This window comes from Janthinobacterium sp. SUN118 (assembly GCF_030397695.1).
In the GTDB taxonomy this organism is placed as follows: Bacteria; Pseudomonadota; Gammaproteobacteria; order Burkholderiales; family Burkholderiaceae_D; genus Janthinobacterium.
Genome location: NZ_JAPUBV010000001.1, coordinates 1,446,412 through 1,556,427 on the forward strand (window position 1 = coordinate 1,446,412; position 110,016 = coordinate 1,556,427).

Sequence of the window (110,016 nt, forward strand, 5' to 3'; positions counted from 1 at the left end):
CGAGTCCAGGTCGGGGAGCCAGAATTCGGAAGGCCACGTTGAAAAACGTGGCCTTTTTTGTTTTCCGCTACAGGAGCGGGCATGACGGCAAGATAAGAATTTCCCTATGGGAATCTAGACAGCTGCATGGTTGCCCTATATAATACGGCCTCTTTTCCCTGATAGCTCAGTTGGTAGAGCGACGGACTGTTAATCCGCAGGTCCCTGGTTCGAGTCCAGGTCGGGGAGCCAGAATTCGGAAGGCCATGTTGAAAAACATGGCCTTTTTTGTTTTGCGCCCCGGCGGCAGGGCCTTCCGGTGCGTTTGCGCGTTTTGCGCTATCCTGAGTGCATCACTTCAGGAGCGCCATCCCATGACTTGTACCTCTGCCTTGCGCCATATCGTCCTGTGCGACTTCCTCGATGCCATCACGCCTGCCAAGCATGCTGAGCTCATCTATGAGTTTTCGCAGCTGAAACACCGCATACCTGGCGTGCGGCAATTCGAATGGGGGGCGAATGTCAGCCCGGAAGGCCTCGACGATGGCTATACCGATTGTTTCACGCTGACTTTTGAAGGGCCGGCCGCGCGCGACGCCTACCTGACGCATCCCGCGCACCTGGCCTTCGTCGAGCTGCTCAAGCCATGGCTGGGGCGGGTGCTGGTGGTTGACTATATCGCGCAGGAAAATCCCGGCTGAACGGCGTCCATGGCCCTGGGCGAGAAAAAATGGACATTTTCGCAGGGGAAATCTAGACATGCGGGAGTTTGCCCTATAGAATGCGGCCTCTTTTCCCTGATAGCTCAGTTGGTAGAGCGACGGACTGTTAATCCGCAGGTCCCTGGTTCGAGTCCAGGTCGGGGAGCCAGAACATGCAGCAGCAGAAAGCCCAGCCTTGAACGGTTGGGCTTTTTGCATTTCAGGGCCCGTTTGCGGGCGCATGGCGGGCCGAGGTGGGGCCGTTGGGTGCACCCCTGCGGTTGCGTCTCGTGGACACAATGTGGCAACAGGCAAGAGTGTTGATGCTGGGTAAAGCACTGGGCAACTGGTGCGAATATTGGTGCTGGAGGGAGGGTGCTGAATGATCAATAATACTTAGTGTAAGTTGTATTTTGCATGGAGATTTCAGTTGCTTGCGATTATTTAATTATCATGCCACAATGACATTGTTGATGTTGATTAAATTCGGAGCGATTAAATGAAAACGATAGTTGGATATTCTTTTGCTGGTCCTGCAGGAAACACGTTTGGCATACCTATTGGGTTTGATTTCGGTAAGCGGGAATATGAGGCAAATCCATATATTCCTCAGGTGGGAAGTACTGTGACGCTTTCTTATGGTTCTGATCTGGCTCAGGCAGCTATATTTGCCGTAAGTAGCGTACATCCTATTCTGACATCTGATGATGCGGATCAGTTTGATGTCTTTGTTTTACTTGAGTAACGGAAATAAATATGATATCAGGTGTTTCTTTTCTTGCCTTGATATCTGACTGGAAGCGAACGACTTGAATCTCACATCTCATTATGGCAATAGACTGTTATCATGGAACTTTTTTCACGACAGCCGAGGAGCTAGTTGCAGGAAAGGTTGATGTCACCATCGGAGGAGGCGAGCTTGGAATGGGGTTCTATACAGGAGAACACTTATGGGTGGCAAAATCTTGGGCAGCGAATCGACACGGACTCCAGGGGGCGGTCGTACATATTGAGGTTGAGGAGGATGACTTCTTTGGGTTGGAGCCATTATTACTTTCGCGTATAGATGCCCTCAAGCACAGAGATGAAATTCGTAAAGCAAATACCACGCGAACCCATACATTTAAAGGTAATTTGGTATGGTCACCGATTGTTGGTACTACACGTGTTGATGCGGATCAATATAAATTTGAAAATTCAAAAGCCCAAGCGTTGCTTAATGGAGCGAAAGTTCATCGCAAAAGAATTTAATGAATTCAGTATTTTATTTGTGTCGTAGTCCCGACGACCCTGAGCAATTCGTCTTTGCGGATGAGTTGCCAAATGATTACTATTCGCCTGGACTTTTTGTTGTGGAGGCGTCTACTCAAGCAGGTGTAGTGGATCAGATTTTCAAATTTCGGGCCAGACAAGGTGAGCAAGTTCTTGAGCTTGAATTGAAACGATCGGAAAATGGACGAGCTTACATCGTGAATGCGGCTAAAAACGGGACGTTCTATTTTAAACTAGTGGCTTTTAAAAAATCTTCACGCTACGTCGGCCTACGTAGTAGAGTATTTCAAGATATGCCATTGTACAGAATAGAGCCGGCTAATATGGGGCAACTTGAACGAGCTTGCATTAACCGAGACTTTTATTTTATTGGTAGCTCAGGTATCCAAACGGGCAATGATATATAACAGATGATTGGAGGGACTGCGGTTCGCGCTTGTTAGCAAGGGGATGGTTGTCGTCGACGAGTTTATTCGTTAACTTTTTATGCCTGTCATGTAGTTTTCGGTTCACTGTTGTTGGTAGCGCTGGTCCGCGTCCTTCGGAAGTTGACCTTGGCTTGTTGCCCTAGGATGATCATGCGGAGTTCCGACTTGTTAATCCGCAGGTCCCTGGTTCGAGTCCAGGTCGGGGAGCCAGAACATGCAGCAGCAGAAAGCCCAGCCTTCACCGGTTGGGCTTTTTGCATTTCAGGGCCCGTTTGCGGGCGCATGGCGGGCCTTGCGCGCCGACTCTTGATCCATCGCACAGTGCGCCAGGCATCCGCGACTAAGCTTGAGGAATCGGGGCGCCGGCACGTCTGTCATCGCCTGCATTGCAACTTCCTGGGGAGGCTGACATGGATGACATGGCAAGTGCCGGATCGGCAACGATCGTGCTCGTGCATGGTGGCTTTGTCGATGGATCGGGCTGGGAAGGCGTCTACGGGGCACTGCGTGCAGCGGGTTGTCGCGTGTCCATCGTGCAGAATCCAACGATCTCGCTGGCAGACGATGTTGCCGCCACCAGGCGGGTCATTGCCGCGGCGCCCGGCGCCGTGATCCTCGTTGGCCATTCCTATGGCGGCGCCGTCGTCACGGAAGCGGGCAACGATGCCAAGGTCAAGGCATTGGTCTACATCGCGGCGTTCGTGCCGGATCAGGGCGAGTCCGTCGACGCGCTGCTTCAACATGCCCCGCCCGGCGCGCCGTCGCCGCCCATCCTGCCGCCACGCGACGGTTTCCTCCTGCTCGACCAGAAAAAGTTTGCGGCAGCGTTCGCGGCCGATGTGCCCAGGGACAAGGCCAGCTTCATGGCGGCATCGCAAGTGCCCTGGGGGATGGCCGCATTGACCGGGGTGGTGGCGGTGCCAGCGTGGAGGAGCAAACCCAGCTGGTACCTGGTCGCCACCGAGGACAGGATGATTGCACCGGCGATGCAGCGCGATATGGCCCGGCGCGCGGGTTCGGCCGTGGTCGACGTCCCAGCCAGCCACGCCGTCTACATTTCCCAAGCGGATGCGGTGGCGTCACTGATCAGGAAGGCCGTTGCGGGCATTGCCGAGGAGTAAGTCGGAAGCGCCAGCGCCAGGCACCGGCTCCGGAAAATGGCCTCAGGGCCAGCACCGGGGCCGGTTGCTGACCCCGGGTGTTTATCCGGAATTGGCCGCCGTATCCAAGGTCTTGAGGATGGCTTCCTGAAACTTTACAGGCTCATCCTGGTGAATTTGATGGCCGGAATGGTCAAAGAAAAATAGCCCCTTCTTGGGCGCCTTCAATGTCTCGAAATACGCTTGCGTGATCCTGGTCGAGGTCTGGATATCGTTTTTGCCGACGAAGAAATACACGGGGCAGTCAACGCTCTTCAAGGTCTTGGGCAGGTCAATGTTCATGACCTCGTTCCACACGGGCGACCAGGTTTTCGACCATTGCAGAAAGCCCGTCTTGAAACCCGCGCTGGTCGCGAATGCCTTGCCATCCTTGTAAAAAAGCCATTTCCTTAAATAAAACATGCCTTCGTCATTTTCAAAGGGAATGTTGACGCTGTTCAATTCCTGGCTGGCGAGGGCATTGTCCTTGAAATGCTCTTTCAAGGCTTTCAGCAATTCTTTCTCGCTTTCCAGCTGGCTGACGACAGGATTCGAGGCGAAATAGGCATGCAGCAGTTCCGGGTGATGCTTGACGATATAAAAACCCAGGACGTTGCCCCAGGAGCTGCCCAGCAAGTATATTTTTTCCTGCTTTAATTGCTTCCTCAGGAACTGTATGACTTGATACGTGTCCTGTTCCATCTGTCCGACGGACGGTTGTGTTGGCGAGGGATTCAGTTGCAATGTTTTGCCGGCGTCGCGCTGGTCCCATTGGACGATGGTAAATCTGCTTTTCAGGAGCTTGCTAAAGGTATCCGCGCCCTTGATCATGGAGCTTCCCGGGCCGCCCGATAAAAACAGGAGCACGGGTTTGCTGGCGTCATCCGTCTTGATTTCCACAAGCTGTTTTATTCCGCCAATGTCGGGTGTCAGGGTGGTGGTGACTTCAGCGGAGGCGGGTTTCGCGTCTGCTGTCGTTTGCGCCTTGCATCCATAAAATGGGATGAGGGCTGCAAGGAAAACTACCAATGTCATTTTTTTTATCATGGTTGAAAGATCAGTTTCAGGTTGGTCACGTCGGCGCATACCACGCCGCATTTGAGTAATTTCCTATCGCACGCCAGACCCATCAGCCTGGCATGGTCTCCATCGGGTGCTTCGAAAAATCTCCTTCTCAGAAAATGACATGCATAAAAATCAGGGGCTTGCGTCGTGACGTTGCGCAAGTCAGAGGCGCAGCGCTTCCAGTGCCCGATAACCGGGCTGCAGCCGGGCCGCGATGTCCGCCAGGCTGTCGTCGGCCGGCGCGTGCGGATCACCATGGTAGGCCGTGCCATATTTGGCATGCACGCCGCCACGCTCGCGCATGGCCTGCAGCTGCGCCGCCGTGGGGGCGATGCCGAAACGCGACAGCAAGTCGCTGAACACGATGCCAGGCAATTGACTGTAGTTAATTAAATGCAGCTGGCCGGCGGCCGCGTGCGGCTGGGCGGCGGTAAACAGGCCGGACAGCACCAGGCCCGCATAGCCATCGAGGTCGCCCGGCGCCAGCTGGTGGGCGGGCAGCGGCAGCTGTGCCGGATGCAGCATGCCGGGCACCATCTGCGGTCCCCGCTGGCGCTGGTGCGAGGCCAGCACCGCTTGCGGCTCACGGTACAGGAACAGGCAGGGCGTGGCGGGAAACGCTTGCCGCAACAGGGCCAGGCTGTGGATATGCCAGCAATCGAATTTGATGAAGCAGTGCGTTTCGTCGCCATTGCGGCGCTGGCCCAGCGCCAGCATGGCCTGGCGCAGCAGGGTGATGGTGTCCGTGGCGTCCGCGCCATCGTGATGCCGGCGCAGCAGCGAGTCGACGATGGGCGGCTCCGACATCACTATGCACTGTGGCAACGCTGCCAGCAGCTGGGTCAGCAGGGTCGAGCCGCAGCGCGAGACGTGGAAGATGAAGGCGTCGGGCGCCAGGCAATCGTCGAGGCTGGCCAGCGCCGCCAGGGGCGTGCGGCACACGCGGCGCTCTGCGGTCGGCTGGCGCGCCAGGGTGTTGACAAAGAAAGCATCGCTGAAGCGCTGCCGGCCCAGGTCGCGCCAGCAGACGGATGCGTCGCCGCTCTGCGCGTCGCGCTCCACGGACAGGGGATACCAGCCGCGCAAGTCCATGCCTGCATGCCATGCCACCGCCGCACCCCTGGCCAGCAGGCGCTCCTGGCCGGCTAGGCCGTACTGGACGCTCATGCGGCCATGCCGGCCAGTACCGCCAGTTTGCCGGCCAGCGCCAGGGTGACGGGCGTAGCGGCCTCGCGCAGGCGGGCGATGACATCGCGCACATTGCCATCGTTGATGTTGGGATCGCCATATTTGGCGGCCGCCTTCGGCACGAAGCCCGCTTCGGCGAACAGGGCCGTCAGCCAGGCGTTGGTGATGCAGTCGATGACCAGATGGATGCGTGGCGTCGCACCGCCGTTGTGTACGGCGTGCAGGCAGCTGGCATCCATGTACCAGGCGTGGCCTGCCGTGAAGTGCACGCTTTCGCCATCAATGCTGAACAGCACTTGCGGCGAGGTGTGGATGGGGATGTGGATGCGCGTGAGGCCGTCCTGCAGCGCCGTTTTGGCGTCGCGGTGGGCGTGGATGGCGGCCCCAGGCGCCAGCGCCATCAGGCGCGCGGCGCTGATGTCGCAGGCAAAGCTGCCCAGCACGTCCTGCAGATAGGGGCAGCGCGCCAGCTGCGGCGTGGCGGCGTACGCGACGCCATCGATGGGCATGATGTGGCGCGCCTCGCCGCCTGCCGAGCGCAGCGGCACGCAGCTCCAGCCCTTGTCATAGGCGTCCGTATTGAAATGGCTGATCCATTCAGCCGCGGCGAACTGGTCGCTGTCGCCTTGCAGGCGCGCCACGTCGAAGGACAGGGGCAGGCGCAGCCAGGTGCTGGGCGCGCCCGGCGTGTTCGCGGCCGCCATTATTGCGCGCTCCATGCCAGCTGTTCCTGCACCTCGTTTTCACCGCGCAGGTGAAAGCCCAGCTGCTGGTACAGCTTGCGCGCGGCGGCGTTGCTTTTGTTGACGGCAAGGTGGATGTGCAGCCGGTGCTGCGCGGCTTGCGCCTGCAGGCCGCGCAGCACGGCGCTGCCGGCACCGTGGCCGCGCGCCGCGGGCACGATGGCGATATCGATCAGGTGCAGCACGTCGCCCTGTTGCTCGATGATCAGGCGGCCGATGGGCCTGTCGCCATGTTCCAGCACCAGGTAGACGGCTTGCGGATACGTCTGGCGATAACCGTGGCTTTGCATGGTGCGCTGCATGGCGATCAGTTGCTCGATCAGGGCGGGGGCGGCCGGCATCTGGCGCAGGTCGTCGCGCGTGGAACCGTATAGCGCGGCGGCAAAGTCATCGTCATCGTCGCGCTGGGCGCGCAATCGATACGGGGCGGGCAAGCTGGCGAGGGCGGAAAACGGCAGGGTGTGCATCGATGCTCCGGTATGTTCTTGCGAGTGCTACACATTAACAGGCGTATATCTTTGCTATGCTGCCAAGTTTTAAGCGGACTTGCAATCATTTCAAGGACGCAGCCTGCATTCCGTCCGTATCCCTGCCATGCTGCGGCGCCGTGCATGAGGTCGATGCGGCGTCTGCGCCAAGCGCCGTGATTGTTGCGCGAAGCGTCGAGGCTAGCTCCCGGTAGTAATACTACATTGGCAAACAATTTACTTATGTAGGATAATGACGAGACGAATTGCATTTGCTCAAATGTGATTTAACGCAACCATCCAAGTCAACAAAACAACAAGTCTTGCGGGAGTCTCGTCTCATGAACCATCCAGGCAGCGAACCATCTGCAGCATCCCCCTCCATTTCCAGAATCAGCCGTCGCCACGCCCTGATCGGCCTGGCCGCCTTATTGGCGCAGGCCGGGTTCTGGAGCAATCCATTGTCCGCCATGCCGGCGCCGGCCAGCGCGCCTGCCGCCGGCCTGGCGCCGGGCAGCATGCTGTTCTACACGCTGTCGCAGACGATCACCGGGCATCGCGATTTATCCGCCGGCACGGCGGCGCGCATCGAGCAAGCCATGCGCACGAATGTGCCCGGCTTTGCCGACCGTTTGCCGCGCCTGGGCGCGCTGCTCGTCACGGACCAGGAAGCGAAAACCCTGCTGGCCGCCGCCACTGCCGCCGATTCTGGGCTGCGCGAGCTGGCGCTGGCCATCGTCGCCGCCTGGTACACGGGCACCGTCGCCGGCAACGCGGCGCAGGGCACGCAATCGATCGTCGTCGCGTATGCGGAAGCACTGATGTACCGCACGGTGGCCGATGGGCAAGTGGTGCCCACGTATTGCAATTACGGCCCCCTGTGGTGGCTGAAGGCGCCGCCGGCCGTGCGCGTTGCCGCCCCCGTGGCGCCGAAACCCGTGCCCGCCCCGGCCACCACCGGCACTCCCGAACCGAAAGGCAAGCAAGCAAAATGAAATCTCCCCAATTCAAGAGTAATGGCGACGTCGTCGCCGATGTCGTCATCGTCGGTAGCGGCGTGGTCGGCGCCATGATGGCCGACCAGCTGGCCGCGCAAGGCCATTCCGTGATCATGCTGGAAGCAGGCCTGCGCATCGAGCGGGGGCAAGCCGTGGAAAACTGGCGCAACATGCCGTTCGAGAACCGCGTCGGTTCCGATTTCCAGGGCCTGTATCCGCAGGCGGACAACGCGCCCGCACCGCTGTATTTCCCGAAGAATAACTACGTGGAATTGTCCGGCCCCAGCGGCAGCAGTTTCCAGCAGGGCTATCTGCGCACGGTGGGCGGCACCACCTGGCACTGGGCCGCGTCGTGCTGGCGCCACCTGCCGTCGGACATGCGCATGAAAAGCGATTACGGGGTAGGGCGCGACTGGGCCATTTCCTATGACGAGCTGGAACCGTACTATTGCCGCGCCGAGCAGGAAATGGGCGTGGCCGGTCCCAACGATCCTGCCCTGCAGTCGCCCAGCGAACGCAGCGCGCCGTACCCGATGGACATGGTGCCCTGGGGTTATGGCGACAAGCGCTTCGCCGAAGTGGTCAACCCGCACGGCTACCGCTCCGTGCCGATTCCGCAAGGGCGCTCGACGCGTCCGTGGCAGGGCCGTCCCACTTGCTGCGGCAATAATAATTGCCAGCCGATCTGCCCCATCGGCGCCATGTACAACGGCATCCACCACGTGGAACGGGCCGAGCTGAAAGGTGCGGGCGTGCTGGCCGAGGCCGTCGTCTACCGCATCGACACGGACCAGAACAACCGCGTGACGGCCGTGCACTGGTATGACGCCAAGAAACAGTCGCACATGGCGACGGGCAAGGCCTTCGTCATCGCCTGCAACGGCATCGAGACGCCGCGTTTGCTGCTGCTGGCGGCCAACCAGAATAATCCGAACGGCATCGCCAACAGTTCCGACCAGGTGGGCCGCAACATGATGGACCATTCCGGTTTCCACTGTACCTTCCTTGCCAATGAGCCGATCTGGACGGGCCGCGGTCCGGCGCAGAGCAGCTGCCTGGTGGGGCCGCGCGACGGCGCCTTCCGCGCGCAGTATTCGGCCAACAAGATGATCCTGAACAATATCACCAGGGTCGGGCCTGCTACCCAGCAGTCGCTGAAACTGGGCCTGGTGGGCAAGGACCTCGACGACGAGATCCGTCGCCGCGCCGCGTTCGGCGTGGATTTGTCGATCAGCCTGGAACCCTTGCCCGAAGCGCATAATCGCTTGACCTTGAGCAAGACGCGCAAGGACCCGCTGGGCCTGGCCTGTCCCGACATTTATTACGACGTGGGCGACTACGTGCGCAATGGCGCCAAGGCCGCGCACGCGCAGCTCGAGCACATCGGCAAGCTGTTCGGCGCCGTCGAGTTCAACATCACCAGCAGCCTGAACGCGAATAACCACATCATGGGCGGCGTGATCATGGGTTCGAACCGCGCCGATTCCGTCGTCGACGGCAATTGCCGCGCGCACGACCATGCCAACCTGTGGCTGCCCGGCGGCGGCGCCATGCCGTCGGCCAGCGTTGTCAACACGACCCTCAGCATGGCCGCGCTCGGCTTGCGCGCGGCCGACGACATCGCCCGTACGCTGGCAAGGGAGGCCACATGATGCGCCGCCTGCCTCTGCACCTCTCTTTTGTCCTCGGCCTGGCGTTGCTGGCCGGCGGCGCCATCGCTGCCGTGCCCGCATCCGCGCCGGCCTCGGCGCCGCCCGTCACCCTGACGCCGGACCGTCCGGCCGCGCCTGCCGCAGTCGCTGCAGCCGGCCCCGATGCGCGCCTGGAGCGGGGGCGCTACCTGGCCATCGCCGCCGACTGCATGGCGTGCCATACGGCCGCCGGCGGCAAGCCGTATGCAGGCGGCTACGCCATCGACTCGCCGCTGGGCACGATTTACGCGACGAATATCACGCCGTCGAAAAAAGGCGGCATCGGCCACTACAGCGAGGCCGAGTTTGCGCGCGCGCTGCGCGAAGGCGTGCGGGCCGACGGCAGCCACCTGTATCCGGCCATGCCCTACACCAGCTATGCGCAGCTGACGGATGCGGACGTGGGCGACCTGTATTACTACTTCATGCAGGCCGTCCAGCCGGTCGACGAGCCGGCGCGCCAGACGGCCCTGCCATTCCCGTTCAATGTGCGCCTGTCCATGCTGGGCTGGAATACCTTGTTCCTCAACAATAAACGCTTCGTGCCCGATCCGGGCAAGAGCGCGCAGATCAACCGCGGCGCCTACCTGGCCGAAGGGCTGGCTCACTGCAGCGCCTGCCACACGCCGCGCAATATGCTGATGGCCGAAGTGGGCAGCCAGAGCCTGGCCGGCGCTGCGCTCGGTTCCTGGCATGCGCCCAACATCACGTCGGACAAGGTCAGCGGCATCGGCGCCTGGACGGATGCGGAACTCACGGCTTACCTGAAGACGGGTCACGTGGAAGGCAAGGGCCAGGCGGCGGGCGGCATGGCCGAAGCCATCCAGAACAGCCTGCAATTCCTGCGCGACGACGACGTGGCCGCCATCGTCGCGTGGCTGCGCACGGTGCCGCCCGTGCGCGCGCCGGGGCAGGCCAGGGCCGCCTTCAGCTACGGCAGCGCGGCCAGCGAGGAAGCCGTGCTGCGCGGCACGGCCAGTTCCACCGAACACCATTCGCTGAACAGCGGCGCCGTGCTGTTTTCCGGCTATTGCGCCAGCTGCCATTCGGCCAGCGGCGCCGGCAGCACGGGCCAGGCCTATCCGGCCCTGTTCCACAATACGGCCACGGGCGGCGCCACGCCGGCGAATCTGGTGTCGGCCATCCTGTTCGGCGTCGAGCGCAAGATCGAGGGCGAAGAGCACGAAGCGTTCATGCCCCGTTTCGACCGGCGCTCGTACGTGCAGCCGTTGACGGATGAGCAGATCGCGTCGATCGCCAACTACGTGCTGAAGCAGTACGGCAACCCGGACGTGACGGTGACGCCCGCCTACGTGGCGCAGGCGCGCAGCGGCGGCGACAAGCCCGTGCTGGCGCGCATGCAGCCGTTCATGCTGCCGGGCGGCGTGGTGGGCATCTTGCTGCTGATCGCGCTGTTCGTGTGGCTGCGCCGGCGCCGCCAGCGCAATGCTTGAGCGTCGGAGCGGGGGAGAAACGGCGCGGAATATGAGCGTTGGGCGCAACTTGCAGTAAAATGCAGGCTGAAAAATGGTTACGAGCAATCGTAGCCATTTTTTATTCTGGCCCGATCCTGGCGATTGTTTTCGCCTCATTTTAAAATTGACAATGTCCCATTCCCTGCATCACCAATTTTTACGTTTCGCCGCCGTCGGCGCTTCCGGCACGGCCGTGCAATACAGCGTGCTGTGGGGCGGCGTGGAATGGGCTGGCATCAGCGCCGCCGCCGCTTCCGGTATCGGCTACATCCTCGGTTCCGTCGTCAACTACATCCTCAATTACTTTTTCACTTTTAAAAGTGACAAGGGGCACGGCGAAGCGGCCAGCAAGTATTTCACCTTGCTGGGCATCGGCTGGTGCATCAATACGGGGCTGATGTGGCTGCTGGTGCACCAGCTGGGCTGGTATTACTGGCTGGCGCAGGTGCTGGCGACGGGTATCGGGCTGGTCTGGAATTTTGCGGGCAGCCGCTGGTGGGCGTTCAAGCCGGCCGGCGCGGCGGGAAAGTAGGCGTACATTCAGCAAGAGTGGCAATAAAAAGAGGCGCACCGGCCACCAGCCGGCGCCCGGTTTTACCAAAACAAGGGGTTAATCATGCAGTTCCTGGAACGCTATTTCAAATTGAAGGACAACGGGACCAATGTGCGCACGGAGCTGCTGGCCGGCCTGACCACATTCCTGACGATGGCCTACATCATCTTCGTCAACCCGTCCATCCTCGGCGATGCCGGCATGCCGAAAGACTCCGTCTTCGTCGCCACCTGCCTGGCGGCCGCCATCGGCACCCTGATCATGGGCCTGTACGCGAATTACCCGATTGCGCTGGCGCCGGGCATGGGCTTGAATGCGTATTTCTCGTACACGGTGGTCAAGGGCATGGGCATGAGCTGGGAAGTGGCGCTGGGCGCCGTCTTCATTTCCGGTTGCCTGTTCATCCTGGTCAGCCTGTTCAAGGTGCGCGAGATGATCATCAACAGCATCCCGCCCGCGCTGCGCACGGCGATTACCGTCGGTATCGGCCTGTTCCTGGCGATCATTTCGCTGAAAAGCGCGGGCGTGGTGGTGTCGAATCCGGCCACCATCATCGCCCTGGGCGACTTGCACCAGGCGGCGCCCATCCTGGCCATCCTCGGTTTCTTCATCATCGTCGCGCTGGACCGCCTGAAAGTGCCGGGCGCCATCCTGATCGGCATTCTTGCCATCACCGTCGCCAGCTTCTTCTTCGGCGGCAACCAGTTCAACGGCATCGTCTCGACGCCGCCCGCCATCGAGCCGACCCTGTTCAAGCTCGACATCATGGGCGCGCTGTCGATCGGCATCGTCAACGTGGTGCTGGTGTTTTTCCTGGTAGAACTGTTTGACGCGACAGGCACCCTGATGGGCGTGGCCAACCGTGCCGGTTTGTTGAAAGACGGCAAGATGGAGCGCATGAACAAGGCCTTGCTGGCCGACAGCACGGCGATCGCTGCCGGCGCCTGCCTGGGCACGTCGAGCACCACGGCCTTCGTGGAAAGCGCGGCCGGTGTGCAGGCGGGCGGCCGCACGGGCTTGACGGCCGTGGCCGTTGCGCTGCTGTTCCTGGGCAGCCTGTTCTTCGCCCCGCTGGCGCACACGGTGCCGCCGTACGCGACGGCGCCCGCGTTGCTGTACGTGGCTTGTTTGATGCTGCGCGAACTGACTTTCATCGACTGGGATGACAGCACGGAAAGCATTCCGGCCGCGATCACGGCGCTGATGATGCCATTTACCTATTCCGTGGCCAGCGGCGTGGCCTTCGGCTTCATCACCTACGCCGTATTGAAACTGTTGACGGGCAAGGGCAAACAAGTGTCGGTGGTGGCTTACATCATCGCCGCCATCTTCCTGTTCAAGTTCATTTATCTGGGCGAATAGCCGGTTCGCCGGCGCATGCATGGCCCCGGCATAAAAAAGGCCGCCAGTGCAGCAGCATCGGCGGCCTTTGCCGTTGGCGCGGGCATTCACATCAGCAGGGCCGCCACCAGGTCTTTCCTGTCGCCGCCTGCGCTGCCGTCGAAGCGCAATGCCGCCTCCACATGCGTCAGGTGCTCCAGCATCAGGCGCGTCGCCAGGTCCGCGTCGCCGCTGCGCGCCGCCTCGAGAAAGCGGCCATGTTCGTCGCACGAGCAGGCCGCGTCGTGGCTGGACTGGTACAGCATGGTGATGAGGGAGCTGCGCCCCACCAGTTCGCGCACGATATCGCGCAGGACGGCATTGCCGGCGATGTCGGCCAGCAGCACGTGGAAGTCGCCCAGCAGTTGCGAACGCAGCGGCGTGGCCTGGGCCAGCGCCAGGCGCTCCGCCTTCAGGTGCCGCTCCAGCATCCTGTAGTCGGCAGGCTTGGCCCGCGCGACGAAGGCGCGCGCCACGCCCGCCTCGACGATGCGCCGCGCGGCGAAAATGTCGCGCGCCTCCGCCTCGCTGGGCTGGCTGACGAAGGCGCCCTTGTCGGGCACCATGCGTATCAGTTTGTCTTTCGACAGGATCAGCAGGGCGGCGCGGATCTTCGTGCGGCTGACGCCATACAGCCGGCACAGCGCCTCTTCGCGCAGCCGGGTGCCGGGCGGCAACTGGCGCGCCACGATGGCCGCCGCGATATGCCCGGCGATCTCGGGCGAGCTGTCGCCGCTGCCGGGCTTGTCCATTGCGGGTGCGCTTGATTCGTCGGTCATGTCAGGTGAGAACAGTCGGCCAGGGACAAGGATGAACCTTGCAAGCGCATGCCAGCGCGGCAGCGTGGATCAGGCCCCAGCCGCCGGCATGCCGTTCAGCGCCTTCCGTGCTGCGAAGGCCAGGCTATTCTACTATCTTGCGTCGCGGCGCGCAGACGACCTCGGCAGTGCCCCGGCCGCGTTGCGCACGCTTGCTCCGATGCTTGCTCCGTATGGCGTAAGCGTGCCGTGCCAGCACACCGTGCAGGCGCAGCTTGAGGATGGGTGCGGATATGCCGGCCACCGTTTTTCCGCCGTTTTTCAACTCCTTTTCAGCTGCTTTTCAGCTGTTTTCCCGCAGCGGCCTCGCTGCCGTCACTTTTCAGCAACCCTTATCCAGTCGTTGATCCTGGCGCCCCTGACGCTTTACTTCACCGCCATTTTGCCGTTTCGCCGCCTTCCAGCCGTATTCTGGCCTTTGCCCGCTGCGGGGGCATTTGCTTGCCTGGGGCCGGGTCTTCGCCGCCAGAATCCGATGGTTGCTCGCTGCCGGACGCGCTGTTGCCATGCCCGGCGTGCGGTGGGCGTGGCGGAACCTGCCGTGCTCTGGGCGCCGCTGGCGCCATGTTTTTTGCCAGCATGCCGATTGCAACTAGACATGGGAAATTTTGACGTATATAATTCGGCCTCCTTTCCCTGATAGCTCAGTTGGTAGAGCGACGGACTGTTAATCCGCAGGTCCCTGGTTCGAGTCCAGGTCGGGGAGCCAGAACAAGCAGTAGCAAAGGGCCACGTGGCAACACGTGGCCCTTTTGTCATGTGCGCACGGTTTCCCGTTCACGCAGTCCATCCCTTCAATGCATGACGACTACGCGATGCCTGTCTGCCTGCCGGCGGCCGGGACTCGCTGCATGCTTCCCGGATCAGGGATCGACAAACACGTCGAAACGGATCTTGAGCGGGCTGCCCCACGAGATATCCACCCAGGCGCGGAAGCCGCCGTTATACGGGGCGATGTTGTACACGGCCATGCGGGCTGCGCCGATAAAACGGTCTTGCGCATTCGCTGCATACTCGCTGATATTGAGGAAGACGCGCGAATTGGCCTTCACGTTGGCATTGGCGAAGTTGACCGAAGGATGCACGCCATTGGCGGTCCACGTGTAGTAGGTGGTGAAGGCGGCGGGGCTCAGGTTGAGATCCTGTGCCGCCGCGCCTTTTGCACTCTTGCCTTCCTGCTCCGTCGGCGCATCGGTTTCTTCCAGTGCCAGGTTGCTGCCGGTGCGGTGTTCTACTTTCATTTCCATGATGTACTCCTGATCGATAGTTTGGACGCCGCGCCTGTCGTTGCGCGGCCGGACGCCGTATCTGCTGCCGTGACGGCCAGTGTCACGTCCTGGCTGATAAGGTAGCCGCCTGCTCCATGCTGTTGGAGTTATCCATTTTAGGCGTGCGCACAGAGACTAAGGGCTGCTGGCGACGAGAAAAACAGCGTGAACTTGTGCTGGCGCAAAGACCTTGCAGGCAGTTCCCGATGTCTTTTCTTGCAGGCTATTTTTATGCGGGCCGCAGGCGCGCCGGACAGGACGATGGCACAATAGTCCAGCTTGTCCTGTCATGCGTAAACCGTTGCGAGCCTAGCCTATGCCGATACTGAACCTGAATACCGAAGACGATGTGTACTATGAGCTGATCGATGGCGACCCCGCCAAGCCCTGCCTGGTCTTCCTGCACGAGGGACTCGGTTGCTGCGCGATGTGGAAGGATTTTCCGGCGCAGCTGTGCCAGGCCACGGGCTGCCGCGGCTTGCTGTATGACCGCCTCGGCTACGGACAGTCGTCGCCGCTGACCTTGCGCCGCCAGATCCATTATTTGCACGACTATGCGCTGCGCGAGTTGCCGCACGTGCTGGCCGCCCTGATTCCGGGGCAGGATCATTTCCTCATCGGCCACTCCGATGGCGGCAGCATCGCCCTGATCTATGCGGCGCAGCAGCCGCCACGCTTGCGCGGCATCATCACCGAGGCGGCGCACGTGTTCGTCGAAGGCATGACGCTCGACGGCATCCGCACGGCCGACGCGGCGTTCGGCGCCGGCAAGCTGCGCGCGCTGGCGAAATACCATGGGGACAAGACGGAGACCATCTTCAAGGCCTGGTCCGAGACTTGGCTCAGCTATGGTTTCCAGTTCTGGAACATCGAATACCTGCTGCCGTCCGTCGAGTGCCCGGCGCTGGTGGTACAGGGCAGTGAAGACCAGTATGGCAGCGCGGCCCAGGTCGACGCCATCGTGGCACAGGCGCTGAACGCCATGCCGGCCATGGTCGAGCAGTGCGGCCACACGCCGCACCAGGAGCAGCCGCAAGCGCTGCTGGCGCTGATGGAGGGCTTTTTGCGTGGCCGCCTGGAGGCGTCCCATCACCCGAGGACATGATGATTTCCCACCTGGACCACCTGGTACTGACGACCCGCGACAAGGCGGCGTGCATCGATTTCTATACGCGCGTGCTGGGCATGCGGCTGGAAACCTTTGGCGCCGGGCGCCACGCGTTCAAGTTCGGCGCGCAGAAAATCAACCTGCACGAAGCGGGCAGGGAATTCCTGCCCAAGGCGGAACTGCCGACGCCCGGCGCGCTGGACCTGTGCTTCATCGCCGCCGTGCCGCTCGATGCCTTCATCGCCCACCTGGCCAGCCTGGGCGTGGCCATCGAGGAAGGCCCCGTGGCCCGCACGGGCGCCAACTGGCCCATCCGTTCCGTCTACCTGCGCGACCCCGACGGTAACCTGATCGAAGTGTCCGAACGCGCCTGAGAGCGCCTGTGCGACGGCTGGCGTGGCGACAGCGCCATCGCCGTCAATGGCAGGCGGGATCGCTGTCCCAGCGCCCCGAGCAGATGCGCGAGCGGCACAGCATGCCCTCGATCATGCCCAGCTGCTTGCAGCGCTGCAGCAAGCCTGCCGTTTCCCCGTCCTCGCCACGCAGCACCACGTCGCGCGCCGCCCTTGGCGTGCCTGCCTGCCGGTGCGCATGGGCCACCATGGCCGTCAGCAAGGCGACGTCGCTGTCGCCCGGTGCGGTTGCCGTCGGCCGGGACGCTGGCTGGCGCGTGGCGGCCGGCGCTTTGCGCGGCGCGCTCGCGGCAGGGGACGCCGCCACGGCCAGCGGCGGTATCGCCGGCAGCGTCAGCATCGCTTCATTGACGATGGTGGCGGCCTGCGGCGCGGCCGCTTGCTGCACCGCAGGCGGGGGCAGGGAAGGCGCGCCGGCGGCCGCCGTCGCCATGGCCGGCGCGGACACCGGGCGTACGGGCGGGCTGACGGGCTCATGCGCGAGCGCGGCCAGGAGGAGGAGCGTCGCGCCGGCGCCGGCACCGGCCCAGTAGCGCCAGCCGGGATGCCGGCGCGCAGCGGGCACGGTCGTGGCGGCACCCCCATGTTCGAGCCGGGACAGGATGCGGTTGCCTCCGGCTTGCGTGGCGGGCGTACTGCCCTCGGCCAGCAGCCTGGGACCGCGCGCCGTGCCGTCCCCGGTTTTCAGTAAAGACAAAATATCACCTCCGAACTGGATCGAACTTGATGTAAACCGCGCTCATGCGGGCCGCGGGCGCATACGATCTAGCGATACCGCCGGGCAATGCTGTCCGGTCCCTCGCCGATGCCTGTCACGGAGCGCCCCATGTTCGTCGCCCTGGTCCTGATGTATTTCCTGCTGGCTTGCTTCGCCTGCTGGCTGCTGCTGTTTCCCGGCGGCCGCGCCATCGTGCTGCACGCCGTGGTCAACCTGGGCTGGCGCGTGCAGCGACGCGCGCAACGCCTGCACCGTGGTGGCGGGGCGCAATGGCAGCGCCTGCAGCGGCACACGGGGTCCGGGCTGGCCGGTGGCTGGCAGCTGCTGTCGCGCCACCGCTGGCTGTCGCTGGCGGGCGGCCTGCTGATCGTCGCGCCGCCGCTGCTGGCCTGGCTGTCCGGCGAGCGCATCGTCCTGCGCGGCTATGCGGACAGGCAACACGCCATCAACGACCAGGTCAGCGACTTGCTCAGGGGCGAGCAGCTGGTGCCGCCGCCCACCTTGCCGCCGCTGCTGTTTTCCACGGCGGAGGTGACGCAGCTGCGTCCGCTGCTCGGCGGCGCCAGCCGCAACTGGCAGCTGCTCGACCACGACTATGCGCAGCGCCTGCTGCTGGTCTTCAAGATCATGAAGGACGTGCATGGCTACGATATGGTCTTGCTGGAAGGCTACCGCAGCCCGGCGCGCCAGGACCAGCTGGCGGCGGCCGGCCCGCACGTGACGAATGCCCGTGCGTTTCAAAGCTATCACCAGTACGGCCTGGCTGCCGATTGCGCGTTCATGCATGAAGGAAAGCTCATCATTTCTGAAAAAAATGCCTGGGCCATGCGCGGCTATCGCCTGTATGGCGTGACGGCCGAATCGGTGGGCCTGCGCTGGGGCGGGCGCTGGACCATGATGGATTTCGGTCATACGGAATTACCGCAGCCCCGCGTGCTGGGCAAGTAGGCGGCGCAGCCATTCTAGCGCCGCGCGCAGGCCGAGATTTCACAGGCGTAAGCATGCTTGCGCAGCATCAAGGGCGCCGCGCCATGCACCGCTGGCGGCCTGCCGATACTTGTCCTTTATCAACAAAGTCCGGTCCCATTGCTGTCAGCATGGGCCGGGTCCGCCTGGTTTCGCGGCGGCGCCATTTCCGCTGTGCGACCTCACCCTGGGCTCACCATGCCGCGACGCATTTGGTATTTCCTCACCGACAGCCGCAATCTGACCATTCTCGGTTTCGTGGCGCTGGCCGCCTTCCTGTACCTGGGCGCCGAGGTACTGGAAGTGGCGCTGGTCTGGGCCCTGGCCTTGCTGTTGCTGACGGCGCTGGCCTGGCTGGGCGCCTGGCTGTGGCGCCGCCGGCGCGCGCGGCGCGATGCGCAGGCGCTGGGCCAGGCCATCCTCAACCAGGCCGAGATCGCCGCTGCCGAGGCGGCTACGGCGGCCAGTCCGCAAAATGGCGAACTCGACGCCGTGCGCACGGGCATGCTGGCCGCCATCGACACCATCAAGAGTTCCAGGCTGGGGCTCAAGTCGGGCGCCGCCGCCTTGTATGAATTGCCGTGGTACATGATCATTGGCAATCCGGCCGCCGGCAAGAGCAGCGCCATCCTGCATTCGGGCCTGCAATTTCCTTTCGCCGACGGCAAGATCGTGCAAGGCGTGGGCGGCACCCGCAACTGCGACTGGTTTTTCACCACCGATGGCATCGTGCTCGACACGGCCGGCCGCTACTCCGTCGTCGACGAGCACCGCGGCGAGTGGTTCGGCTTTCTCGACCTGCTGAAAAAATACCGGCGCAAGGCGCCCGTCAACGGCATCCTCATCGCCGTCAGCATCGCCGAGCTGGGCGGCGATCCCGATGTCGGCATGCAGCTGGCGCGCAGCCTGCGCAAGCGCGTGCAGGACGTCATCGAGCGCCTGGAAGTATTCGCGCCCCTGTACATCGTGTTTACCAAGGCGGACCTGATCGCCGGCTTCGGCGAATTTTTCGCCGAAGCCGAACGCAGCGAGCGCGAGCGCGTCTGGGGCGCCACCATGCCCTACCGGCGCAAGTTGCCGACCTTGGAGTTGCTGAGCTTTTTCGACCAGAGTTTCGATGAATTGCACGATGGCTTGACGGAACTGAGCCTGGCCAACATGGCGCACCGGCAGCGCAAGGCGATGGCGCCCGGGGTGTTTACTTTTCCGCTCGAGTTCGCCGCCATCAAGCCGGCCTTGCGCGCCTTCATCGCCACCCTGTTCGAGGAAAATCCGTTCCAGTTCCAGCCCGTGTTCCGCGGCTTTTATTTGACCAGCGCGCTGCAGGAGGGCGAACCCGTCAGCGCCTCGCGGCAGCGGGTGGCGCGCCGCTTCGACCTGACCTTCATGCCGGCCCCGGCCGCGGCGCCATCGGGCGCGCGCCAGCATGGCTATTTCCTGCTCGACCTGTTCCGCAAGGTGATCTTTGCCGACAAGCACCTGGTGGCCAACTATGCGAGCCGCGCCAGGCTGCGTTTCAAGTATGCCGTGTTCTTTACGGCCACCGTCACCCTGGGTGCCTGCCTGGGCGGCTGGAGCTGGTCTTACCTGGGCAACCGGCAACTGGTGGCCAATGTCGAGGCCGATTTAAACAAAGTGCTGAAGCTGCAGGAGCAGCGGCTGGACCTGCAATCGCGCCTCGAGGCGCTCGACATCTTGCAGGACCGCATCGAGCAACTGGAAGCATACCGCACGCAGCGGCCGTGGTCCCTGCGCATGGGCCTGTACCAGGGCGAGCTGCTCGAGCGCAAGCTGCGCGAAGAGTATTTCGCCGGCGCCCGCCACGTCATGCTGGCGCCGGTGACGGCCGGCCTGGAAGCCTTGCTGGCGGAGATGAACGCCAGCGCCGACCAGCTGCAGCCGGCCGCGCGCACGCCGCAAACGCCGCCCGCCATGCCGCCTGCCGCAACGGCTGCCGCGCCGCGCGGCGTCCAGTACCAGGCGGCCAGCGCGACGAACGTGGAAGACGCCTATAACGCGCTGAAAACCTATCTGATGCTGGCCGATAAGACGCATGCGGAAAGCAGTCACCTGAACGACCAGATGACGCGCTTCTGGCGCGGCTGGCTGGAAGGCAACCGGGGCGCCATGCCGCGCGAGCAGATGATACGCAGCGCCGAGCGGCTGCTGACGTTTTACCTGGCGCAGATCGGCGACCCGTCGTGGCCGCGCATCGAGCAAAAGCTGGCGCTGGTCGACCAGGCGCGCGAGAACCTGCGCCGCGTCGTGCGCGGCATGCCGGCGCGCGAGCGCGTGTATGCCGACATTCGCGCACGCGCCGCGACGCGCTTTCCCGGCATGACGGTGGCGCGCATCGTCGGCCAGCAGGACCAGGCGCTGCTGGCCGGCAGCCATGCGGTGTCGGGCGCCTACACGCGCCAGGCGTGGGAAAAGTTCGTCGAGGGCGCGTTCCGCGACGCCGCCAACCGTGAGCTGCAAAGCGCGGACTGGGTGCTGAAGAGCGCCTCCACCGACGACCTGACGCTGGAAGGCAGTCCGGAGCAGATCGAGAAAAACCTCGTGGCGCTGTACAAGGCCGACTACGCGCGCGAGTGGCAAAAGTTCGTGCAGGGCGTGGCCGTCGCCGACCTGAAAGGCTTCGACGGCGCCGTGCAGGCGATGAACCGCCTGGGCGACCCGCAGGCGTCGCCGATCGCCAGGCTGCTGACGACCATTTACGATGAAACCTCGTGGGACAATCCGGCCCTGCAGAATGCGCAGCTGCGCACGGCCGAGCGGGGCATCATCGCCTGGTTCAAGGAGACCGTGCTGCGCCGCGCGCCATCGCAGCTGACGTCGAACCCTGGCCTGAACGCGCAGGCCGACCCGGCCCGCCTGGACAAGCCGATGGGGCCCGTGGGACGCGAATTTGCCGGCGTCGCCAAGCTGGTGGCGGCCAGGGACAGCAATGCCTCGCTGATGCGCGCCTACCTGGAGGCGCTGTCGAAACTGCGCAGCCGCTTGAACCTGCTGAAGAACCAGGGCGATGCGGGGCCGGGCGCGCGCCAGTTCATGCAGCAGACGCTCGAGGGCGGCGGCTCCGAGCTGGCCGACGCGCTGAAACTGGTCGACGAGCAGATGCTCACGGGGATGAGCGATGCGCAAAAGCAGGCCATCCGCCCCATCCTCGTGCGCCCGCTGATGCAGACCTTCGCCGTCATCGTGGCGCCGGCCGAACTGGACCTCAACAAGACCTGGGCGGCGCAGGTGTATGAACCGTTCCAGAAGTCGCTGGCCCACAAGTATCCATTCGCGCCCGCCGCGCGCATCGAGGCGAGCAGCCTGGAGATCGGCCAGTTCTTCGGCCCGGAAGGGCTGGTGGCGAAATTCGTCACGACTTCCATGGGGCCGCTGGTGGTGCGGCGCGGCGACGTGCTGGCGCCGCGCACCTGGGCCGACATGGGCATCAGCCTGTCGCCGCAGGTGGTGGCGCGCTTTCCCGGCTGGATCGCGCCGCTGGGCGCGGGCGGCGTGGCGGCCACGTCGACGGCGGCGCAGACCGTGTTCCAGATCCAGCCGTCGCCGGCGCCGGGCACGCTGGAATACACGCTGGAGATCGACGGCCAGCAGCTGCGCTACCGCAATACGCCGGCGCAGTGGACCAACATGGTGCATCCCGGCCCGCAGGGCGCGGCGGGCACGCAGGGAGCGCGCATCACGGCCGTCACCTTCGACGGGCGCACGGTGGAACTGTTCAACGAGCCGGGCCAGTTCGGCCTGAAGCGCATGATCGACGCGGCGGCCAAGAAGCGCAAGGACGGCGGCGTGTTTGAACTGCGCTGGACGCGCGGCGACGTCGCCGTGGCGCTCGACCTGAAAATCACCAGCAGCGCCGAGACGACAGGGGCGGGCGCGACCAGCGGGCCGCAGGAGCAGGGCTTTCGCGGCATGCAGCTGCCCGAGACCATCGTCGGGGCTGCGGCCCCTCCGGTAGTCCTTCCTGTGGCCCCGCCTGTAGCGGCGCAGGCCATCGCCGCGGCCGACGTGCCCGCGGTGGCAAGCGGGGTGGCGCCATGAGGCGCGGGCCGCAGCAGGTGCGCCTCGGCTACTTCGGCAAGATTCCCGCGCGCGGCGACTTTATCAAGGCCTGCGACAACCACGCGCTGGTGCAGCTGCTCGACGACTGGCTGGCGCAGGTGATGAACGCGCTGACGGCCGCGCCGCGCTGGAAGCTCAATTACGACGCCTTGCCGCCGCTGCGCTTTGCCTTTGTCGGCACGCGCAGCCGGCGCGCCATCGCCGGGCGCCTGGAAGCGAGCAGCGACCAGTCGCAGCGGCGCTTTCCCTTCATGGCCATGGGCGCGCTGGAGGTCGACGACGCCGACGCCTTCGTCGCCTGCAGTCCGCTGGTGCTGGCGCCGTTGTGGCAGCGCGTCGAGCAGCTGTCGCAGGGCATCGTGGCCAGCGCCGAACCGGCATCGGCGCTGCTGGCGCTGGCCGGCGACGTGGTGGATGTCGAGACGGCCGCCGCCGGTCATGCGGCGCAATTGTCGGCCTTCCTGCAGGCGCAGACCCTGCACGGGCTGCAAGTCATGCTGGCCTCGCCCGCGTTTCCCGTGACGGTGCGCGAACTGCTGCTGGGCCTGGGCCTGCTGCTGCAGCCGGTACGACACAGCAGCGGGCCGCGCCTGGAAAAAAGCCTGGTGCTGCCGCTGCCGCAGGCGGTGCGCGAGCGCGAACTGGTGGCCAGCTTCTGGCTGCACCTGGTCGCCCCCTTCCTGCGCCACGGCGACTTCGAACTGGCGCTGTTCTTCGCCCATCTCGACGAGGCGCCCGTGCTGGTGATCGGTTTTGGCGGCGCCGACCCGCATGGCTTGCATGCGCTGATCGACCCGCAGGCGGCCAGCGAGCGGCTGGTGGTGTTCGACCAGCTGGACTGGGTCGAGGAGCAGCTGGAGCAGGACCCGGCGCTGCGCCAGCTGTCCGCCTGCCTGCAGCAGGAGCAGCTGTCGCTGCGCTCGGCCTGCGCCCTGTTTGCCGACACCTTTGCCTGAAGGATTGCGATGAAACCAACGCTGCTCTTCCTCGTGCTGCTGGCCGCCGCCGCTCCCTGCCGCGCCCAGGTACAGGCGCAGGCGCCCGCCACGCCCATGCCGGGGCAGGTCCTGGTGACGGGCACCCTCGCCGACGAAGCGGCCAAGGCGGCCGTGCTGGCCCGCCTGCGCGAGCTGTATGGCGCCGGGCGCGTGGTCGACCAGATCGCCATCGGCAACGTGGCCGTGCCGGCCAACTGGAACGCCCATGTGCACAAGCTGATCGCGCCGCATCTGAAGCTGATTTCGCGCGGGCAGCTCAGCATCGACGGCAACAACATCAGCGTGCGCGGCGAAGTGGCGAACGAGGCGCAGCGCCAGCAGATCGCCAGCGACATCGCCACCAGCCTCAATCCCACGTATGTCGTCAACAACGGCTTGCGCGTCAGCGCGGCCGAGCAGGGCATGCTCGACGCCACGCTCGACAAGCGCATCGTCGAATTCGACAGCGGCCAGGCCTCCATCACGCCGGCGGGCCTGGCCATCCTCGACGAAATGGCGGCCGTCATGCGCAAGCTCAGGGAGCGCAAGGTGGAAGTGATCGGGCACACGGACAACACGGGCCTGCGCGCCAGCAACGTGGCCCTGAGCCAGGCGCGCGCCGAAGCCGTGCGCAGCTACCTGGCGACCAAGGGCATCGCGCCGGATGCGGTGCTGGCCTCGGGCCAGGGACCGGACCGTCCCGTGGCCGTTAACACGACGGCCGACGGCCGCGCGCGCAACCGGCGCATCGAATTCAGGATTGCGCAATAGCTTGGATTGACACCTCGCAAAACCGTCGCGAGCGGATGAGAGGCCAGGCGTCCCCGTTTGCCCGAGAAGCGCAGATGTGCGAATGCACGGGGACGCCCGGTCATTGAGCATCGCAGGCCGCACATCGCGACGCGCAGCAGGTTTTGTGACGTCTTCAGGGCAGGGTGATGGTCAGGTGTGCAGGCCGTGGCGCCAGTTTCACCAGGTCCGCATACGCGGCCAGCGTCGCTTGCGTGCCATGCGTCAGATGCGTCTTCAGGCCCAGGTAGGCGCAGATGGCCAGCAGGGCGAAAACGCTCGTCAAGGCCCACAGCGGCACGTCGCTGCGGTGCTTGTGGACCACCTGGTCGGGACGCTCGGCGCGCGGCGCGAAGCCGCGGCTCTTGCCCTTGATGTGGGCGATCTCGTCGCCCAGGCGCCCCGTCAGGTAGCTGAGTTTTTCGCCGCCGTCGAGCGCGTACTTGCCCTGGAAGCCCAGCAACAGGCACATGTGGAACACCTGCAGCGCCTGCACGCGCATGGCGCCCTTGCCGCGCAGCGCGTCGAGGCGGTCGAAGAAGTGCTCGCCGGCCAGCTGGTCGCCAAAGATCAGCAGCTGCAGCGGGCGCCGCTCCCACTGCTTGCGCAGGACGAATGGCGAAGCGAGGATGATTTCATCGACGGCCGCGCAGAACGCATACTTGGCCGCCTCGATATCGTCGCCATCGGCGCGCAGCCTTTTCGCTTCGCGTTCGAAGTCGTCGAGGAAGGCCGTGATGCGGTCCATGAAGCTTTGCTCGTCGCCGGGCAGCGAGCCATGCTTGAGCAGGAACAGCATGTAGAAACCTTCGTGCATCAGGTCCAGCAGGGCGCTGCCCGCATGGTGGCCGGCACCGGCAGGGGCGGGGCCGCGTGCTCCCAGCAGCGATGGCGCCGCGCGTCGTTCGATGAGCTGGCTCATGCCGTCACCGCGATCAGCTCGAGCTGCAGCTCGCGCATGCCGGCCGGCACAGACACGGAAATCGACTTCGCCTTGAACATCTGTTCATGCAGCACGCCGCGGCTGTCCAGCGCACAATAACAGGTATCGGGCCGCGCGGGGATGGCCGACAGCGCCCGCAGGCGCAGGGTGCCCGTCTTCAGCGCCGCCAGCTCCCATTCCATCTGCGCCACGCCCCACAAGACTTTCGCTGCCATGCCCATGTCGTCCTCCTTCTCGGTATGCGGTAGTGGTGGAATGCCTTACTGGCAGCGCAGCGCCGACAGCGACGCCATGGCGCCGTCCGCGCCGCCGTCCACGCTCAGGGCGCAGGCATGCAGACCGACGGTGATGCCGCCGCGCTCCGCATCGGCGGCGGCAAAGGTGGCGCGCCAGCGCTGCGCGGCCGGCGCGCGGAACAGTGCCACGACGCCGATGAAATACGCTTCCTTGCTGACCTTTTCCTGTACTTCGTAGCGCTGGCCGGGCACCAGCAGCACTTCCTTCACTTCCATCAGGTCGGCGCCCAGCGCGGCCTTTTCACGCTGGGCGTCGAGGAAGCTGTCATACGGCGCCTGCTCGAACGTGGCGTTCTGGCGCAGCTTGTAGATGCGCGCCACCAGCGCCAGCGGGCGGCCTTGCGCATCCGTATTCAGGCGCTGCGCCGCGTGCAGGCGGATGCTGACATTGCGCGGCGGCTTTTGCGCGTCGGGCACTTCCGGTGCCGGCCTGGCCATGCCCGTCATCTGCAGCGCCGCATTGGTCAGGGTGCCGATGGCGTTGCCTGCGCAGCCGGCCAGCGGCAGCAGAACAATGACTGGCCACAGTGCCAGGCGCCACGATGGCAGGCGTAATGGATGAGGAGATCGCATGGGCCGGCCTTCGCAGAATATGACGTGTGGAAAGAAGGTGTTGCCGCCATTTAATCGCATGCGCCAGCGATCCGCTTGCGTTGGCGCAAAGTCCGTCCGCGATCGACGCAGATGCTGCGCCAGATCAGCATAGATGCAGCTGCCGGCAAGCGCTGCGCGGAACTTCTTCTTTGCTGATTAATCTCAATTTGGCAAAAATGCTGGCGATCAATAATGGCCTCCACCAAGGCGCCGCCCATCGTTCCCAGCGGTGGCGTCCTCCATGTGAAGGAGTGCCCAGATGAAGCCAGCCACCACGATGTGCCGAATTGCCTGCCTCGCCAGCGCCCTGCTGCTGGCCGCCTGCGCCACGCCGGAACAGCCGGCGCCCAAACAGACCGTGGCGCCGACCCTGGCGCAAGTCATGGGCGACGCCGATGCGGCCGCGCGTGCGGGCCAGTATGAGCGGGCCATGACCTTGCTCAGAAAAGGCGGCGTCAGCTTCCCGGCCGACAAGGCGCCGTGGCTGCAAATGGCGCAGATGACATTCGACCGCGGCCAGTACGGCAACGCCATCGGCCATGCGCTCGAGGCGCTCGAGCGCGACCCGGAGGACAAGGTCGCCAACAGCATCGTCGCCGTCAGCGGCTTGCGCCTGTCGGGCAAGGCCCTGGCCGACCTGTCGCGGCAAAACAACCTGAATGGCTCGCTGCGTTCGGAAGCGCAGGACCTGGCCAAGCTGCTGCGCGTGAGCATCGGCGAGGAAGTGCTGGTGCCGCCGGCCAGGCGTCCCGCGGCGGGCAAGCGCGGCGCGGGCGGCTCCGGCGCGCCGGCAGCGGCGAAAAACACGGCGCCGCAGGGCGGCAGCACGGCCGACCCGTTCAGCGGCCTGAAATAAGCGCTTCCCGCACTTCCCGCCTGCCCGGCGCGCACTTGGCGCCGTCCCTACACTTTGCAAAGGAAATGACATGGCCAAGTCCGACAGTGTGCAGAAGCGCCTGCAGAAAGTGCGCGCGCCGCGCGTGCAGATGACCTATGACGTCGAGATCGGCGACGCGATCGAGAACAAGGAGCTGCCTTTCGTGGTGGGCGTACTGGGCGACTTCGGCGGCAATGCCGAGAGTGAAAAGAAGCGCCTGAAGGACCGCAAGTTCGTCGCCATCGACATGGATAACTTCGACGAGGTGTTGGGCAGCGTGGCGCCGGCGGCGCGCTTCGACGTGGAAAACCGCCTCAGCGACGAAAGCGGCACCTTCCCCGTCGAATTGCACTTCCGCTCGATGGCCGACTTCCGTCCGGAATCGGTGGTGCGCCAGGTCGAACCCTTGCGCAAGCTGCTCGAGGCGCGCACCAAGCTGGCCGACCTGCGCAACAAGCTGGCCGGCAACGACAAGCTCGAAGACTTGCTGACGGAGGTGTTGAACAATACCGACAGCCTGGCGGCCCTGGCGCCGCAACGCCGCGGCCAGGAGGATTGAGATGAGCGCACAGGCAGAAATGCAGGCGGGCGCCCCGGCGGCGTGCGCGGAAGCGGACTTGCTGGACCAGATCGTCGAGCAGAGCCGGGTCGCTAAGTCCGGCGCCGAGCATGCGCGCGCGCGCGACCTGATCTCGGAACTGGTGGCGCAGGTGCTCGATGGCACGGTGCTGGTGTCGCACAGTTTGTCGGCCACGCTGGACGCGCGCGTGGCGGAAATCGACCGCCTGATTTCCGCGCAGCTCAGCGAAATCATGCACACGGCGCCGTTCCAGCAGCTCGAACAAGGCTGGACCGGCCTGCACTACCTGGTCGGCAATTCCGACACGGGCGCGCGCCTGCAGATCCGCATGTTCAACGCCACCCGGCGCGAGCTGGTGAAGGATTTCCAGTCGGCGCTGGAATTCGACCAGAGCAGCATGTTCAAGAAGATCTACGAGGAGGAATTCGGCACCTTCGGCGGCGCGCCGTTTGCGGCGCTGCTGGGCGACTACGCCATTTCGCGCCAGCCGGAAGACATGTATTTCATCGAGCAGATGTCGCACATCGCGGCGGCCGCGCATGCGCCATTCATCGCCTCGGCCGCACCGGAACTGTTTGGCCTGGAAACCTACGGCGACCTGGGCAAGCCGCGCGACCTGGCGAAAGTGTTCGACACCATCGAATACGCGAAATGGAAAGCCTTCCGCGAATCCGAGGATGCGCGCTATGTCGGCCTGACCTTGCCCCGTTTCCTCGGACGCCTGCCGTTCAACCCCGTCGACGGCACCACCGTCGAAGGCTTCAACTATGTCGAGGAAGTCGACGGCAGCGACCACCAGAAATACCTGTGGTGTAACGCGGCGTATGCGTTCGGCAGCAAGCTGACGCGCGCCTTCGCCGACTTCGGCTGGTGCGCCGCCATCCGCGGCGTCGAGGGCGGCGGCCTGGTGGACGACCTGCCGACGCACACCTTCAAGACGGACGAAGGCGACGTCGCCCTGAAGTGCCCGGCCGAAGTGGCGATTACCGACCGCCGCGAAAAGGAATTGAGCGACCTCGGTTTCATCTCGCTCGTGCACTGCAAGAACACGGCGTATGCCGCCTTCTTCGGCGCGCAGTCGGCGCAGAAAAGCCGCAAGTACGGCAGCGACGCGGCCAATGCGAACGCCGTGCTGTCCTCGCAGCTGCAGTACATCTTCGCCGTCTCGCGCATCGCCCACTACATGAAGGCCATGATGCGCGACAAGATCGGCAGCTTCACGGCCGCTGCCAATGTGGAAGACTTTTTGAACCGCTGGCTGATGACGTATGTGCTGCTCGACGATAACGCCAGCCAGGAGCAGAAGGCCCAGTTCCCGCTGCGCGAGGCGTCCGTGAAGGTGCACGAAGTGCCGGGCCGCCCGGGCGTGTACCGCGCCGTGTCCTTTTTGCGGCCGCACTTCCAGCTCGATGAATTATCCGTTTCGCTCCGACTGGTCGCGGAGTTGCCGAAGTCGACCAATTCCTGATTCCAGGATCACCTTTCAACCAGAGGAGCACACCATGGCAATCGATGTATATCTGCAGATAGACGGCATCAAGGGCGAGTCCACCGACGACAAGCACAAGGAATGGATCGAGTGCAAATCGGTCAGCTGGAGCGTGGAGCAGCCGAAATCGGCCACCGCCTCGACGGGCGGCGGGCATACGGCCGAACGCTGCGAGCACAAGGACATCGTCATCTCGAAGCTGGCCGACCTGTCTTCGCCGGTGCTGCTGCAGACCTGCTCGGCCGGCAAGACCATCCCCAAGGCGCGCTTCGAATTCATGCGCGCCGACGGCCAGGGCGAGCGCGTCAAGTACTTCGAGATCGAGATCGAGAATGTGCTGATCGGCGCCGTCACGCCCAACGTGGAAGAGGGCGACATCCTGGGCGAGCACGTGGGCTTCAAGTTCTCGAAAGTGAAGTGGAAATACACGCAGCAAAAAGTGACGGGCGGCGCCGGCGGCAATACCTCGGGCGGCTGGGACCTGGCCGCGAACCGCGTGGCCTGATGCATCCGGCGCGGCGCGCGGCGGACCTGTGTCGCCGCGCGCCGCGCCGACTTTTCGGGAGCATGGATGGACAGTTATGCAGCGGGCCTGTTCGACCGCCTGATGGGCGATGGCGGCGGCGTGGCGGGGCGCCTGTCGCTCGAGCAGCTCAAGGACGCGGTGGCGCGCGACCTGGAAGACTTGCTCAACACGCGCGTGGCCCTGCCGCCCGGCGCGCTCGACGCGTATCCGGAATGCGCGGCCTCCATCGTCAATTATGGCCTGATCGACTTTGCCGGCATGTGCCTGTCGAGCAGCGAAGACCGCGCGCGCATCTGCGCCGCCCTGAAGGCGGCCATCGAACGCCATGAGCCGCGTTTGCGCAACGTGCGCGCGCGCCTGGAACGCGAGGCGGGCGCCATCAATCGCGTCGGCTTCGTCATCAGCGCCACCCTGACCGTGGCGTCCGGCGGCGAGATGGTCAATTTCGACGCCGTGCTGCAGCCGTCGTCGCTGCGCTATTCGATCCACCGCAAGGGAGCCGCCGCATGAGCAATCACCTGAAAACCCTGATCGCCAAGCTGAATACCACGGCGCGCACGGCCGCCACGCGCGCCGCAAGTATCTGCGTGGATCTGGGCCAGTACGAGGTCGATATCGAGCACCTGTTCCTGGCCCTGCTCGAGCAGGAACGCAGCGATTTCGTCACCATCGCACGGCGCAGCGAAATCAGCCTGTCCGCGCTGGAGGCGGACCTGCGGCGCGAGATCGGCGGCTTCCGCACGGGCAGCGCGCGCACGCCCGTGTTCTCGCCCCATCTTCCGCTGCTGTTCGAACACGCCTGGCTGATCGCTTCGCTGGACACGGCGCAGCCGGGCCCCATCCGCAGCCGCCACCTGCTGCTGGCGCTGCTAACGGAACCGGAACTGGCGCAGCTTGCGTACCGCGGTTCGAAACTGTTCGCCCGCTTCAGCGTCGAACAGCTGAAACACCATGCGGACAGACTCACGGCCGGTTCCGGCGAGGAGGAAGGCCCGGCGACACATCCGCCGTCCGCGGCGCCCGCCGATCCCGTCGCCATCCTGGCGGCGAAAACCCCGGCGCTGGACCAGTACACCACCGACCTGACGCAGCTGGCGCGCGACGGCAAGCTCGATCCCGTGATCGGCCGCGAAGCGGAGATACGCCAGGCGGTCGATATCCTGCTGCGTCGCCGGCAGAACAACCCCATCCTCACCGGCGAGGCGGGCGTGGGCAAGACGGCCGTGGTGGAAGGTCTGGCCCTGCGTATCGCCACGGGCGACGTGCCGGCAGTGCTGCAGGGGGCGCATATCCACGCGCTCGACATGGGGATGCTGCAGGCCGGCGCCAGCGTGAAAGGCGAATTCGAGAGCCGTTTAAAAAATGTCATCGACGAGGTGGCGCAAAGCCCGCACCCGGTCATCCTTTTCATCGACGAAGCGCATACCATGATCGGCGCCGGCGGCCAGGCGGGGCAGAACGATGCGGCCAACTTGCTGAAGCCGGCGCTGGCGCGCGGCGCCCTGCGCACCATCGCCGCCACCACCTGGAGCGAGTACAAGAAATACTTCGAGAAGGATGCGGCCCTGGCGCGGCGCTTCCAGGTGGTGAAGGTGGAGGAGCCGGGCGAGGAGATCGCCTGCGCCATGCTGCGCGCCATGGCGCCGCTGATGGAGCGCCATTTCGGCATCCGCGTGCGCGATGCGGCCATCGTCGACGCCGTGCGCCTGTCGCACCGCTACATCAGCGGGCGCCAGCTTCCCGACAAGGCCATCAGCGTGCTCGATACGGCATGCGCCAAGGTGGCGCTGGGCCAGAGCGCCACGCCGGCGCAGCTGGAAAACGCCGGCCGGCGGCAGGAGCGCATCGGCGCCGAGATCGCCGCGCTGGAGCGCGAGGCCGGTGATGGCGAAGTTGCCGGCAAGGCGGGTACCGCGCGGCTGGCGCAGCTGCGCCGCGAGCACGAGGACGGGCAGGCGGCGGTCAAGGCGCTGGCGCAGCGCTGGGAGCGCGAAAAGGCGCTGGTGGCGCAGATCGGCGACTTGCGCCTGCAACTGCGCGGCGAACGTCCGGGCGAGGGCGGCGCCGCCACCCTGCTGGCATTGAAGGAGGAGCTGGCGGCGCTGCAGGGCGAAGCGCCGCTGGCGCCGCTGGAAGTCGACGCGCAGGTGGTGGCGGGCATCGTCGCCGGCTGGACCGGCATCCCGCTGGGCAAGATGGTCAAGGACGACATCCGCAGCGTGCTGGCGCTGGATGCGGCGCTGCGCGAACGGGTGCTGGGGCAGGAGCACGTCATCGACGCGGTGGCGCAGCGCGTGCGCACGGCGCGCGCCAACCTCGACGACCCGCACAAGCCCCAAGCCGTGTTTTTGTTCACCGGGCCGTCCGGCACGGGCAAGACGGAAACGGCGCTGGCGCTGGCCGACTTGCTGTACGGCGGCGAGCGCAAGCTCATTACCCTGAACATGAGCGAGTACCAGGAGGCGCACAGCGTGGCCGGCCTGAAAGGCTCGCCGCCCGGTTATGTCGGCTATGGCGAAGGCGGCGTGCTGACGGAAGCCGTGCGGCGCCAGCCCTACAGCGTGGTGCTGCTCGATGAAGCGGAAAAGGCCCACCCGGACGTGCTGGAACTGTTCTTCCAGGTGTTCGACAAGGGCGTGCTCGATGACGCGGAAGGGCGCGAAGTCGATTTCAGGAACACCATCATCATCGCCACTTCGAACCTGGGCTCGGGCGCCATGATGGCCGCTTGCCTGAACCGCGCGGACGACGCCTTGCCCACGCCGGCCGCGCTAGAAGCACTGGTGCGCCCGCAGCTGGTGGCGCATTTCAAACCGGCGTTCCTGGGCCGGCTGAAGGTGCTGCCGTTCTATCCCTTGAGCGACGCCGTGCTGGCCGAGATCATCCACCTGAAGCTGGCGAGGATAGGCGCGCGCATCGCGCGCAACCACCAGGCGCAGTTCAGCCACGACGCGGCGCTGGTCGAAGCCGTGCTGGCACGCTGCACCGAGGTCGATTCGGGCGCGCGCAATGTCGACCATATCCTCAACGGCAGCGTGCTGCCGGCGATTGCCGACGCGGTGCTGGCGCGCATGGCAGAAGGAGAACCGCTGGCCAGCATCCGCGTCAGTGCCAGCAAGCAGGGGCAGTTCAAATACACGATCAAGTAGTCCAGGCCTAGCTGACGGAGCGTGCCATGTTCAATCTCGACCAGTTGCTGCAACCTGTGAATGCCGTGCAGCCATGCGGCGGCGACCTCACGTTCAGCCAGGAGCTCGACGCCATCGCGCGGGCGCGCCAGCACGACGACCCTAGCCTGGACCAGGGCGAGTGGGTGGTGGCCCTGAAGGAGGCGGACTGGCCGTTCGTGGCGACGCGCTGCGAGCAGCTGATCGCCTCGCACAGCAAGGACTTGCGCGTGGCCGTGTGGCTGGCAGAGGCGCACGCCAAGACGCGCCATTTCCGCGGCCTGGGCGATGGCTATGCGCTGCTGGCCGGGCTGTGCGAACGCTATTGGGACGGCCTGTACCCGCTGGCAGAAGAAGGCGAACATGAACAGCGCATCGGCAACCTGTTCTGGCTGTTGTCGCGCACGCCGCAACTGGTGCGCGAAATGCCCCTCACGGCCGGCGCCGACGGCCTGTTTTCCCTGCAGGATTTCGACGCGGCGCGCCAGCGCGCGGCCGCTTCGGCGGTGCCCGAGCAGGGCTGGGGCGACCTGCGCCACGACGAGGGGCCGACCTTGGCACAGATGGAGGCGGCGCGGCAGAAAAACACGCGCGCCTTTGCCGATGCCTTGCTGGCCGATGCACAGTACTGCATGCAGTCGCTGCTGGCGCTCGAGCGCAGCGTCGATGCGCGCTTCGGCACGGACGGCCCGAGCTTTCGCGCCGCCCGCGAAGCGCTGGAAAACGCCATCCACTTCATCGCGCCGCTGGCGCCCGAGGCGCGCTTCTCCGGCGCGCCGTCGGCTACCGCGCCAGGCAGCGTAGCCGCCAGCGGCTCCGGCGGCGACATCATCGCGCAGCGCCAGCAGGCGCTGGCCCAGTTGCGTCAGGTGGCCGAGTTCTTTCGCCGCACGGAGCCGCACAGCCCCGTCGCCTACCTGGCCGACAAGGCGGCCAGCTGGGGCGAGCTGCCCCTGCACCTGTGGCTGCGCGCCGTCGTCAAGGACCAGGGCACGCTGGCGCAGCTCGACGACATGCTGGGCACGGGCAGCGCAAACGGATGATGGTCCCGGCGCCTTCCATGCTACCCTGCCGGCATGCCCAGACTGCCCTTCCGACGATACTTTTTAGCTGCCGCGTGCTGCCTGTGCGCCGCTGCCGGCCCCGTGGCGTGGGCCGCCGCGCCGCAGCCCGTGGTGCTGTATGGCGACGACGACTATCCGCCGTATTCGTATGTCGAAAACGGCCAGCTGAAAGGCATTTATACGGACATCGTGCGCGAAGCCGTGCAAGCCATGCCGCAGTACCGCGTGCAGCTGCGCCCCGTGCCCTGGAAGCGCGGCGTGCTGATGCTGCAGACGGGCGACGCGTTTGGCCTGTATCCGCCGTATTCGTGGCGCAGCGAGCGGCCGTATGTGCGCTATTCCGTACCCCTGCTGATGGAGCAGCTGGTGGTGTTCTGCAATCAGGACGTGGTGGCGAAACGTGCGCTGCGTCAGTGGCCCGCCGATTACGCCGGCCTGCATATCGGCGTCAACGCTGGTTTCCTGCTGGGCGACGCGGGGCTGACGGCGGCCTTGCGCTCGGGGGAAATCGTGCTCGACGCGGCCAAGGGCACGCGCACGAATTTGCTCAAGCTGATGCGCGGACGCATCGATTGCTATGTCAGCGACCGCCTCTCGGCGCAGTGGGAGTTGCAGCGCATCCGGCGCGCAGGCCAGACCGGCACGCCGATGCAGGCGATCCATGAAACGGCGCAGCTGGCCGGCCAGCAAGGCCACCTGGGTTTTACGCAGCGCCAGCCGGGCGCCTATCCCTACCGCGATGACTTTATCGAGCAGTTCAATGCCGCCATCGCGCGCATGCAGGACAGTGGGGCGATCCGCCGCATCGTCGAGCGCGCGCTGCAACCCTGATGCACCATGACGGAGAAAACCATGAAAAAATTGCTGTTCCTGAGTGTGCTCGTGCTGGCCGGCTGCGTGGGCCGGCCCGAGAATGTTGTGCCGGTTAGCCACTTCGACACGAGCAAGTATCTGGGGAAATGGTATGAGATCGCGCGCCTCGACCACTCGTTCGAGCGCGGACTCAGCCACGTGACGGCCGATTACAGCCTGCGCCAGGATGGCGGCCTGAAAGTGGTCAACCGTGGCTACAAGGATACGGACGCGGCCTGGAAGGAAGCGGAAGGCAAGGCCTATTTCGTCGACAGGAAGGACGTGGGCTACCTGAAAGTGTCGTTTTTTGGCCCCTTCTACGGTGCTTACGTGGTGTTCGACCTGGACCAGGACGGCTACACCTATTCCATGATCAGCGGTCCCGATAAATCGTACTTGTGGTTGCTCTCGCGCACGCCCACCATGGACCCCGCCTTGAAACGGCGCTTGATCGAGAAGGCCAGGGGCCTGGGTTTCGACACGTCAAAATTGATTTATGTAAAGCAAAACTGAGTATTCTTGCGTGCCGCTCATACGCGGCGGCATCCCGCCTTCTGGTTGTTGCTTTTCTGCATGTTATTTCTTGCAATGCCACCCTGATTCACTCACAATCAGCACCAAAGTAGTGCGTGTGCGGCGCCATGGCGCCGGGCAGAACTGCGTCCCCCAGTCCCATTCGCGATTGTCTGGCGGCAAATGCTTGCTATAGTGAGTTGTAGCGGTATCTGACCGGCGGCATCCGTGCATTGTTCTTTCAGATAGGAATCTCGCAATGAAAAACCTCAAGATTGGCGTGCGTCTCGGTGGTGGCTTTGCCGCCGTATTGCTGCTGCTGACTTCCTTGACCGTGGTGGGCATCGTGCAGATGCAAAGCGCCAGCAAGGAAACCGATCAGCTGGTCAACGTGAAGGTGCGCAACGAGCGCCTGATCGGCGAGTGGACCAAGGTCATCGAGGTCAATGCGGCGCGCACGGCCGCCGCCTGGAAGGTCAGCGACCCCGAGCACCAGAAACAGTTCGAGAAGGAAATGGCAGCTTCGTCCGCGCGCGCCACGGAAATCCAGAACGATATCGGCAAGAGCCAGCTGAGCGCCGAAGAGCAGGCGCTGTACCAGGAAGTGTTGAGTACGCGCAAGGCATACACGGAAGTGCGCAAGGACGTGTTCAAGGCCAAGAACGCAGGCGACCTGGAGCTGGGCAAGCGCCTGTACGAAGGCGACATGGCCGTCAAGCGCGACATTTACCTGGCGTCGCTGAAGAAACTGGAAGTGCTGGAAGCCAAATTGCTCGACGAAACGGCCGCGCAGATCCGCTCGCGCTATGAAAACGGCCGCATGCTGCTGATCTCGCTTGGCGTGGCCGCCATCCTGCTGGGCATCGCCTGCGCCTACTGGATTACGCGCTCGATCACGCGCCCCATCACGCGCGCCGTGGAAGTGGCTGAAGCCGTCTCGGCCGGCGACCTGACCAGCCATATCGTGGTGGAAAGCCGCGACGAGACAGGGCAATTGATGCATGCGCTGAAGAACATGAATGACAAGCTGGTCGGCATCGTCGGCCAGGTGCGCGCCGGCACGGATTCCATCAGCACGGCGTCGAGCGAAATCGCCGCCGGCAACCTCGACCTGTCTTCGCGCACGGAAGAGCAGGCCAGCTCGCTGGAAGAGACGGCCTCGTCCATGGAAGAGCTGACCTCGACCGTGAAACTCAATGCCGACAATGCGCGCAGCGCCAACCAGCTGGCCATCGACGCCTCGCAAATCGCCAGCAAGGGCGGCGTGGTGGTGTCGGAAGTGGTCAGCACCATGGGCTCGATCAATGATTCCTCGCGCAAGATCGTCGACATCATCAGCGTCATCGACGCCATCGCCTTCCAGACGAATATCCTGGCCCTGAACGCGGCCGTCGAAGCTGCCAGGGCCGGCGAGCAGGGCCGGGGCTTTGCCGTGGTGGCCAGCGAAGTGCGCAACTTGGCGCAGCGCTCGGCGGCGGCGGCCAAGGAAATCAAGGGCTTGATCGACGATTCCGTGCAAAAGGTCGAGGCTGGTTCGCAACTGGTGGACAAGGCGGGCCGCACGATGGATGAAATCGTGCAAAGCATCAGCCATGTGACGCAAATCATGAACCAGATCACGGACGCCAGCGACGAGCAGCGCGCCGGCATCGAACAAGTCAACCAGGCCATCGGCCAGATGGACCAGGTGACGCAGCAGAACGCGGCGCTGGTGGAGCAGGCGGCCGCGGCGGCCGAATCCATGCAGGAGCAGGCCGCCAAGCTGGCCGACGTGGTGGGCTTGTTCAAGCTCGATGCTACGCAGCAATATGTGTCGGCGAGCGTGTCCGCCCGTCCTGCCGCCAAGCCTGTTGCCAGGCCTGCCGTCAAGTCCGCCGCGCGGCGGGCCGTGACCGGTGGCGCCGCGGGCTCCGCCGCCAGTTTCGTCGCCCACTCCGCTGGCGGCCCGGCAAAGGCAGCAAGGCCGGACGCGGCGCGCACCAGCACCCCGCGCGCGCCGGTCGCTTCGGGCGCCGACGAGTGGGAAGAGTTTTAAGCGGTTTTGAGTGTTTAAGTGTTGTTTTAAGTGTTTAAGTGTTTTAGGCGGTGCTAAGCCGTTGGCTTGAATCGAGTTGGCGTGCATCGCCTGCTGGCAGTTTCCAGCGGTTGCTAGCAGTTGCTGGCAGTGCTTGTTGCCAGTGCTTGTTAGCAGTCGTTTGGTTAGCAGTTGTTTTACAGTTGTTTTAAACTGTACCTCGCGCCAAGATTTCCGCCGGCATGGCGTGGGCGCTACAATCGCGGCTTGAAGAACCCCGCGAACGTGCTCCGCCATGACCACCAGCAGCAACCATCCATCCTCCCAGACGCCGGCCGCCACGCAAGTGGGCGCCGCCAAACCAGCGGACGTCAGCAAACTGGCGCCCCCCCTGGCGCAAGCCGTGGCGCCATCCCCGACGCAAGCTGCCAGACCAGCTGACGTCACCAGGCCAGCTGACGCCACCAGGCAAACCGACCCAGCCAAACGCGCACGCTGTCCGGTCTGCCTGCGCGCCGCAGCCAGCTGTATCTGCCGCTGGACTTCCCCCGTTGCCCACGCGGTGGACGTGCTGATTCTCCAGCACCCGCTGGAGGTACACAATGCCAAGGGCAGCGCCCGCCTGCTGCACCTGAGCCTGCCCAACAGCCGCCTGCTGACCGGAGAGCAGTTCGCCCCCGGCACTCTCGCCACATTGCTGGCTGGCAAACAAAACGTATTGCTGTATCCAGACACGCCCGGCGACCGTTCGCTGGGCATCGCACCGCCGCCCGCACTGGATCCGGCTACCTTGCTGGACCCGTCACAGCTGCGGCTGGTGGTGCTCGATGGCACATGGCGCAAGAGCCGCAAGATGCTGTACCTGAATCCCCTGTTGCAACAAATGCCGCGCCTGCCGTTGCGCGATACGCCAGCCTCCCACTACCTGATCCGCAAGGCGCACGCACCAGACCAGTTGTCGACCCTGGAAGCGACTTGCTATGCCCTGATGCAGTTAGAGCAGGACGCGCCGCGTTTTGTTCCTTTGATCACGGCATTTGACGGTTTTGTCGCGCAGCAGTTGAGTTATGTCATACCGCACGGTGAAAAAGCTTGAAAGAGCATCACGGCAGCCCTTGATCTTGCCCCGCGAGCGGCATAGTATACTGTACGTATATACAGTTGATGGGGCCGTTCATGAAAGCAATCATTCCACAGCATGATGACAGTTTCGCCGGGCAAGCCATGTTGCCGCCCCAGTCGCTGAAAGCCCTGAAGGGGCGTGGCGCCGTATCAAATTTGCAAGGACGCTACGAAGTGCATGCGCGCGACGGCTTCGATGACGGCTGGGGCGTGGCTGGCGCGGACGCGGACGCTGAAGGGGAGGGCGTCGCGCCATGGAAGACGCAGGTCAGCGACGAGCAGGCGCGCACCATCCTCACGCGCAACGCTTCGCCCGACTTGCCGTTCAATGTGTCCCTGAACCCGTACCGGGGCTGTGAGCATGGTTGCATCTATTGCTTTGCCCGTCCCACGCACAGCTACCTGGGCCTGTCGCCGGGCCTCGACTTCGAAAGCCGCATCTATGCCAAGGTGAATGCGCCGGAATTGCTGCGGCGCGAACTGGCCAGGCCGTCCTATGTGCCGGAGCCGATCGCGCTGGGCGTGAACACGGATGCCTACCAGCCGTGCGAGCGCGAGCGGCAACTGACGCGGCGCGTGCTGGAAGTGCTGCACGAATGCGAGCATCCGGTGGCGCTGATCACCAAATCCTCGCTGATCGAGCGCGACATCGACTTGCTGGCGCCGATGGCGGCCAAGCGCCTGGCTGCCGTGGCAGTCACCGTCACCACGCTCGACCCGGCCATCGCGCGCACGCTGGAACCGCGCGCTGCCGCTCCCGCGCGGCGCCTGCGCACGATCCGCACCTTGACGGACGCGGGCATTCCCGTGGGCGTCAGCATCGCCCCCATCATTCCTTTCGTGACGGAACCGGAAATCGAGCAATTGCTCGAAGCCGTGCGCGACTCGGGCGCCATCCACGCCCATTACGTCGTGCTGCGCCTGCCGTGGGAAGTGAGTCCCCTGTTTCAGCAATGGCTGGAAGCGCACTTCCCGGAACGGGCCCAGCGCGTGATGAATAGGGTGCGCGAAATGCGTGGTGGCAAGGATTACGACAGCGCCTTCGGCACGCGCATGCAGGGCGAGGGCGTATGGGCCGACCTCATCCGCCAGCGCTTCGAGAAGGCCGTGCACCGCCTGGGTCTGCATGGCAGGGGAGGCCGTTTCAAGCAGCTTGACTGCACCCAGTTCCGCCGTCCGCTGGTGGTGCCGCCGCTGGGCGCCAAGGCGAAAGGGAGCAATGCGGGGCAGCTGGATTTGTTTTAGGGAAAATCAATATAGAACTGGATGGTAACAATTATGAGAAGATCAGAAAACGCATCGCTTGAGTGGTAATTGGCGGCATTTTTTTGTCATGGGTTAACTACATTTCGACATTGTTTGATCATGATTATTGGGAGATGCAATGGTTCCCCTTTGCACTCCAACGCCTTACGATCCCATTCGCATCTAGTGTGAACATTACCGTGCACGAAAAAGAAATATTGCTTGCTGGCCCTTGGCTCTGAACATAGGTCGTGGATTGTTGTGCGTAGTTTCCAGTTGTTTGTCGGATGCCTTGATTGAGCGTTAGATTTCCGCTTGTATTAGTTGTTACCGGCTGCACCGTGATGGCGCCAGGCAGCATAATATCTGATCCACGGGTGTATTGAATAACACGTGATCCATCTTGTAGAGTGTAATTGCTTTGGGGTATACCATACGTCGATATCACGGATATCTCAGGCTGACCGATGAATCCGTCCATCTTTGCAGAAAATTTCTCCGATGTTGCGCAACCAGTCAGACCCAAAAACATAAGAGCAACATAAATAGGTTTCATAAGTGAGCATGATGGCTGAGGGAGTTGCCACCTTAACATTCATTAATATGCAGGACAGCTTGTATATAAATAAAACGATGAGACTTAGGGCTTCTGCAACAAAAGTAGCTCAATAGTGAAGGCTTGATAAATATTGGAATTTTATTTCGGCGTAGGAATCGTGCTGCTGAATTTCGATCTTTGGATCCGATAGCGCAAGCATCGATTGCCGGTGGCTAGGTAGTACAGGCGGCAGGCAGGAGTGGCGGTGCAGCAGTCTGCCAGCATGGTGATCATATGAGCGACGGCCACGTGCTGCGCGATCGCGTCTTCCAGGACCTAGGGCAGGTCGCCGCTTTTGAGGGCAGCCGTCAGTATTTGCAGCGTGGTGTCGAAGGCTATCTGGCCACGTGCCTCGTGTGTTGTTCCGGATCATCTTTGGAGAATTCCCTGGCGGCAGGCTCCAGTTTTCCGTTTAGCAGCCCGTTTGGCTATGATGGCGCGTTAGCTGTATCAGATGACTGCCCCTGGTTTTGTTGTTTCAGTTCCCGGCACTGTCTGCCGTGCCGTCCTTGATCTGCGCCAAATGCTGCTCGATGGCGAAGACGTGCGGGTCGCTCTTGCCCAGTTCGCGCAGGGCGCTGGCCAGGTGCAGCAGGTAGTCGCTGTTCGGGCCGCTGGGGCCGGCCGAACGGGCGATCTGGCGCGCGATGTCGAGTTCGGGCGCGGCGCCCAGGAAGGCGGCGTTTTCTTCATTGGCGATGTAGACGAGGCCGTCGACCTTGCTGCCATCGTCGAAGGTGATCTCGGTGGCCAGGCGCAAATAGCCGTTCTTTTCGCGGTGGTCGAGGTGGGCGAAGACTTCGGGCGTGATCAGGTAAGCCATGCCGTCGCACACGGCGCCCGCCTGCGGCACGATGGTGGCGACCCGGCCCGGCGCCATCGGCGTGCCGCGGTGGTCGTGCGAACCTTGCCAGAAGCGCCGCGTCCAGCCCTTGATGCTGGCGGGACGCCGCTCGAGGTAGGGGAAATCGGCCTTGTAGATCAGCGAGCCATAGCCGAACAGCCAGACTTGTGCGTGGCCGTCGAAGGTGTTCATGCGCTGGTTGATGGCGATGGTGGCGGCGTCGATGGGCGACAGGTCGTTGTGCGCAGGCTGGGTCATGGCGTAAGCGGTGAGAGGGCGATGGTGGATTATAAAGGTGCGCCGGCCGCGCCGCCCGCAGGCAGGGCGTCGCGTGCGCCGCCGTTCGCTCCCACATTCCACTCGTGCGTCTCGACGAACTGGAACAGGAAGGCCATGAAGCTTTCGGCCGCCGGCGACAGCGAACGTCCCGTCTTCGTGTACACGAAAAAGCGCCGCGTCAGTTCCGGCTCGTGCAGCGCGCGCATGTGCAGTTTGTACAGCTTGACCATCGGTTCCGCGTACGGCAGGCAGACCGTGATGCCCAGGTTGGCGCTGACCATGGCCAGCGCCGTCGTCATGAAGGTCACTTCGTTGTAGGGATTGAGCGACAGGTCGCGGAAGCTGCCGTGCATGTCGCGCAGCAGGCGCTCCGTGAACTGGCCCTGCAGCGAGATGAACGGGTAGTCGCCCACATCGGCCCAGGTGACCCGCTCTTTCTGCTGCAGCGGGTGCTGCTCGGGGAAAACCAGCACGAAGGGCATCTCGAACAGCACTTGGGCGCCGATTTCCGCCGTCGGGTCGCGTTCGGGGCCGATGCCGAAATCGACTTCGCCGCTGAAGACGCGCGCCGACACATTCTCCACCGGACAGTCGACCAGGCGCAGCTGCACGTCGGGGTGCGCCTCGCGGTAGGCGGCGATCACTTCCGGCAGCAGGGTGCAGGCCATCATCTGCGGCGCGGCGATGCGCACCATGCCCGTCTTCAGGGCCTTGCGCTGGGCGATGCCGGCCATGGCGCCGTCGAGATCTTCGATCATCTTTTCAAACAGCGGATACAGCTCGCGGCCGATTTCCGACAGCTGCGTCCTGCGCGTGCTGCGCTCGACGACGCGCACGCCCAGCACGCTTTCGAGTTCCTTGATCAAGCCGCTCAGGGCGGACTGCGTCACGTGCAGGTATTCGGCGGCCAGGGTGAAGCTGCCGGTCTTGGCGAGCGCGACGAAAGCGCGCATCTGTCGCAGGCTGGGGCTCATAAGATAATCCGATAAATCAATGGTTAAATATTGTTTGTATGATAGCTGGAACTCGATTCTAATGGTGAAAACTGAAAAAACCGCCAGCCATCGCGCCGCGCGCGCATCCATTGGAGACAGACCGCATGAAGATCAAGCAAATCCACCACGTCGCCTACCGCTGCATCGACGCGAAGAAAACCGTCGAGTGGTACGTCAAGCATTTGAACATGAATTTCGTCCTCGCCATCGCGGAAGACCTGGTGCCGTCGACCAAGGCGCCGGACCCGTACATGCACGTCTTCCTCGACGCCGGCCAGGGCAATGTGCTGGCCTTCTTTGAATTGCCGACGCAGCCGCCGATGGACCGCGACCGCAATACGCCGGCCTGGGTGCAGCACCTGGCTCTGGAAGTGGCCAGCATGGACGAACTGCTGGCCGCCAAGGAGCGCCTGGTGGCCGGCGGCGTGGAAGTGCTGGGTCCCGTCAACCACGCCATCTTCCAGTCGATCTACTTTTTCGACCCGAACGGCCACCGCCTGGAGCTGGCGGCCAATGTGGGCACGCCCGAGATGATGGCCAAACTGGACGCCGTCAAATGGGAAATGCTGGAAGAATGGTCGCAGACGCGCCGCGCGCCCAAGCACGCCGCCTGGATGCACGCGCCGGCCGACGCCTGAGCGCCGCCAACCTGCTCCATGCGACACCTGAACACTACGCCACACAAGGAAAACCATGAAACTCGCAACCCTGAAAAACGGCAGCCGCGACGGCGCCCTGATCCTCGTCAGCCGCGACCTGCGCCAGTACCAGCGCGTGGCCGCCATCGCGCCGACCCTGCAGGCGGCGCTCGACAACTGGGACGCCGTCGCGCCCCGGCTGGAACAGGCTTACGCCGCCCTGAACGCGGGCCAGGCGCCGGACGCCCAGCCGTTTGACGCAACGCTATGCCACTCGCCGCTGCCGCGCGCCTACCAGTGGGCCGACGGTTCGGCCTACATCAACCATGTGGAGCTGGTGCGCAAGGCGCGCAACGCGGAAGTGCCGGCCTCGTTCTACACGGATCCGCTGATGTACCAGGGCGGCTCGGACAGTTTCATCGGTCCGCGCGACCCGATCTTCGCCCTGTCGGAAGAGTGGGGTATCGACCTGGAGGCGGAAGTGGCCGTCGTCACGGGCGACGTCGCCATGGGCGCCGGCGTGGCGGAGGCGGCGAAAGCCATCCGCCTGGTGATGCTGGTCAACGACGTTTCGCTGCGCAACCTGATTCCGGGCGAACTGGCGAAAGGTTTCGGCTTCTTCCAGTCGAAGGCGGCCAGCGCGTTTTCGCCGGTCGCCGTCACGCCGGACGAACTGGGCGCCGACTGGGCTGACAGCAAGCTGCACCTGCCGCTGCTGGTGGACCTCAATGACAAGCCCTTCGGCAAGCCGAATGCGGGCGAAGACATGACGTTCAACTTTGCGCAGCTGGTGGCGCATGCGGCCAAAACGCGCGAACTGGGCGCCGGCAGCATCGTTGGCTCGGGCACCGTGTCGAACAAGCAGGGCGGCCTGTTCGGTTCCAGCATCGACAACGGCGGCGTGGGCTACTGCTGCCTGGCCGAGGTGCGCATGTATGAAACCATCGAACATGGCGCGCCGAAGACGGCCTACCTGCAATTCGGCGACACGGTGCGCATCGAGATGCGCGACGCGGCCGGCGCCAGCATCTTCGGCAGCATCGAGCAGACCGTGGCCCTGTACGCCGGTGCCGCGCGCGCCTGAGGGGAGGGCGTCCCATGAAGCTGTACACCTATTTTCGCAGTTCGGCCGCCTATCGCGTGCGCATCGCCCTGAACCTGAAGGGCGTGGCCTATGACAGCATCCCCGTGCACCTGCTGCGCGATGGCGGCCAGCAGCTGCTGCCGGCCTACCGCGCCGTCAATCCGTCGGCGCTGGTGCCGGCGCTCGACGACGATGGCGCCATCCTGACGCAGTCGCTGGCGATCCTCGAATACCTCGATGAAACGCGCCCTGGCGTGCCGCTGCTGCCGGCGGATGCGCCTGGGCGGGCCCGCGTGCGCGCGCTGGCGCTGGCGATCGCCTGCGACGCGCATCCGCTGACGAATCTGCGGGTCCTGAAATACCTGAAAAATACGCTGGGCCTGTCCGAGGAAGCCAAGCAGGAATGGTACCGCCACTGGATGGCCGAGGGACTGGCGGCCGTGGAAGCGCTGCTGGTCCAGGGCGATGCGGCCGGAACGAAGCTGTTCTGCCATGGCGACGCCGCCAGCATCGCCGACTGTTGCCTGGTGCCGCAAGTGTTCAATGCGCAGCGCTTCGGCATCGACCTGGCGCCATACCCGCGCGTGGCGCGCATCCACGCGCACTGCAGCGGCTTGCCCGCGTTTGCCGCCGCCCATCCGTCGCAGCAGCCGGACGCCGAATAGCGTCGAGCAGGCGGGGTGCCGCCCTTTGAACCATGGGCTTGATTCAAAGCAAGCGCAAGCGAAAGCAAGTCCCGGCCCGGCAACAGGCCGGGACTTTTTTATTCTCCGAGTGACATGCTTCATGGGCGTAACTTTGTGTTTTCGTCAAGGTTGGCCTGGCGGTGCGCTACAATTTGCGTTTGCGCAATCGACTACGAGTTCCATGACCGTTCCCACACTCCCCGCCAGCATCGCCGACGCCCTGTCCCTGGCGCATGCTTCCTGGCGCCCCATCCTGCTGCGCGGCCTGCACGCCGTGATGGCGGCCGATCCCGCCTACCTGCCGGCGCTGGCCGTCGACGATTACCTGCCCACGCAGGGCCGGCTGTTCGCCGCCTTTGCCCTGCCGCTGGCGCAGGTGCGCCATGTGCTGGTGGGCGAGGGGCCATATCCGCGCGCCGAGAGCGCCACGGGCGTGTGTTTCATGGATGGCGCCGTCGGCAGCCTGTGGTCGGCCACGGGCCTGTCGAAGCCCGTCAACCGCGCCACCTCGCTGCGCAACTTCATGAAGATGCTGCTGGTGGCCGATGGCCAGCTGCAGGGCGGCGACACGTCCGGCGTCGCCATGGCGCCCGTGGCCGCCGCCGCGCTGCTGCCCGGCAGCGGCGTGATCCAGACCTTGCCCGACCTGCAGCGCAAGATGACGGAGCAGGGCTTTTTGCTGCTCAACGCGGCGCTCGTGTTCCGCGCCCACGTGCCGCCCGTGCAGGATGCGCGCGGCTGGCTGCCCTTCCTGCAGGTAGTGCTCGAGGCGCTGGCGCGGCAGGGTGGGGCGGATCTGCCGCAGCTGGTGCTGTGGGGCAAGATTGCCGAACTCGTCAAGCGCCTGCCGGTGGCCGCATCCTTGCCGCAGGTGACGGCCGAACATCCGTATAATCTGTCCTTTATCGGCAATGGCGAAATGCAGGCCCTGTTTGGCCCGATGCAGCTATTGCGTGCTTGAGCTTGAATTGGCGCCTGTCTGGCGGAAGTCCGGGGAATATGCAAATTAGTAACGTTGAAGAATTGAAGGCATGGATAGGCGCCGGCGGCGTGCCCGACTATCTGTATTTCTGGGGCCACACGCCGGCGCAGCCGCAGGTGGCCGATAAAAGCTGTTTCAGCCAGTGGTTTCCCTCGCCGTTCAGTCTGGCGGGCGTGACGTATGCGACGGCCGAGCATTACATGATGGCGCAAAAGGCGGCCCTGTTCGGCGATACGGCCGTGCAGGCGCGCATCGTGGCGGCCGGGCGGCCATCGGAAGTGAAAAAGCTGGGGCGCGAGGTGGCCAATTTCGACGCCAAGGTGTGGGAGGCGGCGCGCGCCGGCATCGTCTTCGATGGCAATTTTGCCAAATTCTCGCAAAAGCCCGCCTTGCGCAAGTTTTTGCTGGGCACGGGCGAGCGCATCATCGTCGAAGCCAGCCCCGTCGACCGCATCTGGGGCGTGGGCCTGGCGGCGGACAATCCGCGCATCGCCGATCCGTCCCGCTGGGACGGCTTGAACCTGCTGGGTTTCGAACTGATGAAAGTGCGCGCCGCCCTGCGCGGCTGATGACGCCTGGCCAAACCTGCTGCGCGTCGGCATGGGTGGCCGGCGATGCCCGCCACGTCGGCGCCCGTGCTGGCCTGCGCTTCTTGGCCGCCGTTCCCTTCCGCCCGCGACGGTTTTGCCCGGTGCCGTGACGCCGGCGATTTTCCGATTGTTGTTTTCCTGATGCCGCCGCGCCTGGCGCGGCCTGCCATGCCCCTGCCAGCCCTGTGGTCATCGAGGGGCGCTCTGACAAACCCCGCCGAATTTGTTATACTTGACTAAATCATTCAACTACTCGGGGTTAGGGAAGTTGAAAAACCGCAATATTTTAAACTAGTTGAACCGAGGATGTATGCGTCTGACTACAAAAGGCCGTTTTGCCGTGACAGCGATGATCGATCTTGCCCTGCGCCAGGGCAAGGGCCCGGTCACCTTGTCCGGCATCAGCCAGCGCCAGTCGATTTCCCTGTCCTACCTGGAACAGCTGTTCGGCAAGCTGCGCCGGCATGAGATCGTCGAATCGATCCGTGGTCCCGGCGGCGGCTACAGCCTGGCGCGCCGCGCCGACAAGGTGACGGTGGCCGACATCATCATCGCCGTCGACGAACCGCTGGATGCGACGCAGTGCGGCGGCAAGGAACATTGCCATGGCGCCGACGCGGCCACGGGAGCGCGCTGCATGACGCATGAATTGTGGTCCACACTCAACGAAAAAATGGTCGATTATCTGGATTCTGTGTCGCTGCAGGACCTGGTCGACCAGCAGAGACAAAAGAATGCCGAGCAAAGCGTGATGGTGATGCACCGTAACCACGCCGCCCTCGGTTGATAAATACAAAATACTAAGTTGCTGATTGCATTGGAGTTATTGATGAACGCCCCTGAAAAAAACGTAGGCCAAGTGCACTTTGAAACCGCACCGCATTTCCCGATCTACATGGATTACTCGGCCACCACGCCGATCGATCCACGCGTCGCCGACAAGATGATTCCTTACCTGCGCGAGCAGTTCGGCAATCCGGCGTCGCGCAGCCACATGTATGGCTGGACGGCGGAAAAAGCCGTGGAAGAGGCACGCGGCCACGTGGCGGCACTGGTGAACGCCGATCCGCGCGAAATCATCTGGACTTCCGGCGCAACGGAAAGCAACAACCTGGCCATCAAGGGCGCGGCACAGTTCTACAAGACCAAGGGCAAGCACATCATCACCGTCAAGACCGAGCACAAATCGGTGCTGGACACGGTGCGCGAACTGGAACGCATCGGCTTTGAAGCCACCTACCTGGAACCGCAGGACAATGGCCTGATCACCGTCGAGCAGCTGGCCGCGGCCGTGCGCCCGGACACCATCCTCGTGTCGGTCATGCTGGTGAACAACGAAATCGGCGTGATCCAGCCTATCGACGAGATCGGCGTATTCTGCCGCTCGAAAGGCATCATCTTCCATTGCGACGCCGCGCAGGCAACGGGCAAGGTCGTCATCGACCTGCAAAAAACCAAGGTCGACCTGATGACCTTCACGGCGCACAAGACCTACGGCCCGAAAGGCGTGGGCGCACTGTACGTCTGCCGCAAGCCGCGCGTGCGCCTGGAAGCGCAGATGCACGGCGGCGGCCACGAGCGCGGCCTGCGTTCGGGCACCCTGCCGACGCACCAGATCGTCGGCATGGGCGAAGCGTTCCGCATCGCCAAGGAAGAAATGGACAGCGAAATCGGCCGCATCCAGGCCCTGCGCGACCGCCTGGCGAAAGGCTTGCAGGAGATCGAAGAAGTCTACATCAACGGCGACATGGATCACCGCGTGCCGCATAACCTGAACGTCAGCTTCAACTATGTCGAAGGCGAGTCGCTGATCATGGCGATCAAGGATATCGCCGTGTCGTCCGGTTCGGCCTGCACCTCGGCCAGCCTGGAGCCATCGTACGTGCTGCGCGCCCTGGGCCGCAGCGACGAACTGGCGCACAGCTCGATCCGCTTCACCATCGGCCGTTTCTCGACCGAGGAAGACATCGACTTCGCCGTCAACCTGCTGAAATCGAAAGTGCACAAGCTGCGCGACCTGTCGCCGCTGTGGGACATGTTCAAGGAAGGTATCGATATCAACTCGATCCAATGGGCTGCCCACTAACCAACACCCTGGCCTCAATCGGGGCCGGCAAGAATATTTAAGGAGCATCAAAATGGCTTACTCGGACAAAGTACTCGATCACTACGAAAACCCGCGCAACGTGGGCGCTTTCGACAAGGGTGATGAAACCATCGGCACCGGCATGGTGGGCGCGCCCGCTTGCGGCGACGTCATGAAACTGCAGATCAAGGTCGGCGCCGACGGCCTGATCGAAGATGCGAAATTCAAGACCTACGGCTGCGGTTCGGCCATCGCCTCGAGCTCGCTGGTGACCGAATGGGTCAAGGGCAAGACGCTGGATCAAGCCTTGTCGATCAAGAATACGCAGATCGCGGAAGAGCTGGCCCTGCCGCCAGTGAAAATCCACTGCTCGATTCTGGCGGAAGACGCCATCAAGGCGGCAGTGCTTGACTACAAGACCCGTCACCCGGCAGCAGCTTAAACGTTGGCAGCCCGCCCCAGCCGCAAGGCCGGGGCAGTTGCGGAGAAATACATGATCACACTGACCGAAAAAGCGGCGAAGCACATCAACCGTTATATCGAACGGCGCGGCAAGGGCGTGGGCCTGCGCTTTGGCGTGCGTACCACGGGCTGCTCGGGCCTGGCCTACAAGCTGGAATACGTCGATGAAGCGGCTGCGGAAGACAGCGTCTTCGAATCGCACGGCGTGAAAGTCTTCGTCGACCCGAAAAGCCTGCCGTACATCGACGGCACGGAACTCGATTTCGCGCGCGAAGGCTTGAACGAAGGCTTCAAGTTCCACAATCCGAACGAAAAAGACGCCTGCGGCTGCGGCGAAAGTTTCCGCATCTAAGACGCAAGTATCACCCCGGTCGGTGCGCTGTACCCATCGATTGAGGTACAGCGACCACCGACAGACTATGCAAAACCACTTCGAATTATTCCAGTTGCCGGCCCAGTTCGCGCTCGACATGCCCGCGCTCGACGCGGCCTACCGCGACGTGCAGGGCAAGGTCCATCCCGACCGTTTCATCAATGCCAGCAGCGCCGAAAAGCGCGTCGCCATGCAGTGGGCGACACGCGCCAATGAAGCCTACCAGACCCTGAAAAGCCCGCAAAAACGCGCGCAGTATCTGTGCGAACTCAATGGCGTCGATTTGCAGACGGAGTCGAACACGGCCATGCCGGTCAGCTTCCTGATGCAGCAGATGGAATGGCGCGAGGAACTGGGCGACGCGCGCGCCGGCAAGGATGCCGACGCGCTCGACGCGCTGGACCGCCAGCTGCGCGGCGAACGCAAGGCCCTGCTGGCCCAGGTGGCGGCCCAGCTCGACGGTGGCGACTATGTGAACGCGGCGCAAAGCGTGCGCGCCCTGATGTTCCTCGACAAATTCGGCGAGGAAGTCCGTTTTGCCTATGAGGCCATCGAGGCCTGACCGGCCGATAGCTTGACCTGCGTGCCAAGCGCCAGTCTGGCGCGCGTCTTATAATGCACGCCATGCATCAGCTGCACTACGCACAAAATTAATCGAGGCACGAATACAATGGCACTTCTGCAAATTTCCGAACCAGGCATGTCGACCGCGCCGCACCAGCACCGCCTGGCCGTCGGCATCGATCTTGGCACCACCAATTCCCTGGTCGCGACGGTCCGCAACAGCATTCCCGAGGTGCTCAACGATGAAGAAGGGCACTCGCTGCTGCCATCCGTCGTGCGCTACCTGCCGAACGGCCATGCGAACATCGGCTACAAGGCCCTGGCCGCGCAAACCACCGACCCGAAAAACACCATCGTCTCCGTGAAGCGCTTCATGGGCCGCGGCCTGGCCGATATCGCCTACGCGGAAAACCTGCCCTACGACTTCCAGGACACGCCTGGCATGGTGCAGCTGAAAACCGTGGCCGGCGTGAAAAGCCCGGTCGAGGTGTCGGCGCAAATCCTCGCCACCCTGCGCCAGCGCGCGGAAGATTCCCTGGGCGACGACCTGGTGGGCGCCGTCATTACCGTACCGGCGTATTTCGACGATGCCCAGCGCCAGGCCACGAAAGATGCGGCCCAATTGGCCGGCATCAATGTGCTGCGCCTCTTGAGCGAGCCGACGGCCGCCGCCATCGCGTATGGTCTCGATAACGCTTCCGAAGGCGTGTACGCCGTGTACGACCTCGGCGGCGGCACTTTCGACATCTCGATCCTGAAACTGAGCAAGGGCGTCTTCGAAGTGCTGTCCACGGGCGGCGACTCGGCCCTGGGCGGCGACGATTTCGACCGCCGCCTGTTCTGCTGGATCAGCGAGCAGGCCAAGCTGGCGCCGCTGTCGGACGAAGACACGGCCATCCTGATGGTCAAGGCGCGCGAAATCAAGGAATTGCTGTCGAGCAAGCCGGAAACGCTGATCGACGCGGCCCTGAACTCGGGCGAGGAAATCCACCTGCGCATCACGGCGGCCGATTTTGCCGCCATGACGCAGCACCTGGTGGGCAAGACCATGAACGCCATCAAGAAGGCCTTGCGCGACGCGAACGTGGATGCGGACGACGTCGACGGCGTGGTGATGGTGGGCGGCGCCACGCGCATGCCCCACGTGCAGCGCGCCGTCAGCGAATTCTTCCACACGACGCCGCACGCGAACATCGACCCGGACAAAGTGGTGGCGCTGGGCGCCGCCATCCAGGCCAACTTGCTGGCGGGCAACCGCGCCGCCGGCGACGACTGGCTGCTGCTGGACGTGATCCCGCTGTCGCTGGGCATCGAAACCATGGGCGGCCTGGTGGAAAAGATCATCCCGCGCAATTCGACGATCCCATGCGCGCGTGCGCAGGAATTCACGACCTTCAAGGATGGCCAGACGGCGCTGGCCGTGCACGTGCTGCAGGGCGAGCGCGAACTGGTCAGCGACTGCCGTTCGCTGGCGCGCTTTGAACTGCGCGGCATTCCGCCGATGGTGGCGGGCGCCGCGCGCATCCGCATCACGTATCAAGTCGATGCGGACGGCTTGCTGTCCGTCTCGGCGCGCGAACTGCGCTCGGGCGTGGAAGCGTCGATCAGCGTCAAGCCGGCCTACGGCCTGGGCGACGACGACATCGCGCGCATGCTGCAGGATTCCTACACCTCGGCCGACGTCGACATGGTGGCGCGCGCCCTGCGCGAAGAGCAGGTGGAAGCGGAACGCATCGTGCTGGCCACGCAGTCGGCGCTGGACGAGGACGGCGGCTTGCTGGACGCCGCCGAACGGTCCGCCGTCGACGGCCTGATGCAGCAGGTGCGCGACGCCATTGCCCAGTCGCAAAGCGGCGCCATCGACCACCAGGCCTTGAAGCTGGCGATCGAGGCGCTGGCCGACGGCACCGAGGATTTCGCCTCGCGCCGCATGGACCGCAGCGTGCGCACGGCCCTGACCGGTAAATCGCTCGACCAGGTCGTGTGAGGACACCTGACCAAACCTGCTGCGCGTCGCGCTTTGCGGCCGGCGATGCTCACCGTACTGGAGTACGGTTGCGCTTCTCGGCCACAAATCACTGCCGCTCGCTACGGTTTTGTCAGGTGTTGTAATAGTGTTGACATGCGCGCCGTGTGCCATTGCTGCGGCAGCGCCCCAAATCATTGAAATTGTAGAGGTAATATGCCCCAAATCGTCATTCTGCCGCACGCCAAGCTTTGCCCGGACGGCGCCGTCATCGAAGCCCCTGCCGGCAAGTCCATCTGCGACATCCTGCTGGAAAACGACATCGACATCGAGCACGCCTGCGAAAAATCGTGTGCCTGCACCACTTGCCACGTGCTGGTGCGCGAGGGCATCGAATCGCTGAACGAGGCGACGGAACTGGAAGAAGACATGCTGGACAAGGCCTGGGGCCTGGAAGCCGTGTCGCGCCTGTCGTGCCAGTCCATCGTGGCCGAGGCCGACCTCGTCGTCGAAATTCCGAAATACACGATCAACCAGGTCAGCGAAGGCAGCCACTAACATGAAATGGTCCGACATTCACGTGATCGCCGAGGCGCTGTACGACGCGCATCCGGACATCGATCCCCTGACCGTGCGTTTCACCGACCTGCATAACTGGGTGGTGGAGCTGGACGGCTTCGACGATGACCACACGCGCGGCGGCGAAAAGGTGCTCGAGGCGATACAGATGGCGTGGATCGATGAAGCGCGCTAAGGACGCGGCGCCCGCCGCCGCGGTTCCTGCGCCGAAAGACATCATCACGGCCGCCAGCAACATGCCCGAGATCAAGGATGGCCAGTCGGTCGCCTTGCTGCAGGAATTGCACATCCTGACGCGCGACGGCAAGATGAACCAGGACAGCCGCCGCAAGCTCAAGCAGGTGTACCACCTGACGCAGTTCATCGAGCCGCTGCTGCGCGAAGTGCAGCTCGACCATCCCGGCGTGTCGCTGGTCGACCATGGCGCCGGCAAGTCCTACCTGGGCTTCATCCTGTACGACCTGTTCTTCAAGAATGGCAACGACGGTTCGCACATCTACGGCATCGAGACGCGCGAAGAGCTGGTGCAGCGCTCGCAGGAATTGGCGAAGAAATTCAAGTTCCCCGGCATGTCCTTCCTGCCCCTTTCCGTGGCCGAATCGACGGAATCGAAGCTGCTGCCCAAGCAGATCGACATCGTCACGGCCCTGCATGCGTGCAACACGGCCACCGATGACGCGATTCACTTTGCCCTGAAGAAAAAGGCGAAATTCATGGTGCTGGTGCCATGTTGCCAGGCCGAAGTGGCTTCCGTCTTGAAGAAGAACAAGGGCAAGAGCCTGGGCAAGAATGTCTTGACGGAACTGTGGCGCCATCCGCTGCATACGCGCGAGTTCGGCAGCCAGATCACCAACGTGCTGCGCTGCCTGCAGCTGGAAGCCCATGGCTACCAGGTCAGCGTGACGGAGCTGGTGGGCTGGGAGCATTCGATGAAGAATGAACTGATCATCGCCAGCTACAAGAACCTGCCGCGCCAGCGTCCGACCGAGCGCCTGCAGGAAGTGCTGCAGACCCTGGGCCTGGAAGAGATGGGCCACCGTTTCTTTGCCGAGGAACTGGCGAAGGCGCAAGCCTGATTGTTGGCTTACGCGGCAAGCCGCCAAGCCAACCTACAGCGCCGCACATGGTCGGGTAGATCGGATTAGCGCAGCGTAATCCGACAATCAGCAGCGTAAGCCGACGGTCATCAGCGCAAGTCGTAAAAGGGGAGGAGCGAGTCGGTTACAATACCGGCTTTCTCCTCCTCTTGCTTTTTGCGCATCCCCCCATGACCACACCAATTGCAATGCCCACCGTCCGCCTGGCCAAGCGCCTGTCTGAAGACGTGCCCTGTTCGCGCCGCGAGGCCGAGCTGTATATCGAGGGCGGCTGGGTGACGGTCGACGGCGTGCTGGTGGAAGAGGCGGGCGCGCGCGTGGCCGACAACCAGACCGTGGTGCTGCTGCCGAACGCCACCCTGGAAGAAATGCCGCCCGTGACGATCTTGCTGCACAAGCCGGCCGGCATCAATGGCGGCGTGGGCGCGGAAGGCAAGCCGGCCCTGAGCTGCCTGCGTCCCGAAGAGATTTTCACGCCCGAGAACGTTGCGCCCAGCTCCGTCACGCGCTTCCTGAAGCGCCACCTGATCGGCCTGACCATCACCAACCCGCTGGAAACCATGGCTTCCGGCCTGCTGGTGTTCACGCAGGATTTCCGCGTCGCCCGCAAGCTGGTCGACGAAGCGAAAACGGTGGAGCAGGAATTCATCGTGGAAGTGGCCGGCGACATCATGGAAAACGGCCTGGCGCTGCTGAACCATGGCTTGCCCTTCAATGGCAAGCCTTTGCCGCCGATCAAGGTCAGCTGGCAAAACGAGACGCGCTTGCGTTTCGCCCTGAAAAACGTGCAGCCAGGCCAGATCGCCCACATGTGCAAGATGGTGGGCCTGGACGTGGTGGCCATGAAGCGCTTGCGCATCGGCCGCATTTCGATGGGCGCCATGCCTGCCGGGCAATGGCGCTATCTGCAGGGCTACGAACGCTTCTAAAGCTGCGGCGCCGTGATGGCGTGGCTTTCCGCAAAACTTTTCCATAGCCGTTCGGCAATATTCAAGGCGATGGTGTCGGCCTTCTCTTGCAGGGCCGGGTTGCCCATGGCTTCCGTGGTGGCAAAGAACAAGGTCAGCCAGCGGCGGAACATGCATGGCGTCAGGTGTTCCATCTGCGCGTGCTGGGCCAGCGGCTTGCCGTGGTAGCGCATGGTGCCGCGCAGCAGTCCGGACCAGAAATCAACGAGGGTGGCCAGGTGGGCGTCCCAATCCTTGACCTCGGCGGCAAAGATGGGGCCGAGCATGGCGTCATCGCGCGCGGCCGCATAAAAGGTATGCACGAGCTGCTTGACTTCGTCTTCGCTGCAGACTTCCGCGCGGTATTTGGCAAAACGGGTGTGGGGGAGGGGGGCTGTATTATTCATGGCATGCCATGATCGCAGAGCCCCTGTGGCGCTTCAATGACCCAGGTCAAGCCGCCTGAAAACTCAGGCGGCGACTTTCTTCGACTTCTTCGCTGGCGCCGGCAATTGCACGATCTGCGTGCCGAGCAGCTTGTCGTGCAGGAACTGGCCGTTGCCCGTGAACAGGGCCGTGGCCGACCAGGCCAGCATGCCGATGCCGATGGCGCCCAGGGCCGCCCAGTGCTGCAAGTCCAGCGCATACGACACCACGAGCGCCGGCAGCAGCCACATCCAGGCCAGCAGGTAGCGGCAGGCGGCCACGCGCAGCGGCACATGGGCGTGGCCCGGCAGCACCACTTTCAGGCGCCACGTCTTCATGGCCAGCGTCTGCCCTTCGCGGCTCCACTGGTGGATGAAATACGCGCCCATGACGAGGAAGGCCAGGCATTGGCGCATGTGTTCCGTCAACGGCGTGTGCGCGCCCTGCACGGCCAGTTCGAACACGAGGAATGGCAGAAACAGCACGGCCAGGGCCAGCAGCGACTCATACACCATGGAAATCAGGCGGCGCTTGATACTCGGGAGGGAAGTGGTGCTGGCAGCAGGCGTGCTATTTGGCATTGGTTGGCAGTGGGGCGGGCGTGGTGGGTGGCGTGACGGGCACGGCGTTCGGTGGCGGGCTGGCGGCAGGCGGCAGCGCGGCTGGCGCAGTGGCGGGCAATGCCGCCGCCGGCAATGCGGGCGCCACGCTTGCCGGCGCCGCCGGTGCTGGCGGCGCGACGGTCACGGGCGTGGCGGGCGCCATGATCACGGCCGGCTTGGTGGTAGTCGAATTGAGCGCGGGGACTTTGCCCAGCGGCTTTTTCGGCACGGGTTCGGCCGCCAGTTTTTTCTTTTGATCTTCCGGCAACTGCTGGTATTGCTCCCACTGTGCGGACTTTTGACCTGGATCAATTTTCTTGGTGCGCGTGTAATTTTCACGCACGAGTCGGCGCTGCTCGGGCGTCAGCTTGATCCACTCGCGCATGCGCTCGTGCACGCGCGCCTGTTCGTCCGGCTTCATCGAGGCGTAGCGGTTGGCGATGTCCAGCCATTTCTGGCGGCGCAATGCGTCGAGCTTGTTCCATTCGCCGGCCAGCGGCTGCAAGGCTTCCTGCTGCGCGCGCGACAGCCTGTTCCACTGCAGTTTGTCGGTGCTCTGCGGTGCGCCAGCCTTGCTGCCGGCGCGTGGCGCGGCCGGCTTGGCGGCAGGGTCGCCCGCCTTGGCTGCCGGTGCGGCGACGACGGGGGCTGCGGGCGGCGCCGCATGTTGCTGCGCACCAACCCAGGAAGCGCCGGCCAGGGCGCAGGCGCCCAGGCCGATGCCAGCGGCGATCCAGCCGTTGCGTACGCTGATGCGTGCCATGCTTATTGCTCGCGTTTCGTCAGGTAGGCATTGAAGCCATGGTCCATATACGCCGACAGCGGCAATTCGTCCGACAGCACGGCCGCATCGATTTCTGCCAATTCGGCAACATGTTGTTCCTGCTCAAACTGGTAAATGCCGGCCAGGCCGCCGACAAGCAGCAGCAGGGGGATGATGACGCTCATGCGGCCCAGCCACGACAGCGGCTCGACGAACAGGCTGCTGGCGATGCCGGCGAACACGTTCTGGCGCGCGGTGACGGCGGCGGGCGCGTCCGCCTTCTTGCGCGACAGGGCCAGCTTGCGTGCCGCTGCCAGGCGATCGGTGGCCGATGCGGGCAGGTCGTCGAGTTTTTCGTTCAGTGCATGGCGCACTTTGTAAGCGAAATTGAGATCGTCGGTGTTCATAATTTTATTCCCTTGGCTTTCAGCGATTCGGCGAGCGTGTGGGTAGCTCTAGAGCAATGTGTTTTCACGCTACCTTCGGAGCAACCCATCGCTTCCGCTGTTTCAGCCACATCCATGTCCTGCCAATAACGCATGAGGAAGGCTTCGCGTTGACGTGCGGGCAGTTTTTGTACCTCTGCATCAATCAAATCAAGGATTTGCGCGCGTTCGACCTGGTCGGCCGAGGATTCGGCGGCGCTGGAGCCCTGTTCCGATTCATAAGTATCAAGTATATCAAAATCATCATGCTCGTCGCCCGAAGACTTCATGCCGGAAAACAGGCTGACCCAGGTGTTGCGCACCTTTTCGCGGCGGAAATAATCGAGGATGGTGTTCTGCAAGATGCGCTGGAACAGCATCGGCAGTTCGGCGGCCGGCTTGTCGCCGTATTTCTCGGCCAGCTTGATCATCGCATCCTGCACGATGTCGAGGGCTGATTCTTCCTTGCGGACCGCGTAGGCGGCCTGCTTGAAAGCGCGCCGCTCGACATTTTCTAGAAAGTCGGATAATTCTTTGTCTGTTGCCATGCGGTATGGGGCGAGCTAGCGGCTGCGTGGGCTGTGGGCTGAAGGGAGGCTGGTATGCTTTTTGCAAACTGAGCGCATGCTAGCAAAAAATGTGCGTTTCCGCAGGGTTTTTGCACGTCGTGTGAGCAAAAAGGCAGCGAGGCCGACATTTTCCTTGACCATAATGGTGCAACGCGATAACGTATGGGACGCTTTGAACACCCCAAAGCTCTATGGTCAGGTCGCGACCGGCACACAACGCCATCCGCGGCACGACGCGCTTTCATTTGTAGGCAGTTTGTTCTAACCCGCGCCACAAGCGCGAGCGGTTCGTACAGGCGCCACAGAAACTCCGGCCAAACGAGTTGCGTTAAGCGTTGTTTTGTAAGGTATCTATGGGTGCCCAAAGAAATGTCGTGACCGCATGAAAAGGGAAGCAGGAGCACTGTTGCGTTAGGCGTACCTCGTCAGGAAAGAACATCCGATCAATCTCCAATGGACCTTGAAAGGAATGTTTCATGAATACCGAAGCAACAGGACCTGCAACAGGTTCCGCAACAGGACCGATCACCGGCGCAGAAATTGTCGTGCGCTGTCTGGCTGAAGAGGGCGTCGAGCACGTCTTTGGATATCCGGGCGGAGCCGTACTCTACATCTACGACGCCATCTTCCAGCAAAACAAATTCCAGCATATCTTGGTACGCCACGAGCAGGCCGCGATCCACGCCGCCGATGCCTATTCGCGCAGCTCGAACAAAGTCGGTGTCGCCATCGTCACGTCCGGTCCGGGCGTCACGAATGCCGTCACGGGCCTGTCGACCGCGTACATGGACTCGATTCCGATGGTGGTCATCTCCGGCCAGGTGCCGAGCCACGCCATCGGTCAGGATGCGTTCCAGGAATGCGACACCGTGGGCATCACGCGCCCCGTCGTCAAGCACAACTTCCTCGTCAAGGACGTCAAGGACCTGGCGGCGACGATCAAGAAAGCCTTCTTCATCGCCCGCACCGGCCGTCCCGGCCCCGTGCTGGTCGATATCCCGAAGGATATCAGCATGCACAAATGCCATTTCGACTATCCGAAGGAAGTCGAGATGCGTTCCTACCGTCCCGTCGACAAGGGCCACTCGGGCCAGATCCGCAAGGCCGTGCAACTGCTGCTGCAGGCGGAGCGTCCGATGATCTACACGGGCGGCGGCGTGATCCTGGCGCATGCGGCCCCCGAGCTGAACAAGCTGGTCGACCGCCTGGGTTTCCCTTGCACCAACACCTTGATGGGCCTGGGCGGCTACCGCGCCTCGAGCGAGCAGTATGTCGGCATGCCCGGCATGCACGGCACCTATGAAGCGAACATGGCGATGCAGAACTGCGACGTGCTGATCGCCATCGGCGCCCGTTTCGATGACCGCGTGATCGGCAACCCGAAACACTTCGCCTCGCATCCGCGCAAGATCATTCACGTGGACATCGATCCATCGTCGATTTCCAAGCGCGTGAAGGTCGATATTCCCATCGTCGGCAACGTCAAGGATGTGCTGATCGAATTCCTCGCGCAACTGGACGCGGCCGAAGCCAAGCCGAACGTCAACGCGCTCTCGAACTGGTGGAAGCAGATCGCCGAATGGCGTGGCCGCGAATGCCTGAAATACCCGACGTCCGACCTGGTCATCAAGCCGCAATCGGTGGTCGAGAAAGTCTTCCAGATCACCAAGGGCGACGCCTTCATCACGTCCGACGTGGGCCAGCACCAGATGTGGGCGGCGCAATACTATGGCTTCGACAAGCCGCGCCGCTGGATCAATTCCGGCGGCCTGGGCACCATGGGTGTCGGCTTGCCGTACGCCATGGGCGTGCAGATGGCCAATCCGGACGCCACCGTTGCCTGCATTACCGGCGAGGGGTCGATCCAGATGTGCATCCAGGAACTTGCCACGTGCAAGCAGTATCACCTGACGCCGAAGATCATCATGCTCAACAACCGTTTCCTCGGCATGGTGCGCCAGTGGCAGGAGATCGACTACGGTTCGCGCTATTCCGAGTCGTACATGGATTCGCTGCCCGACTTCGAGAAGCTGGCCGAGGCATATGGCCACGTGGGCATGAGAATTGAAAAACCGGGCGACGTCGACGGCGCCCTGAAAGAGGCGTTTGGCATGAAAGACAGGCTGGTGTTCATGAACTTCATTACCGACCAGTCCGAAAACGTGTGGCCAATGGTGAAAGCCGGCAAGGGCCTGTCCGAAATGATGCTCGGCTCGGAGGATCTCTAATCATGCGCCATATTATTTCTGTCTTGCTGGAAAACGAAGCGGGCGCCCTGTCGCGCGTGGTGGGCCTGTTCTCGGCACGCGGCTACAACATTGAAACGCTGACCGTGGCGCCGACCGAAGACTCGACCCTGTCGCGCATGACCATCGTCACCAGCGGCTCGGACGACATCATCGAGCAGATCACCAAGCATTTGAACCGCCTGATCGAGGTGGTGAAGGTGGTCGATCTGACCGAGGGCCAGCATATCGAACGCGAGTTGATGCTGATCAAGGTTCGTGCCGTGGGCAAGGAACGCGAGGAAATGAAGCGCACCGCCGACATCTTCCGCGGCCGCATCATCGACGTCACGGAAAAGACGTACACGATCGAGCTCACCGGCAACAAGGTCAAGCTCGACGCGTTCATCGATTCGATCGACCGCGCCTCGATCCTGGAAACCGTCCGCACGGGCGGCTCCGGCATCGGCCGCGGCGAACGCATCCTCAAAGTATAAAAAATATCAGTTGCAGCAGGCGGCCACGGCCGCACCCCCATACAACGCATCATCAAATTATAGGAAATACCATGAAAGTTTTTTACGACAAAGACGCTGACCTCTCCTTGATCAAAGGCAAAAACGTTGCCATCATCGGCTACGGTTCGCAAGGCCATGCGCACGCACAAAACCTGAACGATTCGGGCGTCAACGTCACCGTCGGCCTGCGCAAAGGCGGCGCTTCGTGGACCAAGGTAGAGCAGGCCGGTCTGAAAGTGGCCGAAGTGAACGACGCCGTGAAAGCGGCCGACGTCATCATGATCTTGCTGCCGGATGAAAACATCGCCCAGGTCTACAACGAAAACATCGCGCCGTTCGCCAAGCAGGGCGCCGTGCTGGCCTTCGCCCACGGCTTCAACGTGCATTACGGCCAAGTCGTGCCACGCGCCGACCTGGACGTGATCATGGTCGCACCGAAAGCGCCAGGCCACACCGTGCGCGCCACCTACACCCAGGGTGGCGGCGTGCCGCACCTGATCGCCGTGTACCAGGACAAATCGGGCATCGCCCGCGATATCGCCCTGTCGTACGCTTCGGCCAACGGCGGCGGCCGTGCCGGCATCATCGAAACGAATTTCCGTGAAGAAACCGAAACCGACTTGTTCGGCGAACAGGCCGTGCTGTGCGGCGGCGCCGTCGAGCTGATCAAGGCCGGCTTCGAAACCCTGACGGAAGCTGGTTACGCGCCGGAAATGGCTTACTTCGAGTGCTTGCACGAGCTGAAGCTGATCGTCGACCTGATCTATGAAGGCGGCATCGCCAACATGAACTACTCGATCTCGAACAACGCCGAATACGGCGAATACGTGACCGGTCCGAAGGTCGTGACGTCGGCCACCAAGGATGCGATGCGTCAATGCCTGAAAGACATTCAAACGGGCGAATACGCGAAGAGCTTCATCCTGGAAAACAAGGCGGGCGCACCGACCCTGATTTCGCGCCGTCGTTTGACGTCCGAGCACCAGATCGAAGAAGTGGGCGCGAAACTGCGCGCCATGATGCCTTGGATCGCGAAGAACAAGATGGTCGACCAGTCGAAAAACTAAGCAGATTTGCTGATTCACCATGAAAAGCCGGCGCAAGCCGGCTTTTTTTCGTCAGCAATGGCGGACGCTTCCGGCCTGCCGCGCATTGATGCATATTGGATTGTTATAAATACTGCGCGGTAGCGCCGCCTGCGGGTGTTACCCTGATTGCTGCCGGTTTCGGCATCATCTTGATCAGGAGGCGCACGTGCACACGATAGCCCTGGCTTCGCTCCCAACCCGTCTGTTGGGCCTGTTTCTGAGCACCGTTCTGACAGTATTTTCCAGCGCCGGCGTCCAGGCGGCCGTGCCCGCCTATCCGGGCAGCTTCAAGACCATGGACATCGCCACCGCCGACGGCACGATCCACGTGCGCGTGGGCGGCACCGGTCCGGCCGTGCTGTTGCTGCACGGCTTTGGCGACACGGGCGACATGTGGGCGCCGCTGGCCGCGGCCCTGGCCGGCACGCACACGGTGGTGGCCCCCGATCTGCGCGGCATGGGCCTGTCCTCGCGTCCGGCCGGCGGCTACGACAAGCGCACGCAGGCGGCCGACATGCGCGCCGTGCTCGACAAGCTGGGCATCGACCGCGCCGACGTGGTCGGCCACGATATCGGCACGATGGTGGCCTACGCGTATGCGGCCCGCTATCCGGACAAGACGCGCCGGCTGGTGGTGATGGATGCGCCCGTGCCCGGCATTCCGCCATGGGAACAGATCGTGCGCAGCCCGCAGCTGTGGCACTTCTCGTTTGGCGGTCCTGACGCCGAGCGCCTGGTGGCGGGGCGCGAGCGCATCTACCTGGACCGCTTCTGGAATGAGTTCGCCGGCACGCCTTCCCGGATCGACGAAGAAACGCGGCGCCATTACGCCAAGCTGTACGCGCGCAAGGGCGCCATGCATGCGGCCTTCGCGCAATTTCTGGCGATACCGCAAGATGCCGAAGACAATCTGCGCTCGATGGCGACCAAGCTGACCATGCCCGTGCTGGCGATCGGCGGCGCCAAGTCCTTCGGCGCCAACGAGGCCATCGTCATGCGCAATGCCGCCACCAACGTCACGGAGCTGGTGGTGCCCGATGCGGGACACTGGCTGATGGAAGAGCAGCCCGCCGCGACGGTGGACGCCATCCAGGCTTTCCTGCGCCGAGAGCAATAAGACCGGATCTGCGGCAGCGGGTGGCGCGGAGGAAAACAGGTTTTCTTGCGGGAACCTGTTTTTTTCTTGCGCGCACGCAATGTGACGCTCTCCTATACAATACCGCCCTTCCTTTGCAGCGGCATTCGCCGCCGCATCTGTTTCGGTTTCTGCCGACCGCAACGCGCATCACGCTTTTCGTACCACGCCGGGCGCCCATCGCCTGCGCAACCAGAAGGACCCATATGACTGACCGTTTTACCGCGACAGTGCCGCCATCCGGTGCCGTTGAATCTCCCATTCCCAATCGCCTTCCCGTGGCCGCCTTGCTGGCCCTGGCCATGACGAGTTTTATCGCCATCCTGACGGAAACCTTGCCGGCCGGCCTGCTGCCGCAGATCGCCGAGGGCCTCGGCATTTCCGAAGTCATGACGGGCCAGCTGGTCACCGTCTACGCCATCGGCTCCATCCTCACGGCCATCCCGCTGACGGCGCTGACCAGCGGCTGGCGCCGGCGCAATGTGCTGTTGCTGGCCATCGTCGGCTTTTTGATCTTTAACACGGTGACGGCCCTGTCGCCGCATTATATTCTGACCCTGGTGTCGCGTTTCCTGGCCGGCATGGCCGCCGGGCTGGCCTGGGGTCTGATGGCCGGCTATGCGCGGCGCATGGTGAGCGTCGAGCAGCAGGGCAGGGCGATGGCGATCGCCATGATCGGCACGCCGCTGGCCCTGTCGCTGGGCGTGCCGCTGGGCACCCTGATGGGTGGCGTGCTGGGCTGGCGCAGCATCTTCGGCATCATGTCGGGCCTGGCCGTGGTGCTGATCGCCTGGGTGCTCGTGGCCGTGCCCGATTATCCGGGGCAAAAGAATGGCGAGCGCCTGTCGATCCGCCAGGTGTTCATGACGCCCGGCGTGCGGCCCATCCTGGCCGTCATCGTCGTGTGGATGCTCGCGCACAATATTTTGTATACGTATATCGCGCCTTTCCTGGCGCCATCGGGCTTGCGCCCGCGCGTCGACTTGGTGCTGCTCGTGTATGGCGTGGGATCCCTGGCCGGCATCTGGCTGATCAGCCAGCTGATCGACCGCTGGCTGCGCAAGCTCGTGCTGGGCAGCATCGCCGCCTTTGCCCTGGTGGTGATCGCGCTGGGACTGGCGATGGATTCGCCGGCCGTCATCTATCTCAGCATGGCCATCTGGGGCATCACCTTCGGCGGCGCCGGCACCCTGCTGCAGACGGCGTCGGCGGACGCGGCCGGCGACGGCATGGACGTGGCGCAGGCGATGGTGGCGACCATCTGGAACGTGGCTATCGCGGGCGGCGGCCTGGCGGGCGGCATGTTGCTGGACGGCTATGGCGCGGCCTCGTTCCCATGGGCCATGCTGGCCTTGCTGTTGGCGGCGCTGGCCATCGCCTGGCGCGCCCGCCGCTACAGTTTCAAGCCGGGCCGGCGCAGCGGCGGCGTCGTGGCGGGACATTGATATCAATGTTATATAAAATAACGTTGTTATTAAAATGTGAGCAGATGTGACTGCCCGGCACATTTTGTGACGATTTGTTAATTTGCGCCACAGGAATGGTTGGGGCGTTAGAATGTACTGAGTTTGACAAGTTTCTCAAGGGGAATGCAGCCGATCACAGCGCCGCATCCCTTTTTGTCAGCCACTGTAACCAACTAGGAGTCCCCCCATGACCGTGATGAAATCCGTACTTGTTGCCGCCGCAGCCACCGTTGCCCTGAGCGCGCAAGCCCAATCCCTGCCAACTTCCGGCACCCTGGTGGTCGTACCCGCGTTTGGCGAAGTCAAACATGTCAATGACCAGGTGGTCGCTACCCTGGCCGTCGAAGAGCAGGACAAGGACAAGGCTGCCGCCGCCTCGCGCGTCAACCAGAAGATGAACAAGGGTATCGCCATCGTCAAGCAGGCCGACCCATCGGCGGCACTGAAATCGTATGGCTACTATACGTATCCCGTGTATCCGGAAGAGCGCCCGCTGCCGGCCGGCGCCGTGGCCAAGCCACGTTTGCCTACGGCCTGGCGCGTGGGCCAGTACCTGGAAGTGACGACGGCCAATCTGGCCGGCCTGCCAAAGACCGTGTCGGCGGCGCAAGGCGTGCTGACCCTGAACGGCTTGAATTTCGGCCTGAAGCCGGAAACCATCCGCCTGCTGGATGACCAGCGCATCGCCGCCACGTACAAGAACCTGAACGAGCGCGTGGCCGCCATCGCGAAAGCCATGGGCCGCAACGTGTCCGACGCCGTGCTCGATACGGTGGACTTCGAAGGTTCGGGCAACTACGCTGGCGAAAGCCGTCCTGCCGCCGCGCCGATGATGATGCGCAGCGCCAAGATGGCCGACGACAGCGCCGTCGCCGAACCGAGCTTCGAGCCGGGCGAAACCACGCTCGACATGCGTGTCGTCGGCAAGGTGAAATTCAAGTAAGCGATGCGATCCCTCCCGCGCGCCGCACCCTGCGGCCGCGGCAGTGCGGAAGAGCCTTGTCGTCCTTGTGACAAAGCAATCTTTTCCGCGCTAGAATGTCTTGGTAAAAATCCATGGGCTTGCCAGTTCCGGCGAACTGCCCATGCGTCGCGTAATAATTCCCTAGGAGAAATGAATGACCGTCATGAAATCGATGCTGGCTGCGGCCGTCGCTACCGTTGCCCTGTCCGCCCAGGCACAAAGCCTGCCCACTTCCGGCACCCTTGTGGTGGTGCCCGCGAATGGCGAAGTGGTGCACGCGAACGACCAAGTCACGATCACCCTGGCCATCGAAGAGCAGGACAAGGACAAGGCCGCCGCCGCTTCGCGCGTCAACCAGAAGATGAACCAGGGCGTGGCCATCGTCAAGAAAGCCGATCCGCAAGCCGTGCTGAAGACCCAGGGCTACTATACGTATGCCGTGTACCCGGAAACGGCGCCATTGCCGCCAGGCAGCGTTGCCAAGCCCAAGGTGCCGACGGGCTGGAGAGTGGGGCAATACCTGCAGGTAACGACGACGAACCTGGCCGCCCTGCCGAAAACCGTGTCCGCGGCGCAAGGCGTGCTGACCCTGAACCGCCTGAACTTCGGCCTGGCGCCCGCCACCGTGCGCAAGCTCGATGACCAGCGCATCGCCGCCGCCTATGCCAACCTGCAGCAGCGCGTGGCGGGCATCGCCGGCGCCATGGGCCGCAACGTCAATGACGCCGTGATCGACACCATCGATTTCGAAGGTTCGGGCAACTACACGCAACGCGTCAACGTGGCCGGTGCGCGCAACATGAGCGCCGATGCCATGCATTACAGCGAGCAAGTGGCCGAACCGAGCTTCGAACCGGGCGAAACGACCCTGAATATGGGGCTGGTGGCCAAGGTCAAGTTCAAATAAGGCTTGATTCGGGATCAATATTGCCAGCTTGACGCCGCCGCGCTTTTCTTTGGCGGCGGCTCCTCTATAATGGCAAGATCGGCGCGCGCATGGTGTAATGGCCGTGCGCCCGTCATTCTGGCACCGAATCCCCGGCAGTACACAAGATATGGAACAACATGGCAAACTTCCCCCGTCGTAGAGGCAAGAACGGCACACCCGCAGTCTCCAAAGCGTCCCGCTTCAGCAAATTCGCGCGCCAGCCGGCCGCCGATGGCACAGGCAAGAAAACCTTGCGCCGCCGCGGCATCTACCTGTTGCCGAACGCCTTCACGACGGCAGCCCTGTTCTGCGGCTTCTACGCCATCGTCATGGCCATGAACCAGAAATTCGAACACGCGGCCTGGGCCATCTTCATCGCCATGATCCTCGACGGCCTCGATGGCCGCATCGCGCGCCTGACGAATACGCAGAGCGAATTTGGCGCCCAGTACGACAGCCTGTCCGACATGGTCTCGTTCGGCGCCGCGCCGGCGCTGGTGATCTACGAATGGTCGTTGCGCGGCATGGGCAAACTGGGCTGGCTGGCCGCCTTCGTGTATTGCGCCGGCGCCGCCTTGCGCCTGGCCCGCTTCAACACGAATATCCAGGTGGTCGACAAGCGCTTCTTCCAGGGCTTGCCCAGTCCGGCGGCGGCGGCCATGGTGGCCGGTTTCATCCTGCTCATGAACGACCTCGAATTCGCCGGCAACCAGCTGGCCTGGGTGTCGTGGACCATCGCCCTGTTCGCGGGCCTGACCATGGTCACCAACGTGCCGTTCTACAGCTTCAAGGATGTCAATTTCCGCAAGTCCGTGCCCTTCATCGTGGTGTTCTTGCTGGCATTGTTCTTTGCGCTCATTTCCATCGATCCGCCGAAAGTGCTGTTCCCGATTTTCGTTGCCTATGGCTTGTCCGGCTACGTCGTATTCTTCTGGCGCATGGCGAAGGGCAAGCCCGTCAGCATCATCCAGACCGACCCGGAGCACTGATACGGCCGTGGGTCGGTAGCCACTTCTTTCCCTCAGCGAGGAGCAGCCATGAGCACCAGCAACCGACTCATCATCTTTGACACCACCCTGCGCGACGGCGAGCAATCGCCGGGCGCCTCCATGACGCGCGAGGAAAAGCTGCGCATCGCCAAGCAGCTCGAACGCATGAAGGTCGACGTGATCGAAGCGGGCTTCGCCGCTGCCTCGCAGGGCGATTTCGAGTCGATACGGGCGATTGCCGGCGCCGTGCGCGAGTCCACCATCTGCTCGCTGTCGCGCGCGAACGACCGCGACATCGCCCGCGCCGCCGAAGCGCTGGCCCCCGCCGAGCGCAAGCGCATCCACACCTTCATCGCCACCTCGCCGCTGCACATGCAGATGAAGCTGCGCATGACGCCCGAGCAAGTGCTGCTGCAGGCGCAAAATGCCGTGCGCTACGCGCGCCAGTTCACGGACGATATCGAATTCAGCCCCGAAGACGGCAGCCGCTCGGACGAGGATTTCCTCTGCAAGGTGCTCGAAGCCGTGATCGCCGAGGGCGCCACCACCATCAACTTCCCCGATACGGTGGGCTACGCCGTGCCGGAAATCTTCGGCAATACCATCAAGCGCTTGCGCGAACGCATCCCGAATTCCGATAAGGCCGTCTGGTCTGTCCATTGTCATAACGACCTCGGCCTGGCCGTGGCCAATTCGCTGGCCGGCGCCATGATAGGCGGCGCGCGCCAGATCGAATGCACGATCAATGGCCTGGGCGAGCGGGCCGGCAATACGGCGCTGGAAGAGGTGGTGATGGCGCTGCGCACGCGCGCCGCCTATTACAACTTGACGGTGGGCATCGACACGACGCAGATCGTCGCCGCGTCAAAAATGGTGTCGCAGATCACGGGCTTTGCCGTGCAGCCGAACAAGGCCGTCGTCGGCGCGAATGCCTTCGCCCACGCGTCCGGCATCCACCAGGATGGCATCCTGAAGGCGCGCGAAACGTATGAAATCATGCGCGCCGAAGACGTGGGCTGGACGGCCAACAAGATCGTCCTCGGTAAATTATCGGGCCGCAATGCCTTCAAGCAGCGCCTGCACGAGCTGGGCATCGCCCTGGAGTCGGAAGCGGAAGTCAATGCGGCCTTCCTTCGCTTCAAGGAGCTGGCCGACCGCAAATCCGAGATTTTCGACGAAGACATCATGGCCCTCGTCAGCGAGGAGCAGCAGGCGCAGGAGAGTGAGCACTACCGTTTTATTTCCTTGACGCAGCAATCGACGACGGGCGCCGTGCCGCAGGCGCGCGTGGAATTCCTCGTCGGCGGCGAACAGCGCAGCTGCGAGGGCAGGGGCGACGGGCCTGTCGACGCCACCGTCAACGCCATCGAAAGCGCGGCCGCCAGCGGCGCCGAGCTGGTCTTGTTCTCCGTCAATGCCATCAGCACGGGCACGCAGTCGCAGGGCGAAGTGACGATGCGCTTGTCGCGCGACGGGCGCATCGTCAATGGCGTGGGCGCCGACCCCGACATCATCGTCGCCTCGGCCAAGGCGTACTTGTCGGCCTTGAACAAGCTGCATGCGAAGGATGAGCGCATCGATCCCCAGCCGTAAGAGGGACGCTGGCAAGCGTCACCAGAAGAAGCGCCGCTCTTCCTTGGCCGGATCCGGGCCGTTCATCATCATGCGCACGATGCCGTCGTGGTCGAAATGCACGTGCATCATGGAATCCCACACGCCCGATTCCTTGTAGCGGTAAGACCAGACGTGCAGTTTCGGCAGCGACAGATACGATGTTTCCGTCGGGCGGCCGAGGATGTGCAGCACGTCTTGCTGTGTCGACACGCCCACCTTGATGCGGGCGAAGCCCGGCGTGTCGAGAACTTGCTCGTAAGAAATGAGCTTGTCGTCGGGGCCGAAGCGGGCCATATACGTGTATTGGCCGTACGGACCCGTGGCGTATTCGAGTTCCACGCCCGTGGGCAGCTGGTAGATGGCTGTCGGCCGGCCCAGGCGCGCCTCGACGGCGGCGCGCGGTTCGCCCGGCTGCGGCGGCGGGACGTTCCAGCTGGCGCAGCCGGCCAGCGCGGCGAACAGCCAGGGTGTTGCTAATTTGAGCAGTTTTTTCATGGTCGCGCTCCTGAAATGCAGGAAAACCCTATGATGCACCGAGAAAAGCGCGCACGGCAGGATACAGGCGGGCATTTTTCCGATATACTTGCGCGTCTGGTTGGCAGCATAGGCCAGTATTTTAATAATCGTAGTTCACGGTGGATAGGGTTCAGACTCTGTGCACCGCATGTGAAAGGTTTATCATGACAGTAGAAAACATCAACAAAGCCGCTATCATCGCGGACAACGCACGTGGTCAAAACGACACCGGCTCCCCTGAAGTGCAAGTTGCACTGCTGACGGCTCGCATCAACGAACTGAACGGCCACTTCAAAGCCCACTCGAAAGATCACCACTCCCGCCGCGGCCTGATCATGATGGTCAACCGTCGTAAGAGCCTGTTGTCCTACCTGAAGGCTAAAGACGCTACCCGTTATCGCGACCTGATCGCTAAACTTGGTCTGCGCAAGTAATTTTTGCCGTACAAGGTTTATACAGAAATGCCTGCGCCAGTTCGCTGACGCGGGCATTTTGTCATTTGAATTCCGGATTTATGTCCGTAAGTGAAGTATTCTCTTACCGATATCATGTTTTAGCAGCAATGTAGCAAAGGTGGTAACAAGTAAAGGCAGCATTTTTACGCCGCCTGTGGTGAGGTGAACGACAGCCCCTGAAAATCTGTCGGCAATTAGAAAAGGGATACCCCATGTTTAACAAAGTTACGAAAACCTTCCAGTACGGTCAACATCAAGTGACCCTGGAAACCGGCGAAATCGCACGTCAGGCATCCGGCGCAGTGCTGGTGTCGATCGAAGATACCGTCGTTCTGGCAACGGTGGTGGCACGCAAAGATGCCAAGCCAGGCCAGGATTTCTTCCCTTTGACGGTTGATTATGTTGAAAAAACCTATGCTGCCGGTAAAATCCCGGGCGGTTTTTTCAAGCGCGAAGGCCGTCCTTCCGAAAAAGAAACACTGACATCCCGTCTGATCGACCGTCCTATCCGTCCGCTGTTCCCGGAAGGCTACCTGAATGAAGTGCAAGTCATCATTCACGTGCTGTCGGTCAACCCGGAAATCGATCCGGACATCGCCGCCATGATCGGCGCTTCGGCTGCCCTGTGCGTATCGGGCGTGCCTTTCAACGGTCCTATCGGCGCCGCGCGCGTCGGTTACGCCAACGGCCAGTACATCCTGAACCCAACCGTTCAGCAATTGAAAACGTCGGAAATGGACCTGGTTGTCGCCGGTACCGAAACGGCCGTGCTGATGGTCGAATCGGAAGCGAAACAGTTGTCCGAAGAAATCATGCTGGGCGCCGTGGTCTTCGGCCACGACCAGATGAAAGTCGTCATCGACGCGATTCACGACCTCGTGCGTGACGGCGGCAAGCCGGAAGTGGAATGGGCGCCTGCGCCGAAAAACGAAGCCCTGATCGCCCGCGTCGCGCATTTCGCCAACGCCAAGATCAACGATGCATATCAAACCAAGGACAAGCAGGAGCGCACGGCCAAGCTGAAAGCGGCGACGTCGGAAGTGATCGCCGACCTGAGCGCTGAAGCGGCTGCCGCCGGCGGCGCGTCCATCGACAGCGCCGAAGTGAACAACATCCTGTTCGACATCGAAGCGAAAATCGTGCGTACGCAGATCCTGGACGGCGAGCCACGCATCGACGGCCGCGACACGCGCACCGTGCGTCCGATTTCGATCCGCACCAGCGTGCTGCCACGCACCCACGGTTCGGCCCTGTTCACGCGCGGCGAAACGCAGGCGCTGGTCGTGGCGACGTTGGGCACCGCCCGCGACAGCCAGAAGATCGATGCGCTGATGGGCGAGTTCACCGATTCGTTCATGCTGCATTACAACATGCCTCCGTTCGCCACCGGCGAAACGGGCCGTGTCGGTACGCCTAAGCGCCGCGAAATCGGTCACGGCCGCCTGGCCAAGCGCGCGCTGATCGCCGCCCTGCCAGCCGCTGAAGAGTTCAGCTACTCGGTGCGCCTGGTATCGGAAATCACGGAATCGAACGGTTCCTCGTCGATGGCTTCCGTCTGCGGCGGCTGCCTGGCACTGATGGACGCTGGCGTGCCGATGAAAGAACACGTGGCCGGTATCGCCATGGGCCTGATCAAGGAAGGCGGCAAGTTTGCCGTGCTGTCCGACATCCTGGGCGACGAAGATCACCTGGGCGACATGGACTTCAAGGTAGCCGGTACCCGCAACGGTATCACGGCGCTGCAGATGGACATCAAGATCATGGGCATCACCAAGGAAATCATGCAAGTGGCACTGGCGCAAGCCAAGGAAGGCCGCGAGCACATCCTGGGCGAAATGCAAAAAGCCATGCCGCACGTCAAAACCGAACTGTCCGATTTCGCACCGCGTCTGATCACCATCAAGATCAACCCGGAAAAAATCCGTGACGTGATCGGCAAGGGCGGCGCCGTGATCCGCGCGCTGACCGAAGAGACGGGCACCCAGATCGACATCAGCGACGAAGGCGTGGTTACCATCGCTTCCGTCGACGCGCAAGCCGGCCAGGAAGCCAAGCGCCGCATCGAAGAGCTGACCGCTTCCGTCGAAGTGGGCAAGACCTACGAAGGCACCGTGCTGAAACTGCTGGACTTCGGCGCCATCGTGCAAGTCATGCCAGGCAAGGACGGCTTGCTGCACATCTCGCAGATCGCCAACGAGCGCGTCAACGCCGTGGCCGACTACCTGAAAGAAGGCCAGCTGGTCCGCGTCAAGGTTCTGGAAACGGACGACCGCGGCCGTCTGAAGCTGTCGATGAAAGCTGCTGAAGGCAACGAAGCGCCAGCCGCTTAATGTCGTTCAGCTGTGCTTGAAGGCGGCTCCGGCCGCCTGATCAAAAACCGCCAGTGCGCAAGCCTGGCGGTTTTTTTGCATCTTGTTTGCGCTGCATCGAAGGCGCGCGCTGGCCGGCGCGGCTATCCGCGCCGGCCTTGATGCAGCTCGTATTGGCCTGTCTTGCTCCTTGTAGATTCGGTACGGTTCTTTCCCCGTTCGCTACTATCAAGGAGATGCAGCATGCTGAAACCTTACTGGCTGGCCGCCGCGGTCCTGATCGCGCTTGCCCCCGGCGCCTGGGTGCAGGCCGACGACAACCCGACGCCGGTGCCGCTGCCGATCCCGCTGGCGGCGGCCACCCCGGCCATGCCGGCGCAGGACATCGACGCCTTGCGCGCCGTGCATGCGCGCGAAATCAATGACCTCAGCACTTTCAAGACGATGGGCTTGCAGCGCCAGGCCATCGATCCCTACCTGGACAGCGCGGAAGGGCGACAGTTCCTGCGCGAACTGAGCGCGGCCGACCCGGCGGCGCCGGCGGAAACCATCTATGCGCGGGCGCTCGAGCAGCTCGCTTCCGGCGCCACCGTGCCGACCTTGCAGCCGATGGCGGCCGCCCTCGTGAAAATCGTGCCGCAGGGTCAGAACGTATCGCCGTATTCGCCGTATTTCACCACCAGCGCGCAATTGCAGCTCGCTTCGGGCCGCTGCGCCAGCCTGGCGGACTGCTTCGGCTTGCCCTTGAAGAGCGAAGCACCGCTGTATGATGTGTATCAAATCATGCCCAAGGGCACCGTCAACGTGTTCATCAGCGAAGTGGCGCCGACGCAGGAGCTGGGCGGCCTGGTGCGGCGCAAGGGCGGGGCGCAGCAGTACTTGTTGCCCAACCGAAGCCTGTGGTCGGCGCCCGTGCTGATCGGCACCATCAAGAACTGAGGAGGGAATATGGACCAGTCGCGCTTGCAGGTGCTTGCCGCCGAACTCGATCAATTGCTGGCGCGCCTGGCGCCCGCCGATGCGGAGGTGGAGGCGCTGCGCGCTGCGCTGGCCCCGCTGCTGGCGCAGGCGCTGGCTGGCAGCCTGGCCACGCCGCTCGAGTGGGGAGAGATCCCCGGCGGGCGCTGGTTCAGCGAAGGCGGCTTGCGCCGGTATGCCGACCTCGAACAGGCCTTCGCGCGCTTTCGCATCGCGGCGACGGGCGGCGAGTCGCCGGCCCTGCGCAAGCTGCGCGGCGACATTTGATTGATATATGGTATCAATTGTTGTTTATGGGTAATTGAGAGTCGGTATTGCTTGACGACAAAATCTTATTCCCCGACCATGGCGCATCCTTCCCCTTTCCTCTTTCTTATCGGGTGCACCATGTTGTCCTCTCTTAAGGCGCGGCTGATCGCCATCGCCGTTTCCATCGTCGTGCTGGCCATGCTGGCCGTCGCCATCGCCAATTTCTTTACCACGCGTAGCAGTACGCTGGCCGCGCTCGACACGCAGATGCTGCAGCTGTCGCACAGCCATGCGCAGGCGATCGCCGAATGGCTGCGTTCCAAGCAGGCCGTGGTGGCTTCGCTCAAGCAGGGCGCCACCGCCGCCGATCCGCTGCCGGCCCTGAAGGCGGCCGAGCAGGCCGGCACCTTCGACATGGCGTATATCGGCTTTGCCGACAAGCACGCCGTGTTTTCGCAGGAGCGCCAGCGCGCGGCCGACTACGATCCCACGGCGCGTCCGTGGTACAAGCAGGCGGCCGAGGCCGGCAAGCCCGTCATCACGCCGCCGTATATCGGCGCCAGCACGGGCAAGCTGGTGGTGACGTTCGCCGAACCGCTGGGCGGCAAGGGCAGCATGACGGGCGTGCTGGCGGCCGATGTGATGATGGATGCGGTGGTGCAAAACGTCGCCTCGATCAAGCCGACGCCGGCCAGCTACGCCTTCCTCGTCGATGGCGGCGGCAAGATCATCGCCCATCCGGACGGCAAGCTGACCTTGAAGCCGCTGGCCGAACTCGATGCCGGCCTCAGCCCGCAGGCGCTGGGCAGTATTGAGCAGAGCGGCGTGGGCGCCGCCATCCGCCTGGGCGAGCGTGACGGTATCTTGCACGTAAGTAAAGTGCCGGGCAGCGACTGGCTGCTGGCCACCGTGCTGGACCGCGCGGAAGCGACGCAGGCACTGAGCTCCATGCTGCGCGCCTCGGCCCTGACGGCCTTGCTGGTGCTGGCCCTGGCCGCCACGGTGCTGAGCGCGCTGGTGGCGCGCGCCTTGCGCCGCCTGGGCCTGGTGCGCGACGCGATGGAAGCGATCGCCACGGGCGACGGCGACTTGACGAGCCGCCTCGATGCGCAAGGCACGGATGAACTGGCGCAGATCGCCAAGGCGTTCAATCTGTTCGTGGAAAAGATCGCCAGCGTGCTGGTGCAGATCCGCAGCATCAGCACCCTGGTGCGCAGCGAGTCGGCCGATATTGCGGCCGGCAACGCCGACCTGTCGTCGCGCACGGAGGCGCAGGCGGGCGCGCTGGAAGAGACGGCCAGTTCGATGGACGAGCTGACTTCGACCGTGAAGCAGAATGCGGAAAACGCGCATGCGGCCAATGAGCTGGCCGTGTCCGCCTCGGAAGTGGCGGCCAAGGGCGGCCGCGTGGTGCAGCAGGTGGTGGGCACCATGGCCGGCATCCAGGAAAGCTCGCGCAAGATCGTCGACATCATCGGCGTGATCGACGGCATCGCCTTCCAGACGAATATCCTGGCCCTGAACGCTGCCGTCGAGGCGGCGCGCGCGGGCGAGCAGGGCAGGGGCTTTGCCGTGGTGGCGTCCGAGGTGCGCAACCTGGCGCAGCGTTCGGCTGGTGCTGCCAAGGAAATCAAGGAGCTGATCGGCGACTCGGTGGAGAAAGTGGGCGCCGGCGGCAGGCTCGTCGATGAGGCGGGCCAGACCATGGAGCAGGTGGTGGCCTCGGTGCAGCAATTGACCGCCATCATGAGCGAGATCACGGTGGCCAGCCGCGAACAGAGTGCCGGCATCGGCGAGATCAACACGGCCGTCACGCACATGGATACCATGACGCAGCAAAACGCGGCCCTCGTCGAGCAGGCGGCGGCCGCCGCGGAAAGCTTGCAGGAGCAGGCCGTGGACCTGGCGCAGGCCGTCGGCATGTTCCGTCTCGGCGATGCCGGTGCCGGCGCGGCGCCAGCCCCCGTGGCGCGCCTGAAGGCGAAACCGGCCGCGCCGGCGTCGCGCGCGCCGGCCCGCGCGCTGCCGCCGGCCAGGGCGCTCAAGGCCGCCAAGTCCGGCGCCGACGAGTGGGAAGAGTTTTAAGCGCTCGGCTGGAAACAGACGTTTATCCGCGTTTTTGTCAGGCCAGCCTGCCAAAAGCGCAGTTCGTCGCAATCGGCGTGCCGGCCGGGGGCGGTATGGCTATAGTCACACCATACCGCAAGCCCACCGCCAGACACCCGAGGAGAACAACATGAACATCGCTAACAACATGGAAGTCATCGCCGTTGCCGCCGCCATCCTGCTCGGCGCCAGCTGCTACGCCGTCGCTCCTGCCGCGCCGGCCTTGCAAGTGGCCAGCTCCAGCCACGTCAGCGCCGCCCCGGCCGGCCAGGTCGCCATGCACGTGGTGCAGGTGAAAGCCAAGCGCCTGAGCGCCGCGGAAAAAGCCCGTTTTGCATAAGAGCACCTGTTAAAGTCATTGTCAGCCATTTTTCACGCTGCTACAGTGGCACGGCATGAAGCCGTGCAGGCGCCCCTGGCGGCGCCATGACAGATAAAAACAAGATACCGAGGATGCATTACATGAAAAAGACACTGCAACTGGCGCTGCTGTTCCTGGCAACACTGGGTCTGGTGCGCGGCGTGGCCGCCGAGACCCGCTTGCTGGAAATGCGCACCGTCGATGCCCGCGTGGTACGCGTGAAACTCGATGGCGTGATGGAAGTGCGCATTCGCCAGGGCAATGTGCCCTCGCTGAGCATCACGGCCGACAAGCGCTATATCGCCGACATCAGCACGGCGCAAAGCGGCGACACCCTGCATATCGAAACGGAAGTGCGCGGCTTCAAGATCAATCCCGCCTCGATACGCGCCGACCTGGTCTTGCCGAACTTGCGCGAACTGAGTTCGGAAGGCTTTGGCAGCACCGACATCACGGGTTTCACGGGCGAGGAACTGACCCTGTCGCTGGAGGGGGCGGGCAGCATCAAGCTGGTGGGCGACTACCGCAAGCTCAATGCCAGCCTCGGCGGCGTGGGCAGCATGCAGCTCTGGATCGGCAACAATGAGCGGGCGGAACTGGATTTGCAGGGCGCCGGTTCCGTCGTGCTGGGCGGGCGCGGACGCGTGCTGAAGGCCACCCTGGGCGGCCTGGGCAGCCTGAACGCGCAGCAGTTCGAGGCGGACGCCGTCAACCTCGAATTGAGCGGCCTGGGCAACGCAACAGTCAATGCGCATACGAATGCCAAGCTGAACCTGAGCGGACTCGGTTCGGTGGTGGTGTATGGCAAGCCGGCCAACCGCGATGTCAGCGTCGAGGGCCTGGGCAAAGTTAGCTGGAAGTGAAAGCATCCTGCCGCAAGCCTTCTTGGCAGGACAAGAGAAAACAGTCAGACCACATCCCATTCCGATGAAAAAACTGATCATTACACTACTCATGCTGTGCGCCATACAGCTGCCTGCGCGGGCCGGCTTCAGCGAGGGCGCCAGCGCTTACAACAACAAGAATTACGCGCTGGCCTACAAGGAAATCCTGCCGTTGGCCAGGACCGGCAATGCCGATGCCCAGCATTTGCTGGGCCTGATGTATTACATGGGACGGGGCTTGCCGCAGGATTACAAGCAAGCCATGTTCTGGCACCGCAAGGCGGCCGAGCAGGGCAAGGCCGACGCCCAGTACGTGGTGGGCGCCATGTATTACACGGGCAATGCCGTGCTGCAGGACCACAAGCAGGCCGTGGGCTGGTTCCGCAAGGCGGCCGAGCAAAACCACGCCGAGGCGCAGCAGGTGCTGGGCCTGATGTACCGCTACCACATGGGGGGCGTGCAGCAGGATAACGTCATCGCCTACATGCTGTGGAACCTGGCGGCCGCCAACGGCAATGCCAACGCGGCCGACCAGCGCGCCGCCGTCGTGCGCAAGATGACGCATGAGCAAGTCGAGGAAGGCCAGGCCCTGTCGGCGAAATGGAAGCCGGGCACGCCGCTGCCGCGGCAATCGAAGACGGGCGGCGCGTAAGGGGCGGGCACATCGAGGGGGCCTCTGCAAGGGCTGGCGGCTTGGCGTACAATCGCCGTTTCCCCTTTCAGAGAGTCCCGCCATGCGTGCAGTTGCCATCAGCCAGCCCGGTCCCGCCGACGTTTTGCAAGTTGCCGAGCGTCCCATGCCCGCGTTCAAGGCGGGCGAGCTGCTGATCAAGGTGCACGCGGCCGGCATCAACCGTCCCGACGTGCTGCAGCGCCTGGGAAAATACGCGCCGCCAGCCGGCGCGTCGGACTTGCCGGGCCTGGAAGTGGCGGGTGAAGTCGTCGATGGCGATTTCAGCAGCACCGCATTCAAGAAGGGTGACCTGGTCTGCGCGCTGGTGCAGGGTGGCGGCTATGCCGAATACTGTGCCGCGCCCGCCGGCCAATGCCTGCCTTTGCCGCAAGGCTTGACGGCGCTGGAAGGCGCGTCCCTGCCGGAAAACTTCTTTACCGTCTGGAGCAATGTCTTCGACCGCTGTGCGCTGGCCGATGGCGAAACGCTGTTGGTGCAGGGCGGCACGTCGGGCATCGGCGTGACGGCCATCCAGCTGGCGGCCGCGCTCGGCCACCGCGTCTTCGCCACGGCCGGCAGCGACGACAAGGCGCGCGCCTGCGAAGCGCTGGGCGCCGAACGGGGCATCAATTACCGCACGGAAGATTTCGTTGCCGTCGTCAAGGAGTTGACCGGTGGCAAGGGCGTCGACGTCATCCTCGACATGGTGGGCGGCGACTACCTGCCACGCGAAATCGAATGCCTGGCCGACGATGGCCGCATCGGCCTGATCGCCGTGCAGGGCGGCACCAAGGCGGAGCTGGACCTGGGTAGCTTGCTGCGCCGCCGCCTGACGGTGACGGGTTCCACCCTGCGCCCCCGTTCGGTCGCCTTCAAGGCAGCCATCGCAAGCCACCTGCGCACGACCGTCTGGCCGCTGATCGAGGCGGGCAAGATCAAGCCCGTGATCTATCAAACGTTCCCACTGGAAAAAGCCAACGAGGCGCATGCGCTGATGGAAGCGAGCACGCACGTGGGCAAGATCATGTTGCAAGTTGCCTGAAACGGGCCACTGCCTGTTTGACCGGCATCGGTGCTGGAGTTAGAATGACGGGTTATTAGAATTTAGGCTACTATGCGTCGCAAACTCGTCGTCGGAAATTGGAAAATGAACGGCAGTCGCACCTCGAACGCGGTGTTATTGTCTGAAATAGTCGCTGGCCTGGCTGCCTCTGGCGCCGCCAGCGCCGTCTGCGTGCCTGCACCGTACCTGGCGCAGTGCCAGGCGCAATTGGCAGGCTCGGCTCTTGCATGGGGTGCGCAGGATGTTTCCGCCCACGCCGGCGGCGCCTACACGGGCGAAATCTCGACCGCCATGCTGCAGGATTTTGGCTGCAGCTATGTGGTGATCGGGCATTCCGAGCGCCGCGCCTACCATGGCGAGAGCGATGCGCAGGTCGCGGCCAAGACGGTCGCCGCGCTGGCGGCAGGCATCACGCCTATCGTCTGCATCGGCGAAACGCTGGCGCAGCGCGAAGCGGGCCAGACCGACGCGGTCGTGGCGCAGCAGCTGGGCGCCGTACTGGTGGCGATTGGCGCCGACGACGTGGCCAGGCTGGTGCTGGCGTATGAGCCAGTCTGGGCCATCGGCACGGGCAAGACGGCCACGCCGCAGATGGCGCAGGACGTGCATCTGGTGCTGCGCGGCCAGCTGGCAGCAAAGAATGCGGTAGCGGCCGCCGGCGTGCAGATCTTGTACGGCGGCAGCATGAAGCCAGAGAACGCAAAAGAATTGATGGCGATGCCGGATATCGATGGCGGTCTGATCGGTGGAGCAGCATTGAAGGCGGCGGATTTCCTGGCAATTATTCACGCCGCCGATTGAATTAATTTAAACTAAGAATGGAATTGCAATGAACATGATGTTCAATCTGGTAGTGGTGGTACAGGTTATTTCGGCATTGTCGATTATCGCGCTGGTGTTGCTGCAGCACGGCAAGGGCGCCGATATGGGCGCCGCCTTCGGTTCGGGCGCATCGGGCAGTCTGTTTGGCGCGACCGGTTCGTCGAACTTCATGTCGAAGTCGACGGGCGTTGCCGCCGCGATCTTCTTCGGCGCCACCCTGGCCCTGTCGCTGATGGCCAACCAGCGCGCCACCACGGTGGGCGGCGGCGTGATGGATAAAGTCGTCAAGCCAGTGCCGGTCACCGGCGCGGGCGCGATCCCGACCACGGTGCCTGCGGCGCCAGCGGCCAGCGCTCCGGCAGCGGTGGCTCCGGTTGCCAGCACCCCGGCCGGTGCCATTCCGAAGTAATTCTGCAGTTGCTCGATACCTCATCGAGAGTAATTCTCATTACGGGCAGATTGTTGCTCAATGTTTTAGCAGTGCGGCAGGAAAAATCCCTGGCGCGCTGGAAGATGTAAAAATTTATCGTTTTTATCTGTGTTTTGATGCATTTGTGCATTAACTTTAGCGGCAAAGCAGAGTAGAATACGGGCCTTACCGCCGACGTGGTGAAATTGGTAGACACGCTATCTTGAGGGGGTAGTGGCGCAAGCTGTACGAGTTCGAGTCTCGTCGTCGGCACCAGAAATCAGAAGCCAGCAACGGCGCACGAGCCATGGCTCGTACAAAGTTGCTGGCTTTTTTTACGAGGATGTGTCGTTCGATCCTGGTCTTAGCTTTGATTGGGGTCGTGCGTTAGATACGCTGCAAATGATCGCAGCGTCCTCATTTAACCGATCGTTCAATATAAGCTCATCAATCGTGAACCTCGAAAATTACTTCCCCGTCCTGCTGTTTATTCTTGTCGGCCTCGGTGTCGGCATCGCTCCCCAGCTCCTGGGGCGCCTGTTAGGTCCTAACAAGCCTGACGCAGCAAAACTCTCCCCGTACGAATGTGGCTTTGAAGCATTCGAAGACGCGCGCATGAAATTTGATGTGCGCTACTATCTGGTCGCAATCCTGTTTATTTTGTTCGATCTGGAAACGGCATTCTTTTTCCCATGGGGCGTTGCAATGCGCGACCTGGGCTGGGCCGGTTTCGTCACGATGATGGTGTTCATCGCTGAATTCGTGGTCGGATTTTGGTACATTTGGAAGAAAGGTGCCCTTGACTGGGAATAAGCCATGGCTATTGAAGGCGTATTAAGCGAAGGTTTCATCACCACCTCGGCCGACAAGCTGATCAACTGGGCGCGCACCGGGTCTATGTTCCCGATGACGTTCGGTCTGGCCTGCTGTGCGGTCGAAATGATGCATGTGGGCGCAGCCCGCTACGATATGGACCGTTTCGGCGTCGTGTTCCGTCCGTCGCCGCGTCAGTCCGACGTCATGATCGTTGCCGGTACCCTGTGCAACAAGATGGCGCCGGCACTGCGCAAGGTCTACGACCAGATGGCCGAGCCGCGCTGGGTCATCTCGATGGGTTCCTGCGCCAATGGCGGCGGGTACTACCATTACTCCTACTCCGTGGTGCGCGGTTGCGACCGCATCGTGCCCGTCGACGTGTATGTGCCTGGCTGTCCTCCGACCGCTGAAGCCTTGCTGTACGGCATCATGCAGTTGCAGAACAAGATCAAGCGTACCAGCACGATCGCACGCTAACCGGGCCGCTTCAGATTATGACAACACATTTAGAAGTTTTGCAAAACGCCCTCGGCACTGCCCTGGGCGAACGCGTTAGCACGACCGTCACGCTGGGCGAGGTTACTCTGGTCGTCAAGGCCGAGGACTACCTGGCCGTGATGCAGACCTTGCGCGACGATCCGACCCTGCATTTCGAACAATTGATCGATCTGTGCGGCGTCGACTACTCGACCTACGGCGATGGTAGCTGGGATGGCCTGCGTTACGCGGCCGTTTCGCACTTGCTGTCGGTCAAGCACAACTGGCGCGTGCGCGTGCGCGTGTTTGCGCCGGACGACGACATGCCGCTGCTGCCCTCCGTGGTCGGCATCTGGCGCGCGGTCAACTGGTACGAGCGCGAAGCGTTCGACCTGCTGGGCATCCTCTTCGAAGGCCACAACGACTTGCGCCGCCTGCTGACCGACTACGGTTTCATCGGCCATCCGTTCCGCAAGGACTTCCCCGTCTCCGGCTATGTCGAGATGCGTTACGACCCGGAACAGAAGCGCGTGATTTACCAGCCCGTGACGATCGAGCCGCGGGAAAACGTGCCGCGCGTGATCCGCGAAGAACATTACGGGATGAAATAATGGCTGAGATTAAGAACTACACCCTGAACTTTGGGCCGCAGCATCCGGCCGCGCACGGTGTGCTGCGCCTGGTGCTGGAGATGGATGGCGAAGTCATCCAGCGCGCCGACCCGCATATCGGCCTGCTGCACCGCGCCACCGAAAAGCTGGCCGAACAGAAGACCTACCTGCAATCCGTGCCGTACATGGACCGTCTCGACTATGTGTCGATGATGTGCAATGAACACGCGTACGTGATGGCCATCGAAAAGATGCTGGGTCTGGAAGTGCCGCTGCGCGCGCAATACATCCGCGTCATGTTCGACGAGATGACGCGCATCCTGAACCACCTGATGTGGCTCGGCACCCATGCGCTCGACGTCGGCGCCATGGGCCCGTTCCTGTATTGCTTCCGCGACCGCGAAGACTTGTTCGACGCCTACGAGGCGGTATCGGGCGCGCGCATGCACGCGGCCTACTACCGTCCGGGCGGCGTCTACCGCGACCTGCCGGACGCGATGCCGCAACACAAGGCCTCGATCATCCGCAACGCAAAAGCGATTTCCAAGCTGAATGAAAACCGCCAGGGTTCCCTGCTGGACTTCATCGAAGACTTCGCGCGCCGTTTCCCGAACTCGGTGGACGAGTACGAAACCCTGCTGACCGACAACCGTATCTGGAAACAGCGTACCGTCGGCATCGGCGTGGTCTCGCCCGAAGATGCGCTGGCCATGGGCTTTACGGGCGCCATGCTGCGCGGCTCCGGCGTGCAGTGGGACTTGCGCAAGAAACAGCCGTACGAAGTGTACGACTTGATGGATTTCGACATTCCTATCGGCACCAACGGCGATTGCTACGACCGCTACCTGGTCCGCGTGGAAGAGCTGCGCCAGTCGAACCGCATCATCAAGCAATGCGTGGAGTGGCTGCGCAACAATGAAGGTCCTGTCATGACCAGCAACCGCAAGGTGGCGCCTCCGGGCCGCGTCGACATGAAGACCAACATGGAATCGCTGATTCACCACTTCAAGCTGTTTACGGAAGGTTTCCACGTGCCACCAGGCGAGGCCTACAGCGCCGTGGAACATCCGAAGGGCGAGTTCGGCGTGTACCTGGTGTCCGATGGCGCCAACAAGCCGTACCGCATGAAACTGCGCGCGCCAGACTACGCCCACTTGCAGTCGCTCGATGAGATGGCGCGTGGGCACATGCTTGCCGACGCCGTGACCATCATCGGTACGCAAGATATCGTGTTCGGCAGTATTGACCGCTAAGAGGCAAAAAGTATGTTGTTATCAGAGCAATGCTATAAGAAAATTGACCGCGAGCTGGCCAAGTACCCGGCCGACCAGCGTCAATCCGCCGTCATGGCCGCGCTGGCCCATGCCCAGGATGAACTGGGCTGGCTGGCGCCGGAAACCATGAAGGAACTGGCCGATTACATCGGCATGCCGGCCATTGCCGTGCAGGAAGTGGCCACGTTCTACAATATGTACAACGTCAAGCCTGTGGGCAAGCACAAGATCACCGTGTGTACCAACCTGCCATGCGCCCTGTCGGGCGGCGTGCGCGCAGCAGACTACCTGAAGCAGAAGCTGGGCATCGATTTCCGCGAAACCACCCCTGACGGCCAGTTCACCCTGGTTGAAGGCGAGTGCATGGGTGCGTGCGGCGATGCGCCTGTCTTGCTGGTCAGCAATAAAACCATGTGCAGCTGGATGTCGAACGAGAAAATCGACGCCATGCTGGAGGAACTCAAGAAATGACGTCACTCCACAACCGCCATATCGATCCATTGATCCTGAAGGATCTGGATGGCAAGAACTGGCATTTGCAAGATTATGTGAACCGCGGCGGCTATAGCGCCCTGCGGCGTATCCTGGAAGAGAAGATCACGCCGGAACAGATCATCGCCGACCTCAAGGCTTCGTCCTTGCGCGGCCGTGGCGGCGCGGGTTTCCCTACCGGCCTGAAGTGGAGCTTCATGCCGCGCCAGTTCCCGGGTCAAAAATACCTCGTCTGCAATACAGATGAAGGCGAACCGGGTACTTTCAAGGACCGCGACATCATTCGTTACAATCCCCATGCGCTGATCGAAGGCATGGCCATTGGCGCTTATGCGATGGGCATCACCGTCGGCTACAACTATATCCACGGTGAAATTTTCCAGGAATACCTGCGTTTCGAAGAGGCGCTGGAAGAGGCGCGCGCCGCCGGCTTCCTGGGTGACAAGATCATGGGCAGCGAGTTCTCGTTCCAGTTGCACGCGCACCATGGTTATGGCGCCTACATCTGCGGCGAAGAAACGGCCCTGCTGGAGTCGCTGGAAGGCAAGAAAGGCCAGCCGCGCTTCAAGCCGCCTTTCCCTGCCTCGTTTGGCCTGTACGGCAAGCCGACGACGATCAACAACACGGAAACCTTCGCGGCCGTGCCATTCGTGCTGAACATCGGTCCAGAGAAATACCTGGCCATGGGCAAGCCGAACAACGGCGGTTCGAAGATCTTCTCGATCTCGGGCGACGTGGAAAAACCGGGCAACTATGAAGTGCCGCTCGGCACCCCGTTTGCGACCCTGCTGGAACTGGCGGGCGGCATGCGCGGTGGCAAAAAGATCAAGGCCGTGATCCCAGGCGGTTCGTCCGCTCCGGTGATCCGCGGCGACATCATGATGCAGACCGACCTGGACTACGACTCGATCGCGAAAGCCGGTTCGATGCTCGGTTCGGGCGCCGTCATCGTGATGGACGAAACACGCTGCATGGTAAAGGCGCTGGAACGCCTGTCCTACTTCTACTTTGAAGAATCGTGCGGCCAGTGTACGCCTTGCCGTGAAGGCACAGGCTGGATGTACCGCATGGTGCATCGCATCGAGCAGGGGCAGGGTCGTCCAGACGACCTGGACATGCTCAACTCGATCGCCGACAACATCCAGGGCCGCACCATTTGCGCGCTGGGCGATGCGGCTGCCATGCCGGTACGGGCCTTCATTAAGAATTTCCGTGAAGAATTTGAATATCATATCGAGCACAAGCATTGCCTAGTGCCCGCATATATCTAAGCTGCGTCAGGTAACGATCACCATGGTTGAAATCGAAATAGACGGCAAAAAAGTCGAAGTCCCTGCTGGTAGCATGGTGATGGACGCCGCCAACAAATTGGGAACCTACATTCCGCACTTCTGCTATCACAAGAAATTGTCGATCGCAGCGAACTGCCGCATGTGCCTGGTCGAAGTGGAAAAGGCGCCCAAGCCTTTGCCCGCTTGTGCGACCCCGGTCAGTGCCGGCATGATCGTGCGTTCCGCCAGCGACAAAGCTGTGCAGGCGCAAAAGTCGGTCATGGAATTCTTGCTGATTAACCACCCGCTCGATTGCCCTATCTGCGATCAGGGCGGCGAATGCCAGTTGCAAGACTTGGCAGTGGGCTACGGCAAGGGCGAATCGCGCTACAAGGAAGACAAGCGCGTGGTACAGCCGAAGGAAGCCGGTCCGCTGGTTTCCATGCAAGAAATGTCGCGCTGCATCCAGTGCACCCGCTGCGTGCGTTTTGGCCAGGAAGTGGCCGGCGTGATGGAGCTGGGCATGATCGGCCGCGGCGAACACTCGGAAATCGTGTCGTTTGTCGGCCAGTCGGTCGATTCCGAACTGTCGGGCAACATGATCGACCTGTGCCCGGTTGGCGCACTGACGTCGAAGCCGTTCCGCTACAGCGCCCGTACGTGGGAACTGTCGCGCCGCAAATCGGTCAGCCCGCATGACGGCCTGGGCGCGAACCTGATCGTGCAAGTGAAAGCTGGCAAGGTCAAGCGCGTATTGCCGCTGGAAAACGAAGCCGTCAACGAGTGCTGGATCTCGGACAAGGACCGTTTCTCGTACGAAGCGCTGGACAGTGCCGAACGCCTGACCTCCCCGATGCTGAAGCAAGGCAACGAGTGGAAGGAAGTCGATTGGCAGACGGCGCTGGAATACGTGGCGCACGGTTTGAAAAATATCAAGCACGAGCATGGCGCCGACGCCATCGCCGCGCTGGCGACGCCGCATTCGACCGTCGAAGAGCTGGTCCTGCTGCAAAAAGTGGTTCACGGCCTCGGTTCCGAGCACGTTGACTTCCGCCTGCGCCAGACCGACTTCGCGCTGGACGCCGGCGTGAAGCCATGGCTGGGCATGCCGATCAACGAATTTGGCCAGATCAAGCGCGCCTTCGTCATCGGCTCGTTCCTGCGCAAGGACCACCCATTGCTGGCAACGCGTTTGCGCGCATCCGTCAAGGGCGGCGCCAAGCTGTCGATCCTGCACGCGTCCGACGATGATCAGCTGATCACCATCGCCAACAAGATGATCGTCGCGCCGAGCGACTGGCTGGCAGCCTTGTCGGAAGTGGTCGTCGCTGTTGCCAAAGCGAAAGAAATCGCCGCGCCAACCGGTTTCGAAGCGATTGCCGCGTCCGACGTGGCCGTTGCGATTGCCGCCAGCCTGATGGCCGGCGACAACGGCGCCGTGCTGCTGGGTAACGCCGCAACGCAACACCCGCAAGCGTCGCAACTGCATGCTGCCGCGCAATGGATCGCCGAACAGACGGGCGCCAAGCTGGGCTACCTGACGGAAGCGGCCAACACGGTAGGAGCGCACCTGGTCGCCAAGCCGCGCGCCAACGTGCAAGCCGCGTTTGCCGCGCCGAAGAAAGCCTACGTGCTGCTGCACGCCGAGCCGGAACTCGACGCCGCCAATCCGCAAGCGGCCCGCGCCGCGCTGGACAAGGCCGAGATGGTCGTGGCGATGTCGGCCTTCAAGCACGGCATGGATTACGCCGATGTCTTGCTGCCGATCGCGCCGTTCGCCGAAACCTCGGGCACCTTCGTCAACTGCGAAGGCCGCGCGCAAAGCTTCAACGGCACCGTGAAACCGCTGGCGGAAACCCGTCCGGCCTGGAAAGTGCTGCGCGTCCTGGGCAACATCCTGGGCCTTGCCGGTTTCGACTACGACACTTCCGAAGCGATCCGCGACGAAGCGTTTGGCGCCGGCGTGACCGACTTGTCGGCACAGCTGAACAACATCGCCAAGAACGCGCCGGAAGCGGCCGTCTACGCACCGGCATCGCCGGCGCTGCAACGCATCGCCGACGTGCCGATCTACTTCGCCGACGCGCTGGTACGCCGCTCCGAACCGCTGCTGCGCACGGTCGACGGCGCCGCGCCGCAAGCGCACCTGTCCCTGGCACTGGCTGAGAAGCTGGGCGTCAAGGCGGGCGACAAGGTCAAGGTAGCGCAAGGCTCCGGCAGCGCCATCCTGGTGGCGGCAATTCATGCCGGCCTGCCAGCCAATGTGGTCAAGGTGTCGGCGGCGCATGCCTCGACGGCTGGCCTGGGCGGCATGTTCGGTGACATCACAGTTGAAACAGCAGAGGGGAAAATCTGATGGCTCTGCCTGAATTCGTAAACGTCATCAACACTACCGGCCAGGATTTGCTGGGCGGTAGCTGGCCTTTCTTCTGGACCTTGATCAAGATCCTGTGCGTGCTGTTGCCGCTGATGGGCCTGGTTGCTTACGCCACCCTGTGGGAGCGCAAGCTGATCGGCTGGATCCAGATCCGCGTCGGCCCGAACCGCGTGGGCCCGCTGGGCTTGCTGCAACCGATCGCCGATGCGCTGAAACTGCTGTTCAAAGAGATCATCATCCCGTCCAAGGCCGCCAAAGGCCTGTTCGTGATCGGCCCGATCATGACCATCATGCCGGCCCTGGCCGCCTGGTCGGTCGTGCCGTTCGGTCCGGAAGCCGTGCTGGCCAACGTCAACGCGGGCTTGCTGCTGCTGCTGGCGATTACCTCGATGGAAGTCTACGGCATCATCATCGCCGGCTGGGCTTCGAACTCGAAGTACTCGTTCATGGGCGCCATGCGCGCTTCGGCACAGATGATTTCGTATGAAATCCCGATGGGCTTCGTGATGGTCATCGTGCTGATGGTCTCGGGCAGCCTGAACTTCATCGACATCGTCGGCGGCCAGCAAATCGGCTACTTCGCCGACAAGGGCGTGAACTTCATGTCGTGGAACTGGCTGCCGCTGCTGCCGATGTTCGTCATCTACCTGGTGTCGGGCCTGGCTGAAGCCAACCGTCACCCGTTCGACGTCGTCGAAGGCGAGTCGGAAATCGTGGCCGGCCACATGGTCGAGTACTCGGGCATGGCCTACGCCATGTTCATGCTGGCCGAATACGCCAACATGATCCTGATCGGCGCCCTGGCTTCGATCATGTTCCTCGGCGGCTGGTCCGCACCGTTTGCCTTCCTCGAATTCTGGGGCGGTTTCGGCGGCTTCTTCTGGCTGTTTGCAAAAACCTTCTTCATCGTGTCGGTGTTCATCTGGGTGCGCGGTACTTTCCCTCGCTATCGTTATGACCAGATCATGCGCCTCGGTTGGAAAGTGTTTATCCCGTTGACGCTGGTCTACCTGGTCTTCGTCGCTGCCTGGATGCAGACATCCTGGAATATTTGGAAGTAAGAGAGTGCATACGAATGGATAAGGTAAAAGATTTCTTCAGCAGCCTGTTGTTAGGTGAGCTGATCAAGGGCATGGCGCTGACAGGCAAGTACATGTTTTCGCGCAAGATCACGGTGCAATTCCCGGAAGAGAAGACACCGATCTCGCCGCGTTTCCGTGGCTTGCACGCGCTGCGCCGCTACCCGAACGGCGAGGAACGTTGCATCGCCTGCAAACTGTGCGAAGCGGTTTGCCCGGCGATGGCCATCACGATCGAATCGGAGCAGCGTGACGACGGTTCGCGCCGCACCACGCGCTACGATATCGACTTGACCAAGTGCATCTTCTGCGGTTTCTGCGAAGAGTCCTGCCCGGTCGATTCGATCGTCGAGACGCAAATCCTGGAATACCACGGCGAGAAACGCGGGGATTTGTATTACACGAAAGAGATGTTGCTGGCCGTAGGTGATCGTTATGAAAATGACATCGCCGCTGCGCGCGCCGCCGACGCACCTTATCGCTGATGGATGCGCCGCAGCTGACAAGCTGCGGCGCGCCCCTCGTTCATCTGTACGTCTATTGGGTTTTTTATGGACTTTAAAACAATTTTGTTTTACGCCTTCTCGCTGATTCTGATCATAGCGGCGACGCGCGTCATCACGGCCCGTAATCCGGTCCACGCGGTACTGTTCCTGGTACTGTCCTTCTTTTCCGCAGCGGGCATCTGGATGCTGCTGCAGGCTGAATTCCTGGCCATCGTGCTGGTATTGGTGTATGTCGGCGCCGTGATGGTGCTGTTCCTCTTCGTTGTCATGATGCTCGATATCAATATCGACCGCATGCGCGAAGGCTTCTGGGGCTATCTGCCATTGGCCGCCACGGTCGGCGTGATCATCGTGCTGGAAATGGCTGCCGTGCTGTGGCGTGGTTTCCTCGAGTTCGAGCCGCGCGTGGCACTGGCTGGCGCCAACCTGGGCGGCACCAAGGAACTGGGCATGCTGATCTACACGAAATATGTGTTTGCCTTTGAAATCGCTGCCGTCGTGCTGCTGGTGGCCATCGTTGCCGCCGTCGCATTGACCCTGCGCAAACGCAAGGACACCAAGCATTTTGCTCCGGGCGATGCCGTGCGCGTCAAGCGCAACGACCGTCTGAAGATCATCAAGATGGACGCGGTCGTCGAGCGTCCTGCGGCTGAGCCGGAAGTTAAGGAGGCACCATGACATTATCGCTCACACATTTTTTGGTCCTGGGCGCGATCCTGTTCGCAATCTCGATCGTCGGGATTTTCCTGAACCGCAAGAACATCATCGTATTGCTGATGGCAATCGAATTGATGCTGCTGGCGGTGAATATGAATTTCATCGCGTTTTCCCATTACCTGGGCGACGCGGCCGGTCAGATCTTCGTTTTCTTCATCCTGACGGTTGCCGCCGCTGAGTCGGCTATCGGTCTGGCTATTCTGGTGGTGATGTTCCGTAATCTGGATACCATCAACGTCGAAGACCTGGACAGCCTCAAAGGCTGATGTTTTTCAGACTCGATCTCTCGAATAATAACGATTAAGGTTCATCATGGCGGGGCAACTCCTCAACCCTAACCTCCTTCTTGCCGTACCGCTGGCGCCGCTGGCCGGTGCCGCGATTGCAGGCTTGCTTGGCACCCAGTTCCTGGGTAATTTGGTCGGACGCAAGACGTCGCATACCGCGACGATCCTGGGCGTACTGATCGCGTTCATCCTGTCCGTGCAGACGCTGCTGGCAGTGATGGATGGCGCGACATTCAATGGCACGATCTATAACTGGATGACGATCGGCACCCTGAAGATGGAAGTGGGCTTCCAGATCGATTCGCTGTCGGCGATGATGATGTGCGTGGTCACCTTCGTGTCGCTGATGGTGCATATCTACACGATCGGCTACATGAAGGACGACGAAGGCTACAACCGCTTCTTCGCCTACATCTCGCTGTTCACGTTCTCGATGCTGATGCTGGTCATGGCCAACAACTTCCTGCAACTGTTCTTCGGTTGGGAAGCCGTGGGTCTGGTCTCTTACCTCTTGATCGGTTTCTGGTACCAGCGTCCGACGGCCATCGTGGCCAACATGAAGGCTTTCCTCGTCAACCGCGTGGGTGACTTCGGCTTCATCCTGGGCATCGGCCTGCTGCTGGCGTTTGCCGGCACCATGAACTACCAGGAAGTATTCGCCAAGAAAGACGAACTGGCGCTGCTGACGATGCCAGGCACCGACTGGGCACTGCTGACCGTGGCCTGCATCTGCCTGTTCATCGGCGCGATGGGCAAGTCGGCCCAGTTCCCGCTGCACGTGTGGCTGCCTGACTCGATGGAAGGTCCTACCCCGATCTCGGCACTGATCCACGCCGCGACGATGGTGACGGCCGGTATCTTCATGGTCTCGCGCATGTCGCCGCTGTTCGAATTGTCCGACACGGCACTGTCCTTCATCCTGGTGATCGGCTCCATCACGGCGCTGTTCATGGGCTTCCTGGGCATCATCCAGAACGACATCAAGCGCGTCGTCGCTTACTCGACCCTGTCGCAGCTGGGCTACATGACGGTGGCGCTGGGTTCGTCCGCGTACTCCGTGGCCGTATTCCACCTGATGACGCACGCATTCTTCAAGGCACTGCTGTTCCTGGGCGCCGGTTCCGTCATCATCGGCATGCACCACGACCAGGATATCCGCAACATGGGCGGCCTGCGCAAGTATATGCCGATCACGTGGATCACTTCCCTGATCGGTTCGCTGGCCCTGATCGGCACGCCGCTGTTCTCCGGCTTCTACTCGAAAGACAGCATCATCGAAGCCGTCGAAGCGACGCACATCTGGGGTGCTGGCTTTGCCCAGTTCGCCGTGCTGGCCGGCGTGTTCGTCACCGCGTTCTACTCGTTCCGCATGTATTTCCTCGTCTTCCACGGCAAGGAACGTTTCGGCCAGGCGCATGCCCACGGTCACGACGACCATCACGCACCGAAGGCGGCCCATGGCGCGCACGGCGATGCGCATGACGACCATCACGAAGAGGAAGAGGACGACCACGGCCACCATGGCCTGGAACCTGGCCAGAAGCCGCATGAATCCCCATTCGTCGTGTGGTTCCCGCTGGTGATGCTGGCGATTCCTTCGCTGATCATCGGCTACCTGACGATCGGCCCGATGCTGCATGGCGATTTCTTCAAGGGCGTGATCTTCGTCGGCGAAAACCATCCAGCAATGGAAGAGTTGTCGCATGAATTCCACGGCGCGATGGCGATGGCGATCCACGGCCTGTCGACCGCACCGTTCTGGCTGGCATTGTCCGGCGTGGTGGCAGCCTACTACTGCTACATGGTCAACCCGCGTGTACCGGCCTGGTTCTTTGCCAAGTTCCACGCGATCCACACCCTGCTGGACAACAAGTACTACATGGACAAGTTCAATGAAGTCGTGTTCGCCGGCGGTGCCCGCTTGCTGGGTAATGGCCTGTGGAACTTCGGTGACAAGAAGCTGATCGATGGCCTGCTGGTCAACGGTAGCGCCAAGGTCGTCGCCTGGCTGTCCTCGCTGTCGCGAGTGCTGCAGACCGGCTACATCTATCACTATGCATTCGTGATGATCCTGGGCGTGCTGGGCTTCCTGATCTATTTCCTGCCATTCTGGCCCGCTAAGTAAGCTGACCTGATAAAAGAATACTGAGAACCATGATGCAGTCTACGATTTCTACACTACCTCCTTACCTGAGTCTGTCGATCTGGGTGCCGATCATTTGCGGCGTCCTGGTCCTGGCTCTCGGCCGTGACAGCAAAGCGGGCTTTACCCGCTGGCTGTCGCTGGCCGGCGCGGTGCTCAGCATGCTGTGCACCTGGCCGCTGATCCAGCATTTCGACAACGCCGCGCACGGCATGCAATTCGTCGAAAAAGCGCCGTGGATCGAAACCTTCAATATCTGGTACTCGCTGGGTATCGATGGCCTGTCGCTGTGGTTCATCCCGCTGACGGCCTTCATCACGGTCATCGTCGTCATTTCGGCCTGGCAAGTGATCGAGAAGCGCATCGCCCAGTACATGGGCTCCTTCCTGATCCTGTCTGGCCTGATGATCGGCGTGTTCTGCGCGCTCGACGGCTTGCTGTTCTACTTCTTCTTTGAAGCAACCCTGATCCCGATGTTCATCATCATCGGTATCTGGGGCGGCTCGAACCGCGTGTACGCGTCGTTCAAGTTCTTCCTGTACACCTTCTTCGGTTCGCTGCTGACCCTGGTTGCCATCATTTACCTGCGCAATGTGTCGGGTACCTTCGACATCCTGGCCTGGCATGCATTCAAGCTGACGATGAACGAGCAGATCTTCATCTTCCTGGCCTTCCTGATGGCGTTTGCCGTCAAGGTGCCGATGTTCCCGGTCCATACGTGGTTGCCGGACGTCCACGTGGAAGCGCCAACGGGCGGTTCCGCCGTGCTGGCCGCCATCATGCTGAAACTGGGCGCCTACGGCTTCCTGCGTTTCTCGCTGCCGATCACGCCGGACGCCAGCCACTACCTGTCGGGCTTCATGATCGCGCTGTCGCTGATCGCCGTGATTTACATCGGTCTGGTTGCCCTGGTGCAAACCGACATGAAAAAACTGGTCGCCTATTCGTCGATCGCGCACATGGGCTTCGTGACCCTGGGCTTCTTCATGTTCAACGACATCTCGGTGCAGGGCGGTATCGTGCAGATGATCTCGCACGGCTTCATCTCCGGCGCGATGTTCCTGTGCATCGGCGTGCTGTATGACCGCATGCATACCCGTAACATCGCCGACTACGGCGGCGTCGTGAACCGCATGCCGAAATTTGCCGCCTTCTTCGTGCTGTTCTCGATGGCCAACTGCGGCTTGCCAGCCACTTCCGGCTTCGTCGGCGAGTTCATGGTGATCCTGGGCGCGGTGAAATACAACTTCTGGATCGGCTTGCTGGCTGCAACGGCACTGATCTGGGGCGCGGCGTACTCGCTGTGGATGGCCAAGCGCGTGGTGTTCGGCAAGATCAAGAACAAGCATGTGGCCGAACTGACCGATATCAACAAACGTGAATTCTTCATGCTTGCTGTACTGGCCATCGCCGTGCTCGTAATGGGTCTGTACCCAGCCCCGTTCACCGACACGATGCAAACTTCGGTTGCCGACCTGCTGCAGCATGTCGCCATCAGCAAGTTGCCTTAAATAGAAGACCGATAACATGACTAATGCACCTAATCTGGTACCGCTGTACGCGGAAATCTTTCTGCTGATCGCCACGTCGGCGCTCTTGCTGATCGATATGTTCTTGCCTGCGGCGAAGCGTTCCATCACCTATGTGCTGGCCCTGCTGACCCTGGCCGGCTGCGCCTTGCTGACCGTGGGCGACTTCAACGCGGGCACCACCGTCTACACGTTCCACAATATGTTCGTGTCGGACCCGATGTCGCAGTTGCTGAAACTGTTCTCGTACGGCGCCGTGGCGCTGACCCTGATCTATTCGCGTGCCTATGCCACCGACCGCAACATGCTGTCGGGTAACCTGGGCGGCGAGTTCTACGTGCTGGCCCTGTTTGCACTGCTGGGCCAGATGATCATGATCTCGGCCAACAACTTCCTGATCATCTACCTGGGTCTGGAACTGATGTCGCTGTCGCTGTACGCGCTGATCGCTTTGCGCCGTGACAATGCCAAGGCCACGGAAGCGGCCATGAAGTACTTCATCCTGGGCGCGCTGGCTTCCGGTTTCATGTTGTACGGTATCTCGATGCTGTACGGCGCCTCCGGCACGCTGGACCTGGGCGAACTGCGCGTGGCGCTGGAAAGCGGCAAGACCAATGGCACCATCATGGTCTTCGGCCTGGTATTCCTCGTTGCCGGCCTGGCCTTCAAACTGGGCGTCGTGCCATTCCACATGTGGGTGCCTGACGTGTATCAAGGTTCGCCGACGGCCGTGACCCTGCTGCTGGGCGGCGCGCCGAAACTGGCCGCGTTCGCCATCACCCTGCGCCTGCTGGCCGAAGGTTTGCTGCCGATGGCGCATGACTGGCAGCAAATGCTGCTGGTGCTGGCCGTGATGTCGCTGGCCATCGGTAACTTCACCGCCATCGCGCAAACCAACCTGAAGCGCATGCTGGCGTACTCGACCATCGCGCAAATGGGCTTCGTGCTGCTGGGCCTGCTGTCGGGCACCGTCGACGCACCGAACAACACCCTGAACGCGGCTGGCGCAGCCACGGCCTACGGCGCCTCGATGTACTACGTCATCACCTATGTGTTCACCACCCTGGGTACCTTCGGCGTGATCATGTTGTTGGCACGTAATGGTTTCGAAGCGGAAGAACTGGCCGACTTCAAGGGCCTGGGCAAACGCAGCCCGATCTTCGCGCTGGTGATGACCCTGTTCATGTTCTCGCTGGCCGGCGTGCCGCCGCTGATGGGCTTCATGGCCAAGTACTCGGTGCTCGCTTCCGTGCTGGCCACGGGCCAGCTGTGGCTGACCATCGCCGCCGTGCTGTTCTCGCTGATCGGCGCCTTCTACTACCTGCGCGTCGTGAAGATGATGTGGTTCGACGAGCCGACGGATTCGAATGCGCTGGTCGTGCATGGCGACATGCGCGTCGTGCTGGCACTGAATGGCGTGTTCGTCCTGGCACTGGGCGTGATGCCGAACAGCATCCTGGCGGCCTGCGCTTCGGCCATCACCAAGACCCTGGCGTCCTGACCGATGGATGTCACCGTCTCGAGTTGGCTGGTGATCGCCCTGGGCATCCTGGGTGCCAACCTGCCTTTCTTTAACGAGAAACTGTTTGCCGCCGTGCCCCTGAAGCGCAGCGCGCAGGCGGCAGGCGGCAAAGGCTGGCGCAAGCCGCTGGCGCTGCGCCTGCTGGAGATGGTGATCCTGTATTTCATCGTCGGCGCCGTGGCGTTTGCGCTCGAAGCGCGCATCGGCAACGGTTTCCCGCAGACGTGGGAGTTCTACGCCATTACCGGATGCCTGTTCCTGGTGCTGGCCTTTCCCGGCTTCGTCACCCGCTACCTGCGCAAACGCCGTTAGCAGCAACGACCGAAAGCGGCGCCTCTGGCGCCGTTTTTTTTTATTGAGCATAATCAATGTATGGATACTCAACGCATGGATACGAATTTGACTGAAACCAAGGTGGACGGCGAGGTCGTCTACCAGGGCGGCTTCCTGCGCGTGCAGCGCGACCGCGTGACCCTGCCCGATGGCAAGATCACGGCGCGTGAATTCATCCTGCACCCGGGTGCCGTCGTCATCCTGCCGCTGCTCGACGATGGCACGGTGCTGATGGAGCGCCAGTACCGCTATCCGCTGGAGCGCGTCTTCATTGAATTCCCGGCTGGCAAGATCGACGCGGGCGAAAGCCACCTGGCCTGCGCCCGGCGCGAGCTGCTGGAAGAGACGGGCTACACGGCGACAAGCTGGCAATTCGTCTCGACCATCCACAACGCCATCGCCTACTCGGACGAGCACCTGGAACTGTTCCTGGCGCGCGGCCTCGTGGCGGGCGAACGCCGGCTCGACGACGGCGAATTCCTGGAAACCTTCACGGCGACGGTTCCCCAGTTGCTGGACTGGGTGAAGGATGGCACGATCACCGACGTGAAGACCGTCATCGGCATCTTCTGGCTCGACAAGATTACCAGTGGCGCCTGGCAAGCGGCTTGATCTTGCGCATGCGCCGGCCCGCTCTCCTGCTGCTTGCCTGTGCCAGTCTGGGTGCGCAGGCCGCGCCGCGCACGCCGTTCCAGGTGCGCTGCGAAGACACGATCAGCAAGACGGTGTCGGTGCTGACGGCGCAGCAGCATGGCTATAGCGTCGACACGCACCTGTCTTACAAGGCCTTGACGGCGATGAAGGGCGTGGCGCGCGGCAATACCTGGGTGCTGGGACTGACGAAGACGGATTCGCAGGTGCGCATCGCGCTGGCCGGTCCCATGCTGCAGGACCCCGCCAGCGGCTACGAATGCGTGGCGCCGCAGATTACCGTGAGCCTGACGTATGCGCCCGTGGTGATCTACATCGGCCGCGAGTTCGCCCCCGGTACCTGCGCGTATGATGAGATACTCGCGCATGAGCTGCGGCACATGCAAACGTATATGGAACATTTGCCGCGCGTGGAAAAGACCGTGCGCGCGGCGCTCGACAAACGCTTCGAGGCGCGTCCCCTGTACGCGCCCAGCGGTACGGCGAAGGCCGCGCTGGCGCGCGAGATCGATACGGGCTGGTTGCCGTATATCAAGGCGGAGATGCGCAAGGTGGAAATCTTGCAGGCTGCCATCGATTCGCCGCAGGAATATGCGCGCCTGGGCAAGGCATGCAAAGGCGAGATCCAGGCTATTCTGGCAGGCAAGGCGGCGCCGGCGCAACAGAGCAAGTAGTACGGCAAGCCCAAATAAGGAGTGGCATGACAGTAACAACGAATTCCCCGCGTAATTTTGCGCTGATCCCCGCCGCCGGCGTGGGCGCGCGCATGGAGGCGGGCAGTCCCAAGCAATACCTGCCCATCGCGGGCAAGCCCATGCTGCGCCACGCGCTCGACGCCTTTCTCGCCAGCCCCCTGATCGCGCACACCTATGTGGTGGTCAGCGCGGACGATAGCGTGATCGATGCGGTGGTGCCGCAGCAGGGCGTGGACCATGGCGTGACCGTGCTGCGCTGCGGCGGCGCCACGCGCATGGAGACCATCCTGAACGCCTTGCGGGCGTTGCACGCCAGCATAGGCGCGGCCGACCAGGTGCTCGTGCACGATGCAGCGCGTCCCGGCCTGACGCCGGCGCTGATCGAAAAACTCATCCGCGAAGTGGGCGACCATGCGGCCGGCGGCTTGCTGGCCTTGCCCGTGGTCGACACGGTCAAGCGGGCCGGGCCGGCCAACGCATCGGCGCAGACCGTGCCGCGCGACGGCCTGTGGCTGGCGCAGACGCCGCAGATGTTCCGCTATGCCTTGCTGCACCGGGCCTTGTCCGAAGCCCCCGACCCGCTGGCCATCACGGACGACGCCAGCGCCGTCGAAGCGCTGGGCCTGGCGCCCAAACTGATCGAAGGCCACCCGCGCAACCTGAAGGTGACCCTGCCGCGCGACATTCACACGGCCGAGCTGTACCTGGCTAACCCTGGCATTTGAAAGAAATTTACATGAACACGACGACTCCAGTACTCCCGTTCCGCATCGGCCAGGGCTATGACTGCCACGCGCTGGTGGAAAACCGCGACCTGATCATCGGCGGCGTGAAGATTCCCCATCACCTGGGGCTGCTCGGCCACTCCGACGCCGACGTGCTGCTGCACGCCATCACGGACGCGCTGTTCGGCGCGGCCGCGCTGGGCGACATCGGCCGCCATTTCCCCGACACGGATGCGCAATTCAAGGGCGCCGATTCGCGCACGCTGCTGCGCGAAGCCGTGCGCCGCGTGCAGGCCACCGGCTACAGCATCGGCAATGTCGACGCCACCATCATCGCCCAGCGCCCGAAGATGGCGCCGCACATCGCCGCCATGTGCGCGAACGTGGCCGAAGACCTGGGCGTGAGCGTGAGCCAGGTCAACATCAAGGCCAAGACGAATGAAAAGCTGGGCTACCTGGGCCGTGAAGAAGGCATCGCGGCCGAAGCCGTGGCCTTGCTGCTGCGCGCCTGAGCGTACCCGGCAGCCCCTTGTAATGATTTCTGAGGATTAATGTTACCTGCTATATCACCGATCGCATGAGAACGGCGGCGCACCCGCCGTGTAATCCATGTTATTTTTAGAGGGCGGCGCGATGGCAGAAATCATCCGGCCGCCTTTTTTCATTCAGACAGGAGAATTCCGGATGCCAACCATCAAGCGCACACACCTTGCCACCGCACTGCTGCTGGGAGTCTTCGCGGCCGGCGCCATGCCCGCCCATGCCGAACTGCTAGCGACGGGCGAACCACCGGCGGCGAAACAGCAATGGAAGGCCGTCACCGTGGCCGAAGGCGTGCGCCAGCCATGGGGCATCGCCTGGCTGGGCGAGGGGAGGGCGCTGGTCACCAGCAAGCAGGGCACCTTGCATCTGCTCAGTGGCAAGAGCTTCGCCGACGTGGCGCTGCAAGGCATGCCCAAAGTGTTTACGGGCGGGCAGGGCGGCCTGCTCGATATCGTGTTGCACCCGCAGGATGCGGGCAAGCCGAATCCGCGCGTGTACATGACGGTGTCGACGGGCACGAATGACGCGAACCGCACGACCCTCGTGCGCGGCGTGTTCGACGGCAAGAAGGTGACGGGCATCCAGACCCTGTTCCAGGTGGCCACCGACAAGAGCGGCGGCCAGCATTTCGGTTCGCGCCTGCTGTGGCTGCCGGATGGCACTTTGCTGATGAGCGTGGCCGATGGCGGCAATCCGCCGCTGCGCATCGGCGACCGGCTGGCGCGCGAGCAGGCGCAAAACCTGGCCACGCACCAGGGTTCCATCCTGCGCCTGACGGACGAGGGCAAGCCGGCGCCCGGCAATCCTCTGGCCGCCAAGGGCGCGCTGCCGGAAATCTGGTCGTATGGCCACCGCAACGTGCAGGGACTGGCGCTCGATCCCGTTTCGGGCCGCGTGTGGGCCACCGAGCACGGTCCGTATGGCGGCGACGAGCTGAACCTGGTGGTAGCGGGCGGCAACTACGGCTGGCCGCTGCAAAGCTATGGCGCCGACTACCAAACGCATGAGCCGGTCGGCAAGCACGAGGTGGCCGGCATGCTCAATCCGAGCGTGGCCTGGGTGCCGTCGCCGGCGCCGTCGGGGCTGGCCGTCTACACGGGCGACAAGATACCCGTCTGGCGCGGCAGCATCTTCAGCGGCGGCCTGGCGTCCAAGGATATCCGCCGCATCGCCGTCGATGCCAGCGGCAAGGTGACGGGGCAGGACCGCCTCGCCATCGGCGCGCGCGTGCGCGACGTGCGCCAGGGGCCGGACGGCTATCTGTATGCGCTGACGGATGAAGACAACGGCAAGTTGCTGCGCATCGTGGCGCAGTAACACGGCAGGCGCCGTCTTCGCTTAAGATGGCGCCTTTATTCAAGACAAGGTGGCGGCATGGCCCGTGATACTTATGCATACCGGCACGTTGCCGTCGAATCGCGCGATATCCGCGGCAAGGTGGAAATGCGTCCCGTGCCGGGCCAGGCCTTTTCGCCGGAGCTGGCCGTGCAATGCTCGCGCCGCCTGGCGGACTTGCAGCGCTATCCGCTGGGTAGTCGCTTTTTGCTGTTCGCCAAGCTGACGGACCGCCTGGGCGGCACGCCCTTCCTGTATGCGTATCACGGCGATGCGGACGTCTTGATGACGCCGGCCGAGGTGATAAAATTCCTCGGCGAATTTCGCCGCGGCCGCATCTGACCCAGTTTGCCGCCTAGGCTTTGCAGGCTGCGGAGCCGGCTGGCGCCTGGGCGCTCGCTGCGGCCTTGCCGAAGAGGGCGATCGTCAAGGCGCAGCCGAGCGCGAACAGGCCACCCACCACCATGGCGCTCGTTACGCCCAGCTGATCGACGGCCATGCCGCCGAGCAGGGCGCCGGAGGCCAGCGATACCTGCACGATGGCCACGAAGAGCGCGCTGCTGCCTTCCATCAGGTGCGGCGCCGCCTTGAACATCCACGTCTGCACGGCAATCGGCATGGCGCCGAAACCGAAGCCCCACACGGCCACCAGCAGCATGGCGGTAATGGAGTGGCTGCCGAACGCGGCCAGCGCCAGGGTGGACAGGCCCAGCACGGCGCCCGTCACCACCAGGGTCGGGCGTTCGTGGCGGCCGGCGGCCCAGCCGCCCGCGAGGTTGCCGATGAAGCCAGAGGCGCCATACACGAGCAGCATGGCGCTGACGGTGCCGGCGGCCAGGTGCGACACTTGCGTGAGGAAGGGCGCGATATACGTGTAGGCGGCGAACTGGCCCGTAAAGAGCATGGCCGTGGCGATCAGGCCCAGCCTGGCCTTGCGGATGCCGAAGATCATCGGCAGCTGGCGCAAGCGGATGGCTTGCGTGGGCGGCAGCCTGGGCAGCAGCCACAGCTGGCCGATGAAGACGAGCACGGCAATGGCGCTGGCCGCGCCGAAGGCCACCCGCCAGCCCACGAGCTCGCCGACCAGCGCGCCGGCCGGCACGCCCGCCACCGTGCCCAGCGAGACGCCGGCAAAGATGATGGACATGGCGCGCGACGCATGCTGCGGCGCCACCAGGCGCGGGCCGATGGCGCTGCCGATGGCCCAGAATCCGCCCACGCCCACGCCCAGCATGGCGCGTCCCAGCAGGATCGCGCCATACGACGGCGCCAGCGCCACCAGCAGGTTCGAAGCGACCAGCAGCGCCGTCAGGGCCAGCAGCACGATGCGGCGGTCAAGGCGGCCCGAGCCGATGGTGACGAAGATGGCGGCAAACGCGGCAACGATGCCGGGCGTGGTGATCATCAGGCCCGCCTGGCCCTTGCTGATGGCCAGTTCGGCCGCCATGGCCGGCAGCAGGCCGACGGGCAGGAATTCGGACGTGACGAGGGCGAAGGCGCCTATGCCGACGGATAATACGGCCAGCCACGGTGCCACGGTGGTATCGTCGCCGGCGATGGACGTGCTTGCCTGGGAGGAGGAGTTGGGGGATGCTTGCATAATGGGTTCCTGAAAAGCCGAAAGGTTTTTAACCGGTCGGTATATAATAGCGGGAAATGGACATCGTTGTCATAATTTTTTACCGGTCGGTATGAAACTAGAAAAAACAGCTGAGGCAGGCAAGGCAAAAACGGGCCGGCCGCGTACGTTCGACGCGGACGAGGCGCTCGATTGCGCCATGAAAGTGTTCTGGGAAAAAGGCTATGAAGGCAGCTCGCTGCCCGAATTGACGAAAGCCATGGGCATGAACCGGCCCAGCCTGTATGCCGTCTTCGGCAACAAGGAGCAGCTGTTCCACAAGGCGCTCGAGCGCTACAGCGACACGCGCATGCAGTTTTTCGATGCGGCGCTGGAACAGCCGACGGCGCGCCAGGTGGTGGAAGCGTTGCTGACGCAATATGTCGATGCGCAAACCATGCCGGACGGCCCGCACGGCTGCATGGGCGTGAATGCGGCGCTCGCCTGCAGCGACGACGCCTTGCCGATCCGCGATGAATTGTTTGCGCGCCGCCTGCGCGGCGAAATCAAGCTGCGCGACCGCTTGCGGCGCGCCAGGGAAGAGGGGGATTTGCCTGCCGATTCCTGCCCGGAGCAGCAGGCGCGCTTTGTCGTGACCCTGTCGCAGGGCATGGCCATCCAGGCCGCCGCCGGGGTCTCGCGCGAGCAATTGCAGCAGATGGTCGGCTTGTTGTTGCGCAACTGGCCGCTGTAGCCGGCAGTCTTACCCGGCCTGGTCGATGGTCTTGGCCAGGTCGCCGGGCGCCTTGCGCCGCCAGGCGGCCGTCAGGGCGGCGGCCAGCATGTCCAGTTCCGCATCCGCCAGGCGTACCGTGATGCCTGCCAGGCGCTCGCCCCACCACAGCTTTTCGCAGCCGGACGGCGTGATGACGGTGGCGATGTGCGCTGCTTCCGCATCGAGCAGCACGTTGATGTGCTCGTCGTCGGGCAGGGTCGCGAAGATCTTCCCGCCCACGCGGAAGGCCGGACGGTCGTGGTGTTCTTCCTCGCTCGTGTCGGGAAACGACAGTGCCAGATAGCGTAGTTCTTCCAGGTCGACCATTTCCTCTTTCCCCCTCATCGGACAGATAGCAGTGTGTATGCATTTTGCCATGCTGTTTCGCCGCGTGGTGCGGCAACATGCGAAAAGAAATGCGCGCGATGCGACAGTATCGGGCTGGTCTGTGGTGTCGCCGCGACACGCCATGCGCCGTCGCCATGGGGGCCTGGCCCTTGCGCCAGAGTGGCGGGCGGCACTTTTTCCATGCCGGGAAGGGGATTGTCAGAAAAATATCTTTCATGGTTAAAAGAAAAATACTTTTCTTCTAGGGAATTTAAGATAGAATACATTCATCGACTTACCTGACCCGTCAACTGTCTGGCCTTGTCCCGGGAACCCGAACCCTTTCCAGGACGCTTGCAGTGCCGCCATGGCACGCTGCAAGTCCGCATGATCACGCGGAAGTTCACGCCCCCGACCGCTCATCCTTGCAATTTAGCGCGCTACGCCGACACGCCTCAATGCAGCGTGTATTCAGCTCCAGCGCTCCCTGCTGCGCCCACTGAATACTTACTTACTGGATACCATCATGAAAAACTTGCCTAAACTCGCCCTGTCCCTGATCGCTGTCGGTGTGTTTGCCCACGCGAACGCCAGCACCATCACCCTGTCCACCGGCTACTCGGGCGCCGGCGCGCAAAGTTCCGCCGCCGACTACCAGTCCGTGGTGAATGCCGCCGTGGCCACGCCAGGCGCCGGCTATGGCTCGACGACGATCGCCAGCTACAACAACGTCAATAACAGCAGCCTGTTCGGCAGCGGCTCGAACATCGCCTTCAAGTCGGTGATCAACTTTGGCGTCAGCGCGGCCGATGCGGGCGCCTGGAGCTTCCGCAGCGGCGTCGACTTCGGCAAGGGCGGCGCCCTGTTCCTCGACGGCGTGGCGCTGGACTTCAAGAACAACGACATGTGGTGGGCCGGTAACTACAATAATGGCAGCCAGTTCCTCAGCGGTTCGGGCACCCTGGCGGCCGGCAACCATACCCTGAGCATCTACGGCCTGGAAGGCTGCTGCGATGGCGGCCAGCAAGTGCAGTTCAAGGCGGGCAACAACAATTTCGCCAGCTTCGGCGCCAATGACGGTTTGATCTCGGCTGTTCCTGAACCAACCACCTACGCCATGCTGCTGATCGGCCTGGGCTTGCTGGGCTTTACGGCGCGCCGCAAACAGGAAGCCAAGTTCTAAGCTGGTATCGTCGATCTCGCCGCGCCTGACGGCGCGCGATAAAAAAAGCCCGCCGGTCTGCAAGGACACGGCGGGCTTTTTGCATGCTGGCGCACCGATGCGCTTACTCGTCGCTGTCGTCCTCGTCGTCGCCCTTGGCGGACTTGCCGCGCTCGGCATCGACGGCGCGCTGCAGGCTGGCCGCATCGCGGAAGAAGGCGTCCGTCGTGTGATTCGGGCTCAGGCGCAAGGCGGGCGGGTAGATCGCGGACATATAGGGCTCGTCGGCCAGGCGGCCGCTGATCTGCAGGTTGCTCAGTAAAATCAGGGTCGAGCCGATGATGGCCAGCACCACGGCCACGAGGGCGAAGCGGCGCGGGTGCTGCGGCTTGATCGTGCACAAATGGTAGTAGATCATCGCGCAGACGATGACGATGAACATATGCCGTCCGTAGCGCGTCAGCGCTTCGAGCGAGAACGCGTACGCCGCCATGTTGCTGGCCAGTTCCCACACTTCCATGGCCAGCAAGCCGCAGCCGATGATGAACAGGTGGCGGCCGAAGCGCGCCACATGGCCGAACAGGCGGTTCGCCACGGCCCAGACGGATGCCCACACGAGGCCGCCGGCCAGCGCGTAGGCGATGATCATCAGGTAGGTGATCGGGTCGAAGGCTTCCGCGTCGCCGAGCCAGTTGCTGAAGGCGGCCGAGGCGCCGATCATGGCCAGGCCGGCCATGGCGGGGCGCAAGCCTTCCCAGTTGTGCATGGTGGTGTCGCCCAGTTCGGGCGCCACCGGATGGTCGCTGGCGCGCACGCGCAGGCGCGTGTGGCCCAGGCGCACGATGCTGTCGCCCGTCATGGCCACTTGCACTTGCCGCTGGCCGCGGTGGATCACGCCATTCTGGCTGCCCAGGTCGCGCAGCAGCAGGCCGCCCGCGCCGTCGTCCTCGATGACGGCGTGGCGGGCGGCCGTGTGCGCGTCGTCGAGGATGAAGTCATTGTCGTAGCCGCGGCCGATGCGGATCGGCAGGGCGGCCATGCGCTGGCGCTGCTGCACTTCGCCGTTCTCGGCGAGGATTTCGAGGAAATAGGGAGGCATCATGGCTTGCGACCGCCGGTGGTGGAGGGCGCGCGCGACAGCGCCTCGAGGAAGGTGCGCGTGACGCGCATGCCGTTGGCGTAGGACACGCCGCGCGCGTCGATGCGGCTTTGCAGGCTCATCAGTGGTGCATCGGCGCTGGCGGCCAGCAGGGCAAAGTCGTACAGGCCCGTAAACTTGCGATAGGCGCGCACGCACAGGACGGCGCGCAGGGGCAGGGTGGTGTTCTTAACGAATTGTTCGGTGCAATGGGGACCCGTCAGGTGCACGCTCTTGTAGCTGCCGAAACTTTCATTCTTGAACGAGGCGCTGGCCAGTTCGGAAAAACGCAGTGCGCCCAGTTCGTTGCTGCGCAGGAATTCGTGGCGCATCGACACTTGCCCCGTCTGCAGGGCGCCGGAGATGAAGATGGCCGATTCCATGGCGCAGCTGGTGTTGTCGAGCATATACGGTTTGTCGGACTTCACGTTGGAGCGGCCCCAGCAGCGCATCTGGTCGGATTCGCGCACGGGCACGCGGTACGGGCCCATGGCTTTCAGGCTCAGCGGCGTGTCCAGCAGGCGCGCCAGCATGACTTCCTGGTGCGCCAGCAGCTGCGCCGTCACCAGCGGCTTGAAGTCTTTCGGCGGCTTGCCCTGTTTCGCCACCTTGTCCAGCAATTGCTGGGCGTAGCGGGCGGGCACGAGGAAGCTGACCAGTTCGCCATCGAGGCGTTTCGACACGTTCACGCCGGCCACGTCGCCATTCGCGGTGACGCTGGGGCCGCCGCTCATGCCGGAATTGATCGGTCCCGTAAACATCAGCTGGTCATAGAAGCTGCGCGTGACGACGCCGTTGTACGAGCCTTCCGAAATGGCGAAGCCCAGGTCCAGCGGATTGCCCATCGAATACAGGTACTGGCCCTGCGTCAGCGGTGCCAGCTGCTCCGGCATCTTGAAGAAACCCGTGCCGTGGCGGTTTACGCGCAGCACGGCGAGGTCGTGCAGCACGTCGACGGCCAGCAATTCCACGTTGCCGCGCTGGCCGCCGGTATCCACCCATTCGCCCACATAGGTATCGGGGTCGAGCGCGAATTGCGACACGACGTGATAGTTGCTCACCACCAGGTCGCCCGTGCCGATCAAGAAGCCCGAGCCGACGGACGACTGCGTGCGGCCGTTCTTCAGCAGCACGCGCACTTGCAGGATGTCGGCGCGCGCCGCCGTGTACAGCTTTTGTGCGGCCGACGAGGGCGGCGGCAGGGCCGCATGTTCGGTGGCGGCGGGCGCGGCGGTGGCCGGCGGCGGCTTGACGGGGGGCGTGGCGGGAGCTGGGGCGGCGGGAGCCGGGGATGCCGGGGCCGCCTGTGCGCCTGCGGCGGCGCACAGGCCGGCCAGCAAGAAGGCGAAGTTAGATAATTTCATGCATCCTTTGTGCGTGAGCAGGAGCGAAGCTGGCGCGGGCCGGCGCGGCACACACGCTGCGCCGGCCCGGGCGATTACAGGGCGCCGTCTTCCAGCGCCGGCGCCGTTTCCGGCGTCATCATGTGACCGAGCTTGCTTTGCTTGGTATTCAGGTAGTGCTGGTTGAACGCATTGCGGTTGACCAGCAGCGGTACCCGTTCGGCCACCGTGATGCCCAGTGCTTCCATGGCCGCGATCTTGCGCGGGTTGTTGGTCATCAGGCGCAGGCTGTGGATGCCGAATTGCGCAAACATGGGCTTGCACAGGGTGTAGTTGCGCGCATCGGCCTTGAAGCCCAGCTGTTCATTCGCCTGCACCGTGTCGGCGCCCGCTTCCTGCAGGCGGTAGGCGCGGATCTTGTTGATCAGGCCGATGCCGCGTCCTTCCTGGCGCAGGTACAGCAGGATGCCGCGGCCTTCCTCGGCGATGCGTTTCAGCGCGCCTTCGAGCTGGGCGCCGCAGTCGCAGCGCTGCGAAAACAGCACGTCGCCCGTCAGGCACTCGGAATGCACGCGCGCCAGCACGGGGTCGCCATTGCCGATATCGCCCAGCACCATGGCCAGGTGTTCCTTGCCCGTGGCGTGCTCGACAAAGGCGTGCAGGGTGAACTGGGCCCACGGCGTCGGCAGTGCGCAGGAAGTCGTGTAATCCAATTCGCCTGTCGCCAGGATGTCTGCGCCGCTTTGCATGGTTGTGCTCATATAAGTAATTGTCAAAAATAAAAGGCGCGCGACACCACTCCGGTGCCGGCGCGCCTTGCCATCATACCAAAAAGCAGGGAAACGTTTTCCCTGGCTGCCATTCGGTGCTTGCAATGTCTGGTGATGGGCCTTACTTAGGGGCACTTCATTGTTTTACAAGGTGGATGGCGGGCCTCGTCCGTCGCCTGCCGCCGCCAGTGCGCGCAAGCGGCAATGGCGGCACAGGCACACGCTAGGCACGGACCATCAGCTGCCGATGCGTCCGCCGTCGTTCTTGGTGATCACGATGGTGGCCGAGCGCGGCCGCTTGCCGGCGCCATAGCCCGCGTTGGCCGGCCACTGGCTCGTGTACTTCGACGGGTCGCCGATATTCGCCAGCGACGTGGTTTCGCCCGGATGCTGGATGTTGATGAACATGGTCTTGCCATCGGGCGTTTCGCTGATGCCCGTGATTTCCGAGCCGACCGGCCCCACGAGGAAGCGCTTGAGCGTGTCGGCCGTGGGTTTCTTGCCGATGAAGGTGTCGACCGCCAGGTTGCCGCCGGCCGCCGTGGCGTAGTTCAGCGTGGACTTGGCGCCATCGCCGACCTTGCCCGGGATGGCCGCCAGCATCATGCAGTTGGTGACGTCCGTGTACGCGCCATCGTCGGTCTGGATCCAGCAGATGCCGGTGTAGGGGCTGAATGCCAGGCCGTCCGGGCTCGAGAAATCCTGGTCGGCCGTCAGGTTCGACAGGTTGATCTTGCTGGCGTCGGCGCCGCTCTCGGCGCCAAACAGGTAGACATCCCAGGTAAAGCTGGTGGCCGCGGCCGCGCCCGTGCCTTCCTTGAAGCGGATGATATGGCCGTTCGGATTGCCGTTCTGCGCGCTGCTGCCCTTCATGTCCGTGTAGGCGCGCGGGTTGGCGCTGTCCGGTGCCAGCTGCGACGAGCCGCTCGGATTGACGGTGCGGTTCGAATTGTTGGTCAGCGTGTAATAGATCTCGCCATTGGCCGGGTTGACCGAGCACCATTCCGGGCGGTCCATCTTCGTCGCGCCCACGGCGTCGGCCGCCAGGCGGGCGTTGACCAGCACGTCGGCCAGGTCGGCGAACTTGTAGGCGCCGTAAGCCTGGATCAGCGCGTTCGACATGGCCAGCTCGATCCACTGGCCCGTGCCGTCGGCGGCCAGCTTGGCCACGTACAGCTTGCCCGAGTCGAGGTATTTGTCGCCGGTGGCGATGCGGTCGGCCGGGTTGGCATCGGCGGCGGCCCAGACGGCCGCCGTGACGAACTTGTAGATGTATTCGTTGCGCGAATCGTCGCCCATGTAGACGGCCAGCTGCTGGCCCACGGCCGGCACGCTGAAGGCGGCGCTTTCGTGCGCGTAGCGGCCCAGCGCCGTGCGCTTGCGGATGGGGCGGGTCTTGTCGTACGGGTCCATCTCGACGATGTAGCCCATGCCGTTCAATTCATTGCGGTAGTCGTCGCTGCCGTTGGCCGAGGCGCCAATCTTGCTCAGGTTCCAGCGCGCGTACTTGTCGTCGCTGCCGCCCGTTTCCCAGCCGTGGCGCGAGGCGCCGCCCTGGCTGCGGCCATAGCGGTTCAGCGAAGCGACGGACTTGTCGCCGCGCGCGGCGTTGTCGCTGGCCGAGCGCGTGAAGTAGCCGGCCCAGTTTTCTTCGCCGGAGAGGTAGCTGCCCCATGGCGATTTGCCCGTGCCGCAGTTGTTGATGGTGCCGCGCGTCTTGGTGCCGGTCGGCGAATACTTGGTCACCATCAGGGCGTTGCCGCGTGCCGGGCCGGAGATCTCGATGTCCGTCAGCGGCGTGACGCGGCGGTTGAACGCGGAATCGTTGACGGTGGCCCAGGTGCTGCCCGTCTTCTTCACTTCGACCACGCTCAGGCCGTGGACGGCCACTTCCTTGTCGACTTCGGCGGCGGGGCGCGGCAGCGAGGTGGTGCCGCCGTTCACGTGCAGGAAGTGCGAGGACAGTTTTTCGTCCGTGGTCGCTTCGTGGTTCATCGCCAGCAAGCCCCGTTCGGCGCCGGACGCCAGCGGCGCGCCGGCGGCGGAGAGGCCGTAGTATTCCATACCGTCGTGGTGGTCGCCGGCGCGGTTGTCGAAATCGGTGTCGGTGCCGTCGTTCTTGTAGGCCGGGGTGGCCGCGCGCAGCGAGTCGCCCAGCGCATACAGGGCGGTGGCCGTGTAGCCGGCCGGCACCGACACGACGTCGGCCAGGCTTTTCGGCACGGCGGTAAACGCCAGCAGTTTTTCGGGCGTCGGCGTCGGCGTGACGGCGACCGCATCGCTGCCGCCGCCGCAAGCGGACAGGCCCATCGAACCCATGACGGCGGTAGCGGCCGTGACGGCGCTGCCGCGCAGCCAGTTGCGGCGGCTCAGGCGGGCGTTCAGGATGCTGTTGAAGTGGTTGTCGTGGGACGCGTTGCTGTCAATGTCGTTCAGATCGGTGGCGCGGATGGCCAGATCGTTGGGCTTGTTCATGGGCTGCGATGTCCTGTGGTTGCGTGATTAAATGGCAACCGCATGATAGTCAGTGTATGTGACAGCGCCGTGTCAGTTTGATGACGGCAAGGTGACAGGCTGCAGGCCGGGCGGGCCGCGTCCGTGACGGGCCCGTTCGATCCGGCAGCCCGGCGCTTACCTGGCCTGGCGAAAACCGCGTTCCACCAGCAAGAGCATGCCGCCGAAGATGGACAGATTCTTCAGGAAGTTCGTCAGCTGGTCCTGGAAGTGGGCCGCATCGGCGCTCCAGAAGGCGTGGAAGATCACGGTGGTCGGGATCAGGAACAGCGCCAGGGCCAGCGCCGCCCAGCGCGCCTGCCAGCCTGTGATCAGCAGCAAGCCGCCACCCACTTCCAGCGCGATCACGCCGACCAGCAGGATATTTGCCAGCGGCAAGCCCTGGCTGGCCATGTAGCCGGCCACGCCCGCAAAGCCGCCGATTTTCAGCAAGCCCGAGACAAAGAACAGCACGCCAAGGGCGGCGCGGCCGGCGGGGTACAGCAGATCGGTGTTATTTTTCATGGTAGTCCAGTTGTTTTTATCAGGATGTGAGGTCGATGTGCGGCGCCTGGCCCAACCGTAGCGGGCATCGCAGGGTGCGATGCGCAGCAGGTTTGGCCAGGTACCATCATTTAGGCAAGTCGAACAGCAGGAATTCCGCGTCTTCCGCCTGGGTCACTGTCACGGCCGCTTCCTGCGTCAGCTTCAGCGCATCGCCCGCCTTCAAGGCCACGCCATTGACCACCAGGCTGCCGCGGATCAGGTGCACATAGGCGCAGCGGCCGTCTTCCAGCGCATGTGCCAGCTGCTCGCCTTCCTGCAGGATGCTGGCGTAGATGGCCGCGTCCTGGTGGATCAGCACGGAACCCTGGCGGCCGTCGCCCGAGGCGATCAGGCGCAGCTTGCCCCGTTTGCTGTCTGGCGAAAAATGCTTCTCTTCATAGCTGGGGGCAATGCCCGTCACGTTCGGCTGTATCCAGATCTGCAGGAAGTGCAGGCCGTCCGCGTTGGAATGGTTGAACTCGCTGTGACGCACGCCGCTGCCGGCGCTCATGCGCTGCACGTCGCCGTAATGCAGGACGGAACCGGTGCCCATGCTGTCCTTGTGTTCGAGCGCGCCGTCGAGCACGTACGAAATGATTTCCATGTCGCGGTGGCCGTGCGTGCCGAAACCCTGTCCTGGCGTGACCCGGTCTTCATTGATCACCAGCAGCGGACCAAACCCCATGTGTTTCGGATCGTGATAGCTGCCGAAGGAAAAGCTGTGATGGGAATTGAGCCAGCCGTGGTTGGCGGCGCCGCGTTCTTCGCTATGACGAATCTGTAACATGGTGGACTCCGTTTCTATAAGTTAATGTGCGATAATTTCGAAGGTTGCTTGTGCGGCGACTGCCGTGGCACCTTTGCTGCCCTTCGCTGTACGATGGAGAAAGTATAGGCCCGTCAGCCGAGAAAGAAAAACGGAAAATCTACCACCTTATGATCGAAAAAATCGAATGTTAAGACTGAGCCTGGAAGCCCTGCAAATCGTCGACGCCATCGACCGCCGCGGATCGTTCTCGTCGGCCGGCAAGGAGTTGCATAAAGTCCCGTCCACCATTTCCTATACGGTGGCCAAGCTGGAGGATGACCTGGGCGTGCAGGTGTTCCAGCGCAATGGCCCGAAAGTCGTGCTGACGGCGGCCGGCCAGGAATTGCTGAAGGAAGGGCGCTACCTGCTGAAGGCGGCGCAGGACCTCGAGCACCGCGTGCGCCGCGTGGCCTCGGGCTGGGAGACGGAACTGGCCATCGGCATCGATTCCATGTTTTCCACCGTGGCCCTGGCCGAGGACGTGCGCGCCTTTTACGGCGTGGCGCAGCAGACGCGCTTGCGCCTGGCGCAAGATACGCTGTCGGGCACGTGGGAAGCGCTGCTGGACCGCCGCGTCGACTTGCTGGTGGGCGCGCCCGGCGACGGGCCGGCCGGCGGCGGCTATATCGCGCAGCCGATCGGCATGCTCGATTTCGTCTTTGCCGTGGCGCCCACGCACCCGCTGGCGCTGCTGCCCGGACCGCTGTCGCGCGGCGACCTGCAGCATCACCGCGCCGTCGTGGTGGCCGATTCGGCGCGCCAGATGGCGCCGCGCACGGTGGGCCTGCTGCTGGGGCAAGATGCCTTGAGCGTGCCGAACATGCAGGTCAAGTTCGACTACCAGGTGCTGGGGCTGGGCTTCGGCTTCCTGCCGGGACCATGCGCGCGGGCCGCCATCGCGCGCGGCCTGC

Annotated in this window: 114 protein-coding genes and 5 tRNA genes (2 of these 119 cut by a window edge); 92 read left to right on the plus strand and 27 right to left on the minus strand. The window is 63.1% G+C overall.

All coding sequences use genetic code 11. The features are described from left to right. From O0880_RS06540 to O0880_RS06575, 8 genes are all read left to right on the plus strand, one after another. Positions 1 to 21 (plus strand) — tRNA-Asn (locus O0880_RS06540); it begins 55 nt to the left of the window's first position. A 134-nt stretch (positions 22 to 155) separates the two neighbouring features. Continuing rightward, positions 156 to 231 (plus strand) — tRNA-Asn (locus O0880_RS06545). Between the two features lie 122 nt (positions 232 to 353). Beyond that, a complete protein-coding gene (locus O0880_RS06550) occupies positions 354 to 680 on the plus strand; it encodes a Dabb family protein (RefSeq protein WP_071322725.1) in 327 nt (108 codons plus the stop codon). A 93-nt stretch (positions 681 to 773) separates the two neighbouring features. Continuing rightward, positions 774 to 849 (plus strand) — tRNA-Asn (locus O0880_RS06555). A 330-nt stretch (positions 850 to 1,179) separates the two neighbouring features. Further along, positions 1,180 to 1,425 (plus strand): hypothetical protein, encoded by a 246-nt coding sequence (locus O0880_RS06560; RefSeq protein ID WP_289885673.1) that lies wholly within the window; start codon positions 1,180 to 1,182, stop codon positions 1,423 to 1,425. A gap of 83 nt (positions 1,426 to 1,508) precedes the next feature. Next, positions 1,509 to 1,931, plus strand: a complete 423-nt coding sequence (locus O0880_RS06565) for a hypothetical protein (RefSeq protein WP_289885675.1) — start codon at positions 1,509 to 1,511, stop codon at positions 1,929 to 1,931. Next, positions 1,931 to 2,359: a hypothetical protein gene (locus O0880_RS06570; protein WP_289885677.1), complete on the plus strand. Its 429-nt coding sequence runs from the start codon at positions 1,931 to 1,933 to the stop codon at positions 2,357 to 2,359. The genes O0880_RS06565 and O0880_RS06570 overlap by 1 nt, the downstream gene beginning before the upstream one ends. 431 nt (positions 2,360 to 2,790) lie before the next feature. Continuing rightward, complete coding sequence (locus tag O0880_RS06575; protein ID WP_289885678.1) at positions 2,791 to 3,501, plus strand: alpha/beta hydrolase; 711 nt, start codon at positions 2,791 to 2,793, stop codon at positions 3,499 to 3,501. A gap of 81 nt (positions 3,502 to 3,582) precedes the next feature. Here the strand turns inward: O0880_RS06575 and O0880_RS06580 are convergent, their stop codons facing one another. The 4 genes from O0880_RS06580 to O0880_RS06595 all read right to left on the minus strand — a co-directional run bounded on the left by O0880_RS06580 (position 3,583) and on the right by O0880_RS06595 (position 6,982). Further along, complete coding sequence (locus O0880_RS06580) at positions 3,583 to 4,554, minus strand: alpha/beta hydrolase (protein WP_289885679.1); 972 nt, start codon at positions 4,552 to 4,554, stop codon at positions 3,583 to 3,585. Between the two features lie 192 nt (positions 4,555 to 4,746). Next, positions 4,747 to 5,751, minus strand: a complete 1,005-nt coding sequence (locus tag O0880_RS06585) for a hypothetical protein (RefSeq protein WP_289885680.1) — start codon at positions 5,749 to 5,751, stop codon at positions 4,747 to 4,749. Then, a complete protein-coding gene (locus O0880_RS06590) occupies positions 5,748 to 6,491 on the minus strand; it encodes an aspartyl/asparaginyl beta-hydroxylase domain-containing protein (RefSeq protein WP_289885681.1) in 744 nt (247 codons plus the stop codon). The genes O0880_RS06585 and O0880_RS06590 overlap by 4 nt, the downstream gene beginning before the upstream one ends. Beyond that, positions 6,476 to 6,982: a GNAT family N-acetyltransferase gene (locus O0880_RS06595; RefSeq protein WP_289885682.1), complete on the minus strand. Its 507-nt coding sequence runs from the start codon at positions 6,980 to 6,982 to the stop codon at positions 6,476 to 6,478. Before O0880_RS06595 ends, O0880_RS06590 begins: the two co-directional genes overlap by 16 nt. Before the next feature lie 341 nt (positions 6,983 to 7,323). Between O0880_RS06595 and O0880_RS06600 the strand changes: the two genes are divergently transcribed. The 5 genes from O0880_RS06600 to O0880_RS06620 all read left to right on the plus strand — a co-directional run bounded on the left by O0880_RS06600 (position 7,324) and on the right by O0880_RS06620 (position 13,061). Further along, positions 7,324 to 7,977 (plus strand): sugar dehydrogenase complex small subunit, encoded by a 654-nt coding sequence (locus tag O0880_RS06600; protein WP_289885684.1) that lies wholly within the window; start codon positions 7,324 to 7,326, stop codon positions 7,975 to 7,977. Next, positions 7,974 to 9,632: a GMC family oxidoreductase gene (locus O0880_RS06605; protein WP_289885686.1), complete on the plus strand. Its 1,659-nt coding sequence runs from the start codon at positions 7,974 to 7,976 to the stop codon at positions 9,630 to 9,632. The genes O0880_RS06600 and O0880_RS06605 overlap by 4 nt, the downstream gene beginning before the upstream one ends. After that, on the plus strand, positions 9,629 to 11,125 hold the full coding sequence (locus tag O0880_RS06610) for a c-type cytochrome (RefSeq protein WP_289885688.1): 1,497 nt from the start codon (positions 9,629 to 9,631) through the stop codon (positions 11,123 to 11,125). The genes O0880_RS06605 and O0880_RS06610 overlap by 4 nt, the downstream gene beginning before the upstream one ends. A 151-nt stretch (positions 11,126 to 11,276) precedes the next feature. Then, positions 11,277 to 11,678, plus strand: a complete 402-nt coding sequence (locus O0880_RS06615; protein ID WP_071322731.1) for a GtrA family protein — start codon at positions 11,277 to 11,279, stop codon at positions 11,676 to 11,678. An 84-nt stretch (positions 11,679 to 11,762) separates the two neighbouring features. Next, positions 11,763 to 13,061: an NCS2 family permease gene (locus tag O0880_RS06620; RefSeq protein WP_071322732.1), complete on the plus strand. Its 1,299-nt coding sequence runs from the start codon at positions 11,763 to 11,765 to the stop codon at positions 13,059 to 13,061. An 86-nt stretch (positions 13,062 to 13,147) separates the two neighbouring features. On the opposite strand, the gene O0880_RS06625 is transcribed toward O0880_RS06620, so the two are convergent. Then, a complete protein-coding gene (locus O0880_RS06625; protein ID WP_071322733.1) occupies positions 13,148 to 13,831 on the minus strand; it encodes a GntR family transcriptional regulator in 684 nt (227 codons plus the stop codon). A gap of 699 nt (positions 13,832 to 14,530) precedes the next feature. On the opposite strand from O0880_RS06625, the gene O0880_RS06630 reads away from it, so the two are divergent. Continuing rightward, positions 14,531 to 14,606: transfer RNA gene (locus O0880_RS06630), tRNA-Asn, on the plus strand. A 154-nt stretch (positions 14,607 to 14,760) separates the two neighbouring features. Here O0880_RS06630 and O0880_RS06635 read toward each other — a convergent pair. Then, entirely contained in the window at positions 14,761 to 15,144 is a 384-nt protein-coding gene (locus tag O0880_RS06635; RefSeq protein WP_232251098.1) for a hypothetical protein, read from the minus strand. A 337-nt stretch (positions 15,145 to 15,481) separates the two neighbouring features. On the opposite strand from O0880_RS06635, the gene O0880_RS06640 reads away from it, so the two are divergent. Both O0880_RS06640 and O0880_RS06645 read left to right on the plus strand, forming a co-directional pair. Continuing rightward, positions 15,482 to 16,270 carry an alpha/beta hydrolase gene (locus O0880_RS06640; protein WP_289885689.1) on the plus strand — a complete coding sequence of 263 codons (789 nt, stop codon included), beginning with the start codon at positions 15,482 to 15,484 and terminating at the stop codon, positions 16,268 to 16,270. Next, positions 16,270 to 16,647 (plus strand): VOC family protein, encoded by a 378-nt coding sequence (locus O0880_RS06645; protein WP_071326307.1) that lies wholly within the window; start codon positions 16,270 to 16,272, stop codon positions 16,645 to 16,647. The genes O0880_RS06640 and O0880_RS06645 overlap by 1 nt, the downstream gene beginning before the upstream one ends. Positions 16,648 to 16,690: 43 nt before the next feature. Here the strand turns inward: O0880_RS06645 and O0880_RS06650 are convergent, their stop codons facing one another. Continuing rightward, positions 16,691 to 17,383: a hypothetical protein gene (locus O0880_RS06650; RefSeq protein WP_289885690.1), complete on the minus strand. Its 693-nt coding sequence runs from the start codon at positions 17,381 to 17,383 to the stop codon at positions 16,691 to 16,693. Positions 17,384 to 17,512: 129 nt separating this feature from the next. On the opposite strand from O0880_RS06650, the gene O0880_RS06655 reads away from it, so the two are divergent. The 4 genes from O0880_RS06655 to O0880_RS06670 all read left to right on the plus strand — a co-directional run bounded on the left by O0880_RS06655 (position 17,513) and on the right by O0880_RS06670 (position 24,195). Beyond that, the gene (locus O0880_RS06655; protein ID WP_289885691.1) at positions 17,513 to 18,352 is read left to right on the plus strand and encodes a M15 family metallopeptidase; all 840 of its coding nucleotides are present in this window, start codon (positions 17,513 to 17,515) and stop codon (positions 18,350 to 18,352) included. Positions 18,353 to 18,568: 216 nt separating this feature from the next. Next, on the plus strand, positions 18,569 to 22,426 hold the full coding sequence (tssM, locus tag O0880_RS06660) for a type VI secretion system membrane subunit TssM (RefSeq protein WP_289885692.1): 3,858 nt from the start codon (positions 18,569 to 18,571) through the stop codon (positions 22,424 to 22,426). Further along, positions 22,423 to 23,403, plus strand: coding sequence for a type VI secretion system-associated protein TagF (gene tagF / locus O0880_RS06665; protein ID WP_289885693.1), 981 nt, complete (start codon positions 22,423 to 22,425; stop codon positions 23,401 to 23,403). The genes tssM and tagF overlap by 4 nt, the downstream gene beginning before the upstream one ends. A gap of 9 nt (positions 23,404 to 23,412) precedes the next feature. Next, the gene (locus O0880_RS06670) at positions 23,413 to 24,195 is read left to right on the plus strand and encodes an OmpA family protein (protein WP_289885694.1); all 783 of its coding nucleotides are present in this window, start codon (positions 23,413 to 23,415) and stop codon (positions 24,193 to 24,195) included. A gap of 154 nt (positions 24,196 to 24,349) precedes the next feature. Here the strand turns inward: O0880_RS06670 and icmH are convergent, their stop codons facing one another. From icmH to tssJ, 3 genes are read right to left on the minus strand one after another with little or no spacing between them, the layout of a single operon-like run. Continuing rightward, entirely contained in the window at positions 24,350 to 25,135 is a 786-nt protein-coding gene (gene icmH, locus O0880_RS06675) for a type IVB secretion system protein IcmH/DotU (protein WP_289885695.1), read from the minus strand. Next, positions 25,132 to 25,377, minus strand: coding sequence for a type VI secretion system baseplate subunit TssK (tssK, locus tag O0880_RS06680; RefSeq protein ID WP_289885696.1), 246 nt, complete (start codon positions 25,375 to 25,377; stop codon positions 25,132 to 25,134). The genes icmH and tssK overlap by 4 nt, the downstream gene beginning before the upstream one ends. Positions 25,378 to 25,416: 39 nt before the next feature. Beyond that, entirely contained in the window at positions 25,417 to 26,025 is a 609-nt protein-coding gene (tssJ, locus tag O0880_RS06685) for a type VI secretion system lipoprotein TssJ (protein WP_289885698.1), read from the minus strand. Positions 26,026 to 26,305: 280 nt separating this feature from the next. On the opposite strand from tssJ, the gene O0880_RS06690 reads away from it, so the two are divergent. The 12 genes from O0880_RS06690 to O0880_RS06745 all read left to right on the plus strand — a co-directional run bounded on the left by O0880_RS06690 (position 26,306) and on the right by O0880_RS06745 (position 39,495). Beyond that, a complete protein-coding gene (locus tag O0880_RS06690; RefSeq protein ID WP_071322742.1) occupies positions 26,306 to 26,902 on the plus strand; it encodes a hypothetical protein in 597 nt (198 codons plus the stop codon). Positions 26,903 to 26,972: 70 nt separating this feature from the next. After that, positions 26,973 to 27,482, plus strand: coding sequence for a type VI secretion system contractile sheath small subunit (tssB, locus tag O0880_RS06695; RefSeq protein WP_289885699.1), 510 nt, complete (start codon positions 26,973 to 26,975; stop codon positions 27,480 to 27,482). 1 nt (position 27,483) lies between these two features. After that, positions 27,484 to 28,971: a type VI secretion system contractile sheath large subunit gene (gene tssC, locus O0880_RS06700; RefSeq protein ID WP_289885700.1), complete on the plus strand. Its 1,488-nt coding sequence runs from the start codon at positions 27,484 to 27,486 to the stop codon at positions 28,969 to 28,971. Positions 28,972 to 29,005: 34 nt separating this feature from the next. Beyond that, positions 29,006 to 29,497: a type VI secretion system tube protein Hcp gene (locus O0880_RS06705; protein WP_071322745.1), complete on the plus strand. Its 492-nt coding sequence runs from the start codon at positions 29,006 to 29,008 to the stop codon at positions 29,495 to 29,497. 66 nt (positions 29,498 to 29,563) lie between these two features. Further along, positions 29,564 to 30,028 carry a type VI secretion system baseplate subunit TssE gene (gene tssE / locus O0880_RS06710; protein ID WP_289885703.1) on the plus strand — a complete coding sequence of 155 codons (465 nt, stop codon included), beginning with the start codon at positions 29,564 to 29,566 and terminating at the stop codon, positions 30,026 to 30,028. Continuing rightward, entirely contained in the window at positions 30,025 to 32,667 is a 2,643-nt protein-coding gene (gene tssH, locus O0880_RS06715; RefSeq protein ID WP_289885704.1) for a type VI secretion system ATPase TssH, read from the plus strand. The genes tssE and tssH overlap by 4 nt, the downstream gene beginning before the upstream one ends. A 26-nt stretch (positions 32,668 to 32,693) precedes the next feature. Continuing rightward, positions 32,694 to 33,728, plus strand: coding sequence for a type VI secretion system protein TssA (tssA, locus tag O0880_RS06720; RefSeq protein WP_289885705.1), 1,035 nt, complete (start codon positions 32,694 to 32,696; stop codon positions 33,726 to 33,728). 102 nt (positions 33,729 to 33,830) lie between these two features. Beyond that, the gene (locus tag O0880_RS06725) at positions 33,831 to 34,580 is read left to right on the plus strand and encodes a transporter substrate-binding domain-containing protein (protein ID WP_289885707.1); all 750 of its coding nucleotides are present in this window, start codon (positions 33,831 to 33,833) and stop codon (positions 34,578 to 34,580) included. A 21-nt stretch (positions 34,581 to 34,601) separates the two neighbouring features. After that, positions 34,602 to 35,114 carry a lipocalin family protein gene (locus O0880_RS06730; protein ID WP_289885709.1) on the plus strand — a complete coding sequence of 171 codons (513 nt, stop codon included), beginning with the start codon at positions 34,602 to 34,604 and terminating at the stop codon, positions 35,112 to 35,114. A gap of 259 nt (positions 35,115 to 35,373) precedes the next feature. Beyond that, positions 35,374 to 37,149, plus strand: coding sequence for a methyl-accepting chemotaxis protein (locus O0880_RS06735; protein ID WP_289885710.1), 1,776 nt, complete (start codon positions 35,374 to 35,376; stop codon positions 37,147 to 37,149). Positions 37,150 to 37,423: 274 nt separating this feature from the next. Continuing rightward, on the plus strand, positions 37,424 to 38,224 hold the full coding sequence (locus O0880_RS06740; protein WP_289885711.1) for a DTW domain-containing protein: 801 nt from the start codon (positions 37,424 to 37,426) through the stop codon (positions 38,222 to 38,224). 128 nt (positions 38,225 to 38,352) lie between these two features. Next, complete coding sequence (locus O0880_RS06745) at positions 38,353 to 39,495, plus strand: PA0069 family radical SAM protein (protein WP_289887306.1); 1,143 nt, start codon at positions 38,353 to 38,355, stop codon at positions 39,493 to 39,495. Positions 39,496 to 40,571: 1,076 nt separating this feature from the next. Here O0880_RS06745 and O0880_RS06750 read toward each other — a convergent pair. Together O0880_RS06750 and O0880_RS06755 are read right to left on the minus strand one after the other, a co-directional pair. Continuing rightward, a complete protein-coding gene (locus tag O0880_RS06750) occupies positions 40,572 to 41,162 on the minus strand; it encodes a gamma-glutamylcyclotransferase (RefSeq protein WP_289887307.1) in 591 nt (196 codons plus the stop codon). A gap of 62 nt (positions 41,163 to 41,224) precedes the next feature. Continuing rightward, positions 41,225 to 42,190, minus strand: a complete 966-nt coding sequence (locus O0880_RS06755; protein WP_289885712.1) for a LysR family transcriptional regulator — start codon at positions 42,188 to 42,190, stop codon at positions 41,225 to 41,227. Between the two features lie 125 nt (positions 42,191 to 42,315). Here O0880_RS06755 and O0880_RS06760 point away from each other — a divergent pair, with 125 nt between their 5' ends. The 15 genes from O0880_RS06760 to O0880_RS06830 all read left to right on the plus strand — a co-directional run bounded on the left by O0880_RS06760 (position 42,316) and on the right by O0880_RS06830 (position 54,247). Beyond that, positions 42,316 to 42,849: a VOC family protein gene (locus O0880_RS06760; RefSeq protein WP_289885713.1), complete on the plus strand. Its 534-nt coding sequence runs from the start codon at positions 42,316 to 42,318 to the stop codon at positions 42,847 to 42,849. 55 nt (positions 42,850 to 42,904) lie between these two features. Continuing rightward, positions 42,905 to 43,933 (plus strand): fumarylacetoacetate hydrolase family protein, encoded by a 1,029-nt coding sequence (locus O0880_RS06765; protein WP_289885714.1) that lies wholly within the window; start codon positions 42,905 to 42,907, stop codon positions 43,931 to 43,933. Between the two features lie 14 nt (positions 43,934 to 43,947). Further along, a complete protein-coding gene (gene maiA, locus O0880_RS06770) occupies positions 43,948 to 44,598 on the plus strand; it encodes a maleylacetoacetate isomerase (RefSeq protein WP_071322756.1) in 651 nt (216 codons plus the stop codon). A gap of 202 nt (positions 44,599 to 44,800) precedes the next feature. After that, positions 44,801 to 45,580, plus strand: coding sequence for a uracil-DNA glycosylase (locus O0880_RS06775; protein WP_071322757.1), 780 nt, complete (start codon positions 44,801 to 44,803; stop codon positions 45,578 to 45,580). Positions 45,581 to 45,618: 38 nt separating this feature from the next. Beyond that, the gene (locus tag O0880_RS06780; protein WP_071322758.1) at positions 45,619 to 46,170 is read left to right on the plus strand and encodes an NADAR family protein; all 552 of its coding nucleotides are present in this window, start codon (positions 45,619 to 45,621) and stop codon (positions 46,168 to 46,170) included. Positions 46,171 to 46,501: 331 nt separating this feature from the next. Beyond that, positions 46,502 to 46,978 (plus strand): Fe-S cluster assembly transcriptional regulator IscR, encoded by a 477-nt coding sequence (gene iscR / locus O0880_RS06785; RefSeq protein WP_065310626.1) that lies wholly within the window; start codon positions 46,502 to 46,504, stop codon positions 46,976 to 46,978. A gap of 72 nt (positions 46,979 to 47,050) precedes the next feature. Continuing rightward, complete coding sequence (locus tag O0880_RS06790) at positions 47,051 to 48,277, plus strand: IscS subfamily cysteine desulfurase (RefSeq protein WP_289887308.1); 1,227 nt, start codon at positions 47,051 to 47,053, stop codon at positions 48,275 to 48,277. Positions 48,278 to 48,329: 52 nt separating this feature from the next. Beyond that, positions 48,330 to 48,719, plus strand: coding sequence for a Fe-S cluster assembly scaffold IscU (gene iscU / locus O0880_RS06795; protein ID WP_038493869.1), 390 nt, complete (start codon positions 48,330 to 48,332; stop codon positions 48,717 to 48,719). 51 nt (positions 48,720 to 48,770) lie between these two features. After that, the gene (iscA, locus tag O0880_RS06800) at positions 48,771 to 49,091 is read left to right on the plus strand and encodes an iron-sulfur cluster assembly protein IscA (RefSeq protein ID WP_071322760.1); all 321 of its coding nucleotides are present in this window, start codon (positions 48,771 to 48,773) and stop codon (positions 49,089 to 49,091) included. A 67-nt stretch (positions 49,092 to 49,158) separates the two neighbouring features. Further along, positions 49,159 to 49,674: a Fe-S protein assembly co-chaperone HscB gene (gene hscB / locus O0880_RS06805; RefSeq protein ID WP_071322761.1), complete on the plus strand. Its 516-nt coding sequence runs from the start codon at positions 49,159 to 49,161 to the stop codon at positions 49,672 to 49,674. A 108-nt stretch (positions 49,675 to 49,782) separates the two neighbouring features. Beyond that, entirely contained in the window at positions 49,783 to 51,663 is a 1,881-nt protein-coding gene (gene hscA / locus O0880_RS06810) for a Fe-S protein assembly chaperone HscA (protein ID WP_071322762.1), read from the plus strand. A 195-nt stretch (positions 51,664 to 51,858) separates the two neighbouring features. Beyond that, the gene (gene fdx, locus O0880_RS06815; RefSeq protein WP_034750070.1) at positions 51,859 to 52,200 is read left to right on the plus strand and encodes an ISC system 2Fe-2S type ferredoxin; all 342 of its coding nucleotides are present in this window, start codon (positions 51,859 to 51,861) and stop codon (positions 52,198 to 52,200) included. A gap of 1 nt (position 52,201) precedes the next feature. Beyond that, positions 52,202 to 52,396 (plus strand): Fe-S cluster assembly protein IscX, encoded by a 195-nt coding sequence (iscX, locus tag O0880_RS06820; RefSeq protein ID WP_071322763.1) that lies wholly within the window; start codon positions 52,202 to 52,204, stop codon positions 52,394 to 52,396. Further along, positions 52,383 to 53,297 (plus strand): SAM-dependent methyltransferase, encoded by a 915-nt coding sequence (locus O0880_RS06825; protein ID WP_289885725.1) that lies wholly within the window; start codon positions 52,383 to 52,385, stop codon positions 53,295 to 53,297. The genes iscX and O0880_RS06825 overlap by 14 nt, the downstream gene beginning before the upstream one ends. Before the next feature lie 191 nt (positions 53,298 to 53,488). Beyond that, on the plus strand, positions 53,489 to 54,247 hold the full coding sequence (locus O0880_RS06830) for an rRNA pseudouridine synthase (RefSeq protein WP_289885727.1): 759 nt from the start codon (positions 53,489 to 53,491) through the stop codon (positions 54,245 to 54,247). On the opposite strand, the gene O0880_RS06835 is transcribed toward O0880_RS06830, so the two are convergent. From O0880_RS06835 to O0880_RS06855, 5 genes are all read right to left on the minus strand, one after another. Further along, positions 54,244 to 54,672, minus strand: coding sequence for a group III truncated hemoglobin (locus O0880_RS06835; RefSeq protein WP_289885729.1), 429 nt, complete (start codon positions 54,670 to 54,672; stop codon positions 54,244 to 54,246). The genes O0880_RS06830 and O0880_RS06835 overlap by 4 nt on opposite strands. A gap of 63 nt (positions 54,673 to 54,735) precedes the next feature. Beyond that, complete coding sequence (locus O0880_RS06840) at positions 54,736 to 55,272, minus strand: RDD family protein (RefSeq protein WP_289885730.1); 537 nt, start codon at positions 55,270 to 55,272, stop codon at positions 54,736 to 54,738. Further along, positions 55,262 to 56,056 carry a DUF3106 domain-containing protein gene (locus O0880_RS06845; protein ID WP_289885731.1) on the minus strand — a complete coding sequence of 265 codons (795 nt, stop codon included), beginning with the start codon at positions 56,054 to 56,056 and terminating at the stop codon, positions 55,262 to 55,264. Before O0880_RS06845 ends, O0880_RS06840 begins: the two co-directional genes overlap by 11 nt. Before the next feature lie 2 nt (positions 56,057 to 56,058). Continuing rightward, positions 56,059 to 56,463 carry a DUF3619 family protein gene (locus O0880_RS06850; RefSeq protein ID WP_071322769.1) on the minus strand — a complete coding sequence of 135 codons (405 nt, stop codon included), beginning with the start codon at positions 56,461 to 56,463 and terminating at the stop codon, positions 56,059 to 56,061. After that, positions 56,460 to 57,029, minus strand: coding sequence for an RNA polymerase sigma factor (locus tag O0880_RS06855; RefSeq protein WP_071322770.1), 570 nt, complete (start codon positions 57,027 to 57,029; stop codon positions 56,460 to 56,462). Before O0880_RS06855 ends, O0880_RS06850 begins: the two co-directional genes overlap by 4 nt. A 497-nt stretch (positions 57,030 to 57,526) precedes the next feature. Between O0880_RS06855 and O0880_RS06860 the strand changes: the two genes are divergently transcribed. From O0880_RS06860 to O0880_RS06900, 9 genes are all read left to right on the plus strand, one after another. Beyond that, a complete protein-coding gene (locus O0880_RS06860) occupies positions 57,527 to 59,278 on the plus strand; it encodes an acetolactate synthase 3 catalytic subunit (protein WP_289885732.1) in 1,752 nt (583 codons plus the stop codon). Positions 59,279 to 59,280: 2 nt separating this feature from the next. After that, complete coding sequence (ilvN, locus tag O0880_RS06865) at positions 59,281 to 59,772, plus strand: acetolactate synthase small subunit (RefSeq protein ID WP_071076341.1); 492 nt, start codon at positions 59,281 to 59,283, stop codon at positions 59,770 to 59,772. Positions 59,773 to 59,843: 71 nt separating this feature from the next. After that, positions 59,844 to 60,860: a ketol-acid reductoisomerase gene (gene ilvC, locus O0880_RS06870; protein ID WP_034750044.1), complete on the plus strand. Its 1,017-nt coding sequence runs from the start codon at positions 59,844 to 59,846 to the stop codon at positions 60,858 to 60,860. Between the two features lie 316 nt (positions 60,861 to 61,176). Further along, the gene (locus O0880_RS06875; protein ID WP_289887309.1) at positions 61,177 to 61,998 is read left to right on the plus strand and encodes an alpha/beta hydrolase; all 822 of its coding nucleotides are present in this window, start codon (positions 61,177 to 61,179) and stop codon (positions 61,996 to 61,998) included. A 224-nt stretch (positions 61,999 to 62,222) separates the two neighbouring features. After that, complete coding sequence (locus tag O0880_RS06880) at positions 62,223 to 63,461, plus strand: MFS transporter (RefSeq protein WP_289885738.1); 1,239 nt, start codon at positions 62,223 to 62,225, stop codon at positions 63,459 to 63,461. A 208-nt stretch (positions 63,462 to 63,669) separates the two neighbouring features. Beyond that, positions 63,670 to 64,425, plus strand: coding sequence for an SIMPL domain-containing protein (locus O0880_RS06885; RefSeq protein WP_071322772.1), 756 nt, complete (start codon positions 63,670 to 63,672; stop codon positions 64,423 to 64,425). 175 nt (positions 64,426 to 64,600) lie between these two features. Beyond that, the gene (locus O0880_RS06890) at positions 64,601 to 65,353 is read left to right on the plus strand and encodes an SIMPL domain-containing protein (protein WP_289885739.1); all 753 of its coding nucleotides are present in this window, start codon (positions 64,601 to 64,603) and stop codon (positions 65,351 to 65,353) included. Positions 65,354 to 65,511: 158 nt separating this feature from the next. Continuing rightward, entirely contained in the window at positions 65,512 to 66,363 is an 852-nt protein-coding gene (pssA, locus tag O0880_RS06895; protein ID WP_289885741.1) for a CDP-diacylglycerol--serine O-phosphatidyltransferase, read from the plus strand. Between the two features lie 48 nt (positions 66,364 to 66,411). Beyond that, complete coding sequence (locus tag O0880_RS06900; protein WP_289885743.1) at positions 66,412 to 67,956, plus strand: 2-isopropylmalate synthase; 1,545 nt, start codon at positions 66,412 to 66,414, stop codon at positions 67,954 to 67,956. Between the two features lie 18 nt (positions 67,957 to 67,974). On the opposite strand, the gene bamE is transcribed toward O0880_RS06900, so the two are convergent. After that, positions 67,975 to 68,472, minus strand: coding sequence for an outer membrane protein assembly factor BamE (gene bamE / locus O0880_RS06905; protein ID WP_289885744.1), 498 nt, complete (start codon positions 68,470 to 68,472; stop codon positions 67,975 to 67,977). Between the two features lie 185 nt (positions 68,473 to 68,657). On the opposite strand from bamE, the gene rpsO reads away from it, so the two are divergent. The 33 genes from rpsO (at position 68,658) to O0880_RS07070 (ending at position 98,527) form a co-directional block, all read left to right on the plus strand. Further along, positions 68,658 to 68,927 carry a 30S ribosomal protein S15 gene (gene rpsO / locus O0880_RS06910; protein ID WP_010399743.1) on the plus strand — a complete coding sequence of 90 codons (270 nt, stop codon included), beginning with the start codon at positions 68,658 to 68,660 and terminating at the stop codon, positions 68,925 to 68,927. A 233-nt stretch (positions 68,928 to 69,160) separates the two neighbouring features. Then, a complete protein-coding gene (gene pnp / locus O0880_RS06915; protein ID WP_071322777.1) occupies positions 69,161 to 71,278 on the plus strand; it encodes a polyribonucleotide nucleotidyltransferase in 2,118 nt (705 codons plus the stop codon). A gap of 222 nt (positions 71,279 to 71,500) precedes the next feature. After that, complete coding sequence (locus tag O0880_RS06920; protein WP_289885748.1) at positions 71,501 to 72,196, plus strand: hypothetical protein; 696 nt, start codon at positions 71,501 to 71,503, stop codon at positions 72,194 to 72,196. A 9-nt stretch (positions 72,197 to 72,205) separates the two neighbouring features. Then, positions 72,206 to 72,502, plus strand: coding sequence for a hypothetical protein (locus O0880_RS06925; RefSeq protein WP_071322779.1), 297 nt, complete (start codon positions 72,206 to 72,208; stop codon positions 72,500 to 72,502). Positions 72,503 to 72,622: 120 nt separating this feature from the next. Continuing rightward, on the plus strand, positions 72,623 to 74,569 hold the full coding sequence (locus tag O0880_RS06930; protein ID WP_289885749.1) for a methyl-accepting chemotaxis protein: 1,947 nt from the start codon (positions 72,623 to 72,625) through the stop codon (positions 74,567 to 74,569). A gap of 151 nt (positions 74,570 to 74,720) precedes the next feature. Beyond that, positions 74,721 to 74,930, plus strand: coding sequence for a hypothetical protein (locus tag O0880_RS06935; RefSeq protein WP_071322781.1), 210 nt, complete (start codon positions 74,721 to 74,723; stop codon positions 74,928 to 74,930). Between the two features lie 122 nt (positions 74,931 to 75,052). Then, complete coding sequence (locus O0880_RS06940) at positions 75,053 to 75,814, plus strand: DUF2807 domain-containing protein (RefSeq protein WP_071326313.1); 762 nt, start codon at positions 75,053 to 75,055, stop codon at positions 75,812 to 75,814. Positions 75,815 to 75,878: 64 nt separating this feature from the next. Continuing rightward, positions 75,879 to 76,487, plus strand: a complete 609-nt coding sequence (locus tag O0880_RS06945) for a tetratricopeptide repeat protein (RefSeq protein ID WP_289885751.1) — start codon at positions 75,879 to 75,881, stop codon at positions 76,485 to 76,487. An 82-nt stretch (positions 76,488 to 76,569) separates the two neighbouring features. Further along, positions 76,570 to 77,550: an NAD(P)H-quinone oxidoreductase gene (locus tag O0880_RS06950; protein WP_289885752.1), complete on the plus strand. Its 981-nt coding sequence runs from the start codon at positions 76,570 to 76,572 to the stop codon at positions 77,548 to 77,550. Positions 77,551 to 77,622: 72 nt separating this feature from the next. Continuing rightward, positions 77,623 to 78,372 carry a triose-phosphate isomerase gene (gene tpiA / locus O0880_RS06955; RefSeq protein ID WP_289885754.1) on the plus strand — a complete coding sequence of 250 codons (750 nt, stop codon included), beginning with the start codon at positions 77,623 to 77,625 and terminating at the stop codon, positions 78,370 to 78,372. A 28-nt stretch (positions 78,373 to 78,400) separates the two neighbouring features. Further along, on the plus strand, positions 78,401 to 78,802 hold the full coding sequence (secG, locus tag O0880_RS06960) for a preprotein translocase subunit SecG (RefSeq protein WP_289885756.1): 402 nt from the start codon (positions 78,401 to 78,403) through the stop codon (positions 78,800 to 78,802). A gap of 191 nt (positions 78,803 to 78,993) precedes the next feature. Beyond that, positions 78,994 to 79,078: transfer RNA gene (locus O0880_RS06965), tRNA-Leu, on the plus strand. Between the two features lie 177 nt (positions 79,079 to 79,255). Further along, entirely contained in the window at positions 79,256 to 79,615 is a 360-nt protein-coding gene (locus tag O0880_RS06970; protein ID WP_071326314.1) for an NADH-quinone oxidoreductase subunit A, read from the plus strand. A 3-nt stretch (positions 79,616 to 79,618) separates the two neighbouring features. Further along, the gene (locus O0880_RS06975; RefSeq protein ID WP_010399733.1) at positions 79,619 to 80,095 is read left to right on the plus strand and encodes an NADH-quinone oxidoreductase subunit B; all 477 of its coding nucleotides are present in this window, start codon (positions 79,619 to 79,621) and stop codon (positions 80,093 to 80,095) included. Positions 80,096 to 80,112: 17 nt separating this feature from the next. Continuing rightward, positions 80,113 to 80,706, plus strand: a complete 594-nt coding sequence (locus O0880_RS06980) for an NADH-quinone oxidoreductase subunit C (protein ID WP_289885759.1) — start codon at positions 80,113 to 80,115, stop codon at positions 80,704 to 80,706. After that, positions 80,706 to 81,959, plus strand: coding sequence for an NADH-quinone oxidoreductase subunit D (locus O0880_RS06985; protein WP_010399731.1), 1,254 nt, complete (start codon positions 80,706 to 80,708; stop codon positions 81,957 to 81,959). Before O0880_RS06980 ends, O0880_RS06985 begins: the two co-directional genes overlap by 1 nt. Positions 81,960 to 81,971: 12 nt before the next feature. Then, on the plus strand, positions 81,972 to 82,451 hold the full coding sequence (gene nuoE, locus O0880_RS06990) for an NADH-quinone oxidoreductase subunit NuoE (protein WP_034779513.1): 480 nt from the start codon (positions 81,972 to 81,974) through the stop codon (positions 82,449 to 82,451). After that, positions 82,448 to 83,743, plus strand: a complete 1,296-nt coding sequence (gene nuoF / locus O0880_RS06995; protein WP_010399729.1) for an NADH-quinone oxidoreductase subunit NuoF — start codon at positions 82,448 to 82,450, stop codon at positions 83,741 to 83,743. The genes nuoE and nuoF overlap by 4 nt, the downstream gene beginning before the upstream one ends. 22 nt (positions 83,744 to 83,765) lie before the next feature. Next, positions 83,766 to 86,099, plus strand: a complete 2,334-nt coding sequence (nuoG, locus tag O0880_RS07000) for an NADH-quinone oxidoreductase subunit NuoG (protein WP_289885762.1) — start codon at positions 83,766 to 83,768, stop codon at positions 86,097 to 86,099. Further along, complete coding sequence (nuoH, locus tag O0880_RS07005; protein ID WP_071322787.1) at positions 86,099 to 87,181, plus strand: NADH-quinone oxidoreductase subunit NuoH; 1,083 nt, start codon at positions 86,099 to 86,101, stop codon at positions 87,179 to 87,181. Before nuoG ends, nuoH begins: the two co-directional genes overlap by 1 nt. A gap of 14 nt (positions 87,182 to 87,195) precedes the next feature. Next, positions 87,196 to 87,684, plus strand: a complete 489-nt coding sequence (gene nuoI / locus O0880_RS07010; protein WP_010399726.1) for an NADH-quinone oxidoreductase subunit NuoI — start codon at positions 87,196 to 87,198, stop codon at positions 87,682 to 87,684. 66 nt (positions 87,685 to 87,750) lie between these two features. After that, positions 87,751 to 88,383, plus strand: coding sequence for an NADH-quinone oxidoreductase subunit J (locus O0880_RS07015; RefSeq protein ID WP_071322788.1), 633 nt, complete (start codon positions 87,751 to 87,753; stop codon positions 88,381 to 88,383). Continuing rightward, positions 88,380 to 88,688: an NADH-quinone oxidoreductase subunit NuoK gene (nuoK, locus tag O0880_RS07020; RefSeq protein WP_071322789.1), complete on the plus strand. Its 309-nt coding sequence runs from the start codon at positions 88,380 to 88,382 to the stop codon at positions 88,686 to 88,688. Before O0880_RS07015 ends, nuoK begins: the two co-directional genes overlap by 4 nt. Positions 88,689 to 88,734: 46 nt before the next feature. Then, positions 88,735 to 90,834 (plus strand): NADH-quinone oxidoreductase subunit L, encoded by a 2,100-nt coding sequence (nuoL, locus tag O0880_RS07025; RefSeq protein WP_152257083.1) that lies wholly within the window; start codon positions 88,735 to 88,737, stop codon positions 90,832 to 90,834. 29 nt (positions 90,835 to 90,863) lie between these two features. Further along, positions 90,864 to 92,363 carry an NADH-quinone oxidoreductase subunit M gene (locus O0880_RS07030; protein ID WP_071322791.1) on the plus strand — a complete coding sequence of 500 codons (1,500 nt, stop codon included), beginning with the start codon at positions 90,864 to 90,866 and terminating at the stop codon, positions 92,361 to 92,363. Positions 92,364 to 92,379: 16 nt separating this feature from the next. After that, positions 92,380 to 93,882: an NADH-quinone oxidoreductase subunit NuoN gene (gene nuoN, locus O0880_RS07035; protein ID WP_071322792.1), complete on the plus strand. Its 1,503-nt coding sequence runs from the start codon at positions 92,380 to 92,382 to the stop codon at positions 93,880 to 93,882. Between the two features lie 3 nt (positions 93,883 to 93,885). After that, positions 93,886 to 94,215 (plus strand): DUF2818 family protein, encoded by a 330-nt coding sequence (locus tag O0880_RS07040; RefSeq protein WP_289885765.1) that lies wholly within the window; start codon positions 93,886 to 93,888, stop codon positions 94,213 to 94,215. A 75-nt stretch (positions 94,216 to 94,290) separates the two neighbouring features. Next, a complete protein-coding gene (locus O0880_RS07045; protein WP_071322794.1) occupies positions 94,291 to 94,848 on the plus strand; it encodes an NUDIX hydrolase in 558 nt (185 codons plus the stop codon). Positions 94,849 to 94,856: 8 nt separating this feature from the next. Beyond that, positions 94,857 to 95,561 carry a hypothetical protein gene (locus O0880_RS07050; RefSeq protein ID WP_289885766.1) on the plus strand — a complete coding sequence of 235 codons (705 nt, stop codon included), beginning with the start codon at positions 94,857 to 94,859 and terminating at the stop codon, positions 95,559 to 95,561. 26 nt (positions 95,562 to 95,587) lie between these two features. Beyond that, positions 95,588 to 96,307 (plus strand): 2-C-methyl-D-erythritol 4-phosphate cytidylyltransferase, encoded by a 720-nt coding sequence (gene ispD / locus O0880_RS07055; protein ID WP_289885767.1) that lies wholly within the window; start codon positions 95,588 to 95,590, stop codon positions 96,305 to 96,307. 11 nt (positions 96,308 to 96,318) lie between these two features. Then, complete coding sequence (gene ispF, locus O0880_RS07060) at positions 96,319 to 96,819, plus strand: 2-C-methyl-D-erythritol 2,4-cyclodiphosphate synthase (protein ID WP_289885769.1); 501 nt, start codon at positions 96,319 to 96,321, stop codon at positions 96,817 to 96,819. Positions 96,820 to 96,991: 172 nt separating this feature from the next. After that, positions 96,992 to 98,167, plus strand: a complete 1,176-nt coding sequence (locus O0880_RS07065; protein WP_289885770.1) for a PQQ-dependent sugar dehydrogenase — start codon at positions 96,992 to 96,994, stop codon at positions 98,165 to 98,167. Positions 98,168 to 98,224: 57 nt separating this feature from the next. Beyond that, entirely contained in the window at positions 98,225 to 98,527 is a 303-nt protein-coding gene (locus O0880_RS07070) for a hypothetical protein (RefSeq protein WP_289885771.1), read from the plus strand. A 13-nt stretch (positions 98,528 to 98,540) separates the two neighbouring features. Here the strand turns inward: O0880_RS07070 and O0880_RS07075 are convergent, their stop codons facing one another. Then, on the minus strand, positions 98,541 to 99,785 hold the full coding sequence (locus tag O0880_RS07075) for an MFS transporter (RefSeq protein ID WP_289885773.1): 1,245 nt from the start codon (positions 99,783 to 99,785) through the stop codon (positions 98,541 to 98,543). Between the two features lie 91 nt (positions 99,786 to 99,876). On the opposite strand from O0880_RS07075, the gene O0880_RS07080 reads away from it, so the two are divergent. Next, positions 99,877 to 100,497: a TetR/AcrR family transcriptional regulator gene (locus tag O0880_RS07080; RefSeq protein ID WP_071322800.1), complete on the plus strand. Its 621-nt coding sequence runs from the start codon at positions 99,877 to 99,879 to the stop codon at positions 100,495 to 100,497. 9 nt (positions 100,498 to 100,506) lie between these two features. Here the strand turns inward: O0880_RS07080 and O0880_RS07085 are convergent, their stop codons facing one another. Then, positions 100,507 to 100,845, minus strand: coding sequence for an MmcQ/YjbR family DNA-binding protein (locus tag O0880_RS07085; RefSeq protein WP_071322801.1), 339 nt, complete (start codon positions 100,843 to 100,845; stop codon positions 100,507 to 100,509). Positions 100,846 to 100,859: 14 nt separating this feature from the next. Next, positions 100,860 to 101,132 (minus strand): hypothetical protein, encoded by a 273-nt coding sequence (locus O0880_RS07090; protein WP_289885775.1) that lies wholly within the window; start codon positions 101,130 to 101,132, stop codon positions 100,860 to 100,862. A 239-nt stretch (positions 101,133 to 101,371) separates the two neighbouring features. Between O0880_RS07090 and O0880_RS07095 the strand changes: the two genes are divergently transcribed. After that, entirely contained in the window at positions 101,372 to 102,028 is a 657-nt protein-coding gene (locus O0880_RS07095; RefSeq protein ID WP_071322802.1) for a CCXG family PEP-CTERM protein, read from the plus strand. Between the two features lie 103 nt (positions 102,029 to 102,131). On the opposite strand, the gene O0880_RS07100 is transcribed toward O0880_RS07095, so the two are convergent. The 6 genes from O0880_RS07100 to O0880_RS07125 all read right to left on the minus strand — a co-directional run bounded on the left by O0880_RS07100 (position 102,132) and on the right by O0880_RS07125 (position 109,084). Further along, entirely contained in the window at positions 102,132 to 103,109 is a 978-nt protein-coding gene (locus O0880_RS07100) for an FHA domain-containing protein (protein WP_289885776.1), read from the minus strand. After that, positions 103,106 to 104,509, minus strand: a complete 1,404-nt coding sequence (locus O0880_RS07105; protein ID WP_071322804.1) for a serine protease — start codon at positions 104,507 to 104,509, stop codon at positions 103,106 to 103,108. The genes O0880_RS07100 and O0880_RS07105 overlap by 4 nt, the downstream gene beginning before the upstream one ends. Before the next feature lie 74 nt (positions 104,510 to 104,583). Beyond that, positions 104,584 to 105,237: a GTP cyclohydrolase II gene (gene ribA, locus O0880_RS07110; protein WP_071322805.1), complete on the minus strand. Its 654-nt coding sequence runs from the start codon at positions 105,235 to 105,237 to the stop codon at positions 104,584 to 104,586. Between the two features lie 258 nt (positions 105,238 to 105,495). Continuing rightward, the gene (locus tag O0880_RS07115) at positions 105,496 to 107,733 is read right to left on the minus strand and encodes a PhoX family phosphatase (protein WP_289885777.1); all 2,238 of its coding nucleotides are present in this window, start codon (positions 107,731 to 107,733) and stop codon (positions 105,496 to 105,498) included. A 156-nt stretch (positions 107,734 to 107,889) separates the two neighbouring features. After that, a complete protein-coding gene (locus O0880_RS07120) occupies positions 107,890 to 108,276 on the minus strand; it encodes a DoxX family protein (protein ID WP_289885778.1) in 387 nt (128 codons plus the stop codon). A 106-nt stretch (positions 108,277 to 108,382) separates the two neighbouring features. Continuing rightward, entirely contained in the window at positions 108,383 to 109,084 is a 702-nt protein-coding gene (locus O0880_RS07125; protein ID WP_289885780.1) for a pirin family protein, read from the minus strand. A gap of 166 nt (positions 109,085 to 109,250) precedes the next feature. Between O0880_RS07125 and O0880_RS07130 the strand changes: the two genes are divergently transcribed. Next, positions 109,251 to 110,016, plus strand: partial view of a LysR family transcriptional regulator gene (locus O0880_RS07130; RefSeq protein WP_071322809.1) — the 5' portion only. The gene runs 158 nt beyond the window's last position; the window shows 766 of its 924 coding nt (coding positions 1–766); the start codon lies at positions 109,251 to 109,253; its stop codon lies off the right edge, out of view.

What these genes read in the sequence shown, in the direction of transcription:
- nuoH (WP_071322787.1), top strand. Translation starts at nt 86,099, where the DNA reads ATGGCTCTGCCTGAATTCGTAAACGTCATCAACACTACCGGCCAGGAT.
- O0880_RS06615 (WP_071322731.1), top strand. Translation starts at nt 11,277, where the DNA reads ATGTCCCATTCCCTGCATCACCAATTTTTACGTTTCGCCGCCGTCGGC.
- ispD (WP_289885767.1), top strand. Translation starts at nt 95,588, where the DNA reads ATGACAGTAACAACGAATTCCCCGCGTAATTTTGCGCTGATCCCCGCC.
- O0880_RS07095 (WP_071322802.1), top strand. Translation starts at nt 101,372, where the DNA reads ATGAAAAACTTGCCTAAACTCGCCCTGTCCCTGATCGCTGTCGGTGTG.
- O0880_RS06705 (WP_071322745.1), top strand. Translation starts at nt 29,006, where the DNA reads ATGGCAATCGATGTATATCTGCAGATAGACGGCATCAAGGGCGAGTCC.
- O0880_RS07090 (WP_289885775.1), bottom strand. Translation starts at nt 101,132, where the DNA reads ATGTATTCTATCTTAAATTCCCTAGAAGAAAAGTATTTTTCTTTTAAC.
- O0880_RS07100 (WP_289885776.1), bottom strand. Translation starts at nt 103,109, where the DNA reads ATGATGCCTCCCTATTTCCTCGAAATCCTCGCCGAGAACGGCGAAGTG.
- tssH (WP_289885704.1), top strand. Translation starts at nt 30,025, where the DNA reads ATGAGCAATCACCTGAAAACCCTGATCGCCAAGCTGAATACCACGGCG.
- O0880_RS06580 (WP_289885679.1), bottom strand. Translation starts at nt 4,554, where the DNA reads ATGACATTGGTAGTTTTCCTTGCAGCCCTCATCCCATTTTATGGATGC.
- ilvC (WP_034750044.1), top strand. Translation starts at nt 59,844, where the DNA reads ATGAAAGTTTTTTACGACAAAGACGCTGACCTCTCCTTGATCAAAGGC.
- O0880_RS06950 (WP_289885752.1), top strand. Translation starts at nt 76,570, where the DNA reads ATGCGTGCAGTTGCCATCAGCCAGCCCGGTCCCGCCGACGTTTTGCAA.
- ispF (WP_289885769.1), top strand. Translation starts at nt 96,319, where the DNA reads ATGAACACGACGACTCCAGTACTCCCGTTCCGCATCGGCCAGGGCTAT.
- O0880_RS06565 (WP_289885675.1), top strand. Translation starts at nt 1,509, where the DNA reads ATGGCAATAGACTGTTATCATGGAACTTTTTTCACGACAGCCGAGGAG.
- O0880_RS06625 (WP_071322733.1), bottom strand. Translation starts at nt 13,831, where the DNA reads ATGGACAAGCCCGGCAGCGGCGACAGCTCGCCCGAGATCGCCGGGCAT.
- tpiA (WP_289885754.1), top strand. Translation starts at nt 77,623, where the DNA reads ATGCGTCGCAAACTCGTCGTCGGAAATTGGAAAATGAACGGCAGTCGC.
- tssJ (WP_289885698.1), bottom strand. Translation starts at nt 26,025, where the DNA reads ATGCGATCTCCTCATCCATTACGCCTGCCATCGTGGCGCCTGGCACTG.
- nuoE (WP_034779513.1), top strand. Translation starts at nt 81,972, where the DNA reads ATGTTGTTATCAGAGCAATGCTATAAGAAAATTGACCGCGAGCTGGCC.
- hscB (WP_071322761.1), top strand. Translation starts at nt 49,159, where the DNA reads ATGCAAAACCACTTCGAATTATTCCAGTTGCCGGCCCAGTTCGCGCTC.
- iscR (WP_065310626.1), top strand. Translation starts at nt 46,502, where the DNA reads ATGCGTCTGACTACAAAAGGCCGTTTTGCCGTGACAGCGATGATCGAT.
- O0880_RS07125 (WP_289885780.1), bottom strand. Translation starts at nt 109,084, where the DNA reads ATGTTACAGATTCGTCATAGCGAAGAACGCGGCGCCGCCAACCACGGC.
- O0880_RS06550 (WP_071322725.1), top strand. Translation starts at nt 354, where the DNA reads ATGACTTGTACCTCTGCCTTGCGCCATATCGTCCTGTGCGACTTCCTC.
- secG (WP_289885756.1), top strand. Translation starts at nt 78,401, where the DNA reads ATGAACATGATGTTCAATCTGGTAGTGGTGGTACAGGTTATTTCGGCA.
- O0880_RS06740 (WP_289885711.1), top strand. Translation starts at nt 37,424, where the DNA reads ATGACCACCAGCAGCAACCATCCATCCTCCCAGACGCCGGCCGCCACG.
- O0880_RS06645 (WP_071326307.1), top strand. Translation starts at nt 16,270, where the DNA reads ATGATTTCCCACCTGGACCACCTGGTACTGACGACCCGCGACAAGGCG.
- O0880_RS06585 (WP_289885680.1), bottom strand. Translation starts at nt 5,751, where the DNA reads ATGAGCGTCCAGTACGGCCTAGCCGGCCAGGAGCGCCTGCTGGCCAGG.
- O0880_RS06885 (WP_071322772.1), top strand. Translation starts at nt 63,670, where the DNA reads ATGACCGTGATGAAATCCGTACTTGTTGCCGCCGCAGCCACCGTTGCC.
- O0880_RS07040 (WP_289885765.1), top strand. Translation starts at nt 93,886, where the DNA reads ATGGATGTCACCGTCTCGAGTTGGCTGGTGATCGCCCTGGGCATCCTG.
- tssA (WP_289885705.1), top strand. Translation starts at nt 32,694, where the DNA reads ATGTTCAATCTCGACCAGTTGCTGCAACCTGTGAATGCCGTGCAGCCA.
- ribA (WP_071322805.1), bottom strand. Translation starts at nt 105,237, where the DNA reads ATGCAAAGCGGCGCAGACATCCTGGCGACAGGCGAATTGGATTACACG.
- O0880_RS06575 (WP_289885678.1), top strand. Translation starts at nt 2,791, where the DNA reads ATGGATGACATGGCAAGTGCCGGATCGGCAACGATCGTGCTCGTGCAT.
- icmH (WP_289885695.1), bottom strand. Translation starts at nt 25,135, where the DNA reads ATGAGCCAGCTCATCGAACGACGCGCGGCGCCATCGCTGCTGGGAGCA.
- tssE (WP_289885703.1), top strand. Translation starts at nt 29,564, where the DNA reads ATGGACAGTTATGCAGCGGGCCTGTTCGACCGCCTGATGGGCGATGGC.
- O0880_RS06690 (WP_071322742.1), top strand. Translation starts at nt 26,306, where the DNA reads ATGAAGCCAGCCACCACGATGTGCCGAATTGCCTGCCTCGCCAGCGCC.
- O0880_RS07065 (WP_289885770.1), top strand. Translation starts at nt 96,992, where the DNA reads ATGCCAACCATCAAGCGCACACACCTTGCCACCGCACTGCTGCTGGGA.
- O0880_RS06670 (WP_289885694.1), top strand. Translation starts at nt 23,413, where the DNA reads ATGAAACCAACGCTGCTCTTCCTCGTGCTGCTGGCCGCCGCCGCTCCC.
- O0880_RS06735 (WP_289885710.1), top strand. Translation starts at nt 35,374, where the DNA reads ATGAAAAACCTCAAGATTGGCGTGCGTCTCGGTGGTGGCTTTGCCGCC.
- fdx (WP_034750070.1), top strand. Translation starts at nt 51,859, where the DNA reads ATGCCCCAAATCGTCATTCTGCCGCACGCCAAGCTTTGCCCGGACGGC.
- O0880_RS06745 (WP_289887306.1), top strand. Translation starts at nt 38,353, where the DNA reads ATGTTGCCGCCCCAGTCGCTGAAAGCCCTGAAGGGGCGTGGCGCCGTA.
- O0880_RS06610 (WP_289885688.1), top strand. Translation starts at nt 9,629, where the DNA reads ATGATGCGCCGCCTGCCTCTGCACCTCTCTTTTGTCCTCGGCCTGGCG.
- O0880_RS06635 (WP_232251098.1), bottom strand. Translation starts at nt 15,144, where the DNA reads ATGGAAATGAAAGTAGAACACCGCACCGGCAGCAACCTGGCACTGGAA.
- O0880_RS07080 (WP_071322800.1), top strand. Translation starts at nt 99,877, where the DNA reads ATGAAACTAGAAAAAACAGCTGAGGCAGGCAAGGCAAAAACGGGCCGG.
- O0880_RS07105 (WP_071322804.1), bottom strand. Translation starts at nt 104,509, where the DNA reads ATGAAATTATCTAACTTCGCCTTCTTGCTGGCCGGCCTGTGCGCCGCC.
- O0880_RS06900 (WP_289885743.1), top strand. Translation starts at nt 66,412, where the DNA reads ATGAGCACCAGCAACCGACTCATCATCTTTGACACCACCCTGCGCGAC.
- tssK (WP_289885696.1), bottom strand. Translation starts at nt 25,377, where the DNA reads ATGGGCATGGCAGCGAAAGTCTTGTGGGGCGTGGCGCAGATGGAATGG.
- tssM (WP_289885692.1), top strand. Translation starts at nt 18,569, where the DNA reads ATGCCGCGACGCATTTGGTATTTCCTCACCGACAGCCGCAATCTGACC.
- iscU (WP_038493869.1), top strand. Translation starts at nt 48,330, where the DNA reads ATGGCTTACTCGGACAAAGTACTCGATCACTACGAAAACCCGCGCAAC.
- O0880_RS06570 (WP_289885677.1), top strand. Translation starts at nt 1,931, where the DNA reads ATGAATTCAGTATTTTATTTGTGTCGTAGTCCCGACGACCCTGAGCAA.
- iscA (WP_071322760.1), top strand. Translation starts at nt 48,771, where the DNA reads ATGATCACACTGACCGAAAAAGCGGCGAAGCACATCAACCGTTATATC.
- O0880_RS06765 (WP_289885714.1), top strand. Translation starts at nt 42,905, where the DNA reads ATGAAACTCGCAACCCTGAAAAACGGCAGCCGCGACGGCGCCCTGATC.
- O0880_RS07115 (WP_289885777.1), bottom strand. Translation starts at nt 107,733, where the DNA reads ATGAACAAGCCCAACGATCTGGCCATCCGCGCCACCGATCTGAACGAC.
- tssB (WP_289885699.1), top strand. Translation starts at nt 26,973, where the DNA reads ATGGCCAAGTCCGACAGTGTGCAGAAGCGCCTGCAGAAAGTGCGCGCG.
- O0880_RS06980 (WP_289885759.1), top strand. Translation starts at nt 80,113, where the DNA reads ATGACAACACATTTAGAAGTTTTGCAAAACGCCCTCGGCACTGCCCTG.
- O0880_RS06855 (WP_071322770.1), bottom strand. Translation starts at nt 57,029, where the DNA reads ATGGCAACAGACAAAGAATTATCCGACTTTCTAGAAAATGTCGAGCGG.
- hscA (WP_071322762.1), top strand. Translation starts at nt 49,783, where the DNA reads ATGGCACTTCTGCAAATTTCCGAACCAGGCATGTCGACCGCGCCGCAC.
- maiA (WP_071322756.1), top strand. Translation starts at nt 43,948, where the DNA reads ATGAAGCTGTACACCTATTTTCGCAGTTCGGCCGCCTATCGCGTGCGC.
- pnp (WP_071322777.1), top strand. Translation starts at nt 69,161, where the DNA reads ATGTTTAACAAAGTTACGAAAACCTTCCAGTACGGTCAACATCAAGTG.
- ilvN (WP_071076341.1), top strand. Translation starts at nt 59,281, where the DNA reads ATGCGCCATATTATTTCTGTCTTGCTGGAAAACGAAGCGGGCGCCCTG.
- O0880_RS07050 (WP_289885766.1), top strand. Translation starts at nt 94,857, where the DNA reads ATGCGCCGGCCCGCTCTCCTGCTGCTTGCCTGTGCCAGTCTGGGTGCG.
- O0880_RS07120 (WP_289885778.1), bottom strand. Translation starts at nt 108,276, where the DNA reads ATGAAAAATAACACCGATCTGCTGTACCCCGCCGGCCGCGCCGCCCTT.
- O0880_RS06760 (WP_289885713.1), top strand. Translation starts at nt 42,316, where the DNA reads ATGAAGATCAAGCAAATCCACCACGTCGCCTACCGCTGCATCGACGCG.
- O0880_RS06830 (WP_289885727.1), top strand. Translation starts at nt 53,489, where the DNA reads ATGACCACACCAATTGCAATGCCCACCGTCCGCCTGGCCAAGCGCCTG.
- O0880_RS06590 (WP_289885681.1), bottom strand. Translation starts at nt 6,491, where the DNA reads ATGGAGCGCGCAATAATGGCGGCCGCGAACACGCCGGGCGCGCCCAGC.
- iscX (WP_071322763.1), top strand. Translation starts at nt 52,202, where the DNA reads ATGAAATGGTCCGACATTCACGTGATCGCCGAGGCGCTGTACGACGCG.
- O0880_RS06780 (WP_071322758.1), top strand. Translation starts at nt 45,619, where the DNA reads ATGCAAATTAGTAACGTTGAAGAATTGAAGGCATGGATAGGCGCCGGC.
- O0880_RS06775 (WP_071322757.1), top strand. Translation starts at nt 44,801, where the DNA reads ATGACCGTTCCCACACTCCCCGCCAGCATCGCCGACGCCCTGTCCCTG.
- O0880_RS07075 (WP_289885773.1), bottom strand. Translation starts at nt 99,785, where the DNA reads ATGCAAGCATCCCCCAACTCCTCCTCCCAGGCAAGCACGTCCATCGCC.
- O0880_RS06595 (WP_289885682.1), bottom strand. Translation starts at nt 6,982, where the DNA reads ATGCACACCCTGCCGTTTTCCGCCCTCGCCAGCTTGCCCGCCCCGTAT.
- O0880_RS06975 (WP_010399733.1), top strand. Translation starts at nt 79,619, where the DNA reads ATGGCTATTGAAGGCGTATTAAGCGAAGGTTTCATCACCACCTCGGCC.
- O0880_RS06655 (WP_289885691.1), top strand. Translation starts at nt 17,513, where the DNA reads ATGTTCGTCGCCCTGGTCCTGATGTATTTCCTGCTGGCTTGCTTCGCC.
- tssC (WP_289885700.1), top strand. Translation starts at nt 27,484, where the DNA reads ATGAGCGCACAGGCAGAAATGCAGGCGGGCGCCCCGGCGGCGTGCGCG.
- O0880_RS07085 (WP_071322801.1), bottom strand. Translation starts at nt 100,845, where the DNA reads ATGGTCGACCTGGAAGAACTACGCTATCTGGCACTGTCGTTTCCCGAC.
- nuoK (WP_071322789.1), top strand. Translation starts at nt 88,380, where the DNA reads ATGACATTATCGCTCACACATTTTTTGGTCCTGGGCGCGATCCTGTTC.
- O0880_RS06940 (WP_071326313.1), top strand. Translation starts at nt 75,053, where the DNA reads ATGAAAAAGACACTGCAACTGGCGCTGCTGTTCCTGGCAACACTGGGT.
- nuoI (WP_010399726.1), top strand. Translation starts at nt 87,196, where the DNA reads ATGGATAAGGTAAAAGATTTCTTCAGCAGCCTGTTGTTAGGTGAGCTG.
- O0880_RS06930 (WP_289885749.1), top strand. Translation starts at nt 72,623, where the DNA reads ATGTTGTCCTCTCTTAAGGCGCGGCTGATCGCCATCGCCGTTTCCATC.
- tagF (WP_289885693.1), top strand. Translation starts at nt 22,423, where the DNA reads ATGAGGCGCGGGCCGCAGCAGGTGCGCCTCGGCTACTTCGGCAAGATT.
- O0880_RS06605 (WP_289885686.1), top strand. Translation starts at nt 7,974, where the DNA reads ATGAAATCTCCCCAATTCAAGAGTAATGGCGACGTCGTCGCCGATGTC.
- O0880_RS06640 (WP_289885689.1), top strand. Translation starts at nt 15,482, where the DNA reads ATGCCGATACTGAACCTGAATACCGAAGACGATGTGTACTATGAGCTG.
- O0880_RS06845 (WP_289885731.1), bottom strand. Translation starts at nt 56,056, where the DNA reads ATGGCACGCATCAGCGTACGCAACGGCTGGATCGCCGCTGGCATCGGC.
- O0880_RS06560 (WP_289885673.1), top strand. Translation starts at nt 1,180, where the DNA reads ATGAAAACGATAGTTGGATATTCTTTTGCTGGTCCTGCAGGAAACACG.
- O0880_RS06850 (WP_071322769.1), bottom strand. Translation starts at nt 56,463, where the DNA reads ATGAACACCGACGATCTCAATTTCGCTTACAAAGTGCGCCATGCACTG.
- nuoF (WP_010399729.1), top strand. Translation starts at nt 82,448, where the DNA reads ATGACGTCACTCCACAACCGCCATATCGATCCATTGATCCTGAAGGAT.
- O0880_RS06620 (WP_071322732.1), top strand. Translation starts at nt 11,763, where the DNA reads ATGCAGTTCCTGGAACGCTATTTCAAATTGAAGGACAACGGGACCAAT.
- nuoG (WP_289885762.1), top strand. Translation starts at nt 83,766, where the DNA reads ATGGTTGAAATCGAAATAGACGGCAAAAAAGTCGAAGTCCCTGCTGGT.
- O0880_RS07045 (WP_071322794.1), top strand. Translation starts at nt 94,291, where the DNA reads ATGGATACGAATTTGACTGAAACCAAGGTGGACGGCGAGGTCGTCTAC.
- O0880_RS06880 (WP_289885738.1), top strand. Translation starts at nt 62,223, where the DNA reads ATGACTGACCGTTTTACCGCGACAGTGCCGCCATCCGGTGCCGTTGAA.
- O0880_RS06860 (WP_289885732.1), top strand. Translation starts at nt 57,527, where the DNA reads ATGAATACCGAAGCAACAGGACCTGCAACAGGTTCCGCAACAGGACCG.
- O0880_RS07015 (WP_071322788.1), top strand. Translation starts at nt 87,751, where the DNA reads ATGGACTTTAAAACAATTTTGTTTTACGCCTTCTCGCTGATTCTGATC.
- O0880_RS07070 (WP_289885771.1), top strand. Translation starts at nt 98,225, where the DNA reads ATGGCCCGTGATACTTATGCATACCGGCACGTTGCCGTCGAATCGCGC.
- O0880_RS06890 (WP_289885739.1), top strand. Translation starts at nt 64,601, where the DNA reads ATGACCGTCATGAAATCGATGCTGGCTGCGGCCGTCGCTACCGTTGCC.
- O0880_RS07030 (WP_071322791.1), top strand. Translation starts at nt 90,864, where the DNA reads ATGATGCAGTCTACGATTTCTACACTACCTCCTTACCTGAGTCTGTCG.
- O0880_RS06755 (WP_289885712.1), bottom strand. Translation starts at nt 42,190, where the DNA reads ATGAGCCCCAGCCTGCGACAGATGCGCGCTTTCGTCGCGCTCGCCAAG.
- O0880_RS06985 (WP_010399731.1), top strand. Translation starts at nt 80,706, where the DNA reads ATGGCTGAGATTAAGAACTACACCCTGAACTTTGGGCCGCAGCATCCG.
- O0880_RS06875 (WP_289887309.1), top strand. Translation starts at nt 61,177, where the DNA reads ATGGACATCGCCACCGCCGACGGCACGATCCACGTGCGCGTGGGCGGC.
- O0880_RS06945 (WP_289885751.1), top strand. Translation starts at nt 75,879, where the DNA reads ATGAAAAAACTGATCATTACACTACTCATGCTGTGCGCCATACAGCTG.
- rpsO (WP_010399743.1), top strand. Translation starts at nt 68,658, where the DNA reads ATGACAGTAGAAAACATCAACAAAGCCGCTATCATCGCGGACAACGCA.
- nuoL (WP_152257083.1), top strand. Translation starts at nt 88,735, where the DNA reads ATGGCGGGGCAACTCCTCAACCCTAACCTCCTTCTTGCCGTACCGCTG.
- pssA (WP_289885741.1), top strand. Translation starts at nt 65,512, where the DNA reads ATGGCAAACTTCCCCCGTCGTAGAGGCAAGAACGGCACACCCGCAGTC.
- nuoN (WP_071322792.1), top strand. Translation starts at nt 92,380, where the DNA reads ATGACTAATGCACCTAATCTGGTACCGCTGTACGCGGAAATCTTTCTG.
- bamE (WP_289885744.1), bottom strand. Translation starts at nt 68,472, where the DNA reads ATGAAAAAACTGCTCAAATTAGCAACACCCTGGCTGTTCGCCGCGCTG.
- O0880_RS06925 (WP_071322779.1), top strand. Translation starts at nt 72,206, where the DNA reads ATGGACCAGTCGCGCTTGCAGGTGCTTGCCGCCGAACTCGATCAATTG.
- O0880_RS06825 (WP_289885725.1), top strand. Translation starts at nt 52,383, where the DNA reads ATGAAGCGCGCTAAGGACGCGGCGCCCGCCGCCGCGGTTCCTGCGCCG.
- O0880_RS06600 (WP_289885684.1), top strand. Translation starts at nt 7,324, where the DNA reads ATGAACCATCCAGGCAGCGAACCATCTGCAGCATCCCCCTCCATTTCC.
- O0880_RS06840 (WP_289885730.1), bottom strand. Translation starts at nt 55,272, where the DNA reads ATGCCAAATAGCACGCCTGCTGCCAGCACCACTTCCCTCCCGAGTATC.
- O0880_RS06935 (WP_071322781.1), top strand. Translation starts at nt 74,721, where the DNA reads ATGAACATCGCTAACAACATGGAAGTCATCGCCGTTGCCGCCGCCATC.
- O0880_RS06920 (WP_289885748.1), top strand. Translation starts at nt 71,501, where the DNA reads ATGCTGAAACCTTACTGGCTGGCCGCCGCGGTCCTGATCGCGCTTGCC.
- O0880_RS06730 (WP_289885709.1), top strand. Translation starts at nt 34,602, where the DNA reads ATGAAAAAATTGCTGTTCCTGAGTGTGCTCGTGCTGGCCGGCTGCGTG.
- O0880_RS06835 (WP_289885729.1), bottom strand. Translation starts at nt 54,672, where the DNA reads ATGAATAATACAGCCCCCCTCCCCCACACCCGTTTTGCCAAATACCGC.